The following is a 115,343-nucleotide window of genomic DNA, read 5'->3' as shown; positions in this document are numbered from 1 at the left end:
CCCATCACCATGGCAGTAACATGGTTCTGATCATCCAGCTCAATGGCTTTTTGCGCCCATTCATAAGCTCCGGTGCGCGACACATCCCAGCGCTCCCATAACTGGCAGCTCCATTCATTGAAATAGGTCATCGACATGCCGGTATAGGCCAGTGCATAATCAGGTTGTATGTCCAGGGCTTTTTGAAAATGTTCCCGTGCAATGAGGTCGCTTTCTACAGAACCTTTTTTCACTTCTTCCATACCATATAACCAATGTTCATAAGCGCCGAATTCTACCTTGGGTCTTTTGCGCATACGGGTGAGCAGATCGTTGTTGATCTGGTGCTGCAAGACGCCCACGATGGCAGCCAGCAGATCGTCCTGTATGGCGTGCAGGCCGGTTAAACTGCCTTCGAGGCGATTGCCCCACACCATATGCCGCGTGTTGCTGTTATACAATTGAACATTGATGCGCACCAGTTCTTTTTCACAACGAAAAGTGCCATGGATAAAATAATCGGTTCTTACGGAATCGAGTAAACCGGCTGATGACGGATCAGCTGCTATTTGAACAGCAGGTAATTTGATGATCCTGAATTGCCGGAAACGAGATAGCTCGGTGATAAGATCGGTGCTGAACGACCTGCAGAAAACGCCCAGATCGTTTTGCAGCGAAAGGTCTTCGAACGGAAAGATCGTGAGCGTAATATGGTCATTGGCATGCATCCCGGTTCTTTACTGGTAGTGCAAAAGTATTTTATTTAAGAAAAGCGCCAATAACACAAAGCGGGTACTTTTTTTAAATTAACATTTGCCATGACCGCCGTCAGTTTTTTGATCTGCCTTTCATAAACAGCCTATTAAGAGATTTTGAGATTCCGCGATTTATCGGAAAGTTTGAACCTGAGCCAATCCCAAAATCTCAAAATCCCGAAAATCAGAAATCAATATTAATGTTCCTTTATATTTTTATGGCCTGAAATTGGCATAATAGCCGCCAGTCAACCCTATTAAAGTATGAAGCATATTTTTTTCCCGGCCCTTTTATCTTTTTTTGTTTTTGAAGCCAGCTCCCATCCGTTAACAATGCCTGGTAAAACGGCGCCTGCCCATGTTACTGCTGCCACGGTTCGCGCAGGCATGGAGGATGATATCTTAAAATATATTAATGCCTACCGCAGGAAAAAAGGCTTACGTCCGCTGACCATGAATGCGGCCATAAGCGCTGAAGCGCAGCAGCACAGTGAAAATATGGCGGCTCGGCGCACTTCTTTCGGGCACAATGGTTTTCAGGGACGCGTAAAAAGGTTTTCGCCCGCTATCAATGGCGTTTCAGGCGTAGCCGAGAACGTGGCCCTCGGCAGCACTACGGCAAAGGAAGTGGTTGATAACTGGTTGAAGAGTGCCATGCATAGAAAAAACATTGAAGGCGATTATACCCTGACTGGTATCGGCGTTGCTGCCGATAAAAAAGGCACGCTGTATTTTACACAGATCTTTGCCTCCAACTAATTTTTTGCAACGATATCCCCGGCCGGTACAGTTAACCGGCCGGGGTAACTCTTAATCAGCTTTAATTGGGTCAGTCTTGCAAATAAGCACTCGTAATTGACTGCTTCGCCTGTAACAGCTCCTTGGGTGTTCCTTCAAACAGTACCTGTCCACCCTTATGGCCGCCCTCAGGGCCCATGTCAATGATCCAGTCGGCATTTTTAATGATGCTTATATTATGTTCAATGATGATGACGGTATTGCCGGCATCCACCAGGCGGTTGATAATAGATAGCAAATGCCCGATGTCTGACATATGCAAACCAGTAGTAGGCTCATCCATTACATAAATACTTCCTTTTTTATGCAACTCGCTTGCGAGCTTGATGCGCTGACATTCCCCGCCCGATAAGGTGCTTAATGGCTGTCCCAGGGTCAGGTAATCGAGACCGACATCGCTCATGGCCTGCAGCTTCTTTTGAATTTCTTTCTGCTTAAAGAATTCAAGCGCGTCCTGGACGGTCAAATTCAAAACATCTGCAATCGATCTGCCATCCAGTTGGTAAGCCAGTACTTCTTCTTTAAATCGCTTGCCTTCGCAGATCTCACAGGGTATCTTAATGCCATCCAGGAATGCCAGATCAGTGTACACCACACCGGCGCCCTGGCAGTTTTCACAAGCGCCTTTTGAGTTGAAGCTGAACAGGGAGGCGCTGACGTTATTGGCGGCGGCAAATGCTTTGCGCACATCATCCATTATGCCGGTGTAAGTGGCCGGGTTGGAACGCGAAGTGGTGCCAACGGCCGATTGATCGATCACGATCGCATCAGGATGCTGCTGCAGAAAAACATGATGAATAAGCGAACTTTTTCCGGAGCCTGCCACACCGGTTACAACCGTCAATACACCGGCAGGTATATCAACATTCACATTTTGCAGATTATTGACCCGCGCTTTTCGAACCGGTAGTTTACCGGTGTGCAGCCTGAAACTTTCTTTAATGGGAATGCGCTGTTTCATGAACCGGCCGGTAAGCGTCTGGGCTTTCAACAGGTTGTCAAAGCTGCCCTCAAAAACAATATTCCCGCCGCGGTTACCGGCATGCGGACCTACATCCACAATATGATCCGCAATTTTAATAACATCCGGATCATGCTCCACCACAATCACGGTGTTGCCTTTATCCCTCAGTTTTTTCAACAGGTCGTTCAGCCTATGCACATCGCGCGGATGCAGGCCCACGCTGGGCTCGTCAAAAATGTACATCACATCAACCAGGCTGCTGCTCAGGTGTTTTACCATTTTAATACGTTGCGATTCACCACCCGATAAAGTACTGGTCTCACGGTCGAGACTAAGATAATCAAGACCGATATCCACCAGGTGCTGTAATCTTTCACGTAATGTTTTTAACATGGGCGCCGCCACCGGATCATTGATCTTCTCCAGTTCACTGATCAGCTCGGTAATTTCCATAGCGCTCAGCTTCGCAATGTTATTCCCATTGATCTTGCAGTTCAATGCTGTCTGGCTCAGGCGGGCGCCTTTGCACAAAGGGCAGGGTTGCATGCCGATATAAGGCGCCACTTTCTTTTGTGTTCGTTCAGAAAGTGTTTTCAGGTCGCGTTTGATATAGGCTTTGGTGAATTTTTCAATGATACCCATATAGGTAACATTAATTATACCGCCACCAAACTGCATCTTTACTTTTTGCGGTTTACTGTACAGCAGCAGGTCCATTTCCTCAGGTGTGTAATCCCGGAGTTTTTTGTCGACATCAAAAAAGCCGGAACTCGAATACATGGCAATTTCCCACGAAGCAAAGACCGGCACCTGTACCGCGCCCTCTTTTAGCGATTTATCCATGTCGAGAAAAGATTCAGCTTTAACACCCATCTTTTTTCCCAGACCGCTGCATTCAGGGCACATGCCCTGCGGATCGTTAAATGAAAATGCATTGGAATAACCAACATGCGGCTGCCCTATGCGTGAATACAGTAAGCGCAGCACCGGCGCAATATCTGTGATGGTACCTACGGTAGAAGTAGAACCACCGCCCAGCCTTTTTTGATCTACGACTATAGCCATGCTTAAATTCTCAATGGCTTCTGCGTGCGGCGGCGCATACCGGGGCAGAAAATTGCGCACAAACATGCTGAAGTTCTCATACAGCTGCCTTTGTGCTTCCGTTGCAATGGTGTCAAAAACAATAGATGATTTACCAGAACCGGATACACCTGTAAATATGGTGATGGTTCGTTTGGGGATTTTCAGGGAAACATTCCTGAGATTATTTTCCCGGGCACCCTTGATTTCGATGTACTCCTTTTGCATATTTTATTTTAACTATGTGTAAATGGTGTAACTACAATTGGGGCAGGCCAAACAAGAAAAGGGCATGTAATTTCGGAAAAAATATCTTTCCGCTATTGTACAGAAACGACAAATAATGATTTAACTGCGTTGGCTTGCATGGTTAGGCAATGAAATATAATATTGCAACTATGAAGTTCCTGCTGCCCTGTATTCTTTTCATGTGTTTTAAAAATGCATTCCCTCAAACCGAGAACATACCGGCTAAAATGGCGGCCTATGCTTCCGCTAAAAATGCCGATCAGCTGTTTGTTCATACTGATAAACATATCTACACCAATAATGAATCGATATGGTTCAGCGCATGGATGCTGCGTTGTGGCAATGACTCGCTGCCGCTTCACCGCTTTTTATCGCTGGTGCTGGTACCGGCCGACCTGCGCACAGCAGTAAAGCAACAAAAGTTTGCCATGAGCAATGGGTATAGCTATGGCAGCCTGCAATTGCCCGATTCCATTGCACCAGGGGAATATAAACTGGTGGCCTGTACGAATATTGTGGGACCTGATAGTTTACCCCTGGCCTTGTTTACCCGGGAAATATCGGTGCGGTCGATCCGTCAGTCTGAATTTGTGGCTGCGGCCACCCTTTTGGAAGACACAACGGGCAAAAAAGACCTGCTGATAACTGTTAGAAATAAAATAAGCGGACAGCCGGTACGCGATGCGGAATTGTCGTTATGGTGCGGAAACAGCAAAGTGATTTATGCGCGGACAGACAAAAATGGAATGTATCGCCAGAATTTGTTGGTGTTCACGGCAGCAGCTGCTTCACCAGCTGTCGTAATCACAAAGATCAAACATAAAGGTGATGTGGAATACCTGCAGCATAAATGGCCGGGGGCAGCTGACCCGCGAGAGCTGGAAATGAAATTTTATCCGGAAGGAGGAAACCTGGTAGCCGGCATTGTCTGTAATATAGGTTGGGAATCGAAAAGCAGCCATGGCGAACCGGTGACCACGAAGGCAGTGTTGTTCGAAGATCAGAAACCCATCGATACAATACAAACAGATGAGCGCGGCCTGGGCCGGTTTGCATTGGTGCCGCATGCAGGAGTTATGTATCGTATTCTGCCGATTGCCTGGCCAACTGAAATGTCGCTGAAGAAAGAGTATCAATTGCCGGCTGTATTGGCGAAAGGAATGACGCTTGCCGTTCCGAAAGCCGTTGCGGGCGACTCGCTTCGATTGACTGTATTTGCGAATGGCTATTCACAGGTAAACATGGTAGTGCATAATTTCAGAACGGTTTTCAATCAACAGACACTTACTGTAAAACCAGGCGGCCTGCGGGTGTTGGTGTTGTTAAACGAAGTTCCCAAAGGGCTTACCGCCATTACCCTGCTCGATAGTAATAACCGCCCGCTGGCCGAACGCATTTTCTTTGCGCATTATAACCATAAAGCAGTCTGCACCATTACCCCTGATCAAAAAGTATATGAGAAGCGCCAGAAAGTGACCGTTTCTTTTCGACTCAACAATCGTCAGCAACCAAGTGCCGGTTTTGCGGCTGTTAGCTGTGCCCAGGCGAACCGGTTTAAGAACAGCAAACACCAGGATATTGAATCCTTTTGCTATCTGCAGGCTGAATTGCAGGAGGCGCCGCTCTATCGTACCGGTCAGGGCTTCCGTGATTCCGGTTACCTGGAAAATGTGTTGCTGGTGCGGGGCTGGCGAAGATACACCTGGCAGGAGCTGCTGGCAGCAAACCATACGGCCTCTGCATATCATTCACCAGCTATACACGGGTATGTTGTGCCGGGCGATGGTAAAGTAAGAAAGCCGGTTACCATAAACGTGTTAGGTGGCCAAAACAGTGTTTCAATTATCACAACTGATGCCAGGGGCCATTTTCAGTTTTCGGTTGATCAGTTACTGGTGCCGCAGGAAAAGAAATTGCATTTACTGGTAGGAAATAAAATAGAAAGGAATACAGCGGTGATCCAGGATCCATATCTAGCCATAAATCAAAAACTGGCATCGATCATCCCATTCAACAAAATAGATGCAGACCGGTACCTGCAGTTTGCGCAGGACATGCAATTAGAGGAACTGAAAAAAGTTAAACAGCTCGCAGTGGTCACGGTGAAAGGAAATCGTAATGTTAATAGCTTATTTTCCGCTACCAATGCCTGCGGCGATTTTGTTTGTTCATATAATAAACTGAATTGTTATGGCCACGTTGGTGATCCGGGCAATCGCCTTCCTGAGAAAGGAAAGGTGTACCGGTTGAACGGAGGAGGCACCATCGTTTATTCAGGCTGTGGCCTCGATGAGAACAACAAGGAATATGAAGGTATAAAAATTGGCAAGGAGTTTTATGTTGACGATTACAGTGAGGCCTCAGGTCTTCCAAAATACGTTTCAACTATTTACTGGTCGCCCATGTTGGTGTTTGACAAAGACGGCAAAGCAACAGCCAGCTTTTACACCAGTGACATTACCGGCCGGTTCCGTATTGTGGTCAATGGTGTGGCCGGCGACAATTTCTTTCATGAAAATGCTTTCATTGACGTGAAATAAACGCCATAGCACAACACCTTCATTACAATGGAAATGCGCCCGTGTTTAAAAATTATTAAATTATTATCTTCTGTAAAACATCCTGTACTTGTTGCTATTGGCTGGTAAAAATTCGCAATTTTGACAAATAATCCTAAATTCGAATCGACCAACTAATTGTACCAGGTGTTACATCCCTTGAAAGATACTGGAATGTTGCAGGCCATTGCGCAGGACGACGAACGCGCATTCAATGGCTTGTTCCTTGAATATCACCAGCAACTGGGGAGTTTTGTATTTGCGGTCACCCGGTCTAAAGAGTTAACGGAAGAGATCATTCAGGACGTTTTCGTAAAAATATGGGAGAACAGAAAAGACTTACCCTCCATTAAAAACTTCGCCGCATACCTGTTTATTATCACCCGCAATCACACCCTCAATGCCATCAGGCGACTGGCGCAGGTAAAAGAGAAACAGGAAGCCATAGCGCAGCATTATGCGCAGGCAGCAGTAAAAGAGGCAATGCCTGAAGAAAACCTGTATGCGCTGCTGGATAACGCCGTAGACCAGTTGCCAGCGCAGCAAAAGAAGGTATACCTGTTACGACAGCAGGGGCTGAAAAATGCAGACGTTGCTTTTCAATTAGATATCTCGGTAAATACCGTTAAAAAATACCAGCAGTGGGCCATGCAAACGATCGTAAAGCTGGTTAAAGCCGGGCCGTTTACGGGGTTGGTAATTATTTCCGCTGCATTTTTATAATTTTTTCTGTTCTTTATATCTCCCTTTTTCACCTTTTCGTGTCTTTATTATAAACAGGTAGTTGTTCCCCTCCGATGCGGCGCAGGGAGATCACTACACCAATTTTCATCTATGGCTGATGCAAGGCTCGATATGCTTATTGACCGCTTCCGCAACAAAACGATCACTGATGCGGAGCATGCAGAGTTATTAGAGCTGTTGGCTCAGCTGGAAAATGCGCGTACAGCCCGGCAATTTTTCAAAGATGTTGCAGCCGGGCAAAGGGATAACGACCAGCATTTTAGCGCCACAGAGAGCCAGGAGCTATATGCCGCTGTGCAGGCGTCGATCGGCGCGAAAGATAAGAAGCCGGTGATCCGGATGTTACCACTATGGAAGTGGGCCGGTATTGCTGCGGCTGCCTGTATAGTCTTAGTGGCGGGCTATTGGTTGATGCAACCCACTGCCCCGAAACAAGGGAAACCCGTTGCACAAACACCTGCGCATACACCGGATCTGTTGCCCGGTAAAAACAACAAAGCAGTGCTTATACTGGCAGATAATAAACAGATCGTGCTCGATTCAACTGGAGCTGGTCTGTTGAGCATGCAGGGAAACAGCAGGGTCATAAAGGATGAGAACGGGCAGATCGTTTATAAAGGTGAGCATACGGATAACCATACTGAAACGGTATATAATACCTTGCAAATTCCCAATGGCGGCGGGTACGAACTGGTGTTGTCAGATGGCAGTAAAGTGTGGCTGAACTCGGCCAGCCGTCTGCGATTCCCCGTTAATTTTTCAGGAAACAGCCGCGAAGTGGAGCTGAGTGGTGAGGCCTATTTTGAGATTGCGAGGGACAAGGCGCGGCCGTTCAAAGTTCGCTTTAATAATAATACGGTAGAAGTACTGGGCACCCACTTCAATGTGAACTCTTACACCGATGAAACCACGCAGGCAGTAACGCTGCTGGAAGGATCGGTAAATGTTTCAAATGCACAAACCAAGGTTATCATCAAACCGGGGCAGCAGGCCAGGCTGAATGGTATAAAGAACATTCAGGTGAAAGAAGTGGATGTTGAAGAGGCCATTGCCTGGAAAAACGGTTATTTCATTTTCGTTGAAGAAGATATTAAAAGCATAATGAGAAAACTCGCCCGCTGGTACGACTTTTCGCCGGAATACCAGGGCAATATAGGGGATGAACAGTTTGGCGGAATGATATCCAGGTTCAGGAATATTTCAGAAGTATTAAAGATGTTTGAATCTACCGGTACCATTCATTTCAAAATAATTCCGGGAGATCATTCAGGCAAAGGAAAGAAGATCATCATCTCGAAGTAACATTCATTAAACCTTCCTGTTGAGTACTGTTCCGGCGGTGGCAAGCCACACCGCCCGGGGAACTGTTTACTTGTCCAGAAACAGTCAACGCTTCCATTAATAAACAACTAACTAACTGAACGTATGAAATTTTATACAGTGTGCCAACGTATAAAAAGCCATTCGGTTTATTACAGAAAATTATCTGTAAAACTACTTGCTACCATGATATTGGTGATGGTGCTGCTGCCGTTCACTATGGCCGGCTATGCACAAAAAGTGACCATCAATGAACGCAACAAACCACTGACCGATATTTTCAGGGCTATCAGGAAACAAAGCGGTTTTGATTTTATTTATAATGTAAAGTCGGTAAAGAAACTGGGCAATGTTTCTGTAAACATGCACAATGCGGAAGTGAGCGCTGTGCTGAATGCGGCCTTATCCGGTTCCAACCTCAGTTTTGAAGTAAATAACAAAAGTATAATCATAAAAGAGTCGGCTCCCAAACCGGAAGAGAAACCCAGGGAAGTGAGCAAAGGAATGCCCCCCATTACCATCCATGGAAAAGTGAAGGACAGCAAAGGGATGCCGCTGGCGGGCGCCACCATCACCGTAAAGAATACGAACCGTACCACGGTGACCGATGAGAACGGCGAATTTCAGCTTGCCGATGTAAATGAGAATGACATCATCGTCATATCCTATACCGGCCATGTTACGAAAGAACTGCCGGCGACCAGCAAATCGTTCGGTTCCCTGGTGCTTAGCGAATTGCTGCAGGATATGGGCGAGGTAGTTGTTGTAGGGTATGGTACACAGAAGAAAATAAATTTAACCGGCGCCGTGTCGCAGGTGAATGGAGACGCCGTGAATCAACGCCCCTCAGCCAATGTGGTGACTTCACTGCAGGGATTGCTGCCCGGATTGAATATTCAGTCGAACAATGGTGATCCCGCTGCTACACCGGAGATCAATGTGCGCGGCTTCAATTCGATCAATGGCGGATCGCCGCTGGTACTGATAGATGGTATCCAGGGCAATATCGACCGCGTCAATCCGATGGATGTGGAGACTGTTACCGTACTCAAAGATGCGGCATCTGCAGCCATCTACGGCGCCCGCGGCGCTTTTGGCGTAATTCTCATTACTACCAAAAAAGGGAAGCAGGGCAAAATTCAGATCAATTATACAAACAATTTCGCTCAAACAAGCCCTACCAACCGCGTTGATTATATTTCCAATCCCTACGATTACGGTAAAACGGTTGATGCCGCATTGTATGGATATAACGGCACTACCTATACCGGTTATACCGATGCCGATTACGAAAAATTACAACAGGTGCTTGCAGGCGAACGCGAACCCTTTCGCGAGCTGCAGCCCAATGGCAGTTATAAGTTTTTTTACAATACCAACTGGTACGATTACCTGTTCCGTAAACGGCAGTCGTCCTACAGCCATAACCTGTCGTTGTCTGGTGGTACCGAGAAAATAGCGGGTTATCTTTCAGCGCGGGTATACGAAACAGAAAGCATCCAGAATATCGATGATGCCGGCCTTAAAAAATATAATCTGAAGGCAAACCTTACCCTGAAAGCAAACAAATGGCTGGAGATCAGTAATAATACACAGCTTGCTAGCGATGACAACCTCGAGTATGCCGGCGCCAAATCGGGTTACGGCGGCCTGTGGAGCAATACAACCTGGTATTTTCTCTTTCCGTTCTATCCCACAGAGATCGATGGCATCCCGTTCGACTTCTTTGCCAGTGGCGCCCAGGGGGCGCTGGCCGACCGGTCAAATTACATAAAACTGCACCGTGAGCAGCTCTTCAATACGCTAAGCGCCAAGATCACACCCTTTAAAGACCTTCAATTCAATATCGATTACAGCAATACGATCAGCCAGGCAGCCCGCACCACAAGGTTGAACCAGTTCTCTTATTTAAGCGGCGATAAAGTACTGTTGCAAACGGGTGGCGTGAACAGGCTTACGGAAGAGCGTGACCGCAGTTATTACAATGCGTTGAATATTTATGGTACGTATTCAAAAAGCCTGGGCAATCATAACCTTAAATTGTTATTGGGCTTCAACCAGGAAGAATTTAATTCAGACCAGGTAACTGCTGAACAGGGTGGTTTGCTCGACAATGACCTGGCTAACCTTCGGCTGGGAACCGAATTATTAAGAGCCACCGGTGAGGCCGGCACCTGGGGTGTACAAGGTTATTTTGGCCGGTTTAATTATGATTTTAAGAATAAATACCTGCTGGAGGTAAATGGCCGCTACGATGGATCGTCAAAATTCCCTGAACAAAGCCGCTGGGGATTTTTCCCTTCTGTATCTGCGGGATGGTATGTTAGCCGGGAAAACTTTTTCGAACCGCTGAAAAATACTGTGAGCTCGTTGAAACTCAGGGTCAGCTATGGAAAGCTGGGTAACCAGAACATTCCGAATAATACTTTCCTGCAGTTAATGGAAACCAGGCAAACCAGCTGGCTGATGAATAATGGAAGGATGAACTATGCGTTGGCGCCGCTGCCTTTGCCGAAAGTAGTGAGCTGGGAAAATACGCGGACCATCGACTTTGGCGCCGATCTTGGTTTTCTGAATGACCGGTTAATGGCCTCCTTCGACTGGTATGAAAAGCACGTGGAAGATATGTACCTGCCCGGGCAGCCGCTGCCCTCCACATTCGGCGCTGCAGAGCCCAAAGAGAATATCGGCAGCCTGCGCAATCGCGGCTTTGAACTTAGTGTGACCTACACCGACAGATTTCAGGTAATGGGCAGCCCGCTCAGGTTCAGGGCAACAGCCAGCGTGTACAATTTTGTGGGTGTTATTACAAAATATCCCAATCCCAATGGGTTAATGAACACGTACTGGGAAGGACAACGTCTGGGAAGTATCTATGGTTACAGGATCGACGGGCAGTTCCAGAGTGATAAGGAAGCGAAAGATTATCAGAGCAGTTTCGTGAACCCCAGTGCCAGTCTGGGCCAGGTGTATAACTATGAAATAAATATTGTTCAAAATACCGAGTGGAAAGGACTGCGTGCCGGCGATATCAAATACCTGGACCTGAACGGTGACGGCGCCATCAACAAAGGCAAAAACACTCTCGAGGATCATGGAGACCTGGACAGGATCGGGAATGCGATGCCTGTATGTCCGTTCGGATTTAACATCAGTGCCGACTGGAAGAATTTCGATCTGTCTATTGCCGGAACAGGCGTGGCAAAACAAGATTGGTATCCGTCAGGGGATCTGTATTGGGGAACTTATGAAAGACCTTATTTGTCGTTCATTCGCAAGGACCTCGTGAACAATGCCTGGACCCCCGAAAGACCCGGAATGTATCCACAGATCCAAAGAGCCTACGCAGCGCTGAATACCAGCGGCCTTCGTTCATTGGGAGAAACGAATAGTTATTACCTCACCAATGTTGGTTTTTTACGGGTGAAGAACCTCACAATAGGGTATACGTTGCCAGAACATTTAACGAAGCGGGCACAGCTGCAACGGCTGCGGGTATACGTTAGCGGTGAGAATATCCTCACGTGGCGGTTTGGGAACCTCACGCGCTACCTCGATCCGGAAATGGCCGGTGCAGGTGTCAGTTACACAGATCCCAAAGACGCCGCCACCCGCGGCAGGGCCGAAGATTATCCCATCGGAAAAATATTTTCCGCCGGCATTAACCTTACACTTTAATCCCAGACCTCAAAAGATATTGTAATGAAAAAGATATGCTATATACCGGTAATTATCGCTGCAGCGATTGTAACAGGCTGCAATAAAAGCGATCTGCTCGATAAAGGTGCAAAAGACAGTATTGAAGCTGATAAATTCTTTAATACGGCAACCGACCTGCAGGTGTATACCAATGGGCTGTATGAAATGCTGCCGACCGCATCGTTATATACAGACGAAGATTCCTGGAGCGACAATCTCATTCCGTTGCAGGTTAACGACCGCGTTAAGGGGGCCCGCATCATTCCTCCCACTAATGCCAATACTAAATGGCAATGGGAGAACCTGCGATCGATCAATTTTTTCCTGGAACATTATCAAAAGTGCCCGGATGAAGCTGCAAAGCTGAAATATGGTGGCATTGCCCGTTTCTTCAGAGCGTTTTTCTATTACGATAAAGTAAAAACCTATGGAGATGTTCCGTTTTATAATAAAGTGCTAACGGCCAATGATCCGGAGTTGTATAAGCCCCGGGATTCACGGAAGCTGGTGATGGATTCTGTACTGGCCGATATTAATTATGCCGTAGCCAATATTCCCGCGGAAGTACAGTTGAACCAGATCACTAAATATACAGCACTGCTGTTGAAGGCCCGGATCTGCCTGTTCGAAGGCACCTTCAGAAAATATCATCAACTGGGCGATCATGAAAAATTTCTGACCGAAGCGGCTGCAGCCGCCCATGAGCTGATAACTTCCAACGCTTACAGGTTGTTTACCATCGGTGGCGTGAATGCATCGTACCGGGAGTTATTTGCGCGCAATGACCAGGACGCAACTGAAACCATACTGGCCCGCGATTATAATCCTACATTCGGCCGTCATGGCGTCAGTTACCTGATGGTGGCGCCTACGGCCGGCTTATACGGCATACCGAAAGATATGATCGACAGCTATCTCATGAAGGATGGCAGCCGGTTTACCGAACAACCCGGCTACCAGACCAAAACTTTTTATGAAGAAATGCAGAACCGCGATCCCCGGCTTACGCAAACCACACCGGGTCCCGACTTCGCGGCTTATAAAGAAACGACCCGCGAACCGGTGAACCTCAGCATTACAACTACGGGTTACCGTGTGATCAAGGCGCTGGCTTCGCGTGATCAATGGGGATCGCTCAATTCATATAACGATATAATTATTTTCCGGTATGCAGAAGCTTTGTTAGTGCTGGCGGAAGCGAAGGCTGAACTCGGTACGCTTAGCCAGGCCGACCTCGACAGATCGATCAATAAACTGCGCGACCGGGCCGGTATGCCGCACCTGGATATGATTGCGGCAAACAATAACCCGGATCCTTTTCTTGAAGCGCAGTATCCGAATATTGATAAAGGTATTAATAAAGGCGTGTTGCTCGAGATCAGGCGGGAAAGGCGCATCGAGCTGTTCAATGAAGGCCTGCGCTGGGATGACCTGATGCGTTGGAAAGAAGGAAAGAAACTGGAAAAACCAATGGTAGGTATGTATTTCCCGGGACTGGGCGCTTTTGATTTCAATAATGATGGCAAGGCAGATGTGTTTTTACACACAGGAAATGCCTCCGGAGCGCCCGCCGGCACTACCAGTATCATTAATGTAAATCAGAAGCGGTTGACCAATACCACGTCGGGTAATTTTAATCCTTTGTACAGCACGCCAAGAATATTCAATGAAAGCAGAGACTATTATTATCCCATACCAACCGAAGATCTCACCCTCAACCCTGACCTCGTACAAAATCCTAACTGGTGACCGGCACTAATTATTAACATTCAACCTTATTTACATGAACAAGATCCTTCTCCTGGGCCTCTTATGCCCGCTCTTTATTGTAACTGCACAGGCGCAATATACCCTGGATTCAACCCGCAGGATGTCGCCCGGCGTTGTATACAAACACTATTCAACCTCATCTCCTGCCCGGCAGATCCATGTGATGGAGATCGACCTCACAGAATCAACGGTTCATTTGCAGTCGGTGAAATCGTATGGCGTCATCGATACATCCAAGCAAACGGTGCCGCAAATGTATGCTGCGCACGATCACTTTCGCCATCACGATGTAACGGCTGCTATCAATTCTGATTTTTTTACCAGCCAGGGTCCCGAGTTCAATCCACGGCACATGATGATCGGCGATGGGGAGATATTATATGATACCAATCTTAACCGGACTGTTTTTGGCATTACAGAAGACAGAATACCTTTTATAACAAAGGTCAATGGAAGTTATAGTGTAACGGCAGGCGGTTTCACCCGGACCATCAATCACATCAACAGGTATTATGGCGATGCCGACCAACTCATTATGTACAATCGTTTTAAAGGCGCTGATACCGACAGGCCTGCCGGTGGTACTGAGATAATGATCGAGCCGGTAAATGGAGGTGATTGGAAGGCGAATGCCGTCATTACCTGCAAAGTGCTGGCGAAATCGAACGCCGGGAATATGGCAATTGTTCCCGGTAAAGCTGTGTTGTATGGTGTAGGCGCCGCAAAAGTTTTTCTCGAAAGCATCAAAGTTGGTGACGTGATCTCACTGAACCTGCAGGTGATCGCAGCTTCATCGGGACTTACCAATATTAAACAACTCACCGGAGGCTGGACAAGACTTGTGCGCGATGGCGCCAATTACGCCACCGCCAGCGTGGAGGAAGAAGGCGGTGCTTCAGATTCAACCCGTGAACCAAGAACGGCCATCGGGTATAACCAGGCAAAAACTAAAATATACTTCGTTGTGGTAGATGGCAGAGATGCCGGCGGAAGCAAAGGCATGACCCTCGCTGAATTAGGCGCGTTGATGGTTTCCCTGGGCTGTTACCAGGCATTGAACCTCGATGGCGGCGGTTCTTCTACCATGGTAGGCAATGGGGCGTTGAGGAATAATCCATCCGATGCCGGCGGCCCGCGGCCTATCCCGAGCTGTTTGCTGGCATACCTTTCCAGCATAACACTTGATGATTTTGAAAATGGCGTAGGACATTTCAACCGCGACCCGACGTACAGCCCTACGACAACGGGTGTATCAGGCTTGTCAAATGTTACTACGGCCAAGACCTGCCACAGCGGCTACTGGTCATTGATCGTGAAGCTGTATGATAACACGGCATCGAGCGCTAACTGGAAAGCCAGGATATTATCAGGCAGCGGCATTATTTCCAATAACCGTTATTTTGACAATACCGGTACTTTCAGTTTTTATATGAAAACCTCCACGGCCGCTGCAGGCGCCAAGGTGAGGATCTGGCTCGATGACACCGATGGTATAGAGATGTCACCAGAACTTGCCGTACTCAACGATGGCCAATGGCATAAATACACCTGGAACCTTGCCAACTTTAATGGAACGCCGGTTGATACCGGTGACGGAGTGCTGCAGAGCAATGGCATCCGGCTGAACTCAATTGTTTTTACCCAGCCCAATACTGCTCAGGACTGGTTCATTTTTATCGATGACATTATGGTTGATCTGAATGGTACCGCAGCAACAGGCGCCCGTAAAGCAGCTGACCCTGACATTCCCAATGGCGATGTAATAAAAGAAATGAAGGAAAATATCATCGTATATCCCAACCCCGGTAACGGCATCTTTACCATTGACTTCAAACAAAAGCAGGTAAGCTCGTTCGACCTCACCGTGATGGATACTTATGGAAAGAAAATATCGATCAGGAAATACAAGGGTGGAACGCAAACAGTAAATTTGTCGCACCTGCCCAAAGGAATATATTTGCTGTATATAAATGGCGGAGCGGTTAACAGGTCGGTTAAAATAGTTATTAAATGATTTTTATGCGGCGATTCTTTCAAGGTACCCTTTTTATTTTCGTATTATTCTTTCAGAGTAAGGTCTTTTCCCAGAACAATCGATTGCGGTTCATTACCTACAACATTTTGCAAGGTATGCGGCTCGATACAGCTGCCGGCAAACCTGTGTTTGTTCAATGGGTAAAGGAGATGGATCCTGATGTGCTGGCCTTGCAGGAAGTGACAGGTTTTACGCAAGCCTCCCTGGAACAACTGGCGCAGCAGTATGGACATCCGTATGCAGTATTGCTGATCGAAGGCGAGAAGTACCCGGTGGCCATTACGTCTAAATATCCGATTGTGCATGTGCAAAAGATAAGTGATAATATGGACCGCGGATTTATCGCGGCACGCGTGAAAGATATCAATGTGATATCCCTGCATTTTACGCCGTTCGACTACCGTAAACGGCGCCAGGAAGTGGAGCTGTTGCTGGCGCACATCAATGCGCAACCTGAAAAACAAAAATGGGTGATCATGGGCGATTTCAACACCGTATCGCCGGCCGATTCTGGGAGTTACAGCGATGGGCGCATGGTAGCCAACTACCAGGCTTATGAAAAAAAATATGCGCCCATTCAAAAACTGGCCAACGGCAGGCTCGATTATTCCGTCATAGAGAAGATTACAGCCAACGGTTTCGCCGATGCGCTGAAAACAACCACTCCCTCGTTTGTAAAAACAGTGCATCCAAAACGGTTTGAACCAAAGAACGGCGCTGACGTGCCATCGAGGATCGACTTTATATTTGTGAGCAGGAACCTGGTGAAAAAGATCGCTGCAGCGCGGGTGTTGGTGGATTCATTCACTGATAATTACTCAGATCATTACCCTGTATTACTTGACCTGAAATAAAGATGATGAAAAACGCCTTTGTTAAATTCATTTGTTGTTGTTTACTCTTATTGATCAGTGTTTCGAAAGCCCTGGCTTTGTCTGAAGAAGAACAGCTGCTGCTTATGAAGAATTTCCCTTTTCTTTATATGCTGGAGCCGGAATTGCATAAATTGGACAGGCAACCAGCCTGTTTTGAAAGGGTGAGGAAAAGACTGGAACTCGCTGCGCAGGAAGCGTTGCATTGCAAAACAGCGGCCTGTTTCAGCAGCACGCTGCAATTCACGAAAGGCGAGATCGATTCCCTGGGCGATGATCTGGTGAGCCTGGTGCTGGGCAATAAACAGATCAAAAAGCTGGTACATACTATTAAGGACGGTGGGCCATACCCGCTGTTTAAAAAGGAATCGGATGCTATTTTTGTTCGCAAAGCATGGGAGGCAGATGCCAAAGGGATCAATTACGTGCTGGGTATCTATATTGAGGGACGCGCTCCCTTGTATCCAAAGATCGATTCAATCAGTTTTTCAAAAGATGATCCGGCTTTTCGCGACAGTGTTGCTGCCGGTTTAAACAAGGTAATAAAAAACAGGTCTACTGTATTTTTTAGTATTCCAATACTGTTTACCCTTGAAGCGCTGCGGTTAAATGGTCGCAATGAAGCTGCCCGGTATGAACCTTTAATTAAAAAAGAAAATGCAGCAGCCTATAACCGGTCAAAAAAGATAAAATGGAAGTCTTATCCATATAGTGTTATCCTGGTGCCAGGCCTTGGACCTGAACAGCCGGAAGTAAAACTCGATCCGGGCAGCGCCAGGCGGTGCGATAGCGCCGTTATTCGATACCGCGCCGGCAAAGCGCCTTTCATCGTTGTTTCGGGAGGACATGTTCATCCATTCAAAACCCCATATTGTGAAGCCATCGAAATGAAAAAATACCTGGTAGAGGTGTTGCATATTCCTGCTGAGGCCGTTATTATTGAACCGCATGCCCGGCATACAACCACCAACCTGCGCAACACCAACCGGATCATTTATCAGTTTAAAATGCCAACGGATAAACCGGTGTTGATAGTGACTGATCCTGGCCAGAATACCTATATTAACGGCGCCATGCATAATAAGGTAATCAAGGAACTGGGTTATACGCCCTATACCGCCATAAAGAAGTTAAGCGCCAATGAATCAGAATATTTACCTTCAGAAAATTCAAAACAGATCAATTCACTGGAGCCACTTGATCCGTAATTAAAAGCTAAACATACTATTGCCGATGAAAATTGCGAAACACAAACTGTTCTTTACGGCTGCAATTCTGTTGATGGTCCATTCTGTACGTTCACAGGATAGCATTCGATATGTAGATGCTGCTACATTGTTAATGACCGGAAAAGCAAAAACAACGGATTCTATTTATCAGCGCATCGACACGGTAGATACCAAAGGCATGCCGCCGGCTGTTATCAACCTTTCCAAACAAAGCGCGGGCATTGCCGTGTTATTTGAGACCAACTCCACCCTCATTCGGGCTAAATGGAACCTGCCGAAAGAGGTGTACATGCACAATATGACACCGATTGCCCACAGCGGTCTTGACCTCTATTGTATGAAGGATGGGAAATGGCAGTTTGTAGGTGTTGCAAGAACCGGTAAAGGCGTCAATCAGAACCAACTGATCGTGCACCACATGGATAGCTCGATGAAGCAGTTCATGTTATACCTGCCGCTCTACAATGGCGTTAGTGAATTGCAGATAGGTGTGCAAAACAATGCCGTCATTCAACAACCCGGTAAACCAGGCGTGAATAAAGCGAAACGCGTTGTAGTATATGGTTCCAGTGTGGTACAGGGCGCCTCGGCGAGCAGACCCGGTATGGCATATCCCGCCATCCTGCAGCGAAGAACCGGCTACGATGTCATTAACCTCGGCTTCAGCGGCAGTGCTAAAATGGAACCAGCATTGGCTACATACCTGGCCACCGTACCGGCCGACTGTTATGTACTGGATTGCATTCCCAATCCCAGCCCCGAGCAGATCAGGGAACGTTCTTATTCCTTTATAAAATATTTGCGCGAGCATCAGCCCACTATCCCGATCATAGTTGTAGAAACGGTGTTCCGGCAAAATGGTTACTGGGATCAAAAGGTCGGCAAGACCGTTAAAGAGCAGAACAACGAGATCAGAAAGACCTTTGAACGTCTGCAGAAAGAAGGCTATAAGAATATTTATTATATAACGACCGATAAACTGATCGGTAATGACCATGAAGCTACGATCGATGGCATACATTTAACTGACGTGGGCTTCATGAGAATTGCGGATGCCATATTGCCGGTCATTAAAAAGGCATTGAAAGAAAAATAGGCTGATATCCTCACGCAACAATTCACCCGGCAATGATCTTTGAACAGAGGTTATTGCCGGGTTTTTTAGTGCGCATACTGATACCGGATGCCATTTGAAAATGGCGTCCACCAGCAGGCTTTCTGGCCGCAGGCTTTTAATGCATTGTTGGCCCATGTATTACAGGTATGAAATAAACTGTACCGGCCTTTGGCTTCATAAAAAGCATCGTTATTACCGTAAGGTTTTGCAGCTGTTATGGCAATAGGCGTACCCGTAGCCGAGGTTTGCAGGCTGTTCTCAATAAAAGCCACCAGCCGTTGGTATTGTTCATTGGAGATAACCAGCTTTACGCAATTCTTTCCTTCTTTAATTTTTTTGTAATACGTGGCGTGAACAGCGGAAGAGCTCAGCCAGAAAGCCGCTTTAAAAGCGGTACTTGCTTTCAGATCGGCCCAGGTAGGTGTTTCGAGGTAAAAGCCCTTATCGCCCCAGCCAATGGCAATGTAATTGTACATGCTGTCGCCGGCGAGGGTGTTTTTATACAGGATGCTTTCGCTCCAGTCTTTAAGGGAGTTTTTTACCGGCATTACAATATCGGTATGTACAGCGCTGCTTTTAATGTAGATAGTTACCTGGTGTGAGGCGTTGGTTTCGGCTGCGACGGTCAGGCGTGACAGCATCCAGGCAGCACCGAGATACACCAGTATCAGTAACAGGAAGGTTACAACAGTATATCCTGTGTATTTCAGGAACTTTCTCATGTGCCAGGTTATTGATCTCTTCTTAATTCCAGAAGCCGCATGAAAGTAACCTGTTTTATAACAAAATGGCCAGTTCGTGGTATGCAAAAGCGGTTAGCATTAACGGATAGTTATCCAGATGCGTAAACACCCTTATTGCCCATACGGGTTTACCCGTAAAGTTCTTCCCGCATTTGAACCAGTATGGCTTCTATTTTTTCTTTGTCGGGGTATGGCGTTAACTGACTGGTACTATACGCCGCTTCAATGCGGTTCATCAGTGCATCGGCCATCACGAGCAGATCATCATATTGAAAATCACCCGCTTTAATCGATAACAATTCCTCGCGGTTGCTGCGTTTAACCTGTAAGGTTCCTTTGGTAAGAATTTCTTCTGCCACCTGCAGCAGCCTGATCGTGTGCATCATATTCTTGGCATCATATCCTTTGCCGTGAGTTGCATTACCCAGATACCGCGCCTCATTTCGTTTTTCAACCCATTCCCAGTATTCCTTGTAGTCTTTACAGTATGACGAATAGTTTTCCTTATTGAAAAACAAATAGGCTAATTCTTTCTCTCCTTTAGGAATGGACGACAGGGATACTTCGTTCGCCAGCTCGCTGCTCATGATGCCCCTGTAATGAAGCGTATTATCGGTGTCATAGAACAGCGCATACAATCCCTTTGAGTGAGGCATGTTGATCAGTCCGCATTGTTCCTGAACAAAATTGTGCTGCGCCAGCCATTCAGTCAGTGGTATTGAATGATAACCCTGCAGGATGAAACAAAAATCAAGCACCGATTTGCGTACCGGCTCAATAGGGTTCACGATCTTCTTTTTATAACCTCTTGCTTTTTTTATTTGTGTAAGCGCATAACCCGCAAAAGTTTCTTTGCAGAGTTTCGACAGGAACAGGTTGATGTGCAGCCTGTTTAAAATGGGATGCCGGTACAAAATACAATCTTCCGGCGATGCCAGCAGTTCCAGAATATTGGGGTTATTCTTTATCAGCAATTCTACAAAACGCCCGAGTTCATAATATACTTCGTCGCTCGATTCATTACTGATCTGTGGAATGTAATCGAGCCCATAGAACTGTGCTTTAGGCAGGTAGTAAACACCTCGCAGGTCTGTGTCAGACGTGGAGGTGTTTAAACCATATGCTTTGCTGCCACTGATACACTCAAACAGCAACAAGCCTTTCTGTTTTATATCCTTAATGGTCATACCGCGTAATGGTGGTTACAAAAAATTCATCCAGCTGCTCAGCATTAAAATGTTCTTTTTTCAACGGAACCGATGCTTTATTGATCCGGTCATATTCAGCGTCAATAAATGTTTTCAGTGCAGGGTGGATGTTTATAACAAAACTTTCTGCTGCATGGGCCTTTAACGCGATGAGCTCATTCACCTGTTTTTGTAAAGGGTCAGGCAATAAGGTCATTAACGGTCCAATGGTCATGGGAGCAATGGTTTGCTTTTCCAGGCACCATTTGGCGGCCAGCAGGGGTCTGAGCACATAGAACAGTTTTTTGATCTTTATTTCATTGTCATTGGCTATCGTTTTCATGGCCCCTTTGGCTATACCAAGGTAATGATGAATATTGGAACGCTGGTCAAAATAAGCCTGGCTCAGCGACCACAGCTCATTTTTAAATCCGGGTTCTTCGGTGTAAATAATGGGCGACTGCAGCCATTCAAACGGTGTTGTGTTTGATTTTCTCATCAGCTGCAGCACTTTGCGAATGTCCCAGCCATACATGTCCAGGTCGCCATTGATGGCGAAATTCAGGTCATAGGTCCGGTCCATTACAGACAAATAGTATTTATAGGGACGTACGTAAATGAATCGTACATCGTAATCGCTGTCCGGTGAAGGAAATTCCCATCCCCTGCTCCCCGACTCACAGGCAAACAGTATTTTTATGTTATGCTCGTGTGCTACAGCTGTCAGTCTGTTGAGTATTGTTTCTCGCATGTTATTCCACTTTATAAATGATCTTTCCCTGATATTCTGCCTGAACTACTTTGCCGTAAATGGTCTTTGTCCAGCCGTTCTCAAAACCATGATTATTGGCGATCAAAAATCCTTTATTGGCATCTTTCTTTATCACTTTATGAGCATCGATGTATCTGCCTTTTACTTTGCAAAATACTATATCGCCTATTTTATATTCCGCTGCTTTTACAAAGGTCAGCAAACTTCCGTTCTTCAAAATGGGCAACATGCTGTTGCCAAATGCTTTTATTTTTCCTGTTCCGGCTACATCTAAATCTGTTTTTAGCCTTTCATACTTATTCATGTTCTTCTAAATATCATGTCTACAGTTCCCCCGGTGAGATTCGAACTCACATTCTCATCACTGAGCTACGTGGCTGTAAATACGCTTCCCTACTAAGCAACAGGGGCCTTTCGGTGCACTGTAAATTCTACCCATAATTTCGCATAGAGATTACGGGACTATCCACACACGCTGCGATTAGACAATTTTACCGCAGGCTTTTCCTTTTAAGCTACGGGGGCGGGAACCCCGGCTTCAAGGCAAGGGGTTAATTAATCAATTAACAGCTTTGTTAGGGCTGCCGTGTTCTTTGCCCATTGCGGTGTGTACACTTCATCTGCTTCAGTTGTTTCAACCAGCTGCAGCTGCTGTGCGTCTGCCTTCAGCTGCAATAACCGGCCAATGGTCAGTTTGCTGTTCAGTTTTTTCAGCAGGGCTTCTACATTCCGGGTGTCGAGGTTTTGTACGATCTGCCCGCTGAATTGTAATTCCAGCCAAATGATCTCGCTGTTTGCTACGTCGAGCACGCCAAAGACCATACCCTTGCTAAGATCTTTTACGATACGCACCTGGTGCTGCAGACAGGAAGGATCGTAGGCTACCCCGGTGGTTTCTGAAATGGTCATTTTATGTTGGCTGTTCATCCAACCCACCACTAAATTGGGCGTAATGCTGCCAATGCTGTAGGCATTGCAGGTAAAGCTTACATATTTCGCCTTTGCTCTTTTCAATGCAGGCAGATCCATTTCAATGTATTCAGCCGTACCGATCTTGTTTGGAATGCTTCTGATATCACCACTATGTTTACAACCGGTGGTTACCAGGTTGCTGTAAGAGCAGCCTTCTGTTTTATCATTAAAAGCAATCAAACAGCTCAGGTCCATATCCATATGCTGGGCTGGCAAACCGGTTCCCCATTGCATGAATAACCGGACGGTATCGCCAACCACTGCAAAGCGGGTTCCCATCAGGGCGGAAGACATATCCTGCACCGTGTCGCTTCTGTCGCCAATAAAAACGGGAATATTGAACAGCAGTGGGTCTATATGCATCGTTTTGCTGGTGGTGGCAGTTTTAGCAAAGCGGTTTTTAACCGACAGGATACAGAGATCAACAATCGCAGCCTGCATATCTTCCAGCTGTTTGTCGCTATACAGTTGCAATAACCGGTTAGCCGTAATCACTTTGTTTACGCCACCCAGTGGCTTCACGCTGCGGGTATTATTTCTGTCGAAATAATTTTCAGCATACATGGCCAGCGTGAATAACAAACGGGCCGGAACTTTATCAATGACGTCCATGAAAGCGGCAATGGTTACATCGCTGCCAAACCATAACATATTAGCAAACAAAGAACGGGCAAATAATCCGGGTCTTTGCTGTAATAAAGTAAGAGTTGTTTTGGCATCATACCGCAACTTGTAATGTTCCACCTTACCCTGCCATACTTCATATTCTTCTTTATAGAATTTATCCAACAGGTTGCGCAGGTTGTCGAATCCTTTGCGTTTGCTGTATTCCGGCAGACGTAAAGCCCTGATAAAGCGTACCCACATCCCGCGTTTAGGATGCATCATTTCGCACATTTTAGCCGGATCCATAGCCATATTATTCAACCAGCCGGCTACCAAACAGTCTTTGCGGTTGTATTTCAGTTTTAAGGGCGCCCTTGCCTGCACAGTAGCGCTGGCGCTTCTATCCTGTGCCCACAGGTGCCTGTTATTAGCTTCTTTGCGTTTTATAATGGTAGCGGGCTCTATTATTTGCAGGAAGCCGGTATGTTTATACCATAAATAACGCAGGATATCGGTAGGTGACGTGAATAACGGTTGTGCTTTGGTTGCCCCGTCCTGGCTCACGTAAATGTCTATTACCGCCATCAGCGTTTCCTTCATTCCTATTGATACTTCCGGCAAAGGCAATTCATTCAGCAATATTTTCAAGCTGTCGAGCTGCGTGGCGTCCAAAGCGGTTTTGGCCGTCAGCAGGTCTTTCAAAAAATCAGTTGCATCGTTTATTGTCCATAACTCCAGTATTTTTTGTTCGCTACCCTGTTTGAAATTTTCAATAGCGCCGGATGTGAATGGTGTTCCGCAGAACGGGCAGCCATTATAGCGGTGCAATGGAAATGTTTTGTCAGGAATAATATGGCTGCATGGCAGAATAGTGCCTTTGGTTTTGAAAATATTGGAATAGAAGGTCACAATATGATCGATCACCAATTCACCGGTAGGAATGTTCCAGCCTTTTACCAGCGGTGTCCAGTTCTTGTTTACCCCGGTTACATCACGCAGCATTTCCAGTACCATGAACTGGAAACCCGGGGCCGTATTGTTCAATGCTTTCAGCAATGATTCAGAAAGGCCAAAGCCCAGATTGGATAAATTGGCTGCTAAAAGCCCTGTATTTTCGTTAAGGGTTTGCTGTTGGCCGATGATGGCTGCTTCGGGAATAAAAACTGCCTGTTGCCGAAGACTTACTTGTAATAACGGATTCATAATATTCATTTTAAAACCTGGTAATGCTGATGCTGTTGACTTGAAAAAGTGTGTTTTGAAGTAAGCAACAATTGACCAAAGTTTAGCGAAGCAGGTTGGATTCGAACCAACGACCGATAGATTAAACTAGGGAGTAAGTACTAATTGACCACGATAATTTTCAAACGTGTGGAAATGATTTGACCGTGATAATGTTAAAACTTTTCTATTGCTCTACCAACTGAGCTACTGCTTCAACCAGTCAATAACGGTATTGAATAAGTTTTTCCAATGACGAAGTAACTTGTTTCTGACCGTTTTGATACAGCAAATATGCATACAGGGCTACGCAGGGTACTTGCGCAGTATGAAAATTATTTTGAAATTCTTTTAATTGTTTGGCGCACAGTTTATTAGCGGTCGAAATGTATCCAGGAAACAAAAAATAACGGCCAACAGCGCAGGTCAGTTGCGTAATAACAGTGCGCTTAGTATTTTTAACGGCCGAAAACCTTATATGTCTGTAAATAAATTAGCCCTTATTCGTTACAAGACCATCGATGACTGTTTGCGTAACAAGTATCGTAAATGGACACTGGACGACCTGATTGAAAAAGTAGCCGATGTGCTGTATCAGTTGGAAGGTATTACCACCGGCGTGAGCAAACGAACCATTCAGGCCGATATCCAGATCATGCGCAGCGATAAACTGGGTTACAATGCACCGATAGTAGTTATTGACCGGAAATTCTATGCCTACAGTGAGGCTGGTTATAGCATCACTAATGCGCCGGTGAACCAGGTTGATGTAGAGAAGATGAAAGAGATCGTGGGCCTGCTGAAACAATTCAACGGGTTTACCTATTTTGACGAAATGAGCGACATGATCGCCCGGCTCGAGAACAACCTGTACCGTACAACGAACCAGGGACGGAATTATATTCAGTTAGAGAATAACGGGCTGCTTAAAGGGCTGGAACATATTAACGCCTTGTACCAGGCCATCCTGCAAAAAAGATCGTTGCTGGTAGAATACAAATCTTTCAAAGCCGCCGCTTCGCAGCACGTCATTTGTTATCCTTATTTATTAAAAGAATACCGCAACCGCTGGTTCCTGATTGGCCGGGCCAAGAAGAAGAGGCTGCTGCTTACCATGGCGCTCGACCGCATCATCGAATTCCAGGAACTCACCAAAGAGCCATTCATTGAAGAAGATAAAATAGATTTCGACCAATATTTCAGTGACCTGATCGGCGTTACCAAAAATGAACAGGAAAAGGCTATCAAAGTGGTGCTGTTTATTGACAAATACAATGCGCCCTATGTACTCACCAAGCCAATACACCATTCACAGCAATTATTGAAGGAAGATGAAAATGGCATTATTATCTCGCTGCAAGTGGTGATAAATTTTGAACTGGAAAGGGAGATCCTTGGTTTTGGCGAATGTGTAAAAGTGCTGGCGCCGCGCGTACTGGCAAGCCGTATCCAGAAGAGGTTAAACAAGGCTGCAGAGAACTATGAGAAAGCTGCTGATAAATTGCCATCAGAATAAATTAATCTCATTACTTTCAGTACACAGACGTACACCAACTGTACGAATATGAACAACTGCTATACGAACCGGTCACTTAACTGGCTGACCGGCAGATCATTTTAAAATTGGCATGTACGTTGGCCGGGTTTGGTACATTCCAGCTGTGCGTCTTGTGATATAAGTGGAGACAGGAAATGGAAGTATTTTAAAAAGCAATATATATGCTTAGAAACTATTTCAAAACCGCCTGGCGAAACATATCGAGACACAAAGTCTTTTCCTTAATTAATATTACCGGACTGGCTTTGAGCCTTACGGTCGTTTGGCTGATCGCGCTTTTCATAGGGCATGAGCTTAGCTACGACAGGTATCATGAAAATGCCGGCCGCATTTACCGGCTGGTTTCACATGGGCAATGGGATACCGAGAAATTTGATATTGCCGGAACATCAGGGCTGGCAGCGCAGGCGCTTAAAAATGATTTTCCCGAAGTGGAAGATGCCCTGCGGATCGATGTAGAGGGCGGTGGCATTATTGAATATGAGGATAAAAGAATTAAAGAAGGCGGCATCTTTTATTCAGACCCTTCTTTCTTTACCATGTTTACTTATCATTTCCTGGCAGGCAACAACGACGCATTGAAAAGGCCTAACAGTATAGTACTTACCCAAACGCTTGCCGCCAAACTTTTCCCCGATCCGCTTTCGGCCATAAACAAAACGATAACTATCGATAAACAGCCCGCGACGGTTACAGGTGTTATTGCTGATATTCCCGCCAATACGCACTTTTCCTGCAGCGCCATCCGGGCCTACCCGGCCGATTACAAAGGCGACTGGAGCGTGCTGAATACATACACTTATATCCTGTTGAAACAGCATGCAGACATTAACCGGCTGCGTGACAAGCTGCCCGCTTTTGTAAAAAAATACCTTACCAGCAATTCGAAAAACGTACATCTTACCTTAGAGCTTCAGCCTTTACGCGCTATACATTTACATTCACACCTGCAATATGAGTTAAGCGAAAATAACGACATCAAATACATCTATGTGATTTCTATCGTGGGGCTGCTCATACTCATTATTGCTTTTATCAATTATATCAATATTACCACTGCCCGCGCTTCCAACCGGCTACGGGAGGTGGCCGTAAGAAAAATAGTAGGCTCCAGCGGCACCAACCTGGTAGGTCTTTTTCTGACAGAATCTGTTATTACGATACTTTGTGCCGCCTGTATCAGTCTGATGCTGGTCATTCTATTAATGCCGCTGTTCAACTATGTTACCGGCAAAGAAATGTCCGTTTGGGAATTCGGTATCCCGCGCACGCTGCTGTGTATACTGGGTTTTTCGCTGGTTACCGGCCTCATTGGCGGTTGCTATCCCGCCTTTTTCCTATCCAGGTTTAGAACTATTCCGGCCCTGAAAAATCAGTTGGGCGATGTAAAAATGCAGGCGGTCTTTCGCAAATCGCTCGTGACCTTTCAGTTTGCTGTAACCGTTGTTATGATAACCACTTCACTGGTCATTTATTTGCAGCTGAAGTACATGCAGCATACGGATCTTGGATTTAATAAAAAGCAAATGCTCACTTTTCACCTTGATTCAAAAAAGGTGCGGCAACAGGTAGAACCGCTTCGTATGGCATTGTTGCAAAGCCCGGCAGTAAAAGCGGTCGCTTCTGCGGGCAACCCGATCGGAAATAATAATATCGGTATGTCGGGTTATTTCATAGAAAAAGATGGTGTGCTTGACCAGCATAACAAACTGGCTTATGGGCTCATCATAGATGCTGATTTTATTCCGGCCATGCAGATCAAATTAAAAGAAGGGCGGAATTTCGTCAGGCATCTTGCATCAGACAGCAACGATGTTATCGTTAATGAGGCTTTTATTAAAAAGCAGGGCTGGACGTCAGGTTTGGGTAAAAGAATTTCCCGGGGGCCAGATGCAACCGGCAGGATCAAATTTGCCAATATCATCGGCGTAGTAAAGGATTACCATATTTATTCCCTGCAACATAAAATAGAACCGATGATCATGGAGCTTCCCATGCGGGCATCGGACCGCGACAATATCTATGTAAGACTGGAGGCCGATAACATGGCGGAGGCCGTTCGATCTCTTGAGCAAACGTTCAGAAAATTTGATGCAACGTCTCCTTTTGAATACCATTTCCTGGATCAGAACTTTTCAGCCCAATACAAAGCAGAAGAAAAGCAGGGACAGGTGTTGCTGGCATTTACCATGCTTACTATTGTCATTGCCTGTTTAGGCTTGTTTGGGTTGATCACTTTTACCGTTGGCAAACGGGTAAAGGAAATCGGCATTCGTAAAGTGCTTGGCGCAAGTACCGGCAGTACTGTTTTCCTCTTAACAGAAAACCTGTTGAAAGTGGTGGTTATTGCCATGCTGGTGGCCGTGCCGTTGTCCTGGATGCTAATGAACAAATGGCTTGAAGATTTTGCCTATCGCATCCAGCTGCATTGGTGGATCTTTGCGTTGGCAGGCATTGTTTCGATCTTGATCGCCTTTGCCACCTTGAGTGTACAGGCTGTAAAAGCAGCATTGGCCAATCCGGTTAAGAGTTTACGGGCGGAGTAGATCGACAATCGACAGTCGGCAATCGACAATAGGCGACAGGCAGTTCTCAAACCACAGACATCCTTGTTGTGCACTTGCCTCCCGCTGCCAACCTCCCAACCCGTCAACTCCTTCGTATAACCCTGCTAACTATGAATCCTATCAGCTAGTCAACTCGAATTTTCAGGTTATTTACTTTTCAACCGCGTTAGGCGTTGGGCATTCCCAAAAATAAATTTGCGCAACCGAACAGTTGCGCGTATATTTGCAACCGAATGGTTGCTAAAAGGACCATTTAGTCCCATGAGACGCGACGTATTTCAGGCTATTGCAGATCCTACCCGGCGGGCAATCCTTAGCCTGCTGGCCGTACAAGCCATGACCCCAAATGCACTGGCCGATCATTTTGACAGCAGCCGTCAGGCCATCTCAAAACATATCAAGATCCTGACCGAATGCCAATTGGTTACCCAGGAACAAACAGGACGGGAGATCTACTATCATTTTAACTCTAAAAAATTAAAAGAAGTGGACAAATGGCTACAACAATTCCGGGCGCAATGGGATACCCGGTTTACGCAATTAGACACACTATTAAAAACCATTAAAAACAAGAAGTCATGATGTTGACAAAAGAAACGATCTATTCGAAAGACGCTTCCGGCAAGAAGCTCAAAGTAGAAAGGGTTTTTGATGCACCGGTAGAACAGGTTTGGAAAGCCTGGACACAAAGTGATCTGTTAGACCAATGGTGGGCGCCCAAACCCTGGAAGGCAAACACCAAATCCATGGATTTTCGGGAGGGAGGCAAATGGTTGTATTATATGGAAGGTCCCGACGGCAGCCGCCACCACTGTATCCTGAACTACAAAACCATCGTTCCAAATAAGTCATTCAGGGGCGTTGATGGTTTTACCGACGAGAACGGCGTGTTGAACACCGAAATGCCGAGTATGGACTGGACCTGTGTATTCAATGCTGTTGGCGACACGACCAGGATTGAAATGGAGATCATCTTTGCTTCAGAGGCCGACCTGGAGCGAATTGTAGAAATGGGCTTCAAAGAAGGTTTTGCCGCTGCCCATACCAATCTCGACGAATTGCTGGCAAAACAATAACATTTATAAGTTACACCCACGCTGTAGAAGGGCTGAACGGCCGGTTGTTCACACAATAACCCCCGTTCAGCCCTTTGCTTTTTATTATTATCTATTTGTTAAGCCAGTATACTATTGGGAACCAATGCGAACCGTTCTTTATTAGTTTGTCGCTTAAAGTACGCGTTAGCGTTGTGAACAAAAATTGAACAAAAAGGTGATTTAACCCGATCATACAAGAGTTCTCTTTTGTAGTTTTAGATCAATTAAACACCATCCCATGCCTAAAAGTGCAAAAAAGAAACCTGCATCCAGGGCCAGATCATTACCTTCTACAAATACCAAAACTAATTCCATGACCATTCAAGATTTCTCATCAAAATCCCTGGTGGCAGAAGAAGCGCCCCATTCCAAACCGGTAGATGTTACTTTTACCTTCATCGGCGGCATAGGCCAGGCCACCGCAGTCCTTTTCAGAAAAGGCGTATTGATCAATATGCAAAGCATCAGCAACACCGGCAGCGTCAGTTTTTCAGAAGTACAAACCAGCGATGTTATTTCCGTGAACGGGGTTTGTACCGGCAAAGCAGAGGTTACCGTTAGCGAGCCAACTACACCCGTGTCCCCTAAAACATTCAAGGCAGGGCTGATGATGGCCAATTTTTTAATTAAATAATATTCAGTTAATATGACTGGTAAATTTTCAGGGCTTGTCCTGATGATATTTTTTTGCTTATCTCTTACCGCGGTGGCGCAAAAGAAACCGAATCCTGTATTAACAGCCGACTCTTTGGCAACCGGTAATTACAAAGACGTGCTCAACAGCTTCTTTCAGCTGGCATTTGACCAGCTGGCCAGTCCTGATAAAGAGATCAGATTCACTGGTACACCCTTCGCTGTAATGGCAAAGCTTGACTCTACCTTTTTGATCGATAAGAAATATGTTGAGTCCAAAGCGCTCAGAAGGCTCAACTATTCCTTCGCGCTGCGGCTCGATACGGCTTACAGGTTCAACGGATTTTCATCAGGCATCAAATATGCCCTGATCAATAAACGCGATGAAACCGTTTCCCGGGCTTTCCTCGATATGGTGCTGGCCGATACATTGGCGAAGGAATTATTAGCGCTCAATACCGTGATCGGGGCAAGCATCTCGGCCATAACACCTGCTGAAACGCAGGAAAAGATTGCCCAGGAATACGATGATTTTGCGACCGGTAAAAAAGATTTTGGCCTGATCAGCCAGCAACTGCAGGATACCATACTGGCTGTAGTTAAAAGAACTGAAAGCATTAAGAACCTGGCCGACATCCTGGCAAAGAATAAAGCGTTCAACATGGCCAGAACTGCCGACAGTGTTTACCAGGACCTGAAAGCCAACTTCAACAAAAATGCCTTGTTGACGATCGGAGTGACAGATACAACGTATAAAGACCAGTTTGTTTTTTCCAACGTTGTGCTCCATGCCGAGTTCCTGAAAGGCGTTAATAAATATGCAGGCAATAAGAACGACCTGGAGTTTAATGCAAGGGCGGCCCTGCAACTGGTAGATGATACTCTTAATGCCGGCCGCGACCTCAAACGGGCTTTGTTCAGTGTAGAACCGGCGTTCAACCTGGTATTTAAAACCAAAACGACCCAGAGAAGTTACCTGGAGTTGAAGTTCAGTACCGCTTACTATCGTAACTTCAGTACGTTATATGCCGGTGAAGAGCGTGACCGGTTCTTCCTGAACGGAACCATCAGGGTCAGGATCCTGAATGATATCTGGGTGCCGGTGGAAATAAGATACGATCCCGGGAACGGGAATTTATTAGGTTTTCTGAATGTAAGAGCAAACTTCAGGGCGCTGGCAGGTGCTGCGAAACTATTATATTAATAAAGACAAACAGACATATCAGGAGCAAAGGTTGGTGTAAAAGCCAGCCTTTTTTGTTTTAAGGCGCAAAGTACAAAGCGCAAGGTGCAAGGTAAAACGTTCCAGGTACAAGGTCCTAAATGGCACTTGGGGTTTGACAATTAAGGTCTTGTGCCTTTTTTCCTTCTGCCCTGTGGCTTTTAAATGATGTTTAATTTGCTTTAATTTCCTTTCAAGCAACTCGCCGTTTAATATAATTTTAATGCCTTTTGCTACTCGTTTTGCCCTACATTTAAACCATCAAATGCAGCGCAGAATAGGACGGGAAACAAAGATAAGAACTTAAACTGTTAGTTTTTAGCAAGATAAAAATGTTAACATTTGCGTTTTAATTTGATATTATTTACTTAACATTGTACTTTAATTTTCTTAAAATACATTTAATTCCTTTGCCGAAACTAAATGTATTGTTATGAAGAAAAAAGTAAGACAGCAAACACCGGGCACAGCTAAACGATTGTTCACAGATTTTCTCACTTTCTAACCTTGCTATATGAGATCAAGTTCTTTAATCAGGCAGTTATTGCTATCCACCACTTTGGTGATCCACACATTGTTCCTGTCCGGTTTACCCGCAGGCGCATTCGCACAAAACAATGCCCCTGCAAAGGTCGAAGGGCAGGTATTAGACGACAAAGACGCTCCGCTACCGGGCGTTAACGTTATGATCAAAGGCGCACGTTCGGGTGTAGCCACCAGCGCCGACGGCAGCTTCAGCATTGAAGTGCCCGAGGGAAACGCCACCCTGGTCTTTTCCTCTGTAGGCTATGTAACCCGCGAAATTGCCGTAAAAGGCGCCACGAAAAACCTTTCCATCCGTTTGCAATCCTCCAGTAACACCCTGAACGATGTAGTGGTTATTGGTTATGGCACACAGAAAAAAGTAAACCTTACCGGTTCCGTTGAAAATATAAGTTCGGCCCGCCTGGCCGACAGGCCTGTAACGCAACTGTCAGCTGCATTACAGGGCGTAGCGCCTGGTGTTACTGTAACAACGTCCACCGGGGCGCCGGGCAGTGATGCAGGTACCATTCGCATTCGTGGTATCGGTACCTTAAATAATGCCAACGCCCTTGTGTTGATCGATGGGATCGAAGGTAATATGAATGAACTTGACCCCAACATGATCGAAAGCATCTCTGTATTGAAAGATGCTGCTTCATCGGCTATTTACGGGTCACGGGCCGCCAATGGCGTCATCCTGGTAACGACAAAAAGGGCGAAAGGCGAAAAACTTACCATCACCTACAATGGTTACATGGGCAAACAAACACCCACCAACCTTCCCGATAAGGTAGATGCGCTCGATCATATGCGCCTCTTGAACCTGGCGTATAAAAATACCGGCCTCACACCTGTATTTACCGATGCTCAAATTGAAAAGTATAGCCAGGAAATGTATAACAACCCCGATGAATATCCCAATACCGACTGGCAGGAAGAAGTATTGAAAGGTTCGGGCATGATGCAAAATCATTCCGTAGGCATTAGCGGTTCATCGGGCAAGCTGCGTTTTCTTACGTCACTGGGTTACCTGAAACAGGATGGTATTATAAAAACATCCTCTTACGAACGATATACGCTGCGTAACAATGCCGATGTCAAATTCAATGATAAGGTAAGCATGAAGCTCGACCTGCAGCTCATTAACCGCAATACAGTAGAGCCCGGCCGCGGCATGACCAACGTATTCTCGCAAATGAACCGTATTCCCGCTACCCAGCTGGGCCGGTTAACGAATGGCAAATGGGGTGAGGGCTGGAACGGGAACAACCCCATTGCAATGGTCGAAGACGGCGGATTCCAGAAGAATAACACCTTGAGCATGCAGGGCAACCTGCAGTTCACCTACAAGCCTGTTCACTGGTTAACAGCCGACCTCGTGGCTGCGCCCCGCTTTGTAAATGCCTACGACGATAATTTTGTAAAAGCTGTTACTACCTATACCGGCGCCGGATCAGTGGCTTTCACCCAACCGGCAAAAAGTGAGAAAACCAATTCCAACGCCCGCTCATATTATGGTAATTACCGCGCCAACGTTACCGCCGACAAAGATTTCGGTGAGCACAGCATAAAATGGATGGTGGGTGCATCGAAAGAAACTTATTATTATACCGATTTTACCGCCTTTCGTGATAACTATCTGTTCCCCGATTATACCGTTATCAATGCCGGTGATAAAAGCAACCAGCAAACAACAGGCTCGGCCACCGAGTGGAGTCTGCAAAGCTTTTTCAGCCGCCTTAACTATAACTTCAAAGGAAAATACCTGTTGGAAGCCAATGCCCGGTACGATGGCTCATCCCGTTTTTCCAAAGGAAATAAATACGGTTTCTTCCCTTCTTTCTCTGCCGGCTGGCGTATCAGTGAAGAGCACTTTATGGAGAACCTGCGCGGCGTGTTGACCGACCTGAAATTCCGCGCTTCGTGGGGAACCTTAGGTAACCAGAACATAGGCACCAACTATGGTTTTGTTTCCAGCATTGCGTTAGGCTCTTATGCACAGAACGGACAGGTTGTTTCTCTGGGTGCATTGAATGATATGAGCAATGCTGCGATCACCTGGGAAACTACCACGATGACGAATGTGGGTGTGGATGTAGTGCTGTTGAAAAATCTTTCTATCACTGCCGACTGGTACCGGAAGATCACCGACGATATTTTGCTTACCCTCGATATTCCCTTATACATTGGTTTGAACGCACCGGTGCAAAATGCCGGTAAAGTGAGCAACGTAGGTTGGGAATTAGGCATCAACTACAATGGCCGCGCCGGTAAAGACTTCACCTATGGCGTCAACTTCAACATTTCTGATGTAAAGAACAAAGTGCTCGATCTGAAAGGCATCAGCGCATCCAGTTTATTGCAAAGCCGCGAAGGACATTCCATCAACTCCATCTATGGGCTGGAAGCAGATGGTTATTTCCAGTCACAGGATGAGATCGATAACCATGCCGCCCAGGTAGGTGTGCTGGCGCCCGGTGATATCAAATATGTAAACCAGAATAAGGATAATATCATCAATGATGAAGATTATAAAATAATCGGCAGCACCATTCCCCGCTTTACCTATGGTTTGAACCTGAATGCAGCGTACAAAGGATTTAGTTTTAATGCCTTTTTGCAGGGCGTAGGAAAAGCCAATGGCTATTTGTATTCCTATGCCATTCAACCCTTTTATAGCGGCGGTACCGCCCATGAAACACATAAGGATTACTGGACCGAAGAGAATCCCAATGCCCAGTTCCCCCGGTTAACGTATAATGATGGCGGCAACAACTATCAGCCTTCCAGCTTCTGGATGAAAAATGCGGCTTACCTGCGCCTGAAGAATATTCAATTAGCCTATTCATTGCCGATATCGCTTATCAGCAAGTGGGGCGTGAATAACGTGAAAGTGTATGTTGGCGGACAGAACCTGCTCACCCGTGACAAATTCTGGAAAGGGTACGATGTGGAAACGGCTGTAGGTACTGGTAATGCTTATCCGCAGGTGAAAGTGTACACCGTTGGTCTGGACATTAAATTCTAAACAACCTCATTTACAAATCATGAAACGTACGTCAATCATCATATTGATCGCCGGTATTGCAGCAGGAATGGCTGCCTGTAATAAATCGCTTGACAAGCTGCCGTTGGATAGTCCCTCTTCGGAAACATTTTACAAGAATGAAACAGAAGTGGAAATGGGAATACAGGGTTGTTATAAATCCCTGAACTGGGAACTGAAAAGTACCCGGCCCTGGCCGGTAATGCTCGATAATACGTCCGATATCAGCTGGAACCGGAGCGCGCATGCCGTACAGGAACTGGGTAATGGAACAGCTATCAGTACCAATTCTTCCGCAGAAGTTGCCTGGACCCAGTGTTATAAGTCCATTGGCCGCGCCAATTTTTTGTTAGACAATATCGACAGGGCTGCCGATCTCAGCGAGGCCTATAAAAAACAGGTAATTGCCGAAGCCCGCTGGGTAAGGTCCTTCAATTATTTTCTGCTCACGGAATTGTTTGGCGCTGTGCCGCTGGTAACAAGCAGCATTACGTTGGAGGAAGCCCGCATGGAAAGAACGCCCAAAAGCGAAGTGGTGAATTTCATTCTTAAAGAAATGGATGAAGCAGCACCCGATCTGCCGGCGGCAAACGTTGGTAAAACGGGAAGGGCAACCCGCGTGGCTGCCTATGCCCTGAAAGCCAGGGTAGCGCTGTTTAACGGGCAATGGCAGGTAGCGGCCGATGCGGCCAATGCAGCCAGGGCCATTGGCAAATACGGCTTATACGATAACTACGGTAACCTGTTCAATTATACCGGTGAAACCAGCAAAGAGCATATTTTTTCCCTGCAATACATGAAAGGGATTATCACCCATTCCAATAGCAATTTTCTGTCGTCACGTCTCGCAGGCGGTGTGGCCAACGAAGTGCCCACGCAGCAGATGGTTGATTCGTACGAATGCACCGATGGACTTACTATCGACAAATCGCCTTTGTACAATCCAGCGAAACCATTTGCCAACCGCGACCCGCGGCTGGCCATGAGTATAGCGTTGCCGGGCAGTGTGTATTATGGCTTTCAGTTTGAAACGCATCCCGATAGTTTGCGGGTGTGGAATTATAATGTGTCACCCGCAGCACGCGTGCCTAATACCGATGCCACCAATGTGTACGCCACCTTTACCGGTTATATGTGGCGTAAATGGACAGATATCAAAGACAGAACCGATGATGAGAACTGCGAAGGCGATATCGTTCTCTTTCGCTATGCCGAGCTGTTGCTGACCTATGCCGAAGCAAAGATTGAAGCCAACCAGATCGATGAATCGGTATATAAAGCGTTGGATTCGATCCGCCTCAGAGCGGGCATGCCAACTGTGCCCCGCGGACAAACACAGGCATACATGCGTTCGCTGGTACGTAGAGAACGTAAAGTAGAGCTCGCCAATGAAGGACACCGCCTGTTCGATATCCGCCGCTGGAAAATCGCGGAGAAAGTGATGAAAGGTCCGCGTTATGGCCGCAGCCGCACCACCTGGCTCACATCGGCGCCAACACTGGATGAGAATAGCAGTCCCGATTATAGCAATGTGTCAAACGCCAGCGTAATGCGGGTGATTGAAAATATGGTGTTCAATCCAAACCGCGATTACCTGTGGCCAATTCCAAATATCGAAGTACAAACCACTAAAGGATTAATAAGTCAAAACGATAACTGGTAAAGGCACAATGAGGTAATGTGCTAATATGCTAATGTGATAATTTGATAATGTGATAGTGAATACAAATAATGATTGAATATGATGAAGATATTCGCCCTTTGGTTATTGTTGCAGCTAACCGTTCTGACAGCCCCGGCACAGCATCAGGACAGTACGCAGCCGGTCCTTAGCGATTCCGCTTCCTGGTCAATAGTGGTATTGCCCGATCCGCAGAATTATGTAAAATATAAGCGCAATCAGCCGCTGCTCGACATTATGATGAACTGGATCGATGAGAACCGCGAACGGCTACATATAAAAATGGTGTTGTGCACAGGCGACCTGGTGGAGCATAATAATATTGAGAAACCAGATGGAATAAAAATGGACCAAACCGGTTTGCAGCAATGGGCAACCATTGCTGCTGCCTTTGGTAAGCTCGATGGAAAGATCCCCTATGTAGCTGCTGCCGGAAACCATGATTACAATATCTTCAGCTACACGCATGAACCCAAACACACCAACTATCCCAGGTTCTTTCCCCCTGACAAGAACCCGCTGAACAAACAATTGCTGCGGGAGTATACCAATAATCCCGATAATATTCCCAGCCTCGAGAACTCCTGCCTGGAATGGACATCTCCCCAGGGCAGGCCCTTTCTGTTTATGACCATTGAATTTGCGCCCCGCGATACCATATTACAATGGGCAAAAAAAGTAGTGACCCAGCCCAAATATCGTAATCACACAGTAGTGCTGCTGACCCATGCTTACCTGAACTACAGGAACGAACAAACAAAAACCGCCAAATACGACCTGAAGGATGCGAATTATGGAGTGGCAATTTGGGAAAAGTTAGTAAAGCCTGCCGGCAATATCCAGCTGGTGATCTCGGGTCATATCGGCGCTAAAGACGATGCCCGCAAACATGTAGGGTTTCGCACCGATAAAAATGATGCCGGTAAAATGGTACAACAAATGACCTTCAATGCGCAGGCAATGGGCGGTGGTCATTACGGCAATGGCGGTGATGGCTGGCTGCGTTTGCTGGAGTTTTTGCCGAATGGCAAAACAGTGCATGTAAAGACCTTTTCTCCTTTTTTTGCGATTTCGCCCAGTACCAGACAACTGGCCTGGCGCAGGGAATCGTTTGATGAATTTTCTTTTGAACTGAATTGATTGCTAAAAGCGAATGAAATGCTTGCCACAGAAAAGAAAAAAAATTGGTTTGAAGATAATCGACGCTGGTTTATAGTAGGCATCATCTTTCTAACGATCGTGTTTAATTATGTCGACCGGCAAATGGTGTCAATACTAAAACCATTACTTAAAGAAGAATTTACGCTCGATGACGGGGGCTATGCATTTATTGTAAACATCTTTACCATCTGTTATGCCATCATGTATCCCGTATCGGGCTGGCTGGTTGATAAATTTGGCGCGGGTAAGATCATGCTGTACAGCATCATCCTGTGGTCTGTTGCCTGTATTGGTGGCGGCTTCAGCAGAACGGTGGCACAGTTTGGTTTTTTTCGTGGTTTACTGGGTATGGCGGAACCAGCCAATTTTCCGGCGCAGTTGAAAACAGTGACCGTATGGTTCTCAGGCAGGCTGCGGGCTACCGCCAACAGTTTATGTGTGGCGGGCAGTTCCATTGGCGCCATCATAGCGCCGCCGCTGATTGCCTGGTTAACATTGCAGTTTAACTGGCAGACTGCCTTTATCATTTGTGGCAGTGTGGGATTACTCATTGCCCTGTTATGGAAAATAATTTACCGTAAACCACCGGTGGAGGTCACAAAAGAAGTGATGCAGTCAGAAGCAAGGGATGCAGGCGAACGTTTCACCTGGCGGCAACTGTGGACCACCAGAAGTTTATGGGGTATATTATTGATACGGTTTATAAGCGATCCGGTTTGGTATTTCTGTTTGTTCTGGCTGCCGGGTTATTTACAGGAAGGATCAGGTCTTACACTGGCGCAAATAGGCCTGTTCGGCTGGATCCCTTTTTTAATTGCAGACGTAGGCAGTATTGCTACCAGCGCCTGGAGCGATAAAATGGTGCGCAAGGGTAAACAGCCTTTGCGGGCGCGTAAGATCATGTTAACGGCAACAGTAGCCATGGCGCCCTTGTGTGCATTGATCAATTACCTGCCCGGTGCGGTGAGCACTTTGATCGTTTTTAGTTGTATTGCAGTTATGGCTTTAAGCTGGCTGGTATCGCTGAGTGTGGTGGTGGCGGAAGCATTCCCAATGCATAATGTAGCCAGCGTGCTGGGCATTGCCGGCGGATTTGGCGCATTGGGCGCCGTGTTATTCAATTATTATGTTGGCCAGGTAATTGGCGAGCTGGGAGCGGGTAACATCTTTATGCTGATGTCGGTGCTGCATCCACTGGCTGCCTTATTATTGTGGACAATGGTGCGCAGGGAAGGCAACAGGCAAAAAGACAAAGAGGCAAACAGGCAAGAAAGCAGCGAGGCAGCAACGCAACGGGGCATAAGGCAAAAAGCAGAAGGCAATCAGTTCTAGGTGGCGCAAGATCGGAAATTACGTTTGAAATTTCGCGAGCAACTCTCCATTGACGATTGACGATTCACGACAAAACAGTTAACAGCATAAAACAGATATTGTATGAAGAATAATTTAGGAACCATTCAGGAACCTGCGAAAACAATACCCATTCGTACCCAGGTAGATGTGCTGGTAGTAGGCGGTGGCCCCTCGGGCATTACAGCCGCCATGGCAGCAGCAGAAGACGGCCTTCGGGTGCTCCTGATCGAAAGCCGCAGCTTCGTGGGTGGAAATATGACCATCGGATTACCGATCCTCGGTTTCCTGGGCCAGAAAGGCAACCAGATCATCAAAGGCCTGCCCCAAAAACTGATTGACCGCCTGGCTGCCCGGCAGGCCGCCAGTGAGCACCGGCCTTGTCCCCTGCACATGAGCTTAACGCTGGTAGAACCGGAAAGTGTAAAAACAGTAGCGCTTGAAATGTTAAGAGAAAGCAATGTAGAAGTATTGTTCTATACGTTTTGTGCCGGTGTGGTAATGGAAGGCGATGAACTGAAAGGTGTTATTGTAGAAAGTAAGGCCGGACGGGAAGCCATTATGGCAAAAGTGGTCATCGATTGCAGTGGCGATGCCGATGTGGCTTATCGCAGTGGCGTGCCTTGCGAATACGGCAATGAACATGGCGGTGTGCAACCGCCTACGCTCATGTTCTGTTTGGGCGGTGTAGACACCGAAAAACTGCGGCTCAGCGTGGCACAGGAGCCAAGGACCTATTTAACTGATTTTATTCCTGCAGAATATTTTGGCCAGAATAACCAGTTTGTGCTGGTGGGCATGCGTAACCTGGTGAAAAAAGCACAGGAGGACGGACTAACATTAACCACCGAGCGAACCATCCTCATCACCGGTTTACGTAAGGGCGAAGTGTGGGTGAATATGACGCGCGTAAACGGCGTGAATGGAACCGATCCGGAAAGTTTGACTCACGGTGAAATAGAAGGGCGTAAACAGATCTACGATATTCAGCGGTACCTGATAGAATACGTGCCCGGATTTGAAAATGCCTATTTCCTGAAAACGGCCCCCTTCCTTGGTATCAGGGAAACAAGGCGCATCATTGGCCAGTACACTATGACCCGCGAAGATATTATGAGCTGCCGCCATTTTGAAGATGCTATTGCCGTGGCCAGTTATCCGCTGGATATTCACCACCCGCAGGGCGGCGGTTGTACCTTGGAATGGTGCGGCGATTGTTATGATATTCCGTATCGCTCCCTGGTGCCGCAGAAAGTGAAGAACCTGTTAGTGGCCGGACGTTGCATTTCCACCACGCATGAAGCCATGTCGGCCATCCGGGTAATGGCGCCCTGTATGGCTATGGGCGAAGCGGCCGGCCGCGCGGCCAAACAGGCAGTACGAAGAAACGTACAACCGGCAGCCGTAGATGTACAGCAACTACAACAGGAATTGATCAGTAAAGGCGCATACCTGCGTATTAATCAAAAAGCAGCTGTTAAATAGATTATACCCTTTATGGAAAACACGAACCCACAACAGGTGGCTTCTCGCAGGCATGTTATAAAGGGGCTCGGCGCCATTGCGCTGGCTCCCTTTCTTCCTGCGACCGGAATGGCCGCAACCGATGATGAAGTAAAAAAAAGCAGCAGTCATAAAGTGCTTACCTGCAATATACGCGTAGCCCTACCCGAAGATGAGGCAAAAGGGTTAGGCTGGAATACACGCAGGGAAGTATGTTTACAGGTGATCAGGAATCAGCAGCCTGATATCATCGGTTTGCAGGAAGTATTGAAGGAACAGGCGGCTTACCTGCAACAGCAAATGCCGAAATATGCCCTCTTTGGTTTTGACGGACCCGAAATGGATGCGCACCCCACAGGTTACCACGGGATTGCCAAGAATCCCATCATGTGGTTGAAACAACGCTATGAGTTGTTGGCCGGCGGCACCTATTGGTTATCAGAAACGCCATTGGTAGCCGGCAGCGGTTCCTGGAATACAGCCAGGGCGCGGCATGTGAACTGGGTTCGGTTGCGGGAAATAAAAACCGGAAAAGAGTTCAGGGTAGTGAACCTGCACCTCGATCATAAATCGCACGAAGCCAAAGTGCAGCAGGCAAAAATGATGGCAGCAGAAAGCAGTCAGTACCAGCCAGGCTTTCCGCAGATACTTACCGGTGATTTCAATGCAAGAGCCACCAGCAACGTGTTAGATAGTGTAAAAGCCGCCGGCTTTGTCGATAGCTATGCCACCCTGCATGGTGAAACAGACCCCGGTGTTACCGCACATGGATTTGAACCCATCGACAGCCCTAAACTGAATGGTAAAGGAAAGATCGATTTCATTTTTTGCAAAGGCAATTGCAAGCCATTGGCAGCGGGCATTATAAAAGACAAACCTAAAGGCATTTTCCCCAGTGATCACTTTTTTGTGTCGGCTGAAATAGCCATATTGTAATCAGGTGTGCCACACCAAAGCTGTGGCACACATCTCAGACTTGTTGGCAAAGAATGCATTATAAAGCTGCAACGCTTTGGTATGCCCCGTGGCACAATTTTATATTAGGGGTATATATATGCGCTGCAATGCCTGGTCATACATATACCTGGGGATGCTGTTAATAATATCCCTGAACGTAAAAGCTCAATCACAAAGAGCTGATACCACTGCTTTCAAAAGAATTGCAGCCGGACCGGAATATAAGCGGCCACTTTCTTATCAAAAGCTCTGGGGCCGCAATCATCGCGTTGAATGGACTACTCCCGTTCGTGTTCCCATACTTAAACTTGACACCGCTTTTGGCGGTTTGATCGCTTATGAAGCAGGTGGCGGTCATGAATCAAGATCGCTTAAGCTGCGTTCAAAGGATGGCAATGAATACGCACTTCGCTCCATTAATAAATCAAGAGAGGAAGTACTTCCCGATAATTTAAAAGGAACGTTTGCAGAAGATATCATCAACGATGGTATTTCCATGTCGCATCCTTATGGGGCGTTTGCAGTGCCGTATATGATGGAACGCGCCGGCATTTATCATACCTGGCCTAAACTGGTATATGTGCCGCAACAAAAGGCATTGGATACATTTAATAAGAAATACGCTAATGGTTTGTATTTGTTGGAAGAAAAGCCCGAAGGCGATTGGCGTGAAGCAGATAATCTTGGCAATTTCCGCACCTTCAATGAAACGGAAGAGATGTTGGCCAAGCTGCAGTTGAATGGTACCTATTCAGTAGATCAGCATGCATTTGCAAAAGCAAGATTGTTCGATATGCTGATCGGTGACTGGGACCGGCATGAAGGCAACTGGAGTTGGGGCGAAGCGGCTGTAGACGGCGGAACACAATTCAAACCGGTGCCCAAAGACCGCGATCAGTCCTTCAATTACCATGACGGTATCCTCATTAACCTGGCGATAAAAGCCGCAGGGTTGTTTTATATGCAGCATTATGATTCTGTAGTTAAGAATATTTCAAAGATTGGCCATGCTGCCCGTTTTATGGATCGCTATCTTACCAACGAACTCACGCTCGACGATTGGTTGAAGGCAGCAGAAGCGTTGAAGGAAGCGCTTTCAGATGCCGTGATCGTGCAATCGGTAGCGCAAATGCCGGCGGAAGTGTATGCGGTCAAAGGCAAAGAAATGATCGATAAAATAAAAGCAAGACGCAATCAATTGCCCGCCTTTGCAAAGCAGCATTATCTTACCATAGCCAAAGAAGTGGAAATTACAGGCACCAGGCAACGGGAATTTTTTGAGGTAGGCGGTGACAATAAAGAAACGGTGGTGTCGGTATACCGGGTAGATGCCAAAGGCGAAAAAGCTGCCAGGCCCTATTATCAAAGGCGGTTTAACCCCGATGAAACAAAAGAGATCAGGTTGTTTGGCATCAGGGGCGAAGATGTGTATGTGGTTAACAACGAGGTAGACGATATCACCATTCGCATCATCGGCGGTCCCGGTAAAGACTCGATCGTTCAGGCAAAGCAGAAGGTGCATATTTACGATAATTACAAAAATGTTTTTCAAACCAGGTCGGCTAAAATGCACCTGTCGGCCGATACCTCCATTCATCGTTGGGATTACGAATGGTTCAGGTATGATAAAAAAGGCTTCCTGCCACTTGTTTTCTATAACAATGAAGACAGACTTTATACAGGGTTGCGTTACCGGCTTACAAACCATAAATGGCGCCGCGAGCCGTTTGCCGCCGCTTACGAATTCGGTGCTCATTATTCAATCTCCCAGAATGCGTTCAGTCTTTTCGGAGAAGGTTTGCATCCCAATGCAATTGGCAAGTGGGATTTTTTCTGGCGGGGTGAATATGATATGATCCGCTGGACAAATTATTATGGCACCGGTAATGAAACGGGTTTGATTACTACGGATATTAATTATTACCGCATGCGAAGTGAAGAGTGGTATGCAGGTGCTGGCTTGCGCCGCGCTTTCGGGAAAAGTACAATAGGAGGTACTGCTTATTTTCAGCAGATAAGAAGTATTAAGGATAGCGACCGGTTCTTCGCGAAATCATTTTTACACAACAACGAAGTGTTTGAAACGCACCCCTACGCAGGTTTGCAATTGACGTATTCGTTTGTTCATCTAAAAGATTCGGTAGCGCCGGTTGCAGGATTTACCTTTTTGGCAAATGCTTACTATTCCAAGAATTTTCAGCAAAACGAATTCTTCCAGCGGTACAATGCCAACGCCCAGGTGTATGTGCCATTGTTAAAGAAGGTTTCCATGGCCATCAGGTTCGGCGGAGAGACCGTAGTAAACGACAATGTGCTGGGAACCGGGCAGGCATACCAACATGCGATCATAGGTGGGCCCCGTACCATCCGGGGTTATCGCCGCGAACGATTCTGGGGTCAGACCGCCGTGTATAACAGCAATGAACTGCGATTCATCACCAATTTTCGTACGTACCTGGTGACAGGCAAGATCGGTCTGTTTGCCTTTTTTGATCACGGCCGCGTGTGGATGCCGGGTGAACCGTCGAATAAATGGCATATCTCTTATGGCCCTGGCATCATCTTCGTTCCGTTCAATAAATACAATATTTCGGTTTCTTACGGTATTACGAAAGAGATCAGGCTGATTCAATTCCGGTTGAACAGGATACTGTCTGATGGCCGGAATTTCTGATCTTTTTACTGTCCTCCGTGTAATAAGCGTTGTGCTTATTCATCTCCAGCTTAAAAAATCAATGATTTTTTACAATTCTGCGGTTGCCGGTGTTGATAGTTTTGTGTGAAACAAATCACCATGAAACTATCGACAGCCGGAATGTATCTGTTAATCATGCTGATACTTCCTGATATTATCAACGCCCAGCCGCAACATGTAAAAAACAATAAAAGCAAGGAGTTATTTATGAATACGACACAACACAACAAAGAAGTTGTACAAAGGATATTTGAGCAGGGTTTGAATAAGCGGAACCTGGATCTGCTGAAAGACCTGGTGGCAGATGAGTTTACCGGATTGCAGGGTAAAAATGGGGCTGAAGGTTTTGTAATGCCCTTGTTGCCACTGATCAAGGCATTTCCCGATATTCAATGGAATATAGTGGAATTGATTGCCGAAGGCGATAAAGTGGTTATTCGCTGGAAATGGGATGGAACCCAAACCGCATCCTGGTTGAGTTTACCTGCAACCGGAAAAACGATAACCAACGAAGGAACAGGCATATTGACCTTGAAAAATGGCAAAGTGATCAGCGCACAGGTGCTTACCGATCGCCTGGGTTTTCTGCAGGCCCTGGATGTGTTACCGCAAGACGTGAATGTGCTGTTTAGCAAAAAAGCGCATAATGGGCAGGTTAATTTTATCGACAGGTTCTTTGTGCCTGCCGCTGCTATTCAGGCCTTCCGGCAACGGGTAAAAATAAACAGGGACATGATCAAACAGTTGCCAGGCTTTATTGAAGATGCCGTGTATGAATACAAAGATGGCGATGGCAATTTGATCTGCATTACAGTGGCTTTGTGGCAAAGCCAGGAAGCATTGAATCATGCCAAAGAAGCGGTACAGGCTGCTTATAAAAAGGAAGGTTTTGATGCGCCCGCTATGTTTAAAAAACTTGGAATTACTGCCGACCGCGGCGTATACACACAGGTGTTTGAATAAATACACGCAGCATTGATTATTAAGTGAAAGCTACCCCGCCGAAGGGTAGCTTTTTAGCTTCTCACAACGGTATATTCCCATGCTTCTTCTTCGGCAGCGCAGCTACCTTGTTTTCCAGCATGGCAAATGCTTTAATGAGTTTGGCGCGGGTGTATCTGGGTTCTATCACTTCATCAACAAAACCACGTTCGGCTGCCAGGTAGGGCGTTGCAAATTTCTCGGCATACTCGGCTTCTTTTTCGGCCAGCTTCCTGGCCGGGTCTGCCGCTTCTGAGATCTCTTTTTTGAAAATGATCTCACTGGCGCCCTTGGCGCCCATGACTGCAATTTCGGCCGTAGGCCAGGCATAATTCATGTCGGCCCCAATATGTTTCGAATTCATTACATCATAAGCGCCGCCATACGCTTTTCGCGTGATCACGGTAACCCGTGGCACCGTCGCTTCGCTGAACGCATACAACAACTTGGCCCCATTGGTAATAATGCCATGCCATTCCTGGTCGGTTCCTGGTAAAAAGCCCGGTACATCAACCAGCACCAGCAAAGGAATATTAAAGCAATCGCAAAAGCGGGTGAACCGCGCCGCCTTTTTTGAACTGTCAATATCAAGCACGCCGGCCAGGCTCATTGGCTGATTGGCCACAATCCCTATGCTCCTGCCCGCCAGCCGCGCAAAACCGATCACAATGTTGGTAGCATAATCGCTGTGGATCTCAAAGAAAGAGGCTTCATCACAAATGCCTTCGATCACAGCCCGCATATCGTATGGCTGGTTGGCGCTTTCCGGCACAATGGTTTCCAGCACAGGCCTGGTCTCATCGCCCAATGTGTAAGGCACTTTAGGTGTAGTGTCTTCGCAGTTTTGCGGGATATAACTTAACAGCTTCTTTACTTCGGCAATACACTCCATATCATTCGCTGCCGTGAGATGGGTAACACCCGATTTGGTGGAGTGGGCTGAAGCACCGCCCAGTTCTTCCGGACTTACCTCTTCATTCGTAACCGTTTTAACTACGTTGGGCCCCGTTACGAACATATAACTGGTGTTCTCGACCATCAACGTAAAATCGGTCATGGCAGGAGAATATACCGCGCCACCCGCACAGGGACCCATAATGGCTGATATCTGCGGTATTACGCCGGATGCCAGTACATTGCGGTAAAATATATCGGCGTAACCGCCTAATGACCGAACGCCTTCCTGAATGCGGGCGCCGCCTGAGTCATTCAAGCCGATCATGGGTGCGCCTGTTTTCATCGCCAGGTCCATCACTTTACAGATCTTTTCAGCATGTGTTTCTGATAAAGCACCGCCGAATACCGTGAAGTCCTGGGCAAAAACATAAGCGAGCCGCCCATTGATAGTGCCGTAGCCGGTTATTACGCCATCACCATAATATTGCTGGTTATCCATGCCAAAATCTTTCGTGCGATGTAAGACCAGCGCCCCGATCTCTTCAAATGAACCGGGATCCATTAACAGGGTGATGCGTTCCCGGGCAGTGAGTTTTCCTTTCTTATGCTGCGCTTCATTTCTGTGCACACCTCCACCAAGTTTTCCTTCTTCTATCTTTTGCTGTAGTATTTCCGATTTTGTTTTTTTCATGCAGCGATCTTTTACTAGTTATCTGTTAGCATTACCGTAGCCGGCTGGTCCAGTTGGTGGGTTTCGATTCAACCGCGTGTACCTCTTTTTGTTTTTCCAGCCAGTAACGCAGGGCCACGAGGGCTGCCAGTTCTGCTTTGCTTTTTTGTTGCGATAACAGCTTCTCGGGTGTGTAATATTTTTGAACGAACTGCGTATTGAAGCGGCCGGTTAAAAATGCTTCGTGATCAAATACAAAGTTTCCGAAGGGTAATGTGGTTTGTACTCCTTCTATCTTGTATTCAGCAATGGCGGCCTTCATCTTTTGAATGGCTTCCGTGCGGTTACGGCCATGCGTGATCAGTTTCGCGATCATGGGATCGTAATATACCGGAATGGCCATCCCTTCTGTGTAGCCATCATCAACCCGCACGCCTTCCTGCTCAGGCGTTTTGTAGCTGGTAAGTGTGCCGGTTGACGGCAGGAAATCGTTCAGCGGGTCTTCTGCATACACCCGTAATTCCAGCGCATGCCCGTTCATGGGAATAGCTGACTGTTTGAACCGCAGCTTTTCGCCCCGGGCAATATTTATTTGTTCTTCTACCAGGTCGATGCCCGTGATCATTTCAGTGACCGGATGCTCCACCTGCAGACGGGTATTCATTTCGAGGAAATAAAAGTTCAACTGTTCATCGAGCAGAAACTCGACGGTGCCGGTACTTCTGTAATTACAGGACCTGGCAACAAGTACAGCTGCTTCTCCCATCTTCTGCCGGATCTCGGGGGTAAGAACAGAAGAAGGCGATTCTTCAACTATCTTTTGATGCCGGCGTTGGATGCTGCATTCGCGCTCAAACAAATGCACCGTATTGCCGTAATTATCGGCCAATACCTGGATCTCAATATGCCGGGGAGAAGCTACATATTTTTCAATGAACACCGAACCATCGCCGAATGACGACAAGGCTTCGCTCGTAGCCCTTTCCATTTGTTCTTCCAGTTCACCTTCTTTCGCAGCTATGCGCATGCCCTTGCCGCCACCTCCTGCCGAAGCTTTGATCAGGATCGGATACCCGATCTGAGCAGCCACTTTTTTCGCGACATTAAGATCGTCAACCGCCTTGTCGATACCCGGCACCATAGGTATATTATATTGTTTTACGCATTCTTTGGCTGCCAGTTTCGAACCCATGATACGCATGGCTTCAGGGCCGGGGCCGATAAACGTAATGCCGGCTTCTTCTACTTTTTTGGCAAAAGCTGCGTTTTCACTCAGGAATCCATAGCCAGGATGAATGCCATCAACACCGAGCTGTTTGGCAAAGGCGATGATCGCATCCCCGTTCAGGTACGACTGGCTGGAAGGCGCAGGCCCGAGGCAAACGGCTTCATGGGCATATAAAACATGGGGAGCGTGCCGGTCGGCCTCTGAATAAACGGCCACTGATTGAATACCCATCCGGTGTATCGTTCGCATGATCCGAAGGGCAATTTCGCCGCGGTTGGCAACAAGTATTTTTTGCATCGTTAGAGGTTCAATTGATAAACATTATTCCAGTTCTACAAGTACCTGTCCTTTTTCAACTGCCTGTCCTGCCACTACTGCTACTTTTTTAATGGTTGCGTCGGCGTGTACCAGTATACTGTTCTCCATTTTCATGGCTTCCAGTATCAGTATGCGGTCGCCTTCTTTTACCTGCTGCCCGTCGGTAACTGCTACTTCCAGCACCAGGCCCGGCATGGGTGCTTTGATCTCTTTCAGCTGTTTGCCGGAGGAACTGCCAAAACCCATTTGTTCCAGCTGCTGATCGAGCGCATCTTTAATGACTACCTCAAATGTTTCACCGCCGGTTTCAATAGAAAATGTCTTATTGAGCAGATCGGCTTTAAGAAGCCGTGCATTTACCGACTTCTGATCTTTGAGCGCATTGAATGTGGTGGGGGAGATGGCAACCAGGTCAAGCTTTTCCAGCTCTGATCGCGAGAAAAAGAACACAAACCCATTGACCAGTATTTTATACGTTTCAGTAGCGGGCATTAGCGGCATTTTGCTGTAATTTAAGTAATTGTGAAATGCCATAAAAAGAAAAGCGGTAAAGCTTTGATCGATGAATGCCAGGAAAGGAAACGTTGCCGCATATACGTTGATGGTGTATGCTGCTTTGGCCGTATTATGGTTTGATCTGTTTTTTAGAATAACTTAAGACCGGGAGGAAACGGTAATTGAGTGGATTGCGTATTTTTATCTGGTGAATAATATACAGGTGTCTATATCACTGGCAACGCCACAAGAGGCAGCGGCTATTGCTGAAGTCATCAGCGAGGCTGCGCATGATCTTACTGTAAAACATGGCATGGGACATTGGAGTGCCGTGGCTTCTGAAAAAGGTGTGTTGAATGGCATGAGTAAAGCCAAAGTGCTGGTTGCCCTGAACGGAAAAGATATTATCGGAACACTGCGGTTAACATCGTTAAGACCCTGGGTCATCGATCCTGCCTACTTTACACCGGTTCACCGCCCCGTTTACCTGGTTGATATGGCTGTACGGCCTGGCTATCAACGGATAGGTGTGGGCAGGTCATTGATCGAACAGGCAAAGGTTTTAGCTGCTGCATTGGCAGGTGACGCCATCCGGCTCGATGCTTATGCAGGCGTAGCCGGCGCCGGCGGCTTTTATGAGAAATGCGGATTCACCGAAAGAGGACATGTTGTTTATAAATCGGTGCCACACATTTATTATGAATGGATCATCAAAAGGTAGATTTATGATTTCTGATTTTGGGATTTAATCATAGTTGAACTTCGTGACAGATCTCAAAATCTCGAAATCTCGAAATCTCAAAATTGTATTAAACAGCTGGTGGTAACACGGCGTATAGCACCCTGTTGAACTCTTCAGACGAAGCATCTTTACAGAGATATCCATCAGCGCCCAATTCGCGGGCCTTCTTTATGTACATACTTCCGTTTTGCATGGAAAAGAAAAGGATCTTGATAGCCGGCCATTTCTTCTTTAATTGAACAGCTGTTTCAAAGCCATTCATAACAGGCATATTGATATCGAGCAGGCAAAGATCGGGGGAGGTAGCATCTTCTTCCAGTTTGTCGAGGAACTGCTGGCCATTTTCAGCCTCCATAACCACATTGTACCCTAAACCCGTGAGCCGGTAATTTACCGCCTTACGCAGTAACGCATGATCGTCAACTACTGCAATTGTTGGATTTTTCATAGACTCTTCATTAATGTTTTAGTTTTCCAGTTCGGGAGCTAACTAACCTGATAAAGGAAATTTTATGCCAGCGGGGTACCAACCTGGCGCCTGGTCATACTGTTAAAACATCAACTATGCCTGTTTTTCTTAAGAACAACTAACCCTATGCCGGTAAAATGAATAAAAACCAGTCAGGATGGTAAATAATAGTACTTATGATTAACGGCTTTTTAATGTGCAGAAAAGGGGAGAAATAAATGAGGTGTGCGATTATCCGGTGCTGTTTAGCGACTGTTACCATTTTGATTACCCGATATGGGGTATTTGCGAATTTCGGCGAGCAGCTTTTTCACATTTGTTCTGATGAGTATAAGTTCATTACGCGGGGCATTTTCCTGTAATGCTTTCAAGAACTTTCCAACTTCTGCCATGTATTGCTTATGCAGGTGCATAAGGTAGTCTGATGTAATATCTTTCATGCGCACATATTCTCGTAGTACACAAGTATTTTACAGCAAAGTACAATTCCTGTACCGTTGCGGGCAACAGGCACAAACCCTTCATTTTTATCAAAAAAGAGGCTGATGCCTGTTTCCGGTTATTTGGCGTATGAATTTGAAGGTAAGTGTTTTATTCATGGTTATACTACATAGTTATACCTATGCGCAAAAAATCAATAAGTGTAGAGTGTTAATAAACTGTGGAATGTGCTCCACATTACAATTACCCATAATAGTTTAACGCAAGCGATATTTGTCCCTTCCAGCAGCACCGGCTGCAACGATCTGCCATGATAAACCGAACCTTCTTTCGGCCAGCCATACGTGCTTTTCTGTCCTTCATAACTGTTATTGTTCCGAACCAATTGCGAGATACAGTGCGGCCAACGCCTCTTAGATACCGGATCGTTCGCCGGAACCTGCATTTCAGAGCACCAATCCTGCATTTCGATCAAAAAGCTAAGCAGTAACCCGCATTTTGTTGTAGCATTGGTCTCGATAAATTTACTACATGAACTTTTATGCGAAGATCACCTGGTGTGTACTGCTGGCGTATGGCTGGCTCCCTCTTGCTGCACAACAGCATGAAATAGCCAGGGCCGAACAGGCATTTGCTCAAATGGCTATCGACAGCGGCGCCAAAAAAGCGTTCCTGCATTTTCTCGATAGCAATAGTCTCCTGTTTCATCGCGGCCAGGCCCATGCAGGTCTGCCTTTCTGGAGCAGCCTGCCCGAAAAAGGCCCGCTTATCTATTGGAAACCTGTTTATACGGGTATGGCTATCTCGGGGGATATAGGCTTTTCTACCGGTCCTTTCGAAGGAAAAAATTCGCCGGCGGGTCCGGTGCTGGAAAGCGGCAACTATAACAGCATTTGGGTAAAGAACAAACAGGGAGAATGGAAAGTATTGATCGATATCGGCGTTCCATACAAACCCTCCCAGTTCCATAACGATCATCCACCGCGCAGCTATCGGCCAGAAGCACCGGTAACCCGTAACACCGGCTGGCAAAAAGTGGAGGGTGATTTTATTGCCCAGTTTAAGCAATTGGGCAACCAGGCTTTTCTGCAATATCTGTCCGAGCACTCGTGGTTCAATATCGCCGGTCGGCAGCCATTACATACGGTAAAAGATATTCAAGCGGTTGTACAGCAAATACCAGCCGACCTGCAATTTGAATGTACGGGTGGCGCACAATCCGCCGCCGGCGACCTGGTATATGCTTATGGAACCGTAGCGCGGAGGGGCAGCAAAGAAAATTACCTGCGGGTATGGGGATACCAAAAAGAAGGCTGGAAGCTCCTGTTGCAGGTTTTAAAGTGAGGCGCCGCCTTCATTGATATTGATCCGGGCGCTGTCGGATGCCTACATTTGCAAATCAATCAGAGCGGTATGAATGAAAAAAAGATCAGGCTGTATACTCCCCTGTTCCTCTTTGTATTTACGGTTGTATTCTTTATGGGCATGTTCATCCACGACATGCGTACCGCCTTGTTAGTGGTATTGCTGAGCGCCTTTTATTGCATTCTTACCAGCGAAAGCGCCCGATTGATCTTTATGCTTGGCCGTAAAAAATACCCGGGCCTTACCAATACCAAACGCCGTGTGCTGTATGTTTTGAAAATTGGTATTCCCATCCTCGTACTGGTAGCGCTGCTGCAGGAAATATTTACCGTAGCTATTATTTTTTATCCGTCATACAGGATCAAATGGCTGGTGCAGTTCTGGGACTTTATGTTCATGATCGGGTTGAACCTATTTGCCACAGCCATCGTGGTGGGCTTGTTTGAAGGGTTTTATTATATCGAGAACTGGAAAGTGCTGTATGCAGAATCGGAGCGGCTGAAACAGATAAACATCAACAGCCAGTACCAGTTTTTGAAAGACCAGGTGAAACCGCATTTTTTATTTAACAGCCTGAACACCCTGGCTTCGCTTATTGGCATAGATGCCGGGCGCGCCGAAAGGTTTGTGATGGAAATGTCGGCGGTTTACCGTTATCTGCTCAGTAAAAAAGAAACGGAGCTGGCAGTTTTGCGGGATGAACTTCGTTTTCTGAATTCGTATGTGCTGATGCTGAAGACCCGGTTTGCAGATTCTTTTCAAATCGAGATCAGGATCGATGAGGAAGAACACGACTACCTGCTGCCCCCGTTTGTGTTGCAATTACTGGTGGAAAATGCCGTGAAGCATAACATTGTATCACGTGATATGCCGCTGTATGTTTCGATAACCAATGACCAGCACCACCACCTCATTATCACCAACAATATTCAACGTAAACGCACCCCAGAGCCTTCCGAAAAGACGGGGTTAACCAACCTCATTACCCGGTATCAGCTGCTTAAGAAAGAAGATCAGCTTTGTATAACTGATGATGGAAAGGAATTCAGGGTAGTGCTTCCCCTGATCGAGACGAGCATGTACGAAGCAGTAGCTTTAAAATGAAAAGATAACATGCTTATCTTTGGCCATTAAGCGCAAAAAGTATGACCGTTGTTATAATTGAAGATGAAGCATTGGCTGCCGAACGGCTCTCCCGGTTTGTTAAGGAATACGATGCCGCCATTGAAATAAAAGCCTGCCTCGATACTGTGCGGTCGGCGGTTGCCTGGTTCGAAGAAAAGGGCTCACCCGATCTCATTTTGCTCGATATTGAATTGGGAGACGGAAAAAGCTTTGAGATCTTCAAAGAGGTGGAAGTGACAAGCCACATCATTTTCGTAACTGCCTTTAACGAATACGCCATCCAGGCATTCAAATACAACAGCATAGATTATTTACTGAAACCGCTGGTGAAGGAAGAATTGTTTTTTGCTTTGGATAAATACAAAGCGCAGACAAGCAACAGTAAACCGGTCGATCTCACAGCACTTATAGAACAGTTGCAGCCAAAAGCAGAAAAAGAATATAAAAGCCGTTTCCTGGTTAAAAAAGGAAGCCGGTATTTTTCTATAGAGGCCGCCAATGTGGCCCATATCTACACCCGGGAAAGGGTGCATTATATTAAAACCTTTGACGGCGTGGATTATATCATAGAAAACAATCTCGATGTGCTGGAAGAGCAATTATCGCCGGCTATTTTCTTTCGCGTGAACCGGCAGTTCATTGTAAACTATACTTCGGTTAAAGAGGTGATCACCTGGTTCGATGGCAAATTGAAGCTGATGATCCATCCCGCTCCGTATGAAGAGATCATCATCAGCCGCCTGAAAGCCGGCGACTTTAAGAATTGGTTGAATAAGTGATGCGACGTCAGCAGACCATTCACCACTCACCATTCACCATTGACCATTGACCATTCACCATTGACCATTCACCTTTGACCACTCACTTCTTCTCCGGCCACTGAAACCCGCGGGTGCCCTGCTCCTGGTACCATTTGGCATTTGCCGGCAATGCCGAACCTTCATTACTTAAAATGCTGTTTAACGAATAATCAGCCGCCTCCTTATCAGTAAGCTGATGGCTCCATTTTACGCGGTTGCTCCTGTCAGCGCCCGGACCGCTGTTTTTATATTCCGCATAGAGGGTGGTCTGTTCATTGGCGGGGTTGCCCCAGTTATTCCATCCTTCGCGTACGATATGTTTGTCCATAGTGCAACGCATAAATACTGTTTTGGCATGGGCGCGCCAGGGCCGCCCGAGATACACTTTATTCACGCCGCTGTCGGCTGTTAGCTTACAATCCATAAATACATACCCAAATTTCTTGCCCTGTGTTGTACTGGCTGCCGTAATGTATGAATTGGATTTGCTATGAATGTCACAGTGCTGGAAAACGGCGGTGGCCGGACCGAATATAAAATCTGTTGTGCCTTCAATATAACAGTTTACAAACAGTTGCCTTGCAGTTTCACCGCCGGTAAAGATGGTGTCCTGGTTGCCCAGGAAGCGGCAGTTGACAAAGATCGCCTGGTCGGCATCTACATACAGCGCTACTGCCTGTCCTACCTGACCTGCCGAATTGGAGAAAGTAATATTTTCAGCCCGGAAACGGTTGCCACTGATCCTGGCCGTATAGGAAGTGAAAGTGGTCAGTTTGCCCCGGCCAGAATAATCGTTGAACACAATGATTGTTTTATCAACGCTTTCGCCAATAAACGTTACATCGGTATTGGTGGCAGGCAGTTCAATTTTTTCATTGTACACGCCATTTTTTATATACAGCGTTATTGGCGCCAGGGGGTAAACACGCATGGCGTCAATAGCGTCCTGGATGTATTTGTAATCACCCGAACCGTCTTTAGCCACCGTGAAAACATATTTATACTGCTGCGGATTGGCGGTTTGAGCGGATGTTATGGCGCTGCCCATAATGGCCAGACTCAGGAATAATACAAGCTGCTTCATGTGTTATCTGAATACTTTTTTTAGAAAATCGTCAATATAATTAACGGTAGGCTCAAACCAGGGATGGAACAGGCAAAAGGCATGCGGCGCATTCTCAAAGGTCTTTACTTCCGAATAGATATTGTACTTATTTAACACCTTTATAAAATCGTCCCGGCCGGCATGCATCCTGGCCACACTGCTGTTGAGGAACAGGGTGGGCGGCGTATGCGGGCCAACGTGGGTGAGCGGCGAAGCTTCTTCCCATAATGCTAGGCTGTCTGCTTTTTTGTAGCCAAGCCAATACGTGGCGGCAGAGATCTTTTTGCTATCGTCGCCTTCACCGGTTTCGGGATGGGTAAAGGATAATGTTCCATCGATATCTATCACGGCATGAATAGGAGCCGGTACCCGTAGCCCGATGGGCTCCCTGTAAAGCCAGGAAGGGCCTTCGAATGTTGGATTACCCAGGGTTGTGCCGAGAAAGGCCGCCAGTTCGCCACCGGCTGAAAAACCCAATACCGCGATCTTACTGGTATCCACATGGTATTTACCGGCATGTTGAACTACCCACCGTAAAGCCCTTTTCAGATCGTGTATGGCTGCCGGATATGGATCAACGGTTGATAACCGGTAGTCGGGCGTAAAGCAAATGTAACCGCGGGCCGCCAGGTGTTGGGCCAGGGGATGATGTTGCGTACGGTTGCCAGACCGCCAGCCGCCGCCATGAATGATCACGATCGCCGGCCGTTTTTCAGTGGATTTCATAACAGGCAGAAAGGCGTCAAGGGAGAGGATCAACTTCCCTTCCCTGTAACGCTGATATTCTATATTTCTTTTCTCTGTTATTTTTTTGGATCTCAGTTCCGGTACCATCTGTATTTCGGGGTGCGTTTGCCGGGTCTTAATAAAGGCGCTCCAGGTAGTGAACGAGGTGTCGGCATAGGGTGAGTAGCCATCAACCCGCTGCGCCTGGCTGTAAGCGGATGTCGGGGTGAAAAACAAAAGGACTGCTGCTAAAGAATACCAATACGCGGCAAAGCAATTCCTGGTCATTGAATAACAGTTTAAACTATATGAAGTAATACAAATGTAAAGGTTTGGTCATGTTTGAAGGTTTGAAAACTGGTAATACAGGTTTAAAAATTCGTATCCCTTACTTTTAGGTCTTATTATTACACTGCTTTATGCACTCTGCGAAGAGTGTTCTGATAAACAAAGGAAGTAAAATGTATTCTGTACTGTTAACTACGCATTCACTGGTTCGCTGGCTGGTTTTAATTAGTTTGTTAATAGCTGTTTTTCGAAGTTGGCAGGGTTGGTTACACAAAAAGCCATTTACCCCGTTTGACAACGCCATCAGAAGTGCGGCGGTCTATACCTCGCAACTTCAATGGTTGCTGGGTATCATCCTGTATTGTATTAGTCCGGTGGTACTGTATTTTTTTAACTATTTCAAAGTTGCAGTGCACGAGCGGGAGATCAGGTTCTTTGGGATGGAGCATATCACCATGATGTTCATCGCAGTTGGCCTGATAACGACCGGCTCCCTGCGATCCAGGAAGAAAACGAGCGATGCGCAGCGGTTTAAAACAATGGCTATCTGGTTTACCATTGCCTTCGTAATAATTTTTCTGTCAATACCCTGGCAGTGGTCGCCGTTCACCCGCCGGCCTTACTTCAGGTGGTTTTAAAAACGCTGAACGCTTAATGCTGGCCTTCAAAACGGCAAAGGCCGGTTATTGCAATCTTTAATCCTGTAACTTGTATTCCCGGCAACCGGCAACTGGTAACTTGTAACCTGTAACTTGTATTCCCGGCAACCGGTAACTGGTAGCTGGTAACCTGTATTCCCCTGTAACCTGTAACTTGTAACCTGCAACTTGTATTCCCGGCAACCGGCAACTGGTAACCTGTATTCCCCTGTAACCTGTAACTTGTATTCCCGGCAACCGGCAACCGGTAACTGGTAACCTGTATTCCCCTGTAACCTGTAACTTGTAACCTGCAACTTGTATTCCCGGCAACCGGTAACTGGTAACCTGTATTCCCCTGTAACCTGTAACTTGTAACCTGTAACTTGTATTCCCGGCAACCGGCAACCGGTAACTGGTAACCTGTATTCCCCTGTAACCTGTAACTTGTAACCTGTAACTTGTATTCCCGGCAACCGGTATTCCATCACAAAACAAGACATCGTAGCATGACCCCCGGCGATTATATACAGTTTCATGAAGGTAACAAAATGGGCATTCGATCGCCCGAGGGAGATATTATCATTCCCGCTATTTATGATTTTGTTGCCTACCCCTCCGACGGACTCTTCACCGTTACGGAAGGAGATTATACCGCTTATTTCGATGAGGCAGGTAACCAGGTGTTGCCTTTCAGCAATAAATATGAATCGTATGGCAATTTTACCGAAGGCAAGGCAAGGGTATTGTTCCAGGGAAAATGGGGGTTCATCAATAAAGCAGGCTGGGAAGTGATAACGCCGCAGTTTCATTACACCGATGACTTTTCAGAAGGAAGAGCGATCGTTCGAAATGAGAAAGACCAGCATGGGGCTATTGATGAATACGGCAGGCTGGTTATAGATTACCGGTTTCCGGTGCTCACCAATTTTGAGAATGGGTATGCCAAATTCGGCGATCTGAAAACCTGGGGTTTGATCGATAAAGCCGGCAACATCGTTGTGCCGCAGCAGTATATTTCAATTGGCCGGGTGTACAGGAATACAGTGACAGTGCAGGTACAGGATGGAGAATTGTACAGAGAAGGCGAGCTCACCATTGGCGGCGGGGTAACGTGGAATAATAACCTTGACTACCTCAATGAGCTCAACCAAAGGAAAAAGCAGTTTATAGCAGCCAGTGAGCAGCTGGTGCAGGAAATGTATGCCGCCGGTTGCCCCTGCGAATACCAGCGGTTCAGGCATTTTATTGAATGGAAAAACCCGGTTGGTTTTATTGACCAGGAACTGCTTTTCTCCGTATTTCAGAAAAGGCTGCAGGTGATCGGGACGGACCTTTATCGCTGTGACCATTGCGGCACTCATTATAAGCAGCAATGGTCGCAATACAGCGCCTTTCTATGGGTGCTGAATGTCATTGTTTCCGGCGCAGCTAATTTAATAAACAAAGGAACAGAGGTTCCGGCCACTATACCGGTGGCGCTTGGTTTCTATGGCTATGGTGTAGAAAAGTATAACGACAAATACGAAGAAAGCGATATTGAAACGGTTATGAACTATTTACGTTCATGATCAATGAGCAGTATATGTAATTGGAGGTATGAGCATATTCTATTTAAAAAAGGAGCAGTTGCTGCCGGTAGATATTCAAAAGGCATGGGCGTTCTTTTCTTCGCCCAACAACCTGGCCCGCATTACTCCCCCGGCCATGGATTTTGTAACCCTTACTCAAATAGAGGACCAGGAGATCTACACCGGTATGCGCATCGATTACAGGGTGAAGCCTTTATTCGGCATTCCGTTGCACTGGCAAACTGAGATCGTTGATGTAAACAAGCCATTCGCGTTTACCGATGTGCAGCTTAGGGGACCTTACCGGGTTTGGGAGCATACCCATACGTTTACCGAAACGGGAAACGGCGTGCTTATGCAGGATGTGGTGAAATATAAATTGCCGTTCGGATGGCTCGGGGTGCTCACTCATGCGCTGCTGGTACGTAAAAAGCTCGAGGACCTGTTTGCCTATCGTAAAGCCGCTATAGAGCGTTTATTTACATAAAACAGGCGGACGCAATTTGTGCCGTCCGCCTGTTTTAAGCCGCTTTCTGCCCGTTTAATGCTTCATCAGCAGGTCTGAAAGCTGGGCATCCCTTTTATAAATATCTTCCCTGAAGTTAAGATCGCCCTGCCGGTCGACCCAGGCAGTAAAATAAGTAATGTATACTGGCATGGGATTCTTAACGGCCACGTATTGTTCCCTGCCGCTGTTCATTGCCTGGGTGATCCTCTCTTCTGTCCAGGTGGAATCTTCACGCAATAAATACATGGCGAGTTTTTTAGGTTCGGCCACCCTGATGCAACCATGGCTGAAAGCTCTCTTACTTTCCTGGAACAAAGTCTTTGAAGGCGTGTCGTGTAAATAAATACTATGGCTGTTAGGGAAAAGGAATTTCACGGCGCCCAGGGAGTTCCAGGGGCCGGGTTTTTGCCGAACGCCGTCGGCGGTCTTTTCCATATGATGTAATTCCAGGTAATTGGGGTCCTTCTGAATACCGGGTAAAATTTCTTTTTTCAAGATGCTTGCAGGTACATTCCAGTAGGGGCTGAACACAACCTGGCTGATGGTGCCGGCGAAGATCACTGTTTTGTTTACATCCTTGCCCACTACCACATTCATATTCCATAAGAGCGAATCGTCGTCGTAGGCGTGTAAAACAAATTCAGGAATGTTTACCGCCAGGTAGCGGCCGCGTACATCAGTTGGCAGCCAGCGGTTGCGTTCCATATTCACTATTATCTTTTCGATCCTTTGCTGTATGGGTATGTTCAGTTCTCTAACCATACCGCCGCCTGCTATACCGTCTTCTTTCATGCCATGCCTGCGCTGAAACCGTTTAACCGCGGGTAATAAAGTCATGGAATCGTAAACGGGAGAGGATGTGTCTTTGGCATTGGTAAGATCGCCCAGCAGGAACAGTTTTTTGCGCAGTTTAACGATTACGGGTGAGGTATCGCCCGGGCGGATGGCTTTGTTACCAGGCAGGCTGATGGTTATATTTTCCGTGGGCAGTGCTTTGTATTTTTTGAGGTATTCCTTCAGCAGGTTGTATTGCCTGTACACCGGTTCCTTAACGGCGGAGGCGTTGCCGGGTTTCAATATGGAATCGAGCAGTGCCGGGTAAGAAAGCTTTTTGCGGGGCATGAGCCAGTTCACTTTTTGGCTGGCGCCTTCTTCCAGTCCGCCCCAAACCTTTTGGGCAAAGAAAAAGTAGAGGGAGGTCAGCAACAGTTCTGTTTCGCATTTCTGCTCAATGGTCTGGGTGCTGCCCGTGTTGATGAGGCTATCGAGCGTGCGTTTATAAGGCAGTACAATATTGAGACCTTCTTCAGGCAGATTCTCTAACCGCATATGCAGGTGAGTGGCCTGCTCGGTAAATGTGCCATTGCCGTTAAGCCAGGCGTATGCATAATTACGCGCTTTGTAAAAAGTATCGAGGTCGGTTTGAAAGCTGCGGAGGGAATCGTACCGGGCAAAAAATGTATGGAGGCGGGCGGAAGAAAAACGCAGGGAGTTCTGGTCGCTGAAGTTACCGGCAATATCCTGTGCCGCTTCCTTTACCAGGTTCTCGATGGAATCTTTTTTTCGATTGCCTGCTGACCGGCTATCCGATTCCTTACATCCCCAAATACACAACAGGACAAGAAAACAAAAGGTTCTTTGAAAAAATTGGTTGCTCATCTAATAGGAAGTAAATCGCTACAAATAAAAATGGGGTTCATGAATAAAACTGGTGTATTCTCTCATTGTAGTTAAAGTTTCACTGCCAGTTATACCCGTAAACCCCGCTAAAGTACGTGTTGAACGTATGGTAGGTAATTTCATACGAAGCAATAATCCGGACAGTTAGATCAGTAACTATGGGAGAACAGCAATCGTATGCATAAGTGACCTGGATCCTAATGAGTTTTTGTTGAGGTAGTATAAGGCCCCGTTGATCCTGAAGAGGGCCATTACAAGCTTAAGAAATGAAGGAGCGATGATCTGAAAAAAATAAGTACTTACTAACCCTGGCTTTTACAGGCTTTGTAACCCACCGTACCTGTAAAAGTTGAAATTCCTTCAATTCGCATATCGAACTACTTCACGTGTTTGTTTACCACTTTAGCCAGTTCGAACATTGAGATCTGATCTTTGCCGAACAGCGGTTTCAGTTTGGTGTCTGCATTGATCATTCTTCTGTTCTTTTTGTCTTGCAGGTTGTTCTTTCTGATATAATCCCAGATCTTCTTAACGATCTCTGTTCTTGGTAATGGTTTGCTACCTACCACTTCAGCTAAAGCGGGGCTGGCGTTCAAAGGAGCCATGAAAGCGGCGTTTGGTTTTCTTGCAGATTTCTTTTTAGGAGCAGCTGCTTTTTTCTTAGCTACTTTCTTTACTGCTTTTTTGGGAGCCTTCTTGGCTGCTTTTTTTACTGCTTTCTTAGCAGCTTTCTTAGCTGTTTTTGCCATAGTGTTTTAAAATTTAAAAGTGAATAATGAAGCTTTTTTGAATGATAATTTGAAAGTAAACCACAGTGAATATATCAAATTTATAAATAACAAAGCGAATTAACGAAATATTCAGCTGCTAAAATCTTTCCTTTTGTCGCCTGTACACGGCCGTTTCTCTTAGTGAAATTAAGTAAGCTGATGCAAACATAACACTCCTTTTTTATGAAAACCCTCATTTCTATTGGGTATTTTATTACAATTTTATTTGTGCAACCTTTGGGTTGCATTAAATTTGCAACCTAAAGGTTTCCTATTTATCGTATGAGAAGAGATGTATTTCAGGCGATAGCCGACCCCACCCGGCGGGAGATCATCAATATGATCGCCCACCACCCCCTCAATGTAAATGCTGTGGCCGAAAACTTTGAAGTAAGCCGCACAGCCATTTATAAACATATCAAAATGCTTACTGAATGTGGATTGGTAGTGATTACACAATTTGGCCGTGAACGGTACTGTGAGGCCCGCCTGGAGCGGCTGACAGAGGTTTCCGATTGGGTAGAGCAATACCGGAGGATCTGGTCAGAACGGTTCGAAAACCTCGAGAACTACCTGGACGAACTGGAGACGAAGAAAAAGCGGCCGGGAAAGCGCAAGTGACAATGTTGACAGGGTAGTCTTGTGTTTTGTGAACGCATTGGAAGGCAAAAGGCGCAAGGCTTAAGGCTGAAGGCAAAAGGCTCAAGGCTGAAGGCTGAAGGCATCCGCCTACGCTAACGCTTTCGGGGGACAAGCAAGTCCAATAGACAAAAGGCCGGAAATTCGGGCGGTTGAAATCAGTTATTAATTTCAAAATTCGTGAAGCCACTCACCATTCACCATTCGCCATTGACCACTCGCCACTCACCGCAACCTGGCAGCCTGTAACACGCAGGGCGCTCACTTAAACATTGCCTGGCGTTCTGCGTTTTGCGTTTTGCGTTAAGCGTTCGGCGTTGCGCGTTCTGCGTTCTGCGTTAAGCGTTCGGCGTTGCGCGTTCTGCGTTAAGCGTTTCAGTCAAGCACCAGCATTTCCTTATTGTACTTGTTGCGGTATTCGATGGGTGATAGTCCCGTGATCTTTTTAAAGATGCTTCTGAAAGCCTTTACATCGCTATACCCTACATCATACATCACCTCATGCACATTCTTGCGGCCGGTCTCCAGGTCCTTCTTGGCAGCTTCAATTTTAACCCGTTGAATATATTCGGTCACCGTATTGCAGGTAGCTTTTTTGAACCGGCGCTCGAGGCTTCGCCGGCCTACGGCAAAAGTATCGGCCAGATGATCCACCGTGATCTTGTCCTCAAAATTCTTTTCAATATACTCCTGTGCCTTTTTCACGGTTTCATCTTCATGCGATTTCTGCCCCTGGAAAATAATGAAGGGCGACTGTAAGGTGCGGTCGATGTCTATCATAAATGCCTTCGACACCAGAATGGCAATGTCGCGGCCGGCGTATTTTTCGATCATATATACCAGCAGGTTCAGATAGCTGTAAGCGCCGCCGCTTGTGTAAATCCCTTCATCATCAGTAATGATCTTGTCATCTACCAGCTCCACATCGGGATACATGGCCCTGAACTCATTGGCGTAACGCCAATGGGTGGCGCACTGTTTTCCCCTAAGCAAACCGGTAGCCGCCAGAAAGAACGAGCCAATGCACAAACTGGCCACCTCGGCGCCCTGCCGGAACTGCTGCTGGATCCAGGGAATGAAAGCCTGGTTGTCTTCAACTATATGTTTAAAGTCGCCATGTGTGGCTGGTATGATGATGAGATCGGTCTTAGTTACTTCAGCCAGCAAACAGTCGGGTTTAATGGTGAACAGCCCGTCGCGCTGGGCCGTTTCCTTGGAGAGGCCAACCATCTGAATATCAAACAAGGGAGCTTTTCCCTGACCGGTTCGCAGGTGATTCACTTCAGAGAGTATCTGGTGCGTTCCTTCTATATTCACCAGGCTGGTATGTCCTTTCGGAATAATAATCGAAACGTGTTTCATCTGATATTTTTTATTGCTGTGAGCCCAATTTGGTAATGATTTCGAACTTCTGTTCACTGGTTCCGACAAAAAGGGATTTTACCCTGACAAAAGGTGAAAAGTTAAGGATACAATAATGATCTTTTATGGTAGCTTCCCCCTCTTGTAAAGATAAAAAACAATTGTCGCAAACAGCCCCTTAATTCGTCGCGATTGCACCCTTTGAGTTTTAAGGACCCAATGTACTTTTGAAAACGATTGACGCAGATAGTTAGTGATCAACAGGGCGGAAAAAAAGACGTTTTGTACTAAAAAAATACGATTCCATAGGCAGTTGTATTAAACTATAAACGTACAACGTAGTAAAATAAGCACTATGATTGAGGTTTTCAAAACGAATGTGCAGGAGTTTTCAGAAGCTCAAAAGTTGGTAGCTTTATTAAGCCGGCATTTTCCGGGTACCAAAATAAATTTTGACCTGGATGATTGCGATAAAGTATTGCGGGTGGAAGGCAATGACCTGCGAATAGAAAAAGTAATGACGATTGTCAAAGGAAAAGGTTTCCTTTGCAACGTGCTTGACTAAATACCAGGCTGCCCTGCGCTGGCAGCCGTTTGCAGCTTCTCTGAACACCACCCGCCTGCCCTGCATGAGATCACACTATTTCTTAACTATTAAATAAAAAGACCATGCCTGCATTGAATCCTTATTTGAACTTTAACGGCAACTGCAAGGAAGCATTCGATTTTTACAGATCTGTATTTGGCGGTGAATTCTCTATGGTGTCCACCTTTGGTGAAATGCCGAAAGAATACAAAGGCGACGCCAGTGAAGATAACAAGATCATGCATATTTCATTACCCATTGAAGGTGGTAATGTGTTAATGGGAAGTGATGTGCCTGAAGCCATGGGCAAAGTGAATACCGGTAATAACGTAAATCTAAGCCTGCACCCCGCCACTAAACAGGAAGCCGACAAACTCTTTGCTGGTCTTTCGGCCGGTGGTAATGTGATCATGCCAATGGCTGATGCCTTCTGGGGCGCCTATTTTGGCATGTTCGTAGACAAGTTTGGCATTCACTGGATGATCAATGTTGACAACACTCAGCAATAAATTGATTGATCAATTATGAAAACTGCTAATGAATTATACCTGGAATTTGAGGCGGCCACCAATGCGTTTCTCGACAAGGTGGCTGCCTTAAGCCAGTCTGAAATAAATACCGTTCCGTTCGAGGGCAGCTGGACGGCTGCGCAGGTTACGGACCATCTTTGCAAGTCAGATGCTGCCATGATACAAACGCTTAACGGGCCGGTACAGCCAACAAACAGGCAACCCGATAAAATGGTAGACAACCTGCGGAATGTATTTTTAGATTTCAGCACGAAACTGGATGCGCCGGAATTCATCATTCCGTCTGAAGGTCCGCTTGATAAAGACAGTCTCTTGACCAGCTTTAAAGCTGGCCGCTCAGCGTTAGGCAAGGCCATTAAAGCGCTTGACCTTACAGCCACCTGCCATATGCCCTTATTAAGTAATCCCACCCGTTTGGAACTGATTTCTTTTGTGATCTTTCATACCCAGCGCCATACCAACCAGGTAACCAGGATCTGCGAAAAGCTGGTGGCTATGTCATGATCCGGCATTTTATTATTTCCTAATATAAGCCGTAGCCGTACCTGTTATGCAGGTGGGTCGTGAGTGCTATTCCAGGATAAACACTCCAAATGCAGACGGGATATGAAAATCAGGTTTTGCGGCATTGGGTTTTACCCAGCTGATCCAATGTAAATTGGCCCTTGCTTCCCGGCCGCTTTTACGCTCTGCTCTGAACAAACCGGCCAGCAGGCGATTGTTTTTCAACAAGCCCAGGTCGTTCAGCGATTGTATGCTGATGGCGATCTCCACAACATACCCGCTTTTATTCTTTGCCGTTTTAATAATGAATTGGTCGTTGGGCCATTTCCAGCTATAATCCATTTTACGGTAATAAGAAGCGCGGTAATCAAGCACCCTGCCCGTAGCATCCATTTCAAGGCAATAGTAGGGCGACAGGGAAGTATCGGGCGACAAAAAGATCTCTACCCGGTCCGATGCTCCTACTTCGAGTTTATCATTTTTGTTTACCAGCGTGATCACCGAATCGTCGTGCACCTGGAACAGGCAATACAACCAGCTTCCGTCCCAAAGCGCGGAGAACGAGGTGGCAGGCGCCTGCTCCTTTTCCCAGGGATAAGAAAAATTGGTAAGTACATTGGCATTTTTCCAGCTTGTATGATCTCCGCGGCCGGTGATCTGTAATCCGCCTTTGGGTATTTTTTTAACCGTATATGTTTGTGCACCTGCATGCAGGTAAAACAGGAAGAGGGCGGTAAGCAGGATAATAAAACGGGATAGCTTCATGATTTATACTATTTGCCTGCCAAATAAGGCTGACAGCAAGATATTCTATTTTGTTGTAGTTTGACCATATATGCGCTTTGCCGTGGCCGCGAGTGGTAATTGACCCGGCTCGCTAATGAGCGGAGGACCCGGAAAGGCGGTTAAACAAAATGATGCTCCGGTTGGTTATTGTTTTTTTAAAACCAAAAAAATCAACAATGAATGATGTTGCTTTAAATGCCGGAACCCAACCGGTACAGGAACTGTTTATCAAAATGGCTGTAGCTGCCTGGGATGCTTCTACTAACCAGTGTACCAAACTGTTTGATGAATTGTCTGACGACCAGCTTGCGGCTGAAACTTCTCCGGGTAGAAATACCGGCACTTATTTGCTGGGCCACCTGGTGGCCGTTACAGACAGAATGTTGCCACTGCTGGGATTGGGCGAGCGCCTGCACCCTGAACTGGATAATGTTTTTTTAGCGAATCCTGATAAATCAGGTTTGGAAAAGCCCCCGGTTCAGGAGTTAAGAAAATACTGGAAGGAAGTAAATGCAAAGTTCTCGGCTGCTATTGCGGCAACAAAACCCGACGAATGGTTTAACAGGCATAATTCAATATCGGCCGAAGATTTTGCCAAAGAACCGCATCGTAACAAACTGAATGTGCTTATTAACAGAACCAATCACCAAAGCACGCATTACGGTCAGCTGATCTATCTTAAGCCGAAAAAATAGCGCCGCATTTTCATCTGCTTAACATAAACTCCTGTTTAATTTCCTAACTTAATTGATTGAAACTACATTCATCAATTACCTTTACGGGAGAATGGTGTAACAGGGTCATTGACCGTGTTACACCAATTAAAGCAACCATTACAGATGAAAAAGAGAATAGATCATATACTGGATGCACGCGAAAAAAAGATCACCGAAGAGGATACCGTGCTGCAGCCATTGCCACACAAGGATTTTCGCTTTGCCAATCCAATTATTGTCATTCACCACAGCGGACCTGTTACCTACAAGGCGGGTCAGCAGGCAAGGATACACCCGCATCCGCATCGCGGGTTTAGTCCGTATACGTTTATGTTGCAGGGCGAAGGGTTTCATCGCGATAATGCGGGAAATGATGAAGTGATAAAAGCGGGTGGCGTGCAATGGATGTTTGCCGGCCGTGGTATCTTACACAGCGAAGGCCCTACCAATGAATTCCTGCAGCAGGGCGGTGTACAGGAGCTGATCCAGCTTTGGATCAATGCGCCGCGGGCCAACAAGTGGGATAAGCCATTTTATCAATCAGCTGCTGCTGAACAATTGCCCAGGGTAATTGATGAAGAAGGTATCCAGTTCAGGCTGGCCAGCGGTGACTATAATGGCCAAACCGGACCTATTCAGAATTTTACCCCGGTTGTTTCAATGGTCGGCGAAATAGCTGCTGGCAGGGAAATTGAATTACATGCAACACCTGATTACTGGACGCTGCTGTATGTGATAAAAGGAAAAGTGGTGGTGAACGACCAGCCTGTAGCTATGCACCACCTGGTCGTATTCGATAAGGCGGGAACGGATATCGGGATTGCTGCTGCTGAAAATGCGCAGTTGTTATTCTTAAGTGCTGAACCCATTGATGAACCGATCGCCGCAAAGGACAATTTTGTAATGAACAGCATGGAGGAGATCGATCAGGCGATGAGTGATTATAAAAATGGACTTTTTGGAAGCTTAAGCTATTAAAACAGTATTATATATGCAACCTAACATTGGCATTAAACCGGAAAATCTGAGTGCTGTATCGCACATCTTGAATGGAATTTTGGCAGATGAATTTTTGCTGTACACGAAAACCCGCAATGCTCACTGGAATGTAGAAGGTCCCGATTTCCATGACAAACATAAATTCTTCGAAAGCCAGTATGAGCAGTTGGATGAGATCATGGATGAAGTGGCTGAACGCATTCGCATCCTGGGACATTATGCACCGGGCACCCTGAAAGATTTTCTGAAGCTGACCCGTTTAACCGAGCAGATGCGGGAAAAGAACGACAGTGCCGGTTTTATCCGGGAGCTGCTGGCCGATCATGAAACGATCATTGTTACCATGCGGGAGAATATCGACCGTTTTGCCAATGAGTTCAAAGACGCGGGCACCAGTGATTTTATTACCGGCCTCATGGAAATACATGAAAAAATGGCCTGGATGTTACGTGCACATTTACGGTAATTGATTCTATAATATAAAAGGGTGTGGCCATTTCGCTAATCAGGCGAATTCCGGCCACACCTTTTTTTATCTCTGCTTATACTAATCATAGTCTGATAACCGCACGGCAAATACACAACGATTATCTGTTCCGTACTTCTCTGTTTCATATTCCGTCAAATTCCACAAATAGCCAGTGCTTTGTTCCAGGTACAGGTCTTCGGCGCCATGAGGCCAGCGATAGCGTACGCCGGCTGCAGCGCCATCGTTATACCGCACCAGCCGGGCTGTGGAACCTTCGTAACTGCTGTTGCCTGTTGTGGCCATGAAGGTTTTTGTGCCCGCACGATATACACCCTGAATACCGTTGACATTCGTGTTATCATTATCTATGGGGGTAATTACTTCAGGTACCGGAGAGGTTAGAATTTGTCCGGTAGCATTTAAATGGAAGCCATACACTTTTGGCACAACCGTGCTGGAAGATTCGATGTACTGTCCCGTCCAAAGCATTATATCGGAAGCTGTAAGTCCTGTACCCGTTTCAATGCAGGAGAATGGCTTCGCATTGGTGATCTTGTAATAGCCGGTCTGTGGTAAAATATAAGCATAGTTGAATGCTTTCAGGCTGCCATCCGTTTCTTTACCAATGCGGGTTTCAGTAGCATCGCCCGCCGCGGAGATGAATTTGGTAAGGTCGAATACGCGGATGCCGAGCCCTGTGTCAACAACGTATAGTTTACCGGCAAAAAAAGCCACCCCCCCGGCATGCATGGTTACCGGAGCAAAGCAGGCCAGTTGTACATAGCTGTTGGAAGGATCGTACAATTCACTGTTCGACATATTCGCTTTGTTTTGCACCAGCAGAATATGACGGTAGGTGATATTGCTCATGCTGGTAATATCAACCAGTGAAACGCGAACCCCTTTGTGCTGGTTGTTTACACCCGGAATATTGGACGGGCCTACGCCATACCAGGTTATCAGCAGGAAGTTCCTGCCTGCCCACGTAAATCCGGTAATGCCCTGCGGGCGCCATTCATTCGTCTGCTGGTCGCCGCTATTCCATTTGAAACCTTTTACCTGGCGGTCGCTGGGAATATTGAATCCATACACGGCGGTGTAACCCGTGCTGGTACCAACCCGGTTAAGGTTCACCTGGTCCGGCGTTTTGTAACCATAGGATGAAAGAGTGTTAACGAAGCTGCTTTCGTCGGTGTAGGTCACTGTTACATTAGTTGCCGGGACATTTTCTATGGGAACGCGGGTTTCGTTGTTGGCGCCTGAACCGTCAGGGGAGGCTGGCTGTGTTTGTTTTATGCAGGCATGCAGTGTCGTTGCTGCTATGGCAGCAATACAGTAAATGCGTAAGCGCATGGGATCGTTTTTAGGTTAAATGAAAATTGTTGATCAGTGAACAGAAAGAAATGGTGCGCGCAGGCATTTCAAATTTCCATGATCATAGTTATACAAATTCTATAAGAGTAACAAAATAACTACCGGTGATCGCAATAGGTTTTTTCCACAAAACCCTTGCAACCCGGGGCTCCTGCAAGCATATTAAGTGTATGTGAAATCTTTTCCAAAAAGCAGGTTGATTAATGAGGGAGTAACGGCAAAAAGCCGCAATTACCTAAAAGGTTCAGATGTGAAATAAATGAAATATGTTGCAGGCCATAGGCGTACAGTGACAAATTAAATTATTCTGTACATTTCCTGCCTTCATGATCACAGCGTATTTTGGGGTATGCAACTCGGTTCACATACAGGATGTTATCCGCAGGGAAGGTTTTGATCGCCTGATAGGATTTTAGATACCAGGGACAGGTAACTTTGCATGCAGTTGCACGATGCTATAGTTACATGGATCAGAAAAAGCGGACCATGATCTTATTCTAAAGACAATAAAACTTTTTTGCTTGCAATTAACCGAAGAACAAGTGCTTGCCCTGGCACCTGATGAATCTTCCAAAAGATCCGGGAAGGAGCTCTCGAGTCCGGCCAAATGGGTGAGCAAAGGTGTAAATGAGCTGGCGCTCTGGGGCGAATGCCAGGGCAGCGGCAGTAAACCTTATCAGGCGCAGGTTGACCTGGTGAATATTGCTTTTAAATGCAGTTGCCCCAGCCGCAAATTTCCCTGTAAACATGGGATAGGGCTGCTGTTGTTGTACGCACGTGCTAAAAATGATTTTACCAACAACCAGATGCCGGCATGGGTGTCGGAATGGATCAGCAAACGATCTGAACGGCAGGAAAAGCAGGCTGCGCAAAAAGATAAACCGGTTGATGAAGCCGCACAGGCAAAGCGCCGCCAGGCCCGTGAACAAAAAGTGAGCGATGGTATTGAAGAACTTTTACAATGGTTAAAAGACATCATTCGCAATGGCATCATCAATATACCTGAAAAAGGATCAGCCTGGTTTGAGAATATGGCCAGGCGGATGGTAGATGCCCAGGCGCCCGGACTGGCAGGTATGCTCAGGAACATGGCCGAAATAAACTTTTATCGCGATGGCTGGCAATCAGTATTCATCGACCAGCTCTTGCGCTTATATATCGTTGCTACTGGCTATAAGAATAGCGAACACCTTTCTCCCTTATTACAACAGGATCTTCGCACGTCGATCGGCTTCACCCAAAACCAGGATGAATTAAAAGAGCAAACAGGTATTACCGATACATGGCTGGTGCTTGGTAAACAGGTTACCGAAGAAGATAATTTAACCATTGAAAGGAACTGGTTGTACGGTGTAACCACTGATCAGTATGCGCTGGTGCTGCAGTTCATGGTACGCGGCCAGGGGGCGCAGCTGACAGTAACTCCCGGCCTTTTCCTTCAGGCCGAACTGGTCTTCTACCCATCCGTTGTTCCTTTGCGGGCCATTGTAAAAAAACAGATCAGCACGGAGAGAATACAACAGTATAAAGGCTTTGCCAACTGGCAGCAGGTCGTGGAAGCTGAAACGGCCTATAGCGCCGCATTGCCCTTCCGCGGCGAAAGGCCCTTCATCATAGAACAGGTGCGGCCGGTTTATTATGAACAGCAATGGTGGTTACAGGACAACAACAATGCCATGATGCATATTAAAAACGGGTTTAAGAGCATCTGGAAATTATTATCGTTGAGCGGTGGCGAACCGTTGAACATGGCAGTAGTAGGCAAAGAAAAAGTGTACGAACCCTTTGGGGTGTGGTACCAGCAGGAATATAAGATTCTATAACAAAGGATATTCTAATTAAAACAGGTATATGCAAACCTGGGATCAAATAATAAATACGGCTTTACTGGGCACCGATAAAAGAACGCTTGCTGTTAGTGAGTTGCCGGCTGAACTGGCGGCGGCGGCTACACACCTACAGCAAACCGTAAACGATAAAGAAGAACAGTTTTTACAAACAGCCGCGCTGGTATTTAATTACCGCCAGTGTGGGGTAATGCCCTTAAAAAAAGAAGGAGTGACCATTACAAAAGCGGATGCAGAAGAAAAGCGCTACTGCTCTGCATTGGCCTTACAAACGCTGAAAGATATTTTCGATTCGGAGAGCATTTCCCTTTTGCAGTTCTGGTTGCAATTATGTGAAGCAAAGGGCCAGATCGTAACGCCAGCGTTTGTTCCGGAATTGCTGAATGTCGGCATTCCTCAAAAAAAGCTGCAGAACCTGGTGGTAGCCTGTTGTGGTAAACGGGGCGAGTGGCTGGCGCGCTTCAATCCCGAATGGAATTTTTCTACGGCCACCACCGATGAAGAATTATGGCAAACAGGTTCGGTAGAGCAGCGTAAAGGCGTACTGGAGCATTTGCGCAAGGTAAATGCATCCACGGCCAGGGAATGGATGTTGCAAACCTGGGCACAGGAAGACGCTGCCACGAAAGTTGAGTTCCTGTTGATACTGGCTAATAATATCAATGAGGGCGATATTGAGTTCCTCGAAAGCCTGTCGAAAGAGAAAAGCAAAAAGGTAAGGGATGTGGCGCTGTGGCTGTTAAAGCAGATACCCGAATCACCTGTGGTGCAACAATACCAGCAGGTGCTGCAAAAAACGGTTACCATCGGAAAAAAAGGACTTCAGATAAAATTACCCGCCGGGCTCGATGAAGCCATTTTTAAGACCGGCATTGACAAACTAAGCAATAACAAAGAAATTACCGATGAAGAATTCATCGTTATGCAGCTGATGCAATCGGTGCCACCTGCGTTCTGGGAGAACCGGTTGAACAGTACACCCGATGTTATCATCCGGTCGATGCAAAAAGATGCGACCAACAAAAAGTTTTTGCCGGCAATGGTGCAGGCAGTAGTTGCCTTCAAAGATCAGCGTTGGGCAACTGCTTTCATGCAGAACAGCCAGGTCTTTTATATTGACATTATTCCGCTGTTACCGGTCAAAGAGCAGGAGTTCTACAGTATAAAGTTCATTGACCAGTTTGCAGAGAACATCATTGAGCATGCCATTAAACGCGAAGATACCTGGAGCGTTGATCTCACGCGGGCCATATTTATTCATACCGCCAAAAGCGTATACCAGTATAACCGGTCGTTTTACAGCCGCTATATTCATTGCATACCAGTGGGCATTGTTGGTGAACTGGAGAAATGTGCGCCGCCTGAAGATTACGCGCGAGCCACCTGGGGCAATACCAGCGACTATATCACCCGGCTCCTGGAACTGAAAAAGCAAACCATACAATCCTTCAACGACTAAATAATCATATCATTATGTCAACCTTATTACGTCAGCACGCCGAACAATTATACGCCCAGGAGCTGGAAGAACTGCAAAAGCAGGATACAGGAAAACGGCCGACTAATTGGAAATTAACGCCCCAGGCGGTGGTAACCTACCTTACCGGCGGCAAACTGAAAAATGGTTTTGAAGTATCGCCCAAATACATTGGCAACAAAAGACTGATGGAAATTGCCGTGGCTACCTTAACCACCGACCGCGCTTTGTTGTTGTACGGATTGCCGGGCACTGCCAAAAGCTGGGTGAGTGAACATTTGTCGGCAGCCGTTTGCGGCGATTCTACCATGATCGTACAGGGAACTGCCGGTACCAGCGAAGAAGCCATCCGGTACGGGTGGAACTATGCCCGCCTGCTGGCAGAAGGTCCTTCCGAAAAAGCATTGGTCGAAACGCCCGTTATGCGATCGATGAAAGAAGGGAAAATAGCCCGTATAGAAGAGCTTACCCGTATTGGCGCCGATGTGCAGGACACGCTGATCACTATCCTCTCAGAAAAAACATTGCCGGTTCCTGAACTGAATACCGAGGTGCAGGCCGTAAAAGGATTCAATGTAATTGCCACTGCCAATAACCGCGACAAAGGCGTGAATGAATTGTCAAGTGCCTTGAAGCGGCGGTTCAATACCGTTATATTGCCCGTGCCTGATTCCATGGATGAAGAAATTGATATTGTAAAACGCCGGGTTGAAAGTTTTGAAAAGATCATGGAATTACCGGCCGAACCGCCGGCGCTGCAGGAGATCCGCCGGATCGTAACCATTTTCCGCGAACTGCGCAGCGGCGTCACCATCGATGGAAAAACAAAGATCAAAGTGCCCAGCGGAACGCTTAGCACGGCAGAAGCCATTTCGGTTGTGAACAATGGGCTGGCAATGGCTGCTTATTTCGGCGATGGCCAGTTGAAAGCGGCTGACCTGGCTGCCGGTATTATCGGTTCTGTCGTTAAAGACCCGGTGCAGGATAAGCTGGTATGGCAGGAATACCTGGAAACGGTAGTTAAGCCGAGGGAAGAATGGAAAGACATTTACCGGGCTTGCAGAGATCTGATGTAAGCCAGGCTGAATTAACAGGGCATCTAAAGTTTAGTCAGGCCCCATTGACCATTGACCATTCACCATTCACCATTGACCATTCACCATGATCCATATATTAGGCATACGCCACCATGGTCCCGGTTCAGCAAAAAATGTAAAGGATTTCCTGGAAGCCTTAAAGCCGGACATTGTACTGGTTGAAGGGCCGCCGGAGGCAGATCCTTTATTACAATGGGTAAACCACGCTGGATTAAAACCGCCGGTAGCTATCCTGGTGTATCAGCCGGATGATCCGCAACGTTCATCCTTTTACCCGTTTGCTGAATTCTCACCCGAATGGCAGGCGATCGCATATGCCCGCCGCAACAATATTCATGTGCGGTTCATGGACCTGCCCATGGGCCATAGTATTGCTTTGGAAAATGAAAGCAGGCAGGTTGCTGAACGCCCGGGTTCTATCGAACCTTCGATCAATAATTATGCATTACGCAGCAATGAAGTAGCAGAAGCAGCAGCGATCCGGAAAGACCCGATCTCTTTTCTCGCAGAAGCAGCCGGTTACCACGATGGAGAGAAATGGTGGGAGCACATGTTCGAACACCGGCGTAATAACGAACAGGTATTTGATGCCGTAACCGAGGCCATGCAGGCCTTGCGCGAAACCTTCCCTCAAAAAGAAGACCGTATTGAACAGTTGCGTGAAGCCTGGATGCGTAAGACCATCCGGCAGGCAGAAAAAGAAATGTTCCGGAACATAGCCGTGATCTGTGGCGCCTGGCATGCCCCGGCGCTGGTATCGATGCCCAAACCAAAAGATGATAATGACCTGCTGAAAGGTTTGCCGAAAGTGAAGGTGGAATGCACCTGGATACCCTGGACGTATAGCCGCCTGAGTTATTATAGCGGTTATGGCGCCGGCATTGGATCGCCCGGCTGGTACGACCATATCTGGCATCACCCCAATGATGACGGCACCCGCTGGATGGCGAAAGTGGCGCAACTGTTCCGCACAAAACAAATGGACACATCTGTAGCGCATGTTATAGAAGCGGTGCGCCTCGCCGAAGCGCTGGCAAGCATGCGCAATTTATACAAGGCCGGACTGGAAGAGCTGAACGAAGCAACCCAGACCGTGCTTTGCAATGGCGAAAGTATTCTAATGCAGTTGATCAATGATGAACTGATCGTAAGCAACCGGATCGGGGAAGTGCCGCAGGAGATACCCAAACCGCCATTACAGCTGGATATAGAAAAATTACAGAAGCGGCTGCGGTTGCCGGCAACAGCCGACTTTAAAGATTATACGCTTGATCTGCGTAAGGAGAACGACCTGGAGCGCAGCATCTTCCTGCACCGCCTGCAACTGCTCGATATACAATGGGGCGAACGGCATGACGTATCGGGAAAGGGTACCTTCAAGGAGTTGTGGCGGTTACAATGGAATCCGGAATTGTCGATCAATATCATTGAAAAAGGCAACTGGGGAAATACCGTGGAGGAAGCTGCACAGCAATTTGTGATCGCCAAAGCCACTGAAGCCGATACGTTAAGTTCGGTTACCGGTTTGCTGGAGCATACCATTCCTGCCGAATTACACCGGGCGGTGGAAGTGTGCATCCGATGCATCAATAACCTGGCAGCCGCCAGTGGTGATGTAATACAATTAATGGAAGTGGTGCCGGGACTGGTGCAGGTAACCCGTTATGGCAATGTACGGAAGACAGATGCCGACCTCGTCTCAGGTATTGTAAACAGCATGCTCACCCGTATTTGTGTAAGCCTGCCTGCCGCCTGCACGGCTGTAACAGATGAGGCCGCCCAAAAACTGTTGGAGCTGTTCTTTAAACTGAACGATGCCGTAAACGTTTTGCAGCAGGCCGATATTACCGGTCAATGGCAGCAAACCCTGCAGGCCATAGCAGCAGCAGGCAATACTTCTCCCATGATCGCCGGTTATGCCACCCGGCTGCTGGCCGACTATAAATTACTGGAAGGCGATGAGCTGGTACGGGTGTTTCATTATGCCATGTCGGCCGCTACGCCACCAGATAAAGCAGCTGCCTGGCTGGAAGGATTTTTGAAAGGCAGCGGCACCATTTTGTTAATTGATAACGACCTGTGGAACCTCGTTAATAACTGGGTGAATGTATTGGATGAAGAAACCTTTACGCGGGTATTGCCTTTGCTTCGCAGAACTTTTTCCGGCTTTTCTTCCCCCGAAAGAAAAAAGCTGGGCGAAAAAGCAAAAGCCGGTGGAAGTGGTACTGCCAGCAGGGCGGTGGCTGAAACCGGTGTAGACGAAGAGCGCGCCAAACAGGGCATTCCGGTTATCATGCAATTATTGGGCATAAAAAATTTAAGCAATGATCAACAATGAACAACATATCCGCAAGTGGCGGCTCATCCTGGGTGGACAGGAAAACGATGGCACCGGTGTATCATTGAATGAGCGGGAACTGCAAATGGATAAAACGCTGGAAGCTTTGTATGACAGCAACCGGCAGGGTGGGTTGGGTCCTTCTTCGCCAAATGTTGCCCGCTGGTTAGGCGACATCCGCACTTTTTTCCCTTCTTCCATTGTACAGGTAATGCAGCAGGATGCATTGAACCGGTTGAACCTTACCCAGATGCTGTTTGAAAAGGAAATGCTGCAGAACGTAGAACCCGATGTGCACCTGGTAGCCACCTTAATGACGTTAAGTAAAGTAATTCCTGATAAAACGAAAGACACCGCCCGAATGGTCGTTCGGAAAGTGGTAGATGAGTTATTGCGAAAACTGTCGCAGCCAACACAGCAGGCTATCATGGGTAGTTTGAACCGAAGTGCGCGCAACCGCCGGCCACGGCATAACGAGATCAACTGGCATGCTACCATTCAAAAGAACCTGAAGCATTACCAGCCCGAATATAAAACGATCATTCCGGAAACGAGGATCGGGTATGGAAGAAAACGCACGTCCTTAAAAGACGTAGTGCTTTGCATCGACCAGAGCGGGTCGATGGGCACATCCGTTGTATACTCCGGCATCTTTGGTTCGGTGATGGCCTCTATGCCGGCAATTAAAACCAAGATGGTGGTATTCGATACGGCGGTAACGGATCTTACAGAAGAATTGACCGACCCGGTGGAATTATTGTTTGGCGTACAATTAGGCGGCGGCACCGACATCAATCTGGCGCTCACCTATTGCCAGCAGATCATTACCAAACCCAATGATACCGTATTGGTATTGATCACCGACCTGTACGAAGGCGGCAATGAAGATAAAATGCGTAAGCGGGCTGTAGAGCTGGTAGCGGCCGGTGTGCAGGTAGTAGTATTACTGGCCCTGAATGACGAAGGCGCACCTTTTTATGATCATAACAACGCCCAATTCTTTTCCAATCTGGGCATTCCGGTCTTTGCCTGTACACCTGACAAATTTCCCGATCTGATGGCTGCCGCCCTAAGCAAACAGGACATTGGCCTGTGGGCAGCAAAAGAAGATATGGTGTTGAAAAAATAATGAGGTACGTATGCGCTATTGCTGCGCATACGTACTTAAATAACCACACTCTCTGATCGCTTCTTTATAAAATTGCGTATTGGCGTATTGCTGTTTCAATGCTTTGAAGCCGTTCCATGGTAAGAAATCAGGAAGCCTGGCATGATCGCCGTATTGGTATTTGGGGTTATTGTAAAGCGTCTGGTTGTACCATTGATTGCGTTCACATTTGGCCAGCATGTAATGACATTTTGCTTTTTGTTCGGCTGTTTTGGCCGCATTCAAAGCCAGGGTGTAATATTTGGTGGCCAGTTTCATATCAATAAGGAAATCCCTGAAAACAGAATCTATGGCAAAAGGGGAATAATGCGATGAACCAACTATATTGTTTTCATAGAAGGCACGGGCATTGCCATAATGCGTGAGATTGTAAAACGCATTTGCAACCAGCATGGCATTGCTATACACTTCGCTGTTTGTTTTGATCTTCTCTTCCATTTCTTTCATCTTTTTAAGCAGGTCGAGCTTGGTGTATTTTATTTTTTGCGGCGCCTCATGGTCGCAGTCGTGGCAGTCCTGCAGGCGTCCATTGAAGGGGTTGCCGGGTAATGGAGCGCTGGCAGGTACGGTTTCCATTTTAGCGATCGCTTCATCCAGTTGGTCGTCATACGTTAACCGGATAGCCTGGTATTCATTGAGGTCGTTGGTTGTAAGCGGGTAAAAGCTGGCGCAGAGCGTTTCATAAGGCGTTTTATTCGCTTTGTTCAAAAAGCTTTTCATGGCCTCTATGTTGCCGTCGTTGGTATAGAATGACAGGTAATTGTTGAAGCAAACGGCTTTTAGGAATTCTTTTTGTTTAATGTACCGGTCGGCCAGCGTGCTTTTTATCCATTGAAAGGCGGTGTTATACCGGAATGTTCCATCCGGGGTTTTTAGTTTTTGCAACCAGTTCAGGTCTGCCAGCACTTTATTTTCCAGTTTACTGTCTGCCTTGGGAGTGCTTGCAACGGTATTCACGAGTTTCAGTAACCTTAATTGATATTGCACCAGTTCTTCTTTGGGCAATTTTTTCCCGGCTGCAGTGTAAGCGGTAGCAGCCTGTTGAAAATTACCGTTCAGCATGTTTAAATAGCCGGCTGCTATATGCCACATATAGGGTTGGTGCGTATTACCGGCTTGCGCAATGCGGGTAACCAGGGCTAACAGTTCGCTGGTGCTGGTGTCTTTTTTGAATTGCAGACTTTTACTGGTGTAGTCTTTATCCCAGGTGCTGAACTTTTGTTCCTGTTTATTTACGGCCCTTGTTAGTAGCAGGTTCAGTTTTTCACTGTGCGGGTTCAGGTTGTAGATCTCCTGTATGGCCCGTTTTTCATCGGTATAGAAGGTGCCAAGCATTTGCCACAGCGTTGCCTTCTCGTCGTTATTGGCGCATAGCGCCAGGGTAGCTTTCCATTCATTTTCTTCTTTGGGGCCAAAGCTCCAGTGAGCCACTGTTTTCAGCGCATCGCAACCGTCGTATACCTTGCTGTAATAGTAGGATCCTTTAGGAAAGTTCTTTAATTTATAACACGCGCCGGCTGCATAGGCCATGGTTCGATAATACATTTCATTCTTTTCGAAGGAGGCTTCATTTTTCTCAAACAGATCCAATGCGCTTTGTGCCGGACCGTTGAAGAAATAAGAACGTTCCAGCTGGAACCAGTACCGTTGTTTTAGGAAAGCGTCTTTCGTTTGCGTAAATTCCTGCAGTAATTCTTTATTCAACTGTGCGGTGTTAATATTTACGGGCTTTTTCTTCGATTCGTAATCCCATGAATATTCCAGGTTGTTAACGGCAAAAGCCTCGCTTTTTTTCGCCAGTGCCAGGTACCTTAAAAAGTCAGCCGTCTTTTTATCGTTTTTCCGGAACAAAGAGAATGATCTAACAGATAATGGCAAGGTTTTTAACCTGCCTGCCTGGTAAGCGGCCAGGCTGTCGATGGTTTCTGCAGGGGCATTCACGAGCAGAAATTCGAGTTCGGTCCTGGATGTACCGTTGCCCAGGTAGTTTGCCCAGTCCTTTATATTCGATTCATTGAAGCGGGTGTTGTGTTGCCTGTCGTGACCAATGCCATAGTAAAACATATCTGAATAGAAGAAGGGCTGGTAGGCATCGTTTACGAACGCTTCCGGTGTAAAGCTGGAATCACCGTATTCAGGTCCCCAGTCGCCTGCGCAGGCCAGTATAATACCGGTTCCAACGGCGAACGAACTAGTCAGTGTTACGAAGTACTTTTTTGAGAATATCTTTTTCATATTGAACGAGGTTAGTGCTATCCAGATCATAAAAGATCAACTTGCCTATACGATGGTTCGTATGCTGGTTGACCTGTGTTGTTATATCGAGCAGGTCTTCGGCCGGTACATGTTCAGGTTTAATGACATCATTTTCCTTGAAGTAGTAACCTGCCTTAAAACAGCCGTGTTTTGCCTTATACCAGTTGGTGTTTACGTTTGTAAAATTAGAATCATTTTCAAACTGGCTGATATTGATTTTATTCAGCAGCTCCACCACTTTTCCGTCACGAACTTTAAGCGCCCAGGAGAATACAGGAAGGGCAATATCCATTGGCAAAGGATACGATCTGATGTAACTGTTGTACCGGTTGGCCACCGCTTTTTCGTAAATGGAATTATTGTTATCGCCGGTAATAGCGCCCATATTGTAATACATCAGTACCCCATAGTCAACTGGCGGAATGCCCGTTCTTTCCTTGTATTTTACCTGGTGCAGCCGGATGGTGGCAGAGACCGTTTGCTGGGCAATGGCCCTGTATTGCCTGATGAATTCGAAGAACCTGTCCCGCGTGCGTTCTGTCCAGTCGCAATCGAATTGTATTTCGCGGGTAATTAATTGTTGCGATTGATTGATTTGGGTCACCAGGCCGAACACATTGCGGGCAAGTGTTGTAATAGCCGACGAGGGCAGTTGTTCAAAAGTTCTGTTCCTGATAAAAATTACCGGAATGATCCTGTATGACCGTACAGTTGAATCCAGTTGTACCGGCGAAACCGGTGCCGGCTGCGCGTCGCCCTCTTTATGATCCACATCGAAATACCGTACATACAGCGATTTAACGGCATGTTCCTGTAATACGCTTTTTTCGTAATTGTTCAGTGCGAACTGCGTTTTCCAGTAATAGAATGAAAGCGGTTTGGTTTGATGCCGGCAGCCGCCAGTCAATACAAGTATTAGAAGAAATGAACACCAATGTTTTTTCATTATGCAGACAGGGGTTAAGCCAATGCATGTGCAAGTTACAGGTGTTATGCTTTCACTCCAATCAAAAACATAGTGGTAACTGGGTAATTCAATGGTTCCAATTGCCCGTTATTGAGGGTAAACAATTCGCATTTTCCTTTCCAGCGATTCGCCACGATCCATTCATTGGTAAATGCCTTTGAGTCGGTGTGGATGGTAAAGCCTGCTTTTTGCAGATTGATCTTCCATTCTGAAAGATCCCAGAAACAAAACGTTTCATGCATTTCACTTTGCCAGTTGTCGGTATAATCTTTCCGGCTAAGGAACTCCATGGCATCCCGCAAACTGGTTATAATGTATTTCTTATTGTGGATTGTAGTAGTTGAATACTTCAATACATAACCTTCTTTCTGCCTGAAATCACGGGCAAAACGAAGGAACCGGGCATGGGTTGATAAACCGGAAAGGTATTGAGAAAATGCCTGTTTGTCGGTACAGGTTGCAAAAGGGTCTTCATTGCTGCCATCAGCATCATTGAGCCAGAGGTGAATGATCTGGTCTTTGTTTTCGGGACCAACCACATCGCGGTTGATCCAAACGCCACCGGGCGCCAGTTCCTCATACCGGTTTTGAATGAATTGCAGCAGATCATTGCGGCTTCCATACGACTCAATTTCATGGGTAAGTGAAGAAGTATGGATCGTATTCATGGAGTTTGGTTCAAATACCAGTCCGGTCACTGCATTTTTCTGGGAGAAGAAAACGAACGGGTTAATGAACTCACCGTTTTCTTTCCGTTGCTGGCACAGTACATATAAATAACGGGAAACTTCGATACCATAAAAGTCTGATTCGCGCAGGCGTTCATCTTTGCAGGCCAGTTTGATCCACGACCCTACGGCACAACCGATATCGCCGATGCGGCCGGGCTGGATAAAGCTGGCCGTATCATGGTATTTCATTTCAGCAATGTCATCCATCTGGCGAACATATACATTGTAGTCGCGCGTTTCCGTAAGATCGCCGTCACTGCTGATCATCACATCTCTGAAAAGCATTTGCACTTTTTCTCCCCGCCGGTATTTGCGCCATACGTTATACGCCGATGTATGCATATGTGTCTGCACAAACGGATCGTTTTCCCATTCGGTGCTTTTGGCTATGTGCTCAACAAGATCCCATGGCATGGGAGTATGGTGCTGCCAGGTAGTGAGATCCTGCAGCTCGGCGGGCAGAATAGTGAAACCAAGCTGGTGGTACATGTTCAATACCGGTGTAGAACAAATGACAACTGTATTGGCCGGGGTACAATGGAACAGGCCTTCGCTGTCATGCTGAATGCGTTTAAGTGTATACCCCGCAAAATTGGGAACCTGACCTACATCGTCAATGCCATAGATATAAGTGGGAACGCCGAGTGTATTGCCAAAATCTTCAATGGCTATTGCCCGCAGGTAGAAGGGTAATGGATTGCGGCGTGTATTCGAGTGGTTGGCCGAAGTAACGGCAAATAGTACGGCTTTAATCGGTTGCGTAATGCCAATGGAGTTACCAAATACGTCTTTCTCCTGGTTCAAACCATTTTGTATAAGCCGTTGAATATAGCGAAACTGAAACTGTGTGAGCAATTGATGACGGCCGGGAATCAACAGATACATGGATCAGATTTGCGTTAAAGATACGGGTTAATATGCTGTTGTATTTCAATTATCACATTATCACATTAGCAAATTATCAAATTATGCACAGGTTGGTACTACAACTGAATGTTTTATATTGCATCCCATGTCAGTAGCTGGTTCAGACATCAAAGTTGCAGTAGATGCCATTGTATTTGGATATTCCAAGAACGAAGGCGTATCTATTTTGCTTATTCAGCGTAAGTATCCGCCCTTTAAAAATGCATGGGCGATACCCGGTGGTTTTGTGCTGCCCGAAGAATCGCTGGAAGAAGCGGTTCGCCGCGAGTTACGGGAAGAAACCGGGATCGAAGTAAATTATCTCGAACAGTTGTATACATTTGGCGATCCGGATCGCGATCCCCGCAAGCGGGTAATTTCCATTGCCTATTTTGCATTAGTAAAAAGCAGCCAGTTCCAACAATTAAAGGCCAGTACAGATGCCGAAAATGCACAATGGTTCAATATCAAATCCCTGCCACCGCTGGCGTTTGATCATAAGAAGATCCTGACCCTGGCTATTGAAAGGGTGCGCACCAAGATCCGGTATCAACCGATCGGCTTTGAATTGCTCGATCGTAAGTTTCCATTTGCCGACCTGGAAAAACTCTATGTTACGCTGCTTGACCGGGAGATAGACCGCCGTAATTTCTATAAAAAGGTAATGGCCCTGGGTATTCTTGACGAAACGGATGAACTGGCAAAAAGCGAAGGCAAGGGCCGCCCCGGTAAAATGTACCAGTTCAATAAAAAGCGCTACCAGGAATTGGTGAAGGAAGGGATCAATTTCGAGATTTAGGGAGCGCGGAATACAAATTTGAACACCCGGCCTTCGATGAGAACATTGGAAGTATCAGTCAATTTCAACGATGGCTACATCAGAAGTCATTAGAATTTTTACTGCCTCGGTTATCCCAGCTTGAATTCGCTCCCAAAGCTGTCTGCTTCCCATATTACCAATTCTAATATTGATCAATTTAGGAGGAGCTCCTAATCGATTAATTAGTTCCGGGAAATCGGCATCTTTTGATACTAAGATTACCCGTCCGCGATTTTTTGCCTTTTCGTAAATTTCTTTATCGGTCAAAAAATGAAATGAAAGGCTGTAAGAAGACTTAACGACCAAACCAGTCGCTTCAGCCATCCATTTGGCTATGATTGGCGATAGATTTGTATCTATCCAAATTTCCCAATCAGGCTGCATGAATAACTACTGTATTTTTAATTTTCATCGAAGCATATAGGAGAGCTGCTGCAATATCTGCCTTTTCAAGAACAGGATGTTCTTCAATTATGTCGGCTTCAGAAAGACCGCTTGACAATAACTCGAGTATATCGCTTACCGGAAAACGCATTCCGCGAATGGTAGGTTTGCCGCCCATTAGTCCAGGCTGTATCGTAATTCTATCAAGTAATGACCTATCCATGGTTTTTCTTTGTTACAAGTTACTCAAAATCTTTTTATAGCAGTATCCAGAGAAATTGCCTCTTAACTTGATACAAATGTAAGAAACACTATAACAAAATGAATATCAAATTATAATGAAGCGAATTGAATCTGAAAGTATTTTTTCCCATCCTTCTAGAATAAAAAAAATGAATTTTTGTTTCCCGATCTCATAGCTGCACACCAAAACGGGGCCGCCTGCGCAGCCCCGTTGTAATCCTGTGTAAGGACAATTTGATATGTTCTATTGAATCACTACGGAAACAACCGGCGAGAACCCGGTTTGCCTGTTATAGCCGATGGCTACAACACGAAACCAGTATCGCTTTTCGGAGGACAGTCCCTCGAAAGTATAAATGCCCTCGGAACTGCCCATTCCTATCCATTCGGTGTTTATACCAGGCGGCTCTTTCGTGTATTGATGTATGTAGCCTTTCGCGCCGGTTACATTTTTAATACGTGTGGTAGCCGTTCCTGGTCCGCCCAATACAACATCGAGTATTTCAATAGATGGTGGCAGGTCGTAACCATTGCTGCTCTCGCTGGTAGCATCAAAACCGCTGCTAAGGATCAGCGTTCTGTCGCCCTTGCTGGTTACTGTTACATAATCGGCCAGTTCGATCAGCGAGTTCAGCATAATAGCCTTCAACTTGTTTTTAATAGCCACCTTTTCCCTGTCACCGCTCTTGGCTTCTTTACGTGCGGTCTGAAATGCAGGCCGTGTCTTTTTTAGCTCTGCCAATGCTGGCGGTGGATCGGGGAAACCAGGGTTGTTATCCATTTTTTCCTCGATGCGTTCGCTTATTGTTGTGAATTCGCTTTCGCGTCTTGGGAACTTTGCCCTTATCGTCTTCATGTCGTTGAGTTTTTGTGGTGAATAAATCGGTTTGTCCAGCCTGCCTGCGATGCGTTTTTTTTAAGGCAAAACAAGGCAGATAACGCTACTATCAAAGCTTCGCCCAATCCCGATGGCCTTCCGGCACCGTGCTCCTTTAATAAAGCTTCGCATAAGCGTAAGCCAGGTGACACTGAGTCAATGAGTATGGTGAATGTAAGGCCGGACGGGATGAAATTGATCGGCACCAAACAACTGATTAAAATTTCCTGTTTGTAAGCCGCTTTTACTGTGGAATTCCTTTTGAAAAAAAACAGTGTCAATGATCGCTGATTGAAGAATGCCATTCAAGTCGCTTCTCTCGTTTGGCATTAAGCGAATGCTTCATCAGCAACGATTAACGACTCAAAACTAGATGTAATACCGGCTGTCTCCTGAAAAAAGGGAAGGGCTTTACCTAAAGTTGGGACGGGCTTCGGAAAAACCCGGGACGAATAGCATTCGCTATTGGGGAACAACTCAGTATCAGGGACGGGCACCAGTTAAAGCGGGGACGAACCATAACAAAAGCCGGGACGAATGACTTGTTTATGTCGTAAGAATGTATGATAATTCGCTAACCATAGTTCAATCATGTATGAAACAGTAGCGCTATGGCCATGTGGTATACTGTCATGATCTAAAGCCATAGATCACCTGCCCAAAATAGTATATTCGTTAATCAATTACTGAGTAACCATGTAATCCTTAACTGTGTATTATGGACAAAAAAACTTTTTTTTTCAGACAGGATGGTCTTTTGAAAAAACTGGATCTTGATGAGATCATTTACCTGGAGGCCGCAAAAAATTATACCAGATTATACACCTTCAATAACATGTACATGGCCCGGGTATCACTTGACGCAGCGATGAAACTGCTACCAGAGAATAAATTTTTGCGTGTGCACCGGTCATTCGCAGTGGCGGCTGAACATATAGATGTGGTAGCAAGGGATTCTGTTAGATTTACCAATTTGCGAGTAGAAGTCCCTGTTTCAAGAATGTATTATGTTGCCCTCACAAAGCAGATCATTATCCTTGACTCGGCAGCTATTGATGCAATAGGAACCAAATTGAGTAAAGGTCGCAGAAAAAAAGCCTAGGATTGGCCTTGTTGCCTGGCTTTGATCTGCTTAGAAATACCTTTCTCAAATCAGTGGTTTTTGTAAGAGTTTGGAACGTATTATTTGTAGCCAGAAACGGGTCGTAATAGTTTTTAGCGCATCGTTCATAGCTACAAATGGTGCCCCAAACTTGGTAGCGTATGGTTTATAGCTATAAATGGCGTTCCAGGAGTTTGTAGCATATGGTTTATAGCAGGCAAAGGAACTGTAACAGTTTGTGACGTATGGTTTACAGCCGAAAATGGGTCGTTAATAATTGTTACCGTATTGTTTATAACTATTAATGGTGCGTTTACAATTTTTAGAGGGTCTATTCAATAGACTGTGTCAATGGTGTCGCCGGCATTTCCTGCCTTATAGCTTTCGCTTCCTGCTTTCCTTAGGACCAACCAATTAAGGAACAGCCATAAATTTATTTTGCGTTTGTTTTACGCAAAATTTGGATATTCCAACGTCGCGTTATAAATTTGCGTATAAATAACGCAAAATGAAAGCAACTGGTGTTATTATAGCAAGATTTCAAACCCCGTACCTGCACGACGGACATAAGTATTTATTGGATGAAATCCGTTCCAAACACAATAAAGTAGTGGTGGTGCTGGGTGTATCGCCGGTAAAAGGCAGCCGGCGCAACCCCTTCGATTTTTACACCCGGGAGCGATTATTGAAACAATATGCACCCGAGCTGATGGTATTGCCATTGAGCGATCATCCTTCAGATGAGACCTGGAGCAAACAGTTAGATGCCCTCTTACAAAATACCTTTCCGCAGGAATCGTTTATATTATACGGCAGCCGCGATTGTTTTATTCCTTATTACAGCGGCCATTTACAGGTAGTGGCTTTGCCTGAGTTAGGCGAACATTCCGCTACGGCCATTCGGAACGAAAATAGCGACAAAGTGCTGGATACAACGGATTTCCGGATGGGTGTTAATTATGCTTATCAGAATACCTATTCAAAAGTATATCCTACGGTCGATATCGCGGTATTGAAAGAGAATGATACGCAGGTTTTGTTAGGTAAAAAGCACAATGCCCACCAATGGCGTTTCCCCGGCGGTTTTGCCGATCCCGCGGATGAGAATTATGAAGCGGCCGCCCGCCGCGAATTGCAGGAAGAATGTGGAGATATGGAAGTAAGCGCCATGCAATATGTGGGTTCGGCCAAAATAGATGACTGGCGTTACCGCTCCGAAGAAGATAAGATCGTTACGTTGTTTTTTAAGACCCAATGGCTGTTTGGACAGGCCCAGGCCAATGACGATCTGAAAGAACTGAGCTGGTTCCCTGTTAAGGAACTGCAATCAATGATGCAACAGGGAGCAATTGCCAAAGAGCACCACGTACTTGTAAACCTGTTATTGAAGAACATGAACATATAATTTCATAAGACCTTAAGACCCTTAATTAACAATTTAAACTTACATCATATGAAAACGCAGGAGAACTTTGTATTATTAGCCGATGCTTATAAATATTCTCACCATAAATTATACTATCCCGGAACAACAAAGATCTATTCTTATCTCGAAAGCCGGGGTGGACAATTCAATGAGACCATTTTCTTCGGACTGCAATATTTTCTGAAATACTATCTCGAAGGCAAGGTGATCACCAAAGAAAAGATCGATGCTGCTGAAGAGTTCTTAAAGCAGGTATTTGGCAGAACAGATGTATTTGACCGGAGCAAGTTTGACTATATTCTGGAAAAATACAATGGCCGATTGCCTGTTCGCATTAAAGCGGTGCCTGAAGGAACGGTAGTGCCCGTGAATAATGTGCTGATGACCATTGAAAATACAGACCCTGAATGTTTCTGGTTATCAAATTTCCTGGAAACGCTGTTGATGCAGGTTTGGTATCCCTGTACAGTAGCTACTGTTTCCCGTGAAGTGAGAAAGATCGTGGAGGAGTATTTTGAAGAAACCGCTTCAGAAGCTTCTAAAGCCGCTATCGATTTTGTCTTGAATGATTTCGGTTTCCGCGGCGCCAGTTCCGTAGAAAGCGCCGGGTTGGGCGGTGCGGCTCACCTGATCAATTTTATGGGCAGCGACACGCTCATGGGTAGTGTAGTAGCACAGCGCTATTATGATGCACAGAAAGTGTATGGTTTGTCAGTGCCGGCTACCGAGCACTCGGTTTGCACCCTGTTAGGCGAAGAAGGGGAAAGAGAGATATTCAAACATATATTGAAAACCTTTCCCACCGGTATCGTAGCCTGTGTATCTGACTCGTTCGACATCTTCCGGGCATGCAGTGACTACTGGGGAACTGAATTAAAAGATATCGTGTTGAGCAGGGATGGGGTGCTGGTGATCCGTCCTGACAGTGGTGATCCCGTATTTACGCTGTTGAGGGTGTTTGATATTTTACTGAACAAATTCGGTTATACCATCAATGAAAAAGGCTATAAGGTATTGCCGCCACAGGTACGGGTGTTACAGGGTGATGGTGTTAATGTACAGGCCATTCGTAGCATCTATGGCGCATTGAAAGTAAATGGCATCAGTGCAGAGAACCTGTTGTTAGGTATGGGCGGTGCTTTATTGCAGAAAGTAGACAGGGATACGCAAAAGTTTGCATTTAAATGTTCGTATGCCGAAGTGAATGGTAAACCGGTGGATGTGCAGAAGCACCCGGTTGAGGTGGATTCACATGGTAAACTGGTACAATCGTTCAAGACATCAAAGGCCGGACAGTTAAAATTGATCCGCACCGATGCCGGTTACCAGACAGTAAGAAAGGAAACATCACCCGGCTATGAAGATCAGATGATCACCGTATTTGAGAATGGTGCGATCATCAATACAATTAGCTTTGAAGAGATCAGGGAACGGGCGGTGGTTGCACCTTACAATATCGATGAAAAATGGGCATGTACGGAGAATGGCGGAATGAAATTATAAGAAGTAATGATATAAAAGACCTGTGCGACCGGCTGTCGAAAGCAACCGGTTTGGTTTGAGGATTAATGCGTCATGCATAAGCAGGGATATAAATTTTATTTGTCGGCCAACGGCGTATGGCTGGCTGATCATGTGCCGCCTGCATTTATCCGGTTCACCGGGTAAGAAATTATTTACCCCGGCATGACGCCATTAAACCTTTTTACAGCTCCCCTGTTACTATATGCATGCCGCTACAATTAAGTATCCTTGATCAAACCCCCATTCGGCGGGGCAGCAATGCATCTGAAGCTTTACAGGAATCGATTGAATTGGTACGCCTGGCTGATAAGCTGGGATATACCCGCTACTGGCTGAGTGAACACCATAATACGATAACGTTGGCAGGCGCCGCACCTGAAATACTGATTGCCCGCCTGGCCGCTGAAAGCAGTCGCATCCGCCTGGGCTCGGGTGGCATTATGCTACCCAATCACAGCAGCCTGAAAGTGGCAGAGAACTTTAAATTGCTGGAAGCATTGTATCCGCAACGGATCGATCTGGGCGTGGGCCGTGCACCGGGTGGCGACCGCATAACAGCCCAGTTATTGAATCCTTCCAATACATTTGATCCGCAGGAATATATTCAACAGATCAGCGATCTGCAGGACTTTTTAACCGACAAGCCAAGTTATAATAACATCCAGGGTAAAGTACGGGCCATTCCGCAAATTGATACCGTGCCTGAAATGTGGATGCTGACCAGCAGCGGCGAAAGCGCTTACCTGGCTGCCCATAGCGGTATGGCCTTAAGTTATGCCCAGTTCATAAACCCGGTTGGCGGAAAAGACGCTATTGCCATCTACAGGCAACGTTTCAAACCTTCAGATCAATTATCAACGCCTAAAGCAAGTGTAGGTGTTTTTGCCTTCTGTTCAGAAGATGCACACAAGGCGGAACAGGTGCAGGCCGTCATGGATTACCGCTTGTTGAGTTTCGAAAAAGGCCGCTATGATGAAATACCTACTTACGAGGCGGCGAGTCAATATAAATACACCGATAACGAATGGCAACGCGTACTGTTTAACAGGCAACGCACCATTGTGGGAACGCCGCCTGTAGTTAAAGAGAAAATAACAGCGTTGGCGGCAGAGCTGGATGTGCCGGAAGTGATGGTGGCTACTTTTGCAGAAACCAAAGAAGACCGCTTACGCAGCTATGAGTTGTTAGCGGAACTGTTTAGTCTAACGGTTGATGTGGAAAAATAATAGGCTTACCTGATCTGCATTGTAATGAATTCAGGCTGTCATTTATGACAGCCTCTTCTTTTTACTGGTAAATTTTATTTCCTTGCGAAATAATTGGCAGATCGCCTGATGCTACAATAAATGACGTCGTATTACCTTATTACCCTCAAATCGAAACCAACCAGTAGAGCGCAGTAAACAAGTAGGATCATAAACTGTTTTATTAAGAGATATATGAAAATTAAAGCTATTATAACGGGTGCTTCCGGTATGGTAGGGGAAGGGGTTTTGCATGAATGCCTGCAACATCCTGATGTCACAGAAGTGCTGGTGGTGGGCAGAAGAACAGCCGGTGTAAGTCATCCGAAACTGAAAGAGGTACTGCACCATGATTTCTTTGATCTCTCGCCTGTTCAAGATCAACTAAAGGGGTATAATGCCTGCTTCTTTTGTTTAGGGGTATCCTCTGTTGGTATGAAAGAAAAAGAATATCATCGTCTTACATATGACCTTACCATGTATATGGCCACCATCCTGGCCGATCACAATCCCGACATGACCTTTTGTTATGTTTCCGGTGCTGGTACCGACAGCACGGAGCATGGTAAAATGATGTGGGCCCGGGTAAAAGGACAAACGGAAAATGACCTGCTGCGGCTGCCCTTCAAAGCGGCTTATATGTTCAGGCCCGGTTTTATGAAGCCTACGAAAGGATTGAAGAATACATTAAAAGGATACAAATTTGTCAGCTGGTTATATCCAATAGTAAGACCCTTGTTCCCCAGTTATGTATCCACGTTACGTGAGCTGGGACTGGCCATGATCCACGCGGCCACTAAAGGATACGAAAAGCAGGTGCTGGAAGTAAAAGATATTGTCAGGCTGGCGCAGTTATAAAAATTCCCCCGCGACCGGCTGTATACGTGAAAGGCTGCGGCGATGGCTCAGCTTTTCATCAGATGATCCAATATAGGTAAATGCCTTATTCGCTTGCCGCAGGCCTTATATACTGCATTGGCAATAGCGGCGGCAGCTGGTCCCTGGGCTGCTTCTCCCGCCCCCATGGCCTTTTCATTGGGCTGCGCTATTACTACTACTTCCACTTCGGGAACCTGATCAAAACGCATGATGGGATAAGATGCCCAGTCGCGGCTGGTGATATGCTGCGCATCATACTTAACCTGTTCCATGAGCGTCCAGCTGGCTGATTGTATCATCCCCCCTTCTGTTTGATTGATCACGCCATCGGTATTGATCACTTCACCCGAATCAATCGCCGCCCACATTTTTTGCACCTGGATAGTTCCTTTTTCCGGCTGTACAAATACCTGCGCTGCCACCGCGCAATAGGAGGCTGAATTCTTATATCGCGAAAAAGCTATTCCCAATCCGGTATTAGCCGGCAGCGTAACGTTCGCTGTTATCTCCTGCACTTTACGGATCACCGCTTTGGCGCGGTCATCCGACAGATGTGCAAGCCGAAAGGTAAAAGGGTCTTTTCCCGCCTTTTCCGCCAGTTCATCCATGAACGATTCAATAGCAAATACATTGGCATAGGCGCCTAAACTGCGCAGGGCAGATGCCCGCAAGGGACCCTGGAATATGTGTGCTTTTATCAGCTGATTGGGAATCGTATAATACGGTTCTGAATTACGCGCCGCGCCACCGCCATGCCCCTGCTTTGCTTTGAAAGGTGTTGCCAGGCTTTGTGCCGAGATCAAATTGTTGGCTTCTCCACCCGGTCTGATGCTATGTGTATCTGACCACAGGTCGTATTTCCAGCTGCTTATCTTCCCTGAACTGTCCAGCACGGCCGCTGCTTCCATGATCATGGCGCTGCCATAAGGTTCCCACGCATGCTCATCGGCCCGCGTCCATTGCAGTTTAATGTGTTTGCCGGGGTATGCCATGGCCAGCAAGGCCACATCTGCTGCCACGTCATCTGCGCCGTTATGACCATAACAGCCGGAACCGGGCACACCGGTAATGTGGATCTTTTCCGTTGGTAATTGCAATAGTTTCGATAATGAGTTGCGCAATGGATAGATGCCTTGCGAATGTGACCATACATGCAGTTGTCCGTTATCGTAAATGGCAAGGGCGCAGGAGGGCCCAATGGAAGCATGCATGTGATATGGTTTAAAATACTGCGCTTTGATCCAGTTGGCATCATCCCCCGGCATAGTTCCTTTTATGCCTGGCTCATCTGGCTGTTCGGGTAAGGATTTTAAATAAGCGATAAGATCAGTTCCGGCGGGTAGTCTGGTGCCGGCCGACCATTTGCTGTTCTGTTGCAGCCATCGTTGTGCTTTAATGGCCTGGTATTCTTCACGGGCAATGATGCCAACGAAATTTCCGTTGACCACTGTTTTCAATACGCCCGGATTGCTTTTCAGTAATGCTTTTTCATCCAACTGCAGCAGCTTTGCTTCATAGGCTGGTGGCCGCACGATGCTTGCGTATACCATGCCGGGAAAACGCAGGTCCTGCACATAATACTCGTCACCCCGTACCATTCGATAGAGTTCATTACGGGGAATGGCTTTGCCAACCAGTTTGTATTTGTCTTTTGGTTTTAAAATTACCGGCGACTGTACTTTGTCAGTAATTTGTTTACCGTTCAATAATTGATAGAACGTAACAGCGCGATCGCCGGAGAGCGTACAGATCTTGCCGTCAGTGATCGTTAATTGATCAATGGGAATGCTGAGCTGGTGCGAGGCGAGCTCCAATAATTTTTGGCGGGCAGCTGCAGCGGCATAGCGAACCGCCATGGCGCTTTGTTCTATAGAACCACTGCCTACTGTATATCCTTCATCTGGCGTGCGGGCCGTATCGGCCAGCACCACTTCAACGCTTTTTATGGGGAAGTCAAGTTCTTCCGCAGCTACCTGCGCAATGGCGGTACCGATGCCCTGCCCTAATTCCAGCTTGCCGGTGAAAATACGGATCTGGCCATTGGCCAGCACCTCGAGCCAGGCATTGATATTCGGATGTCTTTTTATACTTTGTGGTAATTCCTGGAACAGGGGCGCCGGCGCATCGATAAACGACCCGTTTAAGCTAAAGCCGATGGCGAGGCATCCGGTATTCTTTAAAAAATTTCTTCTGTTCATAACTGGAAAGGTGAAAATTCCTTTTTGTATAAGTTATTGGTTGCACCAAAGGCAAACACAGACTATTTGCCCTGTTGTTTGGCTGCGGCGCTTTTAACGGCTTTGATAATGCGGCTATGGGTGCCACAGCGACATAAAGCGCGTTGTAAGCCTGCCCGGATCTCAGCATCGTTGGGTTGCGATTTTTCATTAAGCAGGGCAACGGCCGATATGACCATGCCGTTCATGCAGTAGCCGCATTGGGCCGCCTGTTCTTCCACAAAAGCTTGCTGTACGGGATGCAAGGTGTTATCCGGTTTCACCAATCCTTCCAGGGTTATGATATCCTTGTCTTTTACGGCGGCTACCGGTAACATGCAGCTCGGTTCGGCTTTGCCGTTAAGCAATACCATACAGGCGCCGCACTGCTGCAATCCACAGCCATATTTGGGACCGTTCAGCGCCAGTTGATTTCGTAAAACATATAACAGGGGAGTCGCCGGGTCAGCTTCAACGGTATGTTTTTTACCGTTTACCTGCAATTGGATGGTGGTGTTCATAATGATAAGCATTTTTTGCAGGCAGCATTTTACGCTGCCTGCCAATAGCAATTATGTCCATAAGTTAGGAAATTATGCCGAAAGCAGGTGAGTCGGCACGATGAATGGATTATTACAGGGATGGCATTAAAATGCACGCCGGAAATTTTAATGTCCCATTATAGTTATTAAACAGTTGCCCTGCAATCATTCAATGTTACAATTGAATAATATCAAAGATAGGCACCGGCGGGTCGAAGGATTGGTTGTCTTCCGGCTGGTTGTAGATCTTATTCACTACGTCCATACCTTTTACCACTTTGCCAAAAGCGGCATAACCTTGTTTATCGGCATTATTCTCGCCGCCATAATCAAAGCCTGGTTGGTCGCCCAGGCAGATAAAGAATTCACTGGTAGCAGTTCCAGGCGCAAGCCGGGCTAATGAAATAACGCCGTTCTTATGTTGTATACCTGTTTGCCGGGTGGTCTCATGCGGAATACCCGTGAGTGTATCGTGCACTTTTGGATTCGATCTGTACAAGCCACCCTGGATCAATTCTGCTTTTTCTGCATTGGATGGCTGGTTGTCGCTGTTCAAAACACGGTAAAACGAACTGTTCTTATAATAACCGGCCTTCACATAAGACAGAAAGGCGGCTACCGTCGTCGGCGCCTGATCGGGATATAATTCCACTTCTATATCGCCCAGTTTGGTTTGTATTTCAATATGCGGATTCTTGTACTTTGTTCCACAGGCAGCCATCAATAAGGCGATGGTCAAAATAAGGAGGTGTCGATTGCGCATGCATCAGTTTTAACAGTGCAAATTAAATGGTTTTTTCACCTTCCTGCAAGCAATAGCAGGTAAACTGCGGATTGCTCTGCTCTTCCAATTGTTAAAGAATTACCAACCGGCTGTTAACGATCTCACAAATGACCGCTAAGTTCAAACCAGAAATAAACCGGGAGAACAATAACTATTCTTAGATATGACCACTCTTTATTCACTTTTAAAACACCTGGTCATGAAACCTATTTTACGCTTAACCTTTTTGTTTATTGCAATAGCTTCTTTTTCTGCCTGTACAAAAGTTGTGGTAGATGTACAACCTGCTATCACCGGTTCATGGGTACTTACCGATGCTGCTCACAAGGATGCCTACGGATGGTACAATGTTAATACCGGTGTTGAAAATGGTGTTTTCCATTTTTATAATAATGGCCGGGCTCGCTATACCGAGCATGGGGTTACACTTGAAGGTACCTGGACCATTCGTACCATAACAGACGGTTACTACGACGAATTTGGTGTTTACTTTACCAATTCCCACCAGGACCTGTCGATTCAGGTATCGGATTACTATGGCGATGATACCATCAATATGTACTTCGATAATGTGAAGATCTATGGCAACACATTCGTGGCTACCAATTATGCTAACAATTATATAGGCCGTTACCGGTTCAGCAGATATTAATCAGGCTTGAATTCGTACTTTATTGAAAGGTTATAAATGAGACCAGCCATCCGCTAGCTAGTGGATGGCTGGTTCTTTTTTATATGATCAAAGGTGTGCCACACCTGATCTGTTAGTCCTGCAGCTTACATGACTGTTTTCTTAGCCTGAAACGCCTGCTCCCATTCCGCTATCTGTTGTAACAGCTGATAACTTGATAATATATCCTGGGCAAATGCCGACTGCCGGTACGTGAGTTCGCCGCCCTTTCCCTGCAACAGCAGCCAGGCATTGTTTACCATTTGATCCTGGTTGTAATTGTCGCCGCCCAGGTAATGATAGTACTGCATTTGCTGCTGCAGGTCTTTTTTCATGGATGCTGCTACTTTAGCCGCGAGTTGGTGATCGCCCGAGAGGTAACAGGCCTCGAGGAACTGAAGTGAGAATACATTGTGCATGTTGCCCCGGTTCGATGTAAAGCCATATGGAATATTGCTTTGATCAACGTTGTCATCGAAGCGATGTAAAACCCGGCGCGCTTCTTCTTTCCTGCCGGCCATAGCCAGACTGCGGGCTACCTGGGCATGTGCCAGCTTGATGGTGTTCATGCGGCGACGGTTCTCTTCGTCAAAATAAACGCCTTTCAGTTTCGCATGGCCATACCCGAATTTCTGCATGATGTTGTTATAGGCCACATCCGTATTAACGCCACTGGTATTCGTGTTCTCCACCGGCACCAGCTGATAGGTAAGTCCATTCAGACGGGTATATTTTTCCAGGCCCAGGTCCTGTGCGGTGCCATTGTTTGTAAAGCAAATGGGCCGCTTCCATTGGTTGCCGGCTATGACGGCGAGGATCGCCAGGTCGTTCTTGAAGAGAAAATTCTTTTGACTCAGGTCAATTTGTAATGCGTCAACTACTTTATCACCGGCATTTACCGTGCCGTTGGCAGTTACCGTTTTTACATCAACCGGCACGCTGAATTTTTGGGCAGGATATAAATGATACACATCGCCGTCTTCTGACACAGTGGTGTATTTCGGATCATCGCTGCCAATCACATTTTTGAGTAGATCATACAGGTCGTAATATTTGTCTTTTTCATAACCCGGCATTTGTTGATAGTATACTACATTCAGCTTATCACCTGCAACCTGCCCGGGTGTGAACACCACATTGAACGGTGCGCTGTTATTTACCTTGTATCGCAGCTGGTCAATGCCCCAGTCGGTACCAATGAGCGTAGTAACCACTACCCGTACATCTTTTCTTATGCCTTCCACTTCCTGTGCATACCACAAGGCATAAGAGTCGTTGTCTTCCGCGGTAAATAAAATGGCGTTGGGCGGACAACTTTCCAGATAGTTTTTAGCCAGATCGAGGGCCAGGGTTTTTTTACTGCGGTCGTGGTCGTCCCATTCCTGCTGCGCCATAAGCGCCGGAACCGCCACGAAACACAGGCCGGCTGCCAGGTAAGCAGCTATCGGCGCTTTCACTATTTTTTCCAGTACCTGCTTTACCCACAATACGCCCAGTCCAATCCAGATGGAAAAGGCATAGAAGGAACCTACGAATGCATAATCGCGTTCCCGGGGCTGGTAGCCTGCCTGGTTCAGGAAAACTACAATACCCAGCCCTGTGATGAGGAACAGCAGGCCGTTCACCAGCAGATCACGGCGATTGCGTTTGAACTGGAAGCATATTCCCGCAACACCTAGTAACAGCGGCAACATGTACAACTTGTTATGGGCTTTATTGGCGACGCGGGTGCTTTCGGGCATTTTCTGCTGATTGCCATACATGGCATTGTCGATTAAAGAGATCCCACTGATGAAGTTACTGTCCCGCGGATTACCAAAACCCTGCAGGTCGTTTTGCCGGCCGGCGAAATTCCACATGAAATAACGCATATACATCCAGCCGGCCTGGTAACGCATGAAGTATTCTATATTGTCGCCCATGGTTGGTGTTTCATCTGGACCAAGTCCGGCAAACTGCCGGTAGCAATCGATCTGTCCGCGTTCATTGCTGTCATCGAACATCCGTGGAAAGAAATGGGAGGAAGGGGTATTGCCCCAATCCTGTTTGTAGCGGGAACCTGTTGCTTCATACTTTTCCTTTCCTCGCACATATTGTTCGCCTGTTTTAACGAAAGGCGCTTTGTCAGTAAAATCGGGACCGTATAAAATAGGCCAGTCGCCATATTTTTCGCGGCTCAGGTATCCTTCGAGGTTAATAGGATTGTCAATGTTGTACATATCAACGCCGGGGTTGGCATTTGATCGTATCATGGTGGTAAGGTAGGTTGAATACCCTAAGAGCATGAAAGCTGTACTCCACAAACCAAGCTTCAGATAGTGCAGCTTTCTTTTATTGGCAACGCGGATGCCCCAGGCAATACCGGCTGCTAGTAACAGGAAGAAGAAAGCAAAGCCCATAAAGAAGGGCGCGCCCAGTTCATTTACAAAATAAATATCCAGTGCGCCGGCGCCTTTTACCGTATATACAATAATGAACTTCATGATAAAGCCGGTGATGATGCAACCAATGAGAAAGGCAAGGATGGTATTTCGCCGGGTAACTTTGAATCGTTTGAAATAATATACCATGATGATCGCCGGTATAGTGAGCAGGTTGAGCAAATGAACGCCTATGGAAAGGCCCATCATATAGAAAATAAAGATCAGCCATTTATCGGCGCCGGGTTTACCGGCCTGTTGCTCCCATTTCAATATCGCCCAGAACACCAGGGCGGTGAAGAAAGAAGAAAGCGCGTACACTTCTCCTTCAACGGCGCTGAACCAGAACGAATCGGAGAACGTATAGGCAAGCGCACCTATGGTGCCGGTACTGATGATAGTGAATACAGCCTGGCGGCCAAGCGGCCCGTCATCTTTTTGGATGAGCTTACGGGCAAAATGAGTGATGGTCCAGAAGAGGAACAAGATGGTTAGTCCGCTCACTATGGCGCTCATGCTGTTTACTGCAATAGCGGCGTTATGTGGGTTATCCCCAAACAGGATGATGAAGAAGCGGGCGATCAAAAGAAACAGCGGTGCGCCGGGCGGGTGCGGAATGCCGAGGGTATAAGCTGTTGAAATAAATTCCCCGCAATCCCATAAGCTTACTGTTGGTTCCATGGTGAGCAGGTAAACGGTGCAGGCGACAGCGCATACCGCCCACCCTGCCAGGTTGTTCACTTTGTTGAAGTTCATTTTGTTGGATTTAAAATTGAGTGTTCCTATATAGGTTTATGCAATACATATCCGGCCCACCTGTTTTCACGGGCGGAATACATTAATCCCTACACTGCTTCTGGTAATTACAAAATGCCTTTCCTGATACGTTAAACTTCGGCAGATATTTCTATTCTAACAGATTCTTAAATTTCGAATATATTTTGCCAATTCCTTTGTCAGTTTTTGATCAATATCCTATAGAAACGTTAATAATTGGATCTCCATACAGCGTAAGCGGTAACCAGCGTGATATATGTGAATTAACAGCTATACCGCCTGGTATAATGGCATAAATTTTTCTTTTCTGTTACATCAATAACCTGCCAATATGAACAAGGGTATTCGTTCTTTACTGGTGATAGCATTTATGCTTGTTGCCAGTCGATATGATGCGCAAGCACAGAAATTATTCTTCGTATTTGCACATGGACAGTATGCCGCTCCGGTACAAACCAGTTTTAAAAATGATTATAATTTTGGACTGGGTGCTGAAGCGGGAGTAGGTATCGGTCCGGGCAAGACCAAATTGGTAGGTACAGTAGGATACACTGTTTTTGATGCAAAGTCAGGTGAGGTTGGTAACATCACCTATGTTCCGGTTAAGGTTGGGGTCCGCAGGTATTTTTTACCAGGTAATTTATTGTTCCTTCATGCGGATGCTGGTATCGGTCATATTAAAGATAAAACCACGAATAGTTCTTATTCGCGTTTTACGGCCGATGTGGGTGCGGGCGCTAAATTAGGTCCGTTTGAAGTAGGCGTTGCCTATGATGGCTTCAAACGCGTTGGGTCGTCGGGTTATGCCTCCTGGCTGGCCTTTAAGGCCGGATGGCGATTCGGATTGTAAGTTTACAGGTCTGCCTTTATTTCTTCTAATGTTTCCAGGAAACGTCTTTCCTGTTTGATATTCTTCTGCCAGGCAAGATCACGTTCTATCAGGTCAATTTCCTTTTTAATGGTGGCGCCCGCCTTGTTGGGTTCAGTGCCCAGAATAAATACGGTGTCGGAGATGGCTACGCTGGTCTCAATATCGTGTGAAACGATGATAAGCGTCTTCAATTCATCTGATAACGATACCTGTAATAATAACTCAACAGCTTTGTCGAGCATGCAAACATCGAGTCCGCTGAACGGTTCATCGAGCAATATGAAGTTAGAACCTTTTAACAGCTGCTGCATAATGCTTACGCGTTGCCGTTGTCCGCCCGACAATTGCCGGGGATACAAAATCAGGTGACCGGTTAGTTGGAACTGGTGTGCATATTGTTCTATCGTTTGTTTTTCCATGCCAGCTAAAACCTTGTTCTTTTTGGCGGCCAGCATCAGAGATTGATACACGGTTCGCCATTCGAACAGGTAATAGTTCTGGAAAATAACGCCCATGTCACCGGCTTTTACCGGTTGGTTGCCGTGTATGGTAACCTGTCCGGAAGTAGGTGCTTGTAACCCTGACAGGATCTTGAACAACTGCGTTTTACCGATACCGCTTCGGCCAATGAGCGTCACTACCTGGCCTTGTGAAAACCCCGGCCTTACGATATTCCTGATGGAAAGATTTATATCGCGTAAGATCGGCCTGTCATAAGTAAGCGCTACATCTTTAACCTGTAAGATTACTTCTGCCTTTGTATGTTGTGTCATTTTGTTCTCACTGTTTTTAGTTTGCTGTACGGGAACAACCAGTGGCGGATGGTGCCCAGTAAATAGTCGAAACATAAACCGATCAGAAAGATCACCAGCTGTAAGGCCAGCACATTGGTAAGATCGTTGTACTTGTTGTATTTTATCAGCAGGGTGCCAATGCCGCCTTCACTCATGCTCAATCCTTCCACCATGGTGATCATTAACCAGGAGATGGCAAAGTTCTGCCGCAGGATCTCGAACACCTGGTCGGCCTTGCCAATGATAATTACTTCATACAATGTTTGCCAGTTGCTATAGCCGAGGGTTTTGCATAACTCATATTCCTGCGGATTGATATGTACGATCACCGAAAGAAAAGAAGTTACAAAGAAGGGCACGATGCCAAATACCAGCAATGATAATTTCAGCTGGCTGCCGTCTTTGGTAAGCAGGGTGAAAATGAATATCAGTCCGGTTAAGGTAAGATAACGGCATTTCACAATGAACAGGGCCACACTCTTGAAGAAAGGCAGCACTGATAAATATGCGAATGCCAGTGTTATTAGGATGGAATACAGCATGGCCTTTAAAGTAAGCAGCAGGCTTACCAAAATATTGTCGAGCAGAACTTTGCTGCCCAGCAACTGTACAAATGCCGTGGCTACTTTGCCCGGCCTGGGTATCAATCCATCCGACAGGCCATGCCATATCAATAAAGTAACAACCACCTGCAAGGCTACCAGCAGAATAAAGGTTTGCCGGTTGATCTTTGCGAAAGGCTGGAAAACTTTTTTCATGCTTTTAGTCTGCGTGTTTGTAATTCAAATTAATTGCGATGCGTTGCCAGCAGCGTGTTATTTCTGGTTTACGATTTTGAGATTTCAGGATCTCTTCAGTCTCAATACGCTCGCAACGACCTACATCTCAAACTATCGGGATTTCAAAATCCCGAAATCTCAAAATCCCGAAATCTCAAAATCTCAAAATCTCGAAATCCCGAAATCCCGAAATCCCCTGTTATTCGCCCAGCACAATCTCTACTCTTCTGTTCCTGCTTCTACCCGCTTCTGTATCATTATCAGCAACCGGCTTTTCAGCGCCATAACCTTTGGCTTCAATCTGGTTCTCTTTTAAACCTTTTCTAAGCAGGTAGGCGCGGACGGCTTCTGCACGCTTTTGTGATAGTGGCATGTTTACGTCGTCACTACCTTGATTGTCGGTGTGACCATACACGCCCAGTTTTAAACCTTCCGCTACCACAGCCGATTCAAATATTTCATCCAGCATTTTGTATGATGCCGGTTTAATGGCCGAAGACCCGGTCTCAAACTGAATAGCATACGATCTGGATGATACCGCCTCCGTGATCCGTTCAGCATATTTTGTTTCAATAGCCTTACCCTGCAATAATTCGGGGTGGTTCGAGATCACGCTGAACAGGAACGATTTGTCAACGGCTTTCTCATACGGCAAGAAGCTGGGCATTATGGCCGGGTACATTTTCACCATCAGGTTACCGAAGGTGTTATATACCGCTTTATAACGGTCTACCTTATCTTCGCCCAGCCCATAGGTATTGGCCATGTCGTTCAGGTTGAATACGGCAGAACCGCCGAGGTTCACTTTCAGGCCCTGGATGTCTTTTTCCTCTACACCATTAAAATATTTCAGCCAATAGGCGGCATTTTGTTCCTGGTATAGCTTGGTGCTCACTTCAGCCGCAAACTCTTTGGCTTCGTTGAACGAACGTACCTGGTCGCCGGCCTGGGCCAGGGCAATGATCATGTTCTCGATATCGGTTCGGTGATCATAGGCCCATTTTTTAATGGCAATGGTTTGGTTACTCATTTGGGATGCATACTGTCTGGTGCTGGCGATGGTAACGAGCCCACCCTTTTTAGTGGCGACATTTACGTCGCCGGGCGTCCAGGTGGCTACAGCATCCACACCAACAGTGGTATCTCTGCCAGTGGTTTTGCCATTTACGATCAGCTTCCTTTTCTCTGTATAACCGGTGATGTACTTGTTAGGCGCATCCAGGAAGTCATTGGCGGCAATGATGTTGATGGCATTACCATCGTAGGTGGTTTCGTCGGGATTTACTTTCAACCCGTTGTCACCGGCCCATTTCAACAGGATGTTGATGTCACCGTCGCGCAGCACACCGGCCACACATTTACCTACTGCATTTTTCGCATCCTGTTTCCATGCAGGAGGGCCCATTACCTGGTCTTCACCAAACGATTTACCGTGTGTGACCGGTATAATAATGGGTTGGTATTCGGGGCCCAGGGGCTCCAGCTCTTTGGCGAGCGCGGTCATGAAGGCCGGCATACCGTCGCCCATGAACGTGATCAATACACCGGGTGTATTAGGATTGCTTTTATAGTCGTTGGCAAATTTTACCAGGTCGGCCATTTGTTTATTACAATCGTCCTGGCGCACGTAGGTAATATCCAGATGCGCTTTATCGAACAGGGAACCCTTGGTCGTGCGAACGCCGCCGTTCGCATACATGCCTCCAAACTGGCTGTTCCAGGCCATCCGTTCCCAGGTAATTTGCGTGCCCCCGTTCACCGCTGGTTCGTCACCGGGTAACGGCAATTTAACAGCGTTCCCTTGTAAAGAAGCGTCCGGTGCATCGGGAAGGGCTACCTTACCTACTTCAATTGATCCATTTACATCTTGCGGCCGGTTTTGATACCATCGTACGGCGAAGATGCCTGCAGTTACTACTGCTGCAATGATCAATACTTTCCCTGCGGGTCTTAATTTAAGTGCCATGGTTATATGTTGTGTTGGTTTTGTGTTTAATTGATTGTTTTACATTTTCATGAGGCCGTGAACCGTCAATGGTGAATCGTCAGTCAAGCAGACCCCGGTATCTATCCGGTGTCTTGATGCCTTTCAGCTTTCCACTGTCATTATTTTTATTCAGCGCATCCTGCGTATAGTTAAAGTCGTTGTCTATATTGAACTGGTTAATAAGTTCAACAGCCTGGGCCGATTTGGCTTTATCCTCCAAAACCTTGTCGTCCATAAATCGTGAGGTAACGTCTATGGCCGATTTAATATGACCGATCTTTTCACCGATCTGTACTTTCAGGATGGCCAGGGCTTTTTCGGCATCCTGGTTCAATTCATCATCGCCCTTGAATGCTTTCATGGCGCTTGTTACAGCCGACAGGCCGGTAGTTACTGAATAATACAGGTCTTTCTTGGCTTCCAGGTCGAGCTTTGCATCTTCGAGCATTATACCGCTCTCTTCATAAGCTGCATCGGCGAATGTGATCAGTTTGTTCAGGTCGCCCACGATCGGGGTTACATTGTCGATGTATTCGCGGCACCGCAATACATTGTTCGCATACAGATCGATCTGGCGGCTGTTCCTGCCTTGTTCTGCCTGCAGGATCTTTACTTTTTGCATGTTCAGCTGCAGTTCTTTTTCCTTGTCGGTCAGTTTATCAACCAGCTCACTTTGTTTCCCTTTTAGTTTGGCCGCCTGCTGGTATAAGGTGTTCCTGTCTTTATAACCCTGCTCGATTTTGGCTTGCAGTATATTGAACGGGTTCAGTTCTATGGCAATGCCAATGGTGTAGTTGGCGATGAACTCCGACAGGTATTTCAATGCCCGCCAGAATTTTTTATTGGTTACGATCATCAGCATAAAGCCGAGGATCACGCCGCCAATGACCAGGTTTACCAGGTTCCAGGTTACGGTTACCAGCCACGGCAATATATAGGTCAAAAAGAGATAAGCCAGGCCGGCAAATAAGGATACGCCTATGATCGTGGTGGCTATGTTCTTCGGTTCGGAGAACCAGCCAGGTGTCTTTGTTTTTTGAATTGCGTTTATCATGTTTTGTTGGTTTACTGTATATAGCGTTTAATTTTTTCCATGTCATAGTGAATACGGTCCTTCATCGCCTCACTTTCATTTTTATAGCCGCCCGTATTGGCTTCTATTTTGGCTTCGTTCTCTTTTATTTCGCTTTGCACGGTCAACAGTTCGTTTTGCAAGGCGCTTATTTCCTGCTCCAGCTGTTGAATGCGTTTCTCTTTTTCTTCCAGCTGCCGTTTTCTTTCATGCACTTTTTCTTGCAGCGCTGCATCTACAGAGTTATGAAAGTTAGTGGCGTCCGTCTCCAGCAATTGCAGGTACTGTGTAGCCGTTGACAATAATTTTTGTTTGTCGAGCCCCTGTACGCTGAGGCCTGCATATGCGGTGACATACCGAACCTGCTCATCTGCGATCGCCTGCATGGCTTCGATCATTTTACTGAACTCATAATAGTCAGGCCCTGGTATATTGGCTTCGCGGAACAGCTTGTCGAAATAAGCTGCGAACTTGCTGTTAACTGGTGATGTATAACTGTTATGAATAGTCACGCGGTTTGCCGTAAAGTCCGTTTGCGGTGCGGCTTTCGGCTGTTCTTCTTTGGGAAGCGGTTTTGCCGCTTCTTGTTTTTTGTCGTCGTTCACTTCCACAAATGCCGACAGGATCTTTTTCCCTAAGCTGGCCATAGTTGTATGTTTTAAATGTTTGGTCGGAGGAATAATATTCCTGCCCACATGCGCAGGTCGATATAGTTCCGGAAATAATTGGTATTGTTCATTGTCAGGCAAGCCGCTCCCTGTCTCCTGCTGCATTGATTGCCGTAGGAGGCGCTGCGCATAGGACGGCCATCGAAACAGCCAATGCTGTTAAGTCAATTGCGGTGCTGCCTTGTTTTTATGCTGATTAATCAGAAGGGCAGTGAATGCCTGTGCAAACGGGTGCCGGTCATAGGAGGATTGCGTTCCAACTTTTCATTGTTGTTATTGCGGGTATAACTGACCGTTGTTTTTCATTTTCCTTTGCATTGTATAGCATCTGTCGAAGTGTTTGCTGAATTGTTACAACCAGTACCGGACTGATCCGGATTTTTAATTTTCATCGCTGATGTTTGTTGTTGTTTTTCAGCAGGATGTGCAGAAAAATGGGAAGGGCATAAAAAAACCGGAAGAAAGGCTCTTCCGGTTCAGCATTTAATTATGGTAACTGGTGGTCGGTGGATAACGGTCAATGGTGAATGGTCAATGGTGAATGGTCATGGTGAATGGTCAATGGTGAATGGTCAATGGTGAACTTCCCAACACATCATTATTTGCTTTGCAACATCTTTAATAACTTCCTGTCGAGCTTATGGCCATACCAGTTTTCGTATTGCACATCGGCGCGGTTTGAGTTCAGAATTCCGAAGTCGCCTTTCAATTCCCACAGCGCGAAACCAATCCCATTCGTTGTGAGAATATCCAGCACATCGCCAAACCAGGCAAGGAATACCTCATGTGGCGTCTCTTTCCAGCAACCACATTCACCGCAATGAACACCTACACCTTTCTTCACCAGGTCTAACCAGGGTTTGTAATATTCTTCCATTACGGCACGGCTGTAATGCCGGCCGCCGATATTGCCGGGCCATACTGGTTTCGGCTGGTAGGCCGGATCGGGATATACCCAGGGCGCTTTATAATGCGAGATCTCATAAGGAAAATAACCACGGCAGCTTTGGCCGATGTTCAGGTCGGCGAGTTCAGGAACGGCATCGGCGCCGCCATTGTTACCATCGGCGATCACATAAAAGTTCGGGTTCTCTTTACGGATGGCAGCGGTAGCAGCCTGGGCAACCGCACGATACAAAGCGCCAGGAACGCCCGTGGTCTTCGACATGGTATCATTTACGTTTTCCCGATAAGAGGGCTCGTTCACCAGGTCGAAGCTGATCTTGCTGGTGGAGCTGTTCTTGAACCGCTTTGCCCAAAAGCTCCAATGATGGCAGAATGCATCCTGCGCTTTTTTCTCATTCCACAAGTGATAGGGTTCATGATAACCGGTGCTTACGCAATACCCCGGCGCCCGGTGCAGGTTCAGACTTACATGCAGGTTGTATTTCTGCGCCAGGTAAATGGTTTTCTCTATCCGGTTTACCTTGTTTTCATCTATTTTGTATACGTCCTCTTCTGTAATGAATTTTTGATGCGGCGTTAAGTTCAGATAGGTGGGATAAGCCATCGGTATTCTGATAAAATCAAATCCCCAGTCTGCCACCCATTTAAAATACGTTTCGTCGGTAGGTGTGCCTACGTACCAGGGATCGGGCTGGAAATAATCAGGGATATTGAACCCTTTCCATTTGGGCAGTTTGTTTTTTAAGAGATTATCTTTCTGTGTGAGTGATGTTATTTCGGGTAATACTTTTGTGCACGCAGCCAAATGTCCTACTGCTGCCAGCCCGACATTCCTCAGGAATGCCCGGCGGTTCACGCCTTTATTCGATTTCATAAAACACCAAGGATTTAAAAGTGAGAAAAAAATTCCGCTACAATGATCCGTTTACTTAATTAGCATTAAGTGTACCAAAACCGCTGCTATGATGTTATTTTATAAAAATTATGGGTGCTATTTTAAACGTTGTCATACCGTCAGTAACACTTCGTTTGTTCATGCCAGATAACCGGTGCCACAGCTCATTTTTGATCGCGTAACCCGCATGTCCGACTGATACTAAATAGAAAAGCCACCGCGAAGGTGGCTTTTCTTTCACATTGTAAATCTAAAGAACAATAACCCTGCTTGAAGCAACTTTCTTATAATTTCTATCAAACACTGTTAGAAAATAAATTCCCGGTGTCATCGAGACAGTCCGCATAAGGTATTCCGTTTGCCTGTATCGGGTAATGGTTACCGGACGCTCTGCGATCTGCTGGCCAGCTACATTGCGCAATTCAACGCGGTAGGTGTTTTCGCTTAGCCCTGTGAACTGTATGCAGATCCTGTCAACAACGGGATTCGGCGCAACGGTCATTTTCGCCGCCGGCGTTCCACCCAGTGAAAAACTAAGGACATGTGAATATTTATAAGCTGCATCATTATCTACCATTTTTAACCGGTAGTAATTGGTGCCGGAAATGGCGTTTTTGTCGGCAAAGCCGTAAGCAGTGTGAGCGCTGTTTTCCCATGGGAATACGATACCGATGGATTCATAATGGATACCATCACGGCTGCGCTCAACTTCAAACCGGTTCAGGTGCTCTTCCTGGCTGGTTCTCCAGAAAAGGTTTATGACGGTATTTTTTTCCTGTCCTCTGAATTCTTCCAGCGTAACCGGCAAAGGCGATTCACCAACGCACAATTGAGGATTGAAGAGAAAGCTTTTGCCCAATCCGTTATCATCTACCAGGAAATTGAACGTAACTCCCAGTGTACTGCCCAGGTTCAACAGGCTGTTATCGAAATCGAGCGCGGCTGCCGGAGCGCCGGCCAAAATGCGTGGTGATGACAATACACCGCGGGTATAAGGAACACCGGCCACGCTGAAACCAAAGAGGGATACCGCATTTACAGCAAGGAATTCATTGCCATGATCGGCCGACACGGTGTATAAAGGTGTTGTAGTATAAGTACCGTTGGCATTGCCCGCGAAAACATATACTGCGCCGCCCACGGCGTTTGCCTGCAGCTGCAGCAGGGTGGCACCTGATGATAACGGTTCTCCTATTACCAGGTCGGTATAGCCATCACAATTGATATCCCAGGCATTGTCGATGGCAGCGCCAAACAATACATTCAGTTCGAGCGAATTCAGCATCGACAACAAATTGCCGGCACGGGGCGATTCCAGCACCTGGTCGCTCGTGACGGAACTACCCGGTGTGCTGGTTTTCTTTTTAAAGATGTGCACGTTGCCACTCTGAATGGTAAGGTTTAGGGAATTGGGCAGCAGTCCGCCCAGCGGAGCGCCAATGGCGACATTTCCGTTGCGCGCGCCATTCAATCCTTTGATGCCTTTTACCTTATACCCGAACAAATTCGCAGCATTACCCAACAGGCTGCCGCTGCTGGCAGAAAGGGTAGTGCCTACGGTATTATTTATACCTGATCCGGTTCCATAAAAAATATGGGCTGTTCCGCCCAACACCTGGCCGTTTAAAAGACCACCCAGTGACGACAGGTCTGCACCGGCAGGTGCGCCAATAACAATGTCGTTATGCCCATCATTATTATAATCACCCGCCCCGTCAACGCTAAAGCCAAACAATAAACCGCTATGCAGCAGGCTTGGGAAAGAAGCCAATCCAAACAAGGAGGCGGCAGGCGCTTGCAGCTGCACGGGTGAGGTGGTGGTTAAGTTTCCCGAAAAGTACACAAAGGCGGCCCCATTTTGTACAGCGGTCAATCCAACGCCCTGGTATCCCGGCGCTCCTATCACAATGTCTGATTGGTTGTCACCATTCAGATCTCCCGTGGCAGCTACCGAGAAACCAAACAGGGCATTGACAGATACATTGTTTAACAACAGGCCGGCAATGCCATTACTAAAGAAACCCGCCCCCTGCAGTTTTATTTCAATAAAACCGGCCGGATTGGCAGCGGGCAAATTTCCACCAGGATAGATATATACTTTACCTGCTTTTACATTCACGGTTCCCAGGGTGCCGGAGGCAGTGGTGGCATAGGAATCGAGCGGCGCTCCTATTATAATATCATTAATGCCATCGCCTGTAACATCACCTGCATCAATACTGGTTCCAAAGAGTGCGCCCGCAGCGCACGTATTGGGCTGCAGGGTTTTGGCAGGCGTGGTTGCCAAACCTGCTGGTGAGCCATAAAACACAAATACGGCGCCTACATTTGCAAGTGATCCGTTGCCGCTGAAAATGTTGGTAAGCCCGGGAGCGCTGATGGCAGCATCGCCATAACCATCACCATTTACATCACCAAGGCCGCTTACGGCATAACCATATAAAGCCGCATTCAACTGCAGGGAGCTGAGCCCGCTGACAAGTCCATCGGCCGAAGTGCTCCACTCGGGCGTTTTATTCAACGGATCAATGGTTACCGGATAACTGGCCTCACTGTCATCTACTTCAATGGTGAGTAAGCCATTATTGAAATGCATGGCCGCCGGTAACTTTTTATGATGGGCATCCCATACATGCAGATCTTCATAGGCCAGCAACTGTTGATCATTCCCGTTAAAAAATGCAAGGCTGTTATCATTAAGCAGCCTCGTTTGCAGATCAGTGGCAGGTTGAATCGTGACGGTGAGTGCGCCATCGCCCGGCATTTTCTTTTTTACGAAAAAGTTCTGGCGCAAACCATCCCGGCCGTTAATGTATTCTATTTGAATATTATTGAAATTGTAAAAAAGCTGATTGGCGGTATGCGCAATAGTGCAGGACTGATCCGGCGTCCATTGAATGGTTGAGCGGCCAATGCCTTTCAGTTGAAAAGCGACCTGCCAGCCCGGTTGCTGCATAAGTTGTACTTTATAACCGTTGGGAGAAATACTGAAGCTGGTGCGGCTGCGCACATTCGCGGCGCTGTAGCAGCCCTCGGTTTGAACCGGTTTAATTTGATCTTCGAGTTGCTCGATGCTCTTCAAAGCCTGGTTGTACCAAACGGGTGAGATCGCTGCAGAAGATTTACGGGGATCTTTTTCATTAAGCGTCTGTTGTGCGTGTACGGTAGTTGCATAGGGTAATGCAATAGCCATCGCCAACACTATACAAATGTTAGGTTTCAATGGTAATAGTTTTGAGGTAAACAATGAAAAGCCATTTATGCCTGATGCATCGGCATGGCTGGTAAACGCATTGGCGAACCAGCGGTTACAGGCTTGAACAATGGACTGAAAGAAATATTGGAATAATAAATAGAATTGCCCGGGGTGAAGCTTTTCTCAAATATTGGAAGGAGCGGTCCGAAGCGATTAGCTATGTAAAGTTATAACGCAAGGCATGTTGCTTTTACCCGTATTAATTCAAAGAATACCGGCATCAGGTCAACAAACACTTAGTGCTCTTGAAAAAAAGGAGTTAGTAAATATGATAGATATCAGTATTGGTTATCTGGTGATACTGAATAAGGGAAAATGCTTACCGATAATTAATATTTCTGCTCAAATGGTCAAATACAAAATTGTTTTGAAGGTGCATACATATTACACCGGTGTTTATTCATAAGAGTGCCATTGGTTCTTTATAGCTGATTTGATAGCAACTTTGCAGTGCATCCTTATAACCACAATCTAAACCAGTAGAAGTATGATGAGCTATTCAATTCGTGTAAACAGCATTGACCGCGAATCTGTATTTAATCAGTTGTCGCTGGAAACCGGCGCTGTATTGGAAGAAAGCAATACGCTGATCCGTTTTTCCGGGAATATCGGACGCGGACAGGTTAAAGAATGGCACCTGGAAGCCGGTTTGTATATGCGCGTTTGGGACCTTAACCTTGCAAGGCCGGTGGAATTCATTAAAGAGGCTTCACCACTATACATAACCAATAATGGGTTCAGCCTCGTGTGTGTGGCAACACCCGCTTCGGTCAGTCTGAAAAGTATTAACCAGCATCAGCAATTCAATGAGGTGCGTGAACGGAGATTGATATTGGTGCCCGATTCAGAAAATGCGGTGTTCCAGTTGTCTCCGCAAATGCCTGTACAGCTGATAGAGTTTTCCATTTCTTCCTACTGGTTAAAACAACAGCCGGGCTATGTTTCAGTTATCCGGTATTTTAATGATGGTGTTGCAGCCGATCATGCCATGCCGGTGTTGATAGCGCCTTTTGCTGTTAAGACAAATTCAGTGGTGGCCCGGATCATGGCGTATATGCAGGAAACGAAAAAGGATGCAGCCGGCGTTGTGCCGGAAGCCAGTGTAGTGATAAAAGATTTCCTGAGTGCTGTGTCCAGAACAGAGCCTGATAAAACCAGCAACCACCTTGAGCTTTATTATGATAAAATAAAAGAGGCGGAACGCATTTTACTTTCGAACCTGCAGCAATCGCCGCCTCGTTTGGCAAAGATCGCTCAAATGCTGGCGCTTAGTGAATCTACCTTGAAGCGCTATTTCAAGCTGATCTATGGTAAAAGCGTATATGAATATTATTTAACCAGGAAATTGGAAATGGCAAAGGTGTTATTGATGCAGCATCCCTATACCGTAAACGAAATAGCAGAGCTAATGGGCTATGAGAAGGTGAGCCATTTTATTGAGATATTTAAAAAGCATCATGGCTGCTCGCCCGGCGCCATAAAGAAAAACAGCTTATTGAGTTATTGAGTTATTGAGTTATTGAGTTATTGAGTTATTGAGTTATTTTAATTATTAAGTAAAACATTCTCAGCTAACCGAACTTATTATCTAATTATCACATTATCACATTATCACATTAGCTAATTATCTTCTGTCCCCTGAGTCGGCGTGTAATAAAAACCCTGCGAAGCACTTGCTTTGTAGGGTTCTTTTATTGATAGTATATAATAAGTGGTTACATAATATGGCCGAGAAGCTGTGTTTCATTAGCAGATCAGCATATTGACTAATTGGTTTTAGAATCCCAACCTTGGCAGTGGCCTGAAGACGTAGGGTTCAGTACGGGCAGGTTCTTTAAAGAACCAGTTATAGAAACGGTTCAGCCATCCGTACAAATTATGCTTGTATGCGAACCTGGGCTTGTATGTATAATATTTGGCGCTTCCGATCTTGAATTTTATGAGCACCATTTCTTTGAAAGCCTTTGCTTTTACTTCTTCCGAGAAACCGATAAGGCTGTTTAACTCTTCCGGATCGTTTATAATATAGGCTTTGCCGATTATTTGCAGGTAATAGCCTTTCCCTTTGCGGTAAAATTGCATGTGGGCCGGGAATTCACGGTCAAATTCGTTCAGCTGTTGTTCAGGCCGGTTGGTAAAGAACCAGATATTAGCCATTTCATCTACGGTTATAATAGAAACGATGGTAGTGGGGAACTTTAACACGCCTCCGCTTAAATTATAAAACAACGCACTGCCAATTCCCTGTATTCTGTCCTGTAAGAATGGTATGCAGTTCGCGGGCTTCATATATGTGTGTTTTTACTAGTTAAAATTCAAAAGGAATACCAGTAATGTACTCTGCCCATGTAGTGGAGGCCAGCATTTGCACGTAGAGTTTTTTCTACACAACTTTTTCAGGATCGTAGTTATACGTGGCATTTGTTTTTCATCAGTCCATTACAATCCGATTTATCACCACAAAACAATGCGTTATGGAAAGATCATCGAGGGGATCAAAAAATCAGGGAACAACGAAAACTACCAAAAGTGGTAGTAAAGCAGCAGGTAAAAAGGATAACCGTTCGTTATTGAGAGAGTTTTTTGTTGAGGAGTTACGGGATATTTACTGGGCCGAAAAACATCTGGTAAAAGAGCTGCCCCGGCTACAAAAGGCGGCTACATCCGATAAACTGGCCGAAGTCATTGAAGAGCATACTTCAGTTACGCAAGAGCATGTGAGCCGATTGGAAGATATATTCAAAATGCTGGGTGAAATACCCAAAGCCAAGAAATGTGAAGCTATGGAAGGGCTGATGAAAGAAGCGCAAAGCGTTGTTGAAGATACTGACGAGGAAACAGCAACCCGTGATGTAGCGCTGATCATGGCTTGTCAAAAGGCCGAACATTATGAAATTGCTACCTACGGCAGTTTGGTTCAACTGGCCAAAACCATCGGTCAAAACGAAATTGCCGATATTTTGCACCAAACGCTGGAAGAGGAAAAAGAAGCGGATGAACTATTGACAAATATTGCCGAAAACAATATTAATGAAGAAGGAGCCATGGAAGAAGGGCACGAAGGAGAAGACGAATAATGAACAAGGTTATTAATAACACATTAAAAATTTCCAGGAAATTCCCCAATTGAGGGGGCTGGTATAACTTTTTTAGTTCTGGTTATAGATTTAGGGGTTTTTTAAGGTCTACTGGTGTCGGGCCATTCCTGGCCTGACTTTTTTTTGCCCATCCTCTCCGTTTCTGCCTGCGCATTCGTACTGTAATTCTAAAATTTAAGATATGCGAAAGAAGAGGAACAAGAAACTATCCCTATTGTTTCAAAAACTGGCCAATAAAGTAACCAGGGCCACCGGTTCGCCCATAGCTTTTATAACCGCTTTGACCGTAATTATCGTATGGGCTCTCACCGGACCAATATTTGGTTTTTCAGACACCTGGCAGCTGATCATAAACACGGGCACCACGATCGTTACTTTCCTGATGGTGTTTATCATTCAGCAATCGCAGAATAAAGAAACTACGGCTATTCAATTGAAACTAAATGAATTGATAGCCTGTCATGAGCGGGCGAGCAATCGCCTGATAGATGTGGAGGACCTTACCGAGGAAGAGTTGATACTGATCAAAAGGTTCTATATAAAACTGGCCGACCTGGCGGAAAAGGAAAATGATGTAGGTACTTCGCACTCATTAAGTGAGGCGGAAACCTTGCATAAGATAAAAAGACAAAGTCACAGTAAAACAGTGAAATAATGGGGCAGCTGGCTAAAGTGACGCACAGGCAATTTTTGAAAATTTACCGGGATTATGCAAAAGCTGCGACCCTGGCCGACCTCGTATATGTTTCCGATACTCAACCAGGCATCGTTCGATATAAAAAGGGCCGCGGATATATGTACATGTATGAAGGAAAGCCATTGCGTAAAAAAGAGGATATGCAAAGGATCCGCAGCCTGGCTATTCCACCCTCATGGACGTCGGTATGGATATGTGCTTTGCCGAACGGCCATATACAGGCAACCGGTTTAGACCTGCGCCACCGTAAACAATACCGGTATCATCCTTTGTGGTCGATGTTTCGGAACGAGACGAAATTTCACCGCCTGTATGAATTTGGAAAGGCATTACCGGCTTTGCGCAGCAAGCTGGAAAGTGATCTGAACCAGAAAGCATTAACCGCTTCCAAAGTGATTGCTACGGTGATCAGCCTGATGGAGCGCACCTATATTCGGGTAGGTAGCTGTGAATATGAAAAACAAAATGGCTCACACGGCCTGACCACGCTGAAAGACAAACATGTAGCTGTTGCAGGCGATACCATCCGGTTTTCTTTTACCGGCAAAAAAGGCGTGAACCATGATATAACGCTCAAAAGTAAACGGCTTGCCCGTATTGTGAAGAACTGCCGCGAAATTCCCGGCAAGGAACTGTTCCAGTATTACGATGAAGAAGGGAACAGGCATCCCATTGATTCAGGCATGATCAACAGTTATATAAAAGAAACGACCGGTATGGACTTCACCTCCAAGGATTTCAGGACATGGGCGGGTTCTTTGAACCTCCTGCGGTCATTAAAAGCATTGGGTGAGGCCGTTACGGCGGCAGATTGCAAGAAGAACATTGTTGCGGCGCTCGATGCGGTGAGCCTAAAGCTGGGCAATACACGTAGTGTCTGCAAGAAATATTACGTACATCCGGGCCTGATAGCTTTGTACGAAGAGAAGAGCCTGAATAAATACCTGGACGAGCTGGAAGGAGAAACAGGTGCTGAACCCGTTGGCGGCCTGCACCCTGATGAGCAGGTTTTGATGAAAATTCTACAGTCGTTCCACAAAACCTGAGCAATAATGGGAAGTATTTTCTACAGATGCAAAATGTTCCCGTTTAAAATTTTAGGCATAGTTTTTATAAAAATATATATGTAGCCGGCCACTGAAAAAGAGAGTAGAGAAAGCGAGGGAGACCGGTAAAAATTTTGACTATTTAAACTCATTATAAACTTACGCTACAAATCAGGCCTTAACCAAGGACTCCCGATGTTTCTACATCGGGTTTTTTATTTTATACCTGATCCGGTTTGTTAATTGCCGCCTGCGAGCGAACTGGCCTTAGGCGTAATTGAGGATCAAATCAAATTGTTGGGGGATTAGGTTGTTAAGCATAGATTTTTTGGAGTCTAAATAAGAAGAAATTAATATCCCGAACTCCCCGTGCAGAAGCTCTAAAGGCTTTGATCTTGGCATTGAAAGACTCGGCAGAAGCGTTGGTACTTCTGTTATTAAAGTAATTCAATATAGCCTCGTAGTGAGTTTCAATGGAGCGGTATACGGTTCTAAATGATTCAATCCCTGCATCTTCAACCTCATTAAACCATAACGCCAGCCTTTTAAATGCCTGCTCTTTGCAGGCGCAGTAACGGAAGATGTCGGCCAGTTTCATATACATATCATAAGCGTTCTTTATTGCTGGATAATGCTCAAACATCAGGGCTGCCCGTTGCTTTTGAGAAGGCGTCCAACAATCTTTATGCTTGAATAAGAGATAGCGGCTGCGAGCCAGTAATTGTTTGGGAGAATCTCCATTAGGTAATAACTGAGGTATGTAAGGAATGCCTTGTTTTTTGGCCCGGGCGATTTGCTCATTTTCTTCATCAATCGCCTGCCAGCGATGTTTGATGCGGATCTCCTGTACAGCCTCTGTAGCCAGTTGTTGCACATGGAAACGGTCTACGACCCGGTGAGCATAAGGGAAACAGCGTTTTACAATCAGGTGCATACCAGCTGCCATATCCAAAGTCACTTCTTGCACCCGTTGTCTCAATCGCTTGTTTATGCGTTGTAACACTTCGATCACCTTGTCTGCCTGGGTGCTTTTGATCATTGCCACAATGGCGCCTTTACGGCCTTTGGCTGCTTTATTAGTGACCACGGTGTAAAGTTCATCATTGGACAAAGCCGTCTCATCAATACT

Annotated in this window: 94 protein-coding genes and 1 tRNA gene (1 of these 95 running past the window's edge); 55 read left to right on the top strand and 40 right to left on the bottom strand. The window is 46.3% G+C overall.

The genetic code is table 11. The features are described from left to right. Window positions 1–707, bottom strand: partial view of a tetratricopeptide repeat protein gene (locus JUB15_RS21545; protein WP_207514727.1) — the 5' end (the start) only. The gene continues 1,075 nt to the left of window position 1, outside the view; 707 of the gene's 1,782 nt are visible here — the first part of the coding sequence; the start codon lies at window positions 705–707; its stop codon lies beyond the left edge, outside the window. Window positions 708–998: 291 nt separating this feature from the next. Here JUB15_RS21545 and JUB15_RS21540 point away from each other — a divergent pair, with 291 nt between their 5' ends. Continuing rightward, window positions 999–1,493, top strand: a complete 495-nt coding sequence (locus tag JUB15_RS21540) for a CAP domain-containing protein (RefSeq protein ID WP_207514726.1) — start codon at window positions 999–1,001, stop codon at window positions 1,491–1,493. Window positions 1,494–1,563: 70 nt separating this feature from the next. Here the strand turns inward: JUB15_RS21540 and JUB15_RS21535 are convergent, their stop codons facing one another. Then, complete coding sequence (locus JUB15_RS21535) at window positions 1,564–3,807, bottom strand: ATP-binding cassette domain-containing protein (RefSeq protein WP_207514725.1); 2,244 nt, start codon at window positions 3,805–3,807, stop codon at window positions 1,564–1,566. A 170-nt stretch (window positions 3,808–3,977) separates the two neighbouring features. On the opposite strand from JUB15_RS21535, the gene JUB15_RS21530 reads away from it, so the two are divergent. The 9 genes from JUB15_RS21530 to JUB15_RS21490 all read left to right on the top strand — a co-directional run bounded on the left by JUB15_RS21530 (window position 3,978) and on the right by JUB15_RS21490 (window position 19,151). Continuing rightward, window positions 3,978–6,368, top strand: coding sequence for a hypothetical protein (locus JUB15_RS21530; protein WP_207514724.1), 2,391 nt, complete (start codon window positions 3,978–3,980; stop codon window positions 6,366–6,368). Between the two features lie 192 nt (window positions 6,369–6,560). Then, window positions 6,561–7,109, top strand: coding sequence for a sigma-70 family RNA polymerase sigma factor (locus JUB15_RS21525; protein ID WP_207514723.1), 549 nt, complete (start codon window positions 6,561–6,563; stop codon window positions 7,107–7,109). 111 nt (window positions 7,110–7,220) lie between these two features. Beyond that, window positions 7,221–8,432 (top strand): FecR family protein, encoded by a 1,212-nt coding sequence (locus tag JUB15_RS21520; RefSeq protein WP_207514722.1) that lies wholly within the window; start codon window positions 7,221–7,223, stop codon window positions 8,430–8,432. A 123-nt stretch (window positions 8,433–8,555) separates the two neighbouring features. Next, the gene (locus JUB15_RS21515; protein WP_242696455.1) at window positions 8,556–12,128 is read left to right on the top strand and encodes a TonB-dependent receptor; all 3,573 of its coding nucleotides are present in this window, start codon (window positions 8,556–8,558) and stop codon (window positions 12,126–12,128) included. A gap of 24 nt (window positions 12,129–12,152) precedes the next feature. Next, window positions 12,153–13,898, top strand: coding sequence for a RagB/SusD family nutrient uptake outer membrane protein (locus JUB15_RS21510; RefSeq protein WP_207514721.1), 1,746 nt, complete (start codon window positions 12,153–12,155; stop codon window positions 13,896–13,898). 34 nt (window positions 13,899–13,932) lie between these two features. After that, entirely contained in the window at window positions 13,933–15,933 is a 2,001-nt protein-coding gene (locus JUB15_RS21505; protein WP_207514720.1) for a phosphodiester glycosidase family protein, read from the top strand. 5 nt (window positions 15,934–15,938) lie between these two features. Next, window positions 15,939–16,808 carry an exodeoxyribonuclease III gene (locus tag JUB15_RS21500; protein WP_207514719.1) on the top strand — a complete coding sequence of 290 codons (870 nt, stop codon included), beginning with the start codon at window positions 15,939–15,941 and terminating at the stop codon, window positions 16,806–16,808. A gap of 5 nt (window positions 16,809–16,813) precedes the next feature. Next, the gene (locus tag JUB15_RS21495) at window positions 16,814–18,034 is read left to right on the top strand and encodes a YdcF family protein (protein WP_207514718.1); all 1,221 of its coding nucleotides are present in this window, start codon (window positions 16,814–16,816) and stop codon (window positions 18,032–18,034) included. 25 nt (window positions 18,035–18,059) lie between these two features. Beyond that, complete coding sequence (locus tag JUB15_RS21490) at window positions 18,060–19,151, top strand: SGNH/GDSL hydrolase family protein (protein ID WP_207514717.1); 1,092 nt, start codon at window positions 18,060–18,062, stop codon at window positions 19,149–19,151. A gap of 65 nt (window positions 19,152–19,216) precedes the next feature. On the opposite strand, the gene JUB15_RS21485 is transcribed toward JUB15_RS21490, so the two are convergent. The 6 genes from JUB15_RS21485 to JUB15_RS21460 form a co-directional block, all read right to left on the bottom strand. Next, on the bottom strand, window positions 19,217–19,894 hold the full coding sequence (locus tag JUB15_RS21485; RefSeq protein ID WP_207514716.1) for a TIGR02117 family protein: 678 nt from the start codon (window positions 19,892–19,894) through the stop codon (window positions 19,217–19,219). Window positions 19,895–20,043: 149 nt separating this feature from the next. Continuing rightward, the gene (locus JUB15_RS21480) at window positions 20,044–21,102 is read right to left on the bottom strand and encodes a DNA polymerase beta superfamily protein (RefSeq protein ID WP_207514715.1); all 1,059 of its coding nucleotides are present in this window, start codon (window positions 21,100–21,102) and stop codon (window positions 20,044–20,046) included. Continuing rightward, window positions 21,092–21,853 (bottom strand): nucleotidyltransferase domain-containing protein, encoded by a 762-nt coding sequence (locus JUB15_RS21475; RefSeq protein ID WP_207514714.1) that lies wholly within the window; start codon window positions 21,851–21,853, stop codon window positions 21,092–21,094. Before JUB15_RS21475 ends, JUB15_RS21480 begins: the two co-directional genes overlap by 11 nt. A gap of 1 nt (window position 21,854) precedes the next feature. Then, entirely contained in the window at window positions 21,855–22,178 is a 324-nt protein-coding gene (locus tag JUB15_RS21470; RefSeq protein ID WP_207514713.1) for a S24 family peptidase, read from the bottom strand. A 251-nt stretch (window positions 22,179–22,429) separates the two neighbouring features. Then, window positions 22,430–24,655, bottom strand: coding sequence for a hypothetical protein (locus tag JUB15_RS21465; protein ID WP_207514712.1), 2,226 nt, complete (start codon window positions 24,653–24,655; stop codon window positions 22,430–22,432). An 86-nt stretch (window positions 24,656–24,741) separates the two neighbouring features. Continuing rightward, window positions 24,742–24,890 (bottom strand) — tRNA-OTHER (locus JUB15_RS21460). A 261-nt stretch (window positions 24,891–25,151) separates the two neighbouring features. Between JUB15_RS21460 and JUB15_RS21455 the strand changes: the two genes are divergently transcribed. From JUB15_RS21455 to JUB15_RS21390, 14 genes are all read left to right on the top strand, one after another. Then, complete coding sequence (locus JUB15_RS21455; RefSeq protein ID WP_207514711.1) at window positions 25,152–26,189, top strand: helix-turn-helix transcriptional regulator; 1,038 nt, start codon at window positions 25,152–25,154, stop codon at window positions 26,187–26,189. 203 nt (window positions 26,190–26,392) lie between these two features. Then, the gene (locus tag JUB15_RS21450; RefSeq protein ID WP_207514710.1) at window positions 26,393–28,777 is read left to right on the top strand and encodes an ABC transporter permease; all 2,385 of its coding nucleotides are present in this window, start codon (window positions 26,393–26,395) and stop codon (window positions 28,775–28,777) included. A gap of 282 nt (window positions 28,778–29,059) precedes the next feature. Then, window positions 29,060–29,380 (top strand): ArsR/SmtB family transcription factor, encoded by a 321-nt coding sequence (locus JUB15_RS21445; RefSeq protein WP_205511610.1) that lies wholly within the window; start codon window positions 29,060–29,062, stop codon window positions 29,378–29,380. Beyond that, the gene (locus tag JUB15_RS21440) at window positions 29,377–29,874 is read left to right on the top strand and encodes an SRPBCC family protein (protein WP_207514709.1); all 498 of its coding nucleotides are present in this window, start codon (window positions 29,377–29,379) and stop codon (window positions 29,872–29,874) included. The genes JUB15_RS21445 and JUB15_RS21440 overlap by 4 nt, the downstream gene beginning before the upstream one ends. A gap of 334 nt (window positions 29,875–30,208) precedes the next feature. Next, window positions 30,209–30,529, top strand: coding sequence for a hypothetical protein (locus JUB15_RS21435; RefSeq protein ID WP_207514708.1), 321 nt, complete (start codon window positions 30,209–30,211; stop codon window positions 30,527–30,529). 42 nt (window positions 30,530–30,571) lie between these two features. Next, window positions 30,572–31,732: a hypothetical protein gene (locus JUB15_RS21430; protein WP_207514707.1), complete on the top strand. Its 1,161-nt coding sequence runs from the start codon at window positions 30,572–30,574 to the stop codon at window positions 31,730–31,732. Between the two features lie 532 nt (window positions 31,733–32,264). Further along, on the top strand, window positions 32,265–35,303 hold the full coding sequence (locus tag JUB15_RS21425; RefSeq protein WP_207514706.1) for a SusC/RagA family TonB-linked outer membrane protein: 3,039 nt from the start codon (window positions 32,265–32,267) through the stop codon (window positions 35,301–35,303). Window positions 35,304–35,322: 19 nt separating this feature from the next. Next, the gene (locus JUB15_RS21420; protein WP_207514705.1) at window positions 35,323–36,984 is read left to right on the top strand and encodes a RagB/SusD family nutrient uptake outer membrane protein; all 1,662 of its coding nucleotides are present in this window, start codon (window positions 35,323–35,325) and stop codon (window positions 36,982–36,984) included. Between the two features lie 78 nt (window positions 36,985–37,062). After that, window positions 37,063–38,142, top strand: a complete 1,080-nt coding sequence (locus JUB15_RS21415) for a metallophosphoesterase (RefSeq protein WP_207514704.1) — start codon at window positions 37,063–37,065, stop codon at window positions 38,140–38,142. An 18-nt stretch (window positions 38,143–38,160) separates the two neighbouring features. Then, window positions 38,161–39,495 (top strand): MFS transporter, encoded by a 1,335-nt coding sequence (locus JUB15_RS21410; protein WP_207514703.1) that lies wholly within the window; start codon window positions 38,161–38,163, stop codon window positions 39,493–39,495. Window positions 39,496–39,597: 102 nt separating this feature from the next. Then, the gene (locus JUB15_RS21405; RefSeq protein ID WP_207514702.1) at window positions 39,598–40,998 is read left to right on the top strand and encodes an FAD-dependent oxidoreductase; all 1,401 of its coding nucleotides are present in this window, start codon (window positions 39,598–39,600) and stop codon (window positions 40,996–40,998) included. Window positions 40,999–41,010: 12 nt separating this feature from the next. Next, the gene (locus JUB15_RS21400) at window positions 41,011–41,952 is read left to right on the top strand and encodes an endonuclease/exonuclease/phosphatase family protein (RefSeq protein WP_207514701.1); all 942 of its coding nucleotides are present in this window, start codon (window positions 41,011–41,013) and stop codon (window positions 41,950–41,952) included. A gap of 154 nt (window positions 41,953–42,106) precedes the next feature. Beyond that, a complete protein-coding gene (locus JUB15_RS21395) occupies window positions 42,107–44,647 on the top strand; it encodes a ShlB/FhaC/HecB family hemolysin secretion/activation protein (RefSeq protein WP_207514700.1) in 2,541 nt (846 codons plus the stop codon). A gap of 120 nt (window positions 44,648–44,767) precedes the next feature. Beyond that, window positions 44,768–45,631: an ester cyclase gene (locus tag JUB15_RS21390; protein ID WP_207514699.1), complete on the top strand. Its 864-nt coding sequence runs from the start codon at window positions 44,768–44,770 to the stop codon at window positions 45,629–45,631. Window positions 45,632–45,692: 61 nt separating this feature from the next. Here the strand turns inward: JUB15_RS21390 and JUB15_RS21385 are convergent, their stop codons facing one another. Genes JUB15_RS21385 through JUB15_RS28715 form a run of 3 tightly spaced genes read right to left on the bottom strand, consistent with a single transcriptional unit; the run spans window position 45,693 to window position 49,254 of the window. Then, window positions 45,693–47,237, bottom strand: coding sequence for an acyl-CoA carboxylase subunit beta (locus JUB15_RS21385; protein WP_207514698.1), 1,545 nt, complete (start codon window positions 47,235–47,237; stop codon window positions 45,693–45,695). Window positions 47,238–47,268: 31 nt separating this feature from the next. Next, the gene (gene accC, locus JUB15_RS21380; RefSeq protein WP_207514697.1) at window positions 47,269–48,741 is read right to left on the bottom strand and encodes an acetyl-CoA carboxylase biotin carboxylase subunit; all 1,473 of its coding nucleotides are present in this window, start codon (window positions 48,739–48,741) and stop codon (window positions 47,269–47,271) included. A 24-nt stretch (window positions 48,742–48,765) separates the two neighbouring features. After that, window positions 48,766–49,254: an acyl-CoA carboxylase biotin carboxyl carrier protein subunit gene (locus JUB15_RS28715; RefSeq protein WP_207514696.1), complete on the bottom strand. Its 489-nt coding sequence runs from the start codon at window positions 49,252–49,254 to the stop codon at window positions 48,766–48,768. A gap of 211 nt (window positions 49,255–49,465) precedes the next feature. Between JUB15_RS28715 and JUB15_RS21370 the strand changes: the two genes are divergently transcribed. Then, complete coding sequence (locus JUB15_RS21370; RefSeq protein WP_207514695.1) at window positions 49,466–49,978, top strand: GNAT family N-acetyltransferase; 513 nt, start codon at window positions 49,466–49,468, stop codon at window positions 49,976–49,978. 88 nt (window positions 49,979–50,066) lie between these two features. Here the strand turns inward: JUB15_RS21370 and JUB15_RS21365 are convergent, their stop codons facing one another. Both JUB15_RS21365 and JUB15_RS21360 read right to left on the bottom strand, forming a co-directional pair. Beyond that, on the bottom strand, window positions 50,067–50,447 hold the full coding sequence (locus JUB15_RS21365; RefSeq protein WP_207514694.1) for a response regulator: 381 nt from the start codon (window positions 50,445–50,447) through the stop codon (window positions 50,067–50,069). Window positions 50,448–50,713: 266 nt separating this feature from the next. After that, window positions 50,714–50,908, bottom strand: a complete 195-nt coding sequence (locus JUB15_RS21360; RefSeq protein WP_207514693.1) for a hypothetical protein — start codon at window positions 50,906–50,908, stop codon at window positions 50,714–50,716. Between the two features lie 532 nt (window positions 50,909–51,440). Between JUB15_RS21360 and JUB15_RS21355 the strand changes: the two genes are divergently transcribed. The 3 genes from JUB15_RS21355 (at window position 51,441) to JUB15_RS21345 (ending at window position 54,178) form a co-directional block, all read left to right on the top strand. After that, complete coding sequence (locus tag JUB15_RS21355) at window positions 51,441–52,253, top strand: Cif family virulence factor (protein ID WP_207514692.1); 813 nt, start codon at window positions 51,441–51,443, stop codon at window positions 52,251–52,253. Between the two features lie 69 nt (window positions 52,254–52,322). Then, complete coding sequence (locus tag JUB15_RS21350; RefSeq protein WP_207514691.1) at window positions 52,323–53,378, top strand: sensor histidine kinase; 1,056 nt, start codon at window positions 52,323–52,325, stop codon at window positions 53,376–53,378. A gap of 41 nt (window positions 53,379–53,419) precedes the next feature. Further along, window positions 53,420–54,178, top strand: coding sequence for a LytR/AlgR family response regulator transcription factor (locus JUB15_RS21345; RefSeq protein ID WP_207514690.1), 759 nt, complete (start codon window positions 53,420–53,422; stop codon window positions 54,176–54,178). A gap of 82 nt (window positions 54,179–54,260) precedes the next feature. On the opposite strand, the gene JUB15_RS21340 is transcribed toward JUB15_RS21345, so the two are convergent. Then, the gene (locus JUB15_RS21340; protein ID WP_207514689.1) at window positions 54,261–55,283 is read right to left on the bottom strand and encodes a pectinesterase family protein; all 1,023 of its coding nucleotides are present in this window, start codon (window positions 55,281–55,283) and stop codon (window positions 54,261–54,263) included. A gap of 3 nt (window positions 55,284–55,286) precedes the next feature. Further along, a complete protein-coding gene (locus JUB15_RS21335; RefSeq protein ID WP_207514688.1) occupies window positions 55,287–56,318 on the bottom strand; it encodes an alpha/beta hydrolase in 1,032 nt (343 codons plus the stop codon). Window positions 56,319–56,491: 173 nt separating this feature from the next. Between JUB15_RS21335 and JUB15_RS21330 the strand changes: the two genes are divergently transcribed. Next, complete coding sequence (locus JUB15_RS21330) at window positions 56,492–56,956, top strand: hypothetical protein (RefSeq protein ID WP_207514687.1); 465 nt, start codon at window positions 56,492–56,494, stop codon at window positions 56,954–56,956. Between the two features lie 26 nt (window positions 56,957–56,982). Here the strand turns inward: JUB15_RS21330 and JUB15_RS28880 are convergent, their stop codons facing one another. After that, window positions 56,983–57,495, bottom strand: a complete 513-nt coding sequence (locus JUB15_RS28880; RefSeq protein ID WP_439651014.1) for a hypothetical protein — start codon at window positions 57,493–57,495, stop codon at window positions 56,983–56,985. A 12-nt stretch (window positions 57,496–57,507) separates the two neighbouring features. On the opposite strand from JUB15_RS28880, the gene JUB15_RS21325 reads away from it, so the two are divergent. After that, the gene (locus tag JUB15_RS21325; protein ID WP_439651013.1) at window positions 57,508–58,527 is read left to right on the top strand and encodes a WG repeat-containing protein; all 1,020 of its coding nucleotides are present in this window, start codon (window positions 57,508–57,510) and stop codon (window positions 58,525–58,527) included. A gap of 28 nt (window positions 58,528–58,555) precedes the next feature. After that, window positions 58,556–59,014, top strand: a complete 459-nt coding sequence (locus JUB15_RS21320; RefSeq protein ID WP_207514685.1) for an SRPBCC family protein — start codon at window positions 58,556–58,558, stop codon at window positions 59,012–59,014. A 54-nt stretch (window positions 59,015–59,068) separates the two neighbouring features. Here the strand turns inward: JUB15_RS21320 and JUB15_RS21315 are convergent, their stop codons facing one another. Beyond that, window positions 59,069–60,694, bottom strand: a complete 1,626-nt coding sequence (locus JUB15_RS21315; RefSeq protein ID WP_207514684.1) for a L,D-transpeptidase family protein — start codon at window positions 60,692–60,694, stop codon at window positions 59,069–59,071. Window positions 60,695–61,092: 398 nt separating this feature from the next. After that, window positions 61,093–61,464: an SWIB/MDM2 domain-containing protein gene (locus JUB15_RS21310; protein WP_207514683.1), complete on the bottom strand. Its 372-nt coding sequence runs from the start codon at window positions 61,462–61,464 to the stop codon at window positions 61,093–61,095. 303 nt (window positions 61,465–61,767) lie between these two features. Here JUB15_RS21310 and JUB15_RS21305 point away from each other — a divergent pair, with 303 nt between their 5' ends. Beyond that, the gene (locus JUB15_RS21305) at window positions 61,768–62,106 is read left to right on the top strand and encodes an ArsR/SmtB family transcription factor (protein WP_207514682.1); all 339 of its coding nucleotides are present in this window, start codon (window positions 61,768–61,770) and stop codon (window positions 62,104–62,106) included. A 393-nt stretch (window positions 62,107–62,499) separates the two neighbouring features. On the opposite strand, the gene JUB15_RS21300 is transcribed toward JUB15_RS21305, so the two are convergent. Continuing rightward, a complete protein-coding gene (locus tag JUB15_RS21300) occupies window positions 62,500–63,486 on the bottom strand; it encodes a GlxA family transcriptional regulator (RefSeq protein ID WP_207514681.1) in 987 nt (328 codons plus the stop codon). Between the two features lie 355 nt (window positions 63,487–63,841). Here JUB15_RS21300 and JUB15_RS21295 point away from each other — a divergent pair, with 355 nt between their 5' ends. The 3 genes from JUB15_RS21295 (at window position 63,842) to JUB15_RS21285 (ending at window position 65,106) form a co-directional block, all read left to right on the top strand. Beyond that, the gene (locus tag JUB15_RS21295; RefSeq protein ID WP_207514680.1) at window positions 63,842–64,051 is read left to right on the top strand and encodes a hypothetical protein; all 210 of its coding nucleotides are present in this window, start codon (window positions 63,842–63,844) and stop codon (window positions 64,049–64,051) included. A gap of 104 nt (window positions 64,052–64,155) precedes the next feature. Further along, window positions 64,156–64,581 (top strand): VOC family protein, encoded by a 426-nt coding sequence (locus tag JUB15_RS21290; RefSeq protein ID WP_207514679.1) that lies wholly within the window; start codon window positions 64,156–64,158, stop codon window positions 64,579–64,581. A gap of 15 nt (window positions 64,582–64,596) precedes the next feature. Next, window positions 64,597–65,106, top strand: a complete 510-nt coding sequence (locus tag JUB15_RS21285; RefSeq protein WP_207514678.1) for a DinB family protein — start codon at window positions 64,597–64,599, stop codon at window positions 65,104–65,106. 66 nt (window positions 65,107–65,172) lie between these two features. Here the strand turns inward: JUB15_RS21285 and JUB15_RS21280 are convergent, their stop codons facing one another. After that, window positions 65,173–65,871, bottom strand: coding sequence for a carbohydrate-binding family 9-like protein (locus JUB15_RS21280; protein ID WP_207514677.1), 699 nt, complete (start codon window positions 65,869–65,871; stop codon window positions 65,173–65,175). Window positions 65,872–66,068: 197 nt separating this feature from the next. On the opposite strand from JUB15_RS21280, the gene JUB15_RS21275 reads away from it, so the two are divergent. The 3 genes from JUB15_RS21275 to JUB15_RS21265 all read left to right on the top strand — a co-directional run bounded on the left by JUB15_RS21275 (window position 66,069) and on the right by JUB15_RS21265 (window position 68,073). Beyond that, window positions 66,069–66,587, top strand: coding sequence for a DinB family protein (locus tag JUB15_RS21275; protein ID WP_207514676.1), 519 nt, complete (start codon window positions 66,069–66,071; stop codon window positions 66,585–66,587). Window positions 66,588–66,731: 144 nt separating this feature from the next. Beyond that, a complete protein-coding gene (locus JUB15_RS21270; protein ID WP_207514675.1) occupies window positions 66,732–67,586 on the top strand; it encodes a pirin family protein in 855 nt (284 codons plus the stop codon). Between the two features lie 13 nt (window positions 67,587–67,599). After that, window positions 67,600–68,073 carry a Dps family protein gene (locus JUB15_RS21265; protein ID WP_207514674.1) on the top strand — a complete coding sequence of 158 codons (474 nt, stop codon included), beginning with the start codon at window positions 67,600–67,602 and terminating at the stop codon, window positions 68,071–68,073. Between the two features lie 81 nt (window positions 68,074–68,154). Here JUB15_RS21265 and JUB15_RS21260 read toward each other — a convergent pair whose 3' ends face one another. Continuing rightward, a complete protein-coding gene (locus tag JUB15_RS21260) occupies window positions 68,155–69,429 on the bottom strand; it encodes a hypothetical protein (protein ID WP_207514673.1) in 1,275 nt (424 codons plus the stop codon). Window positions 69,430–69,971: 542 nt separating this feature from the next. On the opposite strand from JUB15_RS21260, the gene JUB15_RS21255 reads away from it, so the two are divergent. The 5 genes from JUB15_RS21255 to JUB15_RS21235 all read left to right on the top strand — a co-directional run bounded on the left by JUB15_RS21255 (window position 69,972) and on the right by JUB15_RS21235 (window position 77,338). After that, window positions 69,972–71,273 (top strand): SWIM zinc finger family protein, encoded by a 1,302-nt coding sequence (locus tag JUB15_RS21255; RefSeq protein WP_207514672.1) that lies wholly within the window; start codon window positions 69,972–69,974, stop codon window positions 71,271–71,273. Window positions 71,274–71,301: 28 nt separating this feature from the next. After that, window positions 71,302–72,756, top strand: coding sequence for a DUF5691 domain-containing protein (locus tag JUB15_RS21250; protein ID WP_207514671.1), 1,455 nt, complete (start codon window positions 71,302–71,304; stop codon window positions 72,754–72,756). 14 nt (window positions 72,757–72,770) lie between these two features. Then, window positions 72,771–73,850, top strand: a complete 1,080-nt coding sequence (locus JUB15_RS21245) for an ATP-binding protein (protein WP_207514670.1) — start codon at window positions 72,771–72,773, stop codon at window positions 73,848–73,850. An 85-nt stretch (window positions 73,851–73,935) separates the two neighbouring features. Further along, on the top strand, window positions 73,936–76,209 hold the full coding sequence (locus JUB15_RS21240) for a DUF5682 family protein (RefSeq protein WP_207514669.1): 2,274 nt from the start codon (window positions 73,936–73,938) through the stop codon (window positions 76,207–76,209). Continuing rightward, window positions 76,196–77,338, top strand: coding sequence for a vWA domain-containing protein (locus JUB15_RS21235; RefSeq protein WP_207514668.1), 1,143 nt, complete (start codon window positions 76,196–76,198; stop codon window positions 77,336–77,338). The genes JUB15_RS21240 and JUB15_RS21235 overlap by 14 nt, the downstream gene beginning before the upstream one ends. A 15-nt stretch (window positions 77,339–77,353) precedes the next feature. Here the strand turns inward: JUB15_RS21235 and JUB15_RS21230 are convergent, their stop codons facing one another. The 3 genes from JUB15_RS21230 to JUB15_RS21220 are packed head-to-tail and all read right to left on the bottom strand — an operon-like array spanning window position 77,354 to window position 82,216. Next, on the bottom strand, window positions 77,354–79,612 hold the full coding sequence (locus tag JUB15_RS21230; RefSeq protein WP_207514667.1) for a hypothetical protein: 2,259 nt from the start codon (window positions 79,610–79,612) through the stop codon (window positions 77,354–77,356). After that, entirely contained in the window at window positions 79,569–80,579 is a 1,011-nt protein-coding gene (locus tag JUB15_RS21225) for a hypothetical protein (RefSeq protein ID WP_207514666.1), read from the bottom strand. Before JUB15_RS21225 ends, JUB15_RS21230 begins: the two co-directional genes overlap by 44 nt. Before the next feature lie 44 nt (window positions 80,580–80,623). Beyond that, window positions 80,624–82,216 (bottom strand): class I SAM-dependent methyltransferase, encoded by a 1,593-nt coding sequence (locus JUB15_RS21220; protein ID WP_207514665.1) that lies wholly within the window; start codon window positions 82,214–82,216, stop codon window positions 80,624–80,626. Window positions 82,217–82,343: 127 nt separating this feature from the next. On the opposite strand from JUB15_RS21220, the gene JUB15_RS21215 reads away from it, so the two are divergent. After that, complete coding sequence (locus JUB15_RS21215; RefSeq protein ID WP_207514664.1) at window positions 82,344–83,036, top strand: NUDIX hydrolase; 693 nt, start codon at window positions 82,344–82,346, stop codon at window positions 83,034–83,036. A gap of 54 nt (window positions 83,037–83,090) precedes the next feature. Here JUB15_RS21215 and JUB15_RS21210 read toward each other — a convergent pair whose 3' ends face one another. From JUB15_RS21210 to JUB15_RS21200, 3 genes are all read right to left on the bottom strand, one after another. Further along, window positions 83,091–83,441, bottom strand: a complete 351-nt coding sequence (locus JUB15_RS21210) for a DUF5615 family PIN-like protein (protein WP_207514663.1) — start codon at window positions 83,439–83,441, stop codon at window positions 83,091–83,093. Then, window positions 83,431–83,664 (bottom strand): DUF433 domain-containing protein, encoded by a 234-nt coding sequence (locus JUB15_RS21205; protein ID WP_207514662.1) that lies wholly within the window; start codon window positions 83,662–83,664, stop codon window positions 83,431–83,433. Before JUB15_RS21205 ends, JUB15_RS21210 begins: the two co-directional genes overlap by 11 nt. Before the next feature lie 264 nt (window positions 83,665–83,928). Continuing rightward, window positions 83,929–84,540 carry a fibronectin type III domain-containing protein gene (locus tag JUB15_RS21200; protein ID WP_207514661.1) on the bottom strand — a complete coding sequence of 204 codons (612 nt, stop codon included), beginning with the start codon at window positions 84,538–84,540 and terminating at the stop codon, window positions 83,929–83,931. Window positions 84,541–85,279: 739 nt separating this feature from the next. Between JUB15_RS21200 and JUB15_RS21195 the strand changes: the two genes are divergently transcribed. The 5 genes from JUB15_RS21195 (at window position 85,280) to JUB15_RS21175 (ending at window position 90,715) form a co-directional block, all read left to right on the top strand. Beyond that, on the top strand, window positions 85,280–85,663 hold the full coding sequence (locus tag JUB15_RS21195; RefSeq protein WP_207514660.1) for a LytR/AlgR family response regulator transcription factor: 384 nt from the start codon (window positions 85,280–85,282) through the stop codon (window positions 85,661–85,663). A gap of 508 nt (window positions 85,664–86,171) precedes the next feature. Further along, window positions 86,172–87,068 carry an NUDIX domain-containing protein gene (locus JUB15_RS21190; protein WP_207514659.1) on the top strand — a complete coding sequence of 299 codons (897 nt, stop codon included), beginning with the start codon at window positions 86,172–86,174 and terminating at the stop codon, window positions 87,066–87,068. A 48-nt stretch (window positions 87,069–87,116) separates the two neighbouring features. Then, a complete protein-coding gene (locus JUB15_RS21185; RefSeq protein ID WP_207514658.1) occupies window positions 87,117–88,592 on the top strand; it encodes a nicotinate phosphoribosyltransferase in 1,476 nt (491 codons plus the stop codon). Between the two features lie 227 nt (window positions 88,593–88,819). Beyond that, window positions 88,820–89,839, top strand: coding sequence for an LLM class flavin-dependent oxidoreductase (locus JUB15_RS21180; RefSeq protein ID WP_207514657.1), 1,020 nt, complete (start codon window positions 88,820–88,822; stop codon window positions 89,837–89,839). A 213-nt stretch (window positions 89,840–90,052) separates the two neighbouring features. Beyond that, the gene (locus JUB15_RS21175) at window positions 90,053–90,715 is read left to right on the top strand and encodes an NAD-dependent epimerase/dehydratase family protein (protein ID WP_207514656.1); all 663 of its coding nucleotides are present in this window, start codon (window positions 90,053–90,055) and stop codon (window positions 90,713–90,715) included. A gap of 47 nt (window positions 90,716–90,762) precedes the next feature. Here the strand turns inward: JUB15_RS21175 and JUB15_RS21170 are convergent, their stop codons facing one another. The 3 genes from JUB15_RS21170 to JUB15_RS21160 form a co-directional block, all read right to left on the bottom strand. After that, on the bottom strand, window positions 90,763–92,934 hold the full coding sequence (locus JUB15_RS21170; RefSeq protein WP_207514655.1) for a xanthine dehydrogenase family protein molybdopterin-binding subunit: 2,172 nt from the start codon (window positions 92,932–92,934) through the stop codon (window positions 90,763–90,765). A gap of 62 nt (window positions 92,935–92,996) precedes the next feature. Then, the gene (locus JUB15_RS21165; protein ID WP_207514654.1) at window positions 92,997–93,473 is read right to left on the bottom strand and encodes a (2Fe-2S)-binding protein; all 477 of its coding nucleotides are present in this window, start codon (window positions 93,471–93,473) and stop codon (window positions 92,997–92,999) included. Window positions 93,474–93,669: 196 nt separating this feature from the next. Further along, complete coding sequence (locus JUB15_RS21160) at window positions 93,670–94,257, bottom strand: peptidylprolyl isomerase (protein ID WP_207514653.1); 588 nt, start codon at window positions 94,255–94,257, stop codon at window positions 93,670–93,672. A 220-nt stretch (window positions 94,258–94,477) separates the two neighbouring features. Here JUB15_RS21160 and JUB15_RS21155 point away from each other — a divergent pair, with 220 nt between their 5' ends. After that, a complete protein-coding gene (locus JUB15_RS21155; RefSeq protein ID WP_207514652.1) occupies window positions 94,478–94,930 on the top strand; it encodes a hypothetical protein in 453 nt (150 codons plus the stop codon). A gap of 125 nt (window positions 94,931–95,055) precedes the next feature. Here JUB15_RS21155 and JUB15_RS21150 read toward each other — a convergent pair whose 3' ends face one another. Next, window positions 95,056–98,124: a glycosyltransferase family 117 protein gene (locus tag JUB15_RS21150; RefSeq protein WP_207514651.1), complete on the bottom strand. Its 3,069-nt coding sequence runs from the start codon at window positions 98,122–98,124 to the stop codon at window positions 95,056–95,058. 352 nt (window positions 98,125–98,476) lie between these two features. On the opposite strand from JUB15_RS21150, the gene JUB15_RS21145 reads away from it, so the two are divergent. Next, a complete protein-coding gene (locus JUB15_RS21145; RefSeq protein WP_207514650.1) occupies window positions 98,477–98,995 on the top strand; it encodes a hypothetical protein in 519 nt (172 codons plus the stop codon). A gap of 2 nt (window positions 98,996–98,997) precedes the next feature. Here JUB15_RS21145 and JUB15_RS21140 read toward each other — a convergent pair whose 3' ends face one another. The 7 genes from JUB15_RS21140 to JUB15_RS21110 all read right to left on the bottom strand — a co-directional run bounded on the left by JUB15_RS21140 (window position 98,998) and on the right by JUB15_RS21110 (window position 109,340). Further along, entirely contained in the window at window positions 98,998–99,789 is a 792-nt protein-coding gene (locus tag JUB15_RS21140; protein ID WP_207514649.1) for an ABC transporter ATP-binding protein, read from the bottom strand. Further along, complete coding sequence (locus JUB15_RS21135) at window positions 99,786–100,568, bottom strand: ABC transporter permease (RefSeq protein WP_207514648.1); 783 nt, start codon at window positions 100,566–100,568, stop codon at window positions 99,786–99,788. Before JUB15_RS21135 ends, JUB15_RS21140 begins: the two co-directional genes overlap by 4 nt. Before the next feature lie 220 nt (window positions 100,569–100,788). Beyond that, on the bottom strand, window positions 100,789–102,555 hold the full coding sequence (locus JUB15_RS21130; RefSeq protein ID WP_207514647.1) for an OmpA family protein: 1,767 nt from the start codon (window positions 102,553–102,555) through the stop codon (window positions 100,789–100,791). A 79-nt stretch (window positions 102,556–102,634) separates the two neighbouring features. Then, a complete protein-coding gene (locus tag JUB15_RS21125; protein ID WP_207514646.1) occupies window positions 102,635–103,630 on the bottom strand; it encodes a hypothetical protein in 996 nt (331 codons plus the stop codon). An 11-nt stretch (window positions 103,631–103,641) separates the two neighbouring features. Further along, window positions 103,642–104,295 (bottom strand): hypothetical protein, encoded by a 654-nt coding sequence (locus JUB15_RS21120; RefSeq protein WP_207514645.1) that lies wholly within the window; start codon window positions 104,293–104,295, stop codon window positions 103,642–103,644. 619 nt (window positions 104,296–104,914) lie between these two features. Next, window positions 104,915–106,096: a glycoside hydrolase family 5 protein gene (locus JUB15_RS21115; RefSeq protein WP_207514644.1), complete on the bottom strand. Its 1,182-nt coding sequence runs from the start codon at window positions 106,094–106,096 to the stop codon at window positions 104,915–104,917. A 271-nt stretch (window positions 106,097–106,367) separates the two neighbouring features. Further along, the gene (locus JUB15_RS21110; protein ID WP_207514643.1) at window positions 106,368–109,340 is read right to left on the bottom strand and encodes a T9SS type A sorting domain-containing protein; all 2,973 of its coding nucleotides are present in this window, start codon (window positions 109,338–109,340) and stop codon (window positions 106,368–106,370) included. 520 nt (window positions 109,341–109,860) lie between these two features. Between JUB15_RS21110 and JUB15_RS21105 the strand changes: the two genes are divergently transcribed. After that, on the top strand, window positions 109,861–110,880 hold the full coding sequence (locus JUB15_RS21105; RefSeq protein WP_207514642.1) for a helix-turn-helix transcriptional regulator: 1,020 nt from the start codon (window positions 109,861–109,863) through the stop codon (window positions 110,878–110,880). Between the two features lie 269 nt (window positions 110,881–111,149). On the opposite strand, the gene JUB15_RS21100 is transcribed toward JUB15_RS21105, so the two are convergent. After that, window positions 111,150–111,662, bottom strand: a complete 513-nt coding sequence (locus JUB15_RS21100; protein WP_207514641.1) for a pyridoxamine 5'-phosphate oxidase family protein — start codon at window positions 111,660–111,662, stop codon at window positions 111,150–111,152. Between the two features lie 185 nt (window positions 111,663–111,847). Between JUB15_RS21100 and JUB15_RS21095 the strand changes: the two genes are divergently transcribed. The 3 genes from JUB15_RS21095 (at window position 111,848) to JUB15_RS21085 (ending at window position 114,214) form a co-directional block, all read left to right on the top strand. Continuing rightward, a complete protein-coding gene (locus tag JUB15_RS21095; RefSeq protein ID WP_207514640.1) occupies window positions 111,848–112,450 on the top strand; it encodes a YciE/YciF ferroxidase family protein in 603 nt (200 codons plus the stop codon). 202 nt (window positions 112,451–112,652) lie between these two features. Continuing rightward, a complete protein-coding gene (locus JUB15_RS21090) occupies window positions 112,653–113,126 on the top strand; it encodes a low affinity iron permease family protein (protein WP_207514639.1) in 474 nt (157 codons plus the stop codon). Next, window positions 113,126–114,214, top strand: coding sequence for a DNA topoisomerase IB (locus JUB15_RS21085; RefSeq protein WP_207514638.1), 1,089 nt, complete (start codon window positions 113,126–113,128; stop codon window positions 114,212–114,214). The genes JUB15_RS21090 and JUB15_RS21085 overlap by 1 nt, the downstream gene beginning before the upstream one ends. A gap of 313 nt (window positions 114,215–114,527) precedes the next feature. Here the strand turns inward: JUB15_RS21085 and JUB15_RS21080 are convergent. Beyond that, window positions 114,528–115,343, bottom strand: an 816-nt coding sequence (locus JUB15_RS21080) for an ISAon1 family transposase (RefSeq protein ID WP_207514637.1), incomplete at its 5' end; no start/stop codon positions are given.

Source organism: Longitalea luteola, from assembly GCF_017356035.1.
GTDB lineage: Bacteria > Bacteroidota > Bacteroidia > Chitinophagales > Chitinophagaceae > Niastella > Niastella luteola.
The sequence above is the reverse complement of the archived record's forward strand: the minus strand, read 5'-3'. Positions and strand labels throughout refer to the sequence as shown.

Coding starts and splice junctions, on each gene's coding strand:
- JUB15_RS21275 (WP_207514676.1), top strand. CDS start 66,069: ATGAATGATGTTGCTTTAAATGCCGGAACCCAACCGGTACAGGAACTG.
- JUB15_RS21485 (WP_207514716.1), bottom strand. CDS start 19,894: ATGAGAAAGTTCCTGAAATACACAGGATATACTGTTGTAACCTTCCTG.
- JUB15_RS21240 (WP_207514669.1), top strand. CDS start 73,936: ATGATCCATATATTAGGCATACGCCACCATGGTCCCGGTTCAGCAAAA.
- JUB15_RS21305 (WP_207514682.1), top strand. CDS start 61,768: ATGAGAAGAGATGTATTTCAGGCGATAGCCGACCCCACCCGGCGGGAG.
- JUB15_RS21245 (WP_207514670.1), top strand. CDS start 72,771: ATGTCAACCTTATTACGTCAGCACGCCGAACAATTATACGCCCAGGAG.
- JUB15_RS21450 (WP_207514710.1), top strand. CDS start 26,393: ATGCTTAGAAACTATTTCAAAACCGCCTGGCGAAACATATCGAGACAC.
- JUB15_RS21345 (WP_207514690.1), top strand. CDS start 53,420: ATGACCGTTGTTATAATTGAAGATGAAGCATTGGCTGCCGAACGGCTC.
- JUB15_RS21155 (WP_207514652.1), top strand. CDS start 94,478: ATGAAACCTATTTTACGCTTAACCTTTTTGTTTATTGCAATAGCTTCT.
- JUB15_RS21310 (WP_207514683.1), bottom strand. CDS start 61,464: ATGGCAAAAACAGCTAAGAAAGCTGCTAAGAAAGCAGTAAAAAAAGCA.
- JUB15_RS21190 (WP_207514659.1), top strand. CDS start 86,172: ATGAAAGCAACTGGTGTTATTATAGCAAGATTTCAAACCCCGTACCTG.
- JUB15_RS21390 (WP_207514699.1), top strand. CDS start 44,768: ATGAAACTATCGACAGCCGGAATGTATCTGTTAATCATGCTGATACTT.
- JUB15_RS21340 (WP_207514689.1), bottom strand. CDS start 55,283: ATGAAGCAGCTTGTATTATTCCTGAGTCTGGCCATTATGGGCAGCGCC.
- JUB15_RS21095 (WP_207514640.1), top strand. CDS start 111,848: ATGGAAAGATCATCGAGGGGATCAAAAAATCAGGGAACAACGAAAACT.
- JUB15_RS21265 (WP_207514674.1), top strand. CDS start 67,600: ATGCAACCTAACATTGGCATTAAACCGGAAAATCTGAGTGCTGTATCG.
- JUB15_RS21505 (WP_207514720.1), top strand. CDS start 13,933: ATGAACAAGATCCTTCTCCTGGGCCTCTTATGCCCGCTCTTTATTGTA.
- JUB15_RS21085 (WP_207514638.1), top strand. CDS start 113,126: ATGGGGCAGCTGGCTAAAGTGACGCACAGGCAATTTTTGAAAATTTAC.
- JUB15_RS21420 (WP_207514705.1), top strand. CDS start 35,323: ATGAAACGTACGTCAATCATCATATTGATCGCCGGTATTGCAGCAGGA.
- JUB15_RS21385 (WP_207514698.1), bottom strand. CDS start 47,237: ATGAAAAAAACAAAATCGGAAATACTACAGCAAAAGATAGAAGAAGGA.
- JUB15_RS21425 (WP_207514706.1), top strand. CDS start 32,265: ATGAGATCAAGTTCTTTAATCAGGCAGTTATTGCTATCCACCACTTTG.
- JUB15_RS21325 (WP_439651013.1), top strand. CDS start 57,508: ATGGGCATTCGATCGCCCGAGGGAGATATTATCATTCCCGCTATTTAT.
- JUB15_RS21365 (WP_207514694.1), bottom strand. CDS start 50,447: ATGAAAAATCCAACAATTGCAGTAGTTGACGATCATGCGTTACTGCGT.
- JUB15_RS21165 (WP_207514654.1), bottom strand. CDS start 93,473: ATGAACACCACCATCCAATTGCAGGTAAACGGTAAAAAACATACCGTT.
- JUB15_RS21170 (WP_207514655.1), bottom strand. CDS start 92,934: ATGAACAGAAGAAATTTTTTAAAGAATACCGGATGCCTCGCCATCGGC.
- JUB15_RS21350 (WP_207514691.1), top strand. CDS start 52,323: ATGAATGAAAAAAAGATCAGGCTGTATACTCCCCTGTTCCTCTTTGTA.
- JUB15_RS21480 (WP_207514715.1), bottom strand. CDS start 21,102: ATGACCATTAAGGATATAAAACAGAAAGGCTTGTTGCTGTTTGAGTGT.
- JUB15_RS21205 (WP_207514662.1), bottom strand. CDS start 83,664: ATGGATAGGTCATTACTTGATAGAATTACGATACAGCCTGGACTAATG.
- JUB15_RS21455 (WP_207514711.1), top strand. CDS start 25,152: ATGTCTGTAAATAAATTAGCCCTTATTCGTTACAAGACCATCGATGAC.
- JUB15_RS21125 (WP_207514646.1), bottom strand. CDS start 103,630: ATGATAAACGCAATTCAAAAAACAAAGACACCTGGCTGGTTCTCCGAA.
- JUB15_RS21145 (WP_207514650.1), top strand. CDS start 98,477: ATGAACAAGGGTATTCGTTCTTTACTGGTGATAGCATTTATGCTTGTT.
- JUB15_RS21320 (WP_207514685.1), top strand. CDS start 58,556: ATGAGCATATTCTATTTAAAAAAGGAGCAGTTGCTGCCGGTAGATATT.
- JUB15_RS21540 (WP_207514726.1), top strand. CDS start 999: ATGAAGCATATTTTTTTCCCGGCCCTTTTATCTTTTTTTGTTTTTGAA.
- JUB15_RS21295 (WP_207514680.1), top strand. CDS start 63,842: ATGATTGAGGTTTTCAAAACGAATGTGCAGGAGTTTTCAGAAGCTCAA.
- JUB15_RS21335 (WP_207514688.1), bottom strand. CDS start 56,318: ATGACCAGGAATTGCTTTGCCGCGTATTGGTATTCTTTAGCAGCAGTC.
- JUB15_RS21500 (WP_207514719.1), top strand. CDS start 15,939: ATGCGGCGATTCTTTCAAGGTACCCTTTTTATTTTCGTATTATTCTTT.
- JUB15_RS21250 (WP_207514671.1), top strand. CDS start 71,302: ATGCAAACCTGGGATCAAATAATAAATACGGCTTTACTGGGCACCGAT.
- JUB15_RS21130 (WP_207514647.1), bottom strand. CDS start 102,555: ATGGCACTTAAATTAAGACCCGCAGGGAAAGTATTGATCATTGCAGCA.
- JUB15_RS21135 (WP_207514648.1), bottom strand. CDS start 100,568: ATGAAAAAAGTTTTCCAGCCTTTCGCAAAGATCAACCGGCAAACCTTT.
- JUB15_RS21445 (WP_205511610.1), top strand. CDS start 29,060: ATGAGACGCGACGTATTTCAGGCTATTGCAGATCCTACCCGGCGGGCA.
- JUB15_RS21470 (WP_207514713.1), bottom strand. CDS start 22,178: ATGAATAAGTATGAAAGGCTAAAAACAGATTTAGATGTAGCCGGAACA.
- JUB15_RS21530 (WP_207514724.1), top strand. CDS start 3,978: ATGAAGTTCCTGCTGCCCTGTATTCTTTTCATGTGTTTTAAAAATGCA.
- JUB15_RS21400 (WP_207514701.1), top strand. CDS start 41,011: ATGGAAAACACGAACCCACAACAGGTGGCTTCTCGCAGGCATGTTATA.
- JUB15_RS21230 (WP_207514667.1), bottom strand. CDS start 79,612: ATGAAAAAGATATTCTCAAAAAAGTACTTCGTAACACTGACTAGTTCG.
- JUB15_RS21520 (WP_207514722.1), top strand. CDS start 7,221: ATGGCTGATGCAAGGCTCGATATGCTTATTGACCGCTTCCGCAACAAA.
- JUB15_RS21120 (WP_207514645.1), bottom strand. CDS start 104,295: ATGGCCAGCTTAGGGAAAAAGATCCTGTCGGCATTTGTGGAAGTGAAC.
- JUB15_RS21410 (WP_207514703.1), top strand. CDS start 38,161: ATGCTTGCCACAGAAAAGAAAAAAAATTGGTTTGAAGATAATCGACGC.
- JUB15_RS21355 (WP_207514692.1), top strand. CDS start 51,441: ATGAACTTTTATGCGAAGATCACCTGGTGTGTACTGCTGGCGTATGGC.
- JUB15_RS21200 (WP_207514661.1), bottom strand. CDS start 84,540: ATGAAGACGATAAGGGCAAAGTTCCCAAGACGCGAAAGCGAATTCACA.
- JUB15_RS21495 (WP_207514718.1), top strand. CDS start 16,814: ATGAAAAACGCCTTTGTTAAATTCATTTGTTGTTGTTTACTCTTATTG.
- JUB15_RS21210 (WP_207514663.1), bottom strand. CDS start 83,441: ATGCAGCCTGATTGGGAAATTTGGATAGATACAAATCTATCGCCAATC.
- JUB15_RS28715 (WP_207514696.1), bottom strand. CDS start 49,254: ATGCCCGCTACTGAAACGTATAAAATACTGGTCAATGGGTTTGTGTTC.
- JUB15_RS21490 (WP_207514717.1), top strand. CDS start 18,060: ATGAAAATTGCGAAACACAAACTGTTCTTTACGGCTGCAATTCTGTTG.
- JUB15_RS21225 (WP_207514666.1), bottom strand. CDS start 80,579: ATGAAAAAACATTGGTGTTCATTTCTTCTAATACTTGTATTGACTGGC.
- JUB15_RS21150 (WP_207514651.1), bottom strand. CDS start 98,124: ATGAACTTCAACAAAGTGAACAACCTGGCAGGGTGGGCGGTATGCGCT.
- JUB15_RS21405 (WP_207514702.1), top strand. CDS start 39,598: ATGAAGAATAATTTAGGAACCATTCAGGAACCTGCGAAAACAATACCC.
- JUB15_RS21175 (WP_207514656.1), top strand. CDS start 90,053: ATGAAAATTAAAGCTATTATAACGGGTGCTTCCGGTATGGTAGGGGAA.
- JUB15_RS21415 (WP_207514704.1), top strand. CDS start 37,063: ATGATGAAGATATTCGCCCTTTGGTTATTGTTGCAGCTAACCGTTCTG.
- JUB15_RS21185 (WP_207514658.1), top strand. CDS start 87,117: ATGAAAACGCAGGAGAACTTTGTATTATTAGCCGATGCTTATAAATAT.
- JUB15_RS21435 (WP_207514708.1), top strand. CDS start 30,209: ATGACCATTCAAGATTTCTCATCAAAATCCCTGGTGGCAGAAGAAGCG.
- JUB15_RS21115 (WP_207514644.1), bottom strand. CDS start 106,096: ATGAAATCGAATAAAGGCGTGAACCGCCGGGCATTCCTGAGGAATGTC.
- JUB15_RS21465 (WP_207514712.1), bottom strand. CDS start 24,655: ATGAATCCGTTATTACAAGTAAGTCTTCGGCAACAGGCAGTTTTTATT.
- JUB15_RS21475 (WP_207514714.1), bottom strand. CDS start 21,853: ATGCGAGAAACAATACTCAACAGACTGACAGCTGTAGCACACGAGCAT.
- JUB15_RS21140 (WP_207514649.1), bottom strand. CDS start 99,789: ATGACACAACATACAAAGGCAGAAGTAATCTTACAGGTTAAAGATGTA.
- JUB15_RS21180 (WP_207514657.1), top strand. CDS start 88,820: ATGCCGCTACAATTAAGTATCCTTGATCAAACCCCCATTCGGCGGGGC.
- JUB15_RS21315 (WP_207514684.1), bottom strand. CDS start 60,694: ATGAGCAACCAATTTTTTCAAAGAACCTTTTGTTTTCTTGTCCTGTTG.
- JUB15_RS21105 (WP_207514642.1), top strand. CDS start 109,861: ATGATGAGCTATTCAATTCGTGTAAACAGCATTGACCGCGAATCTGTA.
- JUB15_RS21510 (WP_207514721.1), top strand. CDS start 12,153: ATGAAAAAGATATGCTATATACCGGTAATTATCGCTGCAGCGATTGTA.
- JUB15_RS21535 (WP_207514725.1), bottom strand. CDS start 3,807: ATGCAAAAGGAGTACATCGAAATCAAGGGTGCCCGGGAAAATAATCTC.
- JUB15_RS28880 (WP_439651014.1), bottom strand. CDS start 57,495: ATGAAACTGTATATAATCGCCGGGGGTCATGCTACGATGTCTTGTTTT.
- JUB15_RS21260 (WP_207514673.1), bottom strand. CDS start 69,429: ATGCGCTTACGCATTTACTGTATTGCTGCCATAGCAGCAACGACACTG.
- accC (WP_207514697.1), bottom strand. CDS start 48,741: ATGCAAAAAATACTTGTTGCCAACCGCGGCGAAATTGCCCTTCGGATC.
- JUB15_RS21195 (WP_207514660.1), top strand. CDS start 85,280: ATGGACAAAAAAACTTTTTTTTTCAGACAGGATGGTCTTTTGAAAAAA.
- JUB15_RS21330 (WP_207514687.1), top strand. CDS start 56,492: ATGTATTCTGTACTGTTAACTACGCATTCACTGGTTCGCTGGCTGGTT.
- JUB15_RS21270 (WP_207514675.1), top strand. CDS start 66,732: ATGAAAAAGAGAATAGATCATATACTGGATGCACGCGAAAAAAAGATC.
- JUB15_RS21100 (WP_207514641.1), bottom strand. CDS start 111,662: ATGAAGCCCGCGAACTGCATACCATTCTTACAGGACAGAATACAGGGA.
- JUB15_RS21430 (WP_207514707.1), top strand. CDS start 30,572: ATGATATTTTTTTGCTTATCTCTTACCGCGGTGGCGCAAAAGAAACCG.
- JUB15_RS21360 (WP_207514693.1), bottom strand. CDS start 50,908: ATGAAAGATATTACATCAGACTACCTTATGCACCTGCATAAGCAATAC.
- JUB15_RS21285 (WP_207514678.1), top strand. CDS start 64,597: ATGAAAACTGCTAATGAATTATACCTGGAATTTGAGGCGGCCACCAAT.
- JUB15_RS21525 (WP_207514723.1), top strand. CDS start 6,561: ATGTTGCAGGCCATTGCGCAGGACGACGAACGCGCATTCAATGGCTTG.
- JUB15_RS21290 (WP_207514679.1), top strand. CDS start 64,156: ATGCCTGCATTGAATCCTTATTTGAACTTTAACGGCAACTGCAAGGAA.
- JUB15_RS21440 (WP_207514709.1), top strand. CDS start 29,377: ATGATGTTGACAAAAGAAACGATCTATTCGAAAGACGCTTCCGGCAAG.
- JUB15_RS21220 (WP_207514665.1), bottom strand. CDS start 82,216: ATGTATCTGTTGATTCCCGGCCGTCATCAATTGCTCACACAGTTTCAG.
- JUB15_RS21515 (WP_242696455.1), top strand. CDS start 8,556: ATGAAATTTTATACAGTGTGCCAACGTATAAAAAGCCATTCGGTTTAT.
- JUB15_RS21395 (WP_207514700.1), top strand. CDS start 42,107: ATGCTGTTAATAATATCCCTGAACGTAAAAGCTCAATCACAAAGAGCT.
- JUB15_RS21280 (WP_207514677.1), bottom strand. CDS start 65,871: ATGAAGCTATCCCGTTTTATTATCCTGCTTACCGCCCTCTTCCTGTTT.
- JUB15_RS21160 (WP_207514653.1), bottom strand. CDS start 94,257: ATGCGCAATCGACACCTCCTTATTTTGACCATCGCCTTATTGATGGCT.
- JUB15_RS21090 (WP_207514639.1), top strand. CDS start 112,653: ATGCGAAAGAAGAGGAACAAGAAACTATCCCTATTGTTTCAAAAACTG.
- JUB15_RS21235 (WP_207514668.1), top strand. CDS start 76,196: ATGATCAACAATGAACAACATATCCGCAAGTGGCGGCTCATCCTGGGT.
- JUB15_RS21300 (WP_207514681.1), bottom strand. CDS start 63,486: ATGAAACACGTTTCGATTATTATTCCGAAAGGACATACCAGCCTGGTG.
- JUB15_RS21215 (WP_207514664.1), top strand. CDS start 82,344: ATGTCAGTAGCTGGTTCAGACATCAAAGTTGCAGTAGATGCCATTGTA.